The 113561-nt window shown below is 69.6% G+C and carries 107 protein-coding genes, 1 tRNA gene, 1 pseudogene and 2 riboswitches (1 of these 111 only partly in view); of the genes and pseudogenes, 58 read left to right on the top strand and 51 right to left on the bottom strand.

Going from position 1 to position 113561, the window contains the following annotated elements; all coding sequences use genetic code 11:
* The first annotated feature begins 13 nt into the window (after positions 1-13).
* From rpmE to ABD810_RS32770, 18 genes and pseudogenes are all read left to right on the top strand, one after another.
* Entirely contained in the window at positions 14-232 is a 219-nt protein-coding gene (gene rpmE, locus ABD810_RS32855) for a 50S ribosomal protein L31 (protein WP_344949761.1), read from the top strand.
* A 114-nt stretch (positions 233-346) separates the two neighbouring features.
* Positions 347-1399 carry a peptide chain release factor 1 gene (prfA, locus tag ABD810_RS32850; RefSeq protein WP_344949758.1) on the top strand — a complete coding sequence of 351 codons (1053 nt, stop codon included), beginning with the start codon at positions 347-349 and terminating at the stop codon, positions 1397-1399.
* Positions 1400-1423: 24 nt separating this feature from the next.
* Positions 1424-2278, top strand: a complete 855-nt coding sequence (gene prmC / locus ABD810_RS32845) for a peptide chain release factor N(5)-glutamine methyltransferase (protein ID WP_344949755.1) — start codon at positions 1424-1426, stop codon at positions 2276-2278.
* A gap of 58 nt (positions 2279-2336) precedes the next feature.
* Positions 2337-3006: pseudogene (locus ABD810_RS32840) on the top strand (L-threonylcarbamoyladenylate synthase); the annotation flags it as partial.
* A gap of 560 nt (positions 3007-3566) precedes the next feature.
* Positions 3567-5702 (top strand): hypothetical protein, encoded by a 2136-nt coding sequence (locus tag ABD810_RS32835; RefSeq protein WP_344949752.1) that lies wholly within the window; start codon positions 3567-3569, stop codon positions 5700-5702.
* Between the two features lie 16 nt (positions 5703-5718).
* Entirely contained in the window at positions 5719-6099 is a 381-nt protein-coding gene (locus tag ABD810_RS32830) for a hypothetical protein (protein WP_344949749.1), read from the top strand.
* A 129-nt stretch (positions 6100-6228) separates the two neighbouring features.
* Entirely contained in the window at positions 6229-7515 is a 1287-nt protein-coding gene (locus ABD810_RS32825) for a serine hydroxymethyltransferase (RefSeq protein WP_344949746.1), read from the top strand.
* 60 nt (positions 7516-7575) lie between these two features.
* Positions 7576-8817 carry a glycosyltransferase family 4 protein gene (locus tag ABD810_RS32820; RefSeq protein WP_344949743.1) on the top strand — a complete coding sequence of 414 codons (1242 nt, stop codon included), beginning with the start codon at positions 7576-7578 and terminating at the stop codon, positions 8815-8817.
* Positions 8818-9083: 266 nt separating this feature from the next.
* The gene (locus tag ABD810_RS32815) at positions 9084-9515 is read left to right on the top strand and encodes a Cg1360 family ATP-synthase-associated protein (protein ID WP_344949739.1); all 432 of its coding nucleotides are present in this window, start codon (positions 9084-9086) and stop codon (positions 9513-9515) included.
* Positions 9516-9803: 288 nt separating this feature from the next.
* On the top strand, positions 9804-10595 hold the full coding sequence (gene atpB / locus ABD810_RS32810) for a F0F1 ATP synthase subunit A (RefSeq protein WP_344949736.1): 792 nt from the start codon (positions 9804-9806) through the stop codon (positions 10593-10595).
* A 66-nt stretch (positions 10596-10661) separates the two neighbouring features.
* Positions 10662-10895, top strand: coding sequence for an ATP synthase F0 subunit C (gene atpE / locus ABD810_RS32805; RefSeq protein ID WP_344949733.1), 234 nt, complete (start codon positions 10662-10664; stop codon positions 10893-10895).
* A gap of 33 nt (positions 10896-10928) precedes the next feature.
* A complete protein-coding gene (locus ABD810_RS32800) occupies positions 10929-11477 on the top strand; it encodes a F0F1 ATP synthase subunit B (RefSeq protein ID WP_344949730.1) in 549 nt (182 codons plus the stop codon).
* Positions 11477-12286, top strand: coding sequence for a F0F1 ATP synthase subunit delta (locus ABD810_RS32795; protein WP_344949727.1), 810 nt, complete (start codon positions 11477-11479; stop codon positions 12284-12286). The genes ABD810_RS32800 and ABD810_RS32795 overlap by 1 nt, the downstream gene beginning before the upstream one ends.
* 40 nt (positions 12287-12326) lie before the next feature.
* On the top strand, positions 12327-13976 hold the full coding sequence (atpA, locus tag ABD810_RS32790) for a F0F1 ATP synthase subunit alpha (RefSeq protein ID WP_344949724.1): 1650 nt from the start codon (positions 12327-12329) through the stop codon (positions 13974-13976).
* 3 nt (positions 13977-13979) lie between these two features.
* Positions 13980-14882 (top strand): F0F1 ATP synthase subunit gamma, encoded by a 903-nt coding sequence (locus tag ABD810_RS32785; protein ID WP_344949721.1) that lies wholly within the window; start codon positions 13980-13982, stop codon positions 14880-14882.
* Between the two features lie 9 nt (positions 14883-14891).
* Complete coding sequence (gene atpD, locus ABD810_RS32780; protein WP_344949718.1) at positions 14892-16319, top strand: F0F1 ATP synthase subunit beta; 1428 nt, start codon at positions 14892-14894, stop codon at positions 16317-16319.
* Positions 16320-16371: 52 nt separating this feature from the next.
* Positions 16372-16773, top strand: coding sequence for a F0F1 ATP synthase subunit epsilon (locus tag ABD810_RS32775; protein ID WP_344949715.1), 402 nt, complete (start codon positions 16372-16374; stop codon positions 16771-16773).
* Positions 16774-16803: 30 nt separating this feature from the next.
* Positions 16804-17190 (top strand): DUF2550 domain-containing protein, encoded by a 387-nt coding sequence (locus tag ABD810_RS32770; RefSeq protein WP_344949713.1) that lies wholly within the window; start codon positions 16804-16806, stop codon positions 17188-17190.
* Positions 17191-17207: 17 nt separating this feature from the next.
* Here the strand turns inward: ABD810_RS32770 and ABD810_RS32765 are convergent, their stop codons facing one another.
* Positions 17208-17798 (bottom strand): cob(I)yrinic acid a,c-diamide adenosyltransferase, encoded by a 591-nt coding sequence (locus ABD810_RS32765; RefSeq protein ID WP_344949710.1) that lies wholly within the window; start codon positions 17796-17798, stop codon positions 17208-17210.
* Positions 17799-17928: 130 nt separating this feature from the next.
* Between ABD810_RS32765 and ABD810_RS32760 the strand changes: the two genes are divergently transcribed.
* On the top strand, positions 17929-18246 hold the full coding sequence (locus tag ABD810_RS32760; protein ID WP_344949707.1) for an STAS domain-containing protein: 318 nt from the start codon (positions 17929-17931) through the stop codon (positions 18244-18246).
* Between the two features lie 225 nt (positions 18247-18471).
* Here the strand turns inward: ABD810_RS32760 and ABD810_RS32755 are convergent, their stop codons facing one another.
* From ABD810_RS32755 to nucS, 10 genes are all read right to left on the bottom strand, one after another.
* The gene (locus ABD810_RS32755; protein WP_344949704.1) at positions 18472-19080 is read right to left on the bottom strand and encodes a TetR/AcrR family transcriptional regulator; all 609 of its coding nucleotides are present in this window, start codon (positions 19078-19080) and stop codon (positions 18472-18474) included.
* Positions 19081-19160: 80 nt separating this feature from the next.
* Positions 19161-20648: an aldehyde dehydrogenase family protein gene (locus tag ABD810_RS32750; protein WP_344949701.1), complete on the bottom strand. Its 1488-nt coding sequence runs from the start codon at positions 20646-20648 to the stop codon at positions 19161-19163.
* A gap of 160 nt (positions 20649-20808) precedes the next feature.
* A complete protein-coding gene (locus ABD810_RS32745; RefSeq protein WP_344949698.1) occupies positions 20809-21426 on the bottom strand; it encodes a response regulator in 618 nt (205 codons plus the stop codon).
* A complete protein-coding gene (locus ABD810_RS32740; RefSeq protein ID WP_344949695.1) occupies positions 21423-22682 on the bottom strand; it encodes a sensor histidine kinase in 1260 nt (419 codons plus the stop codon). Before ABD810_RS32740 ends, ABD810_RS32745 begins: the two co-directional genes overlap by 4 nt.
* Positions 22640-23497: an ABC transporter permease gene (locus ABD810_RS32735; RefSeq protein ID WP_344949692.1), complete on the bottom strand. Its 858-nt coding sequence runs from the start codon at positions 23495-23497 to the stop codon at positions 22640-22642. Before ABD810_RS32735 ends, ABD810_RS32740 begins: the two co-directional genes overlap by 43 nt.
* Positions 23498-23511: 14 nt before the next feature.
* Complete coding sequence (locus tag ABD810_RS32730) at positions 23512-24408, bottom strand: ABC transporter ATP-binding protein (RefSeq protein WP_344949690.1); 897 nt, start codon at positions 24406-24408, stop codon at positions 23512-23514.
* Positions 24409-24490: 82 nt separating this feature from the next.
* The gene (locus ABD810_RS32725; RefSeq protein WP_344949687.1) at positions 24491-25774 is read right to left on the bottom strand and encodes a glycosyltransferase family 4 protein; all 1284 of its coding nucleotides are present in this window, start codon (positions 25772-25774) and stop codon (positions 24491-24493) included.
* Between the two features lie 365 nt (positions 25775-26139).
* Positions 26140-27315, bottom strand: coding sequence for a CU044_5270 family protein (locus ABD810_RS32720; RefSeq protein ID WP_344949684.1), 1176 nt, complete (start codon positions 27313-27315; stop codon positions 26140-26142).
* Positions 27308-27871 (bottom strand): RNA polymerase sigma factor, encoded by a 564-nt coding sequence (locus ABD810_RS32715; RefSeq protein WP_344949681.1) that lies wholly within the window; start codon positions 27869-27871, stop codon positions 27308-27310. Before ABD810_RS32715 ends, ABD810_RS32720 begins: the two co-directional genes overlap by 8 nt.
* Before the next feature lie 265 nt (positions 27872-28136).
* Positions 28137-28796 carry an endonuclease NucS gene (gene nucS, locus ABD810_RS32710; protein ID WP_344949678.1) on the bottom strand — a complete coding sequence of 220 codons (660 nt, stop codon included), beginning with the start codon at positions 28794-28796 and terminating at the stop codon, positions 28137-28139.
* A 147-nt stretch (positions 28797-28943) separates the two neighbouring features.
* Here nucS and ABD810_RS32705 point away from each other — a divergent pair, with 147 nt between their 5' ends.
* From ABD810_RS32705 to ABD810_RS32690, 4 genes are all read left to right on the top strand, one after another.
* Entirely contained in the window at positions 28944-30419 is a 1476-nt protein-coding gene (locus ABD810_RS32705; protein ID WP_344949676.1) for a 3-hydroxyacyl-CoA dehydrogenase family protein, read from the top strand.
* Between the two features lie 126 nt (positions 30420-30545).
* Positions 30546-30776 carry an ATP/GTP-binding protein gene (locus ABD810_RS32700; RefSeq protein WP_344949674.1) on the top strand — a complete coding sequence of 77 codons (231 nt, stop codon included), beginning with the start codon at positions 30546-30548 and terminating at the stop codon, positions 30774-30776.
* Positions 30777-30896: 120 nt separating this feature from the next.
* Positions 30897-31601, top strand: coding sequence for an alpha/beta hydrolase (locus ABD810_RS32695; protein WP_344949672.1), 705 nt, complete (start codon positions 30897-30899; stop codon positions 31599-31601).
* A 54-nt stretch (positions 31602-31655) separates the two neighbouring features.
* Positions 31656-32414 (top strand): SDR family NAD(P)-dependent oxidoreductase, encoded by a 759-nt coding sequence (locus ABD810_RS32690; protein WP_344949669.1) that lies wholly within the window; start codon positions 31656-31658, stop codon positions 32412-32414.
* Positions 32415-32424: 10 nt separating this feature from the next.
* Here ABD810_RS32690 and ABD810_RS32685 read toward each other — a convergent pair whose 3' ends face one another.
* The 3 genes from ABD810_RS32685 to mce all read right to left on the bottom strand — a co-directional run bounded on the left by ABD810_RS32685 (position 32425) and on the right by mce (position 35845).
* On the bottom strand, positions 32425-33666 hold the full coding sequence (locus ABD810_RS32685; RefSeq protein WP_344949666.1) for an AI-2E family transporter: 1242 nt from the start codon (positions 33664-33666) through the stop codon (positions 32425-32427).
* Between the two features lie 182 nt (positions 33667-33848).
* Positions 33849-35141 carry a DivIVA domain-containing protein gene (locus ABD810_RS32680; protein ID WP_344949664.1) on the bottom strand — a complete coding sequence of 431 codons (1293 nt, stop codon included), beginning with the start codon at positions 35139-35141 and terminating at the stop codon, positions 33849-33851.
* 287 nt (positions 35142-35428) lie between these two features.
* Positions 35429-35845 carry a methylmalonyl-CoA epimerase gene (gene mce, locus ABD810_RS32675; protein ID WP_344949661.1) on the bottom strand — a complete coding sequence of 139 codons (417 nt, stop codon included), beginning with the start codon at positions 35843-35845 and terminating at the stop codon, positions 35429-35431.
* 165 nt (positions 35846-36010) lie between these two features.
* Between mce and ABD810_RS32670 the strand changes: the two genes are divergently transcribed.
* A complete protein-coding gene (locus ABD810_RS32670) occupies positions 36011-37198 on the top strand; it encodes an acetyl-CoA C-acetyltransferase (protein ID WP_344950104.1) in 1188 nt (395 codons plus the stop codon).
* Positions 37199-37256: 58 nt separating this feature from the next.
* On the opposite strand, the gene ABD810_RS32665 is transcribed toward ABD810_RS32670, so the two are convergent.
* From ABD810_RS32665 to ABD810_RS32635, 7 genes are all read right to left on the bottom strand, one after another.
* Positions 37257-39005 (bottom strand): ABC transporter ATP-binding protein, encoded by a 1749-nt coding sequence (locus ABD810_RS32665; RefSeq protein ID WP_344949658.1) that lies wholly within the window; start codon positions 39003-39005, stop codon positions 37257-37259.
* Between the two features lie 88 nt (positions 39006-39093).
* Positions 39094-40248 carry a serine hydrolase domain-containing protein gene (locus ABD810_RS32660; RefSeq protein ID WP_344949656.1) on the bottom strand — a complete coding sequence of 385 codons (1155 nt, stop codon included), beginning with the start codon at positions 40246-40248 and terminating at the stop codon, positions 39094-39096.
* Entirely contained in the window at positions 40245-41447 is a 1203-nt protein-coding gene (locus ABD810_RS32655; RefSeq protein WP_344949653.1) for an anhydro-N-acetylmuramic acid kinase, read from the bottom strand. Before ABD810_RS32655 ends, ABD810_RS32660 begins: the two co-directional genes overlap by 4 nt.
* A complete protein-coding gene (murQ, locus tag ABD810_RS32650; RefSeq protein ID WP_344949650.1) occupies positions 41444-42367 on the bottom strand; it encodes an N-acetylmuramic acid 6-phosphate etherase in 924 nt (307 codons plus the stop codon). The genes ABD810_RS32655 and murQ overlap by 4 nt, the downstream gene beginning before the upstream one ends.
* Positions 42364-43251, bottom strand: a complete 888-nt coding sequence (locus ABD810_RS32645) for an ABC transporter permease (RefSeq protein ID WP_344949647.1) — start codon at positions 43249-43251, stop codon at positions 42364-42366. Before ABD810_RS32645 ends, murQ begins: the two co-directional genes overlap by 4 nt.
* Entirely contained in the window at positions 43248-44219 is a 972-nt protein-coding gene (locus tag ABD810_RS32640; RefSeq protein ID WP_344949644.1) for an ABC transporter permease, read from the bottom strand. The genes ABD810_RS32645 and ABD810_RS32640 overlap by 4 nt, the downstream gene beginning before the upstream one ends.
* Positions 44220-44279: 60 nt before the next feature.
* Positions 44280-45842, bottom strand: a complete 1563-nt coding sequence (locus ABD810_RS32635) for an ABC transporter substrate-binding protein (protein WP_344949641.1) — start codon at positions 45840-45842, stop codon at positions 44280-44282.
* Between the two features lie 210 nt (positions 45843-46052).
* On the opposite strand from ABD810_RS32635, the gene ABD810_RS32630 reads away from it, so the two are divergent.
* Together ABD810_RS32630 and ABD810_RS32625 are read left to right on the top strand one after the other, a co-directional pair.
* A complete protein-coding gene (locus ABD810_RS32630; RefSeq protein WP_344949638.1) occupies positions 46053-46910 on the top strand; it encodes a MurR/RpiR family transcriptional regulator in 858 nt (285 codons plus the stop codon).
* A 155-nt stretch (positions 46911-47065) separates the two neighbouring features.
* Positions 47066-48178, top strand: a complete 1113-nt coding sequence (locus tag ABD810_RS32625; RefSeq protein WP_344949635.1) for a CapA family protein — start codon at positions 47066-47068, stop codon at positions 48176-48178.
* A 20-nt stretch (positions 48179-48198) separates the two neighbouring features.
* Here ABD810_RS32625 and ABD810_RS32620 read toward each other — a convergent pair whose 3' ends face one another.
* On the bottom strand, positions 48199-48429 hold the full coding sequence (locus tag ABD810_RS32620) for a hypothetical protein (protein WP_344949632.1): 231 nt from the start codon (positions 48427-48429) through the stop codon (positions 48199-48201).
* Between the two features lie 201 nt (positions 48430-48630).
* Between ABD810_RS32620 and ABD810_RS32615 the strand changes: the two genes are divergently transcribed.
* A complete protein-coding gene (locus ABD810_RS32615) occupies positions 48631-49794 on the top strand; it encodes a sensor histidine kinase (protein WP_344949629.1) in 1164 nt (387 codons plus the stop codon).
* Positions 49791-50471, top strand: coding sequence for a response regulator (locus tag ABD810_RS32610; protein WP_344949626.1), 681 nt, complete (start codon positions 49791-49793; stop codon positions 50469-50471). Before ABD810_RS32615 ends, ABD810_RS32610 begins: the two co-directional genes overlap by 4 nt.
* Before the next feature lie 109 nt (positions 50472-50580).
* Here ABD810_RS32610 and ABD810_RS32605 read toward each other — a convergent pair whose 3' ends face one another.
* Positions 50581-51273 carry a DUF4230 domain-containing protein gene (locus ABD810_RS32605; RefSeq protein ID WP_344949623.1) on the bottom strand — a complete coding sequence of 231 codons (693 nt, stop codon included), beginning with the start codon at positions 51271-51273 and terminating at the stop codon, positions 50581-50583.
* A gap of 67 nt (positions 51274-51340) precedes the next feature.
* Positions 51341-52738 (bottom strand): hypothetical protein, encoded by a 1398-nt coding sequence (locus ABD810_RS32600; protein WP_344949620.1) that lies wholly within the window; start codon positions 52736-52738, stop codon positions 51341-51343.
* A gap of 443 nt (positions 52739-53181) precedes the next feature.
* Here ABD810_RS32600 and ABD810_RS32595 point away from each other — a divergent pair, with 443 nt between their 5' ends.
* A complete protein-coding gene (locus ABD810_RS32595; protein WP_344949614.1) occupies positions 53182-53667 on the top strand; it encodes a MarR family winged helix-turn-helix transcriptional regulator in 486 nt (161 codons plus the stop codon).
* Between the two features lie 35 nt (positions 53668-53702).
* Here ABD810_RS32595 and ABD810_RS32590 read toward each other — a convergent pair whose 3' ends face one another.
* A complete protein-coding gene (locus ABD810_RS32590; protein ID WP_344949611.1) occupies positions 53703-55424 on the bottom strand; it encodes a S8 family serine peptidase in 1722 nt (573 codons plus the stop codon).
* 164 nt (positions 55425-55588) lie between these two features.
* Here ABD810_RS32590 and ABD810_RS32585 point away from each other — a divergent pair, with 164 nt between their 5' ends.
* Both ABD810_RS32585 and ABD810_RS32580 read left to right on the top strand, forming a co-directional pair.
* A complete protein-coding gene (locus ABD810_RS32585; protein WP_344949608.1) occupies positions 55589-56557 on the top strand; it encodes a tetratricopeptide repeat protein in 969 nt (322 codons plus the stop codon).
* A 318-nt stretch (positions 56558-56875) separates the two neighbouring features.
* Positions 56876-58285: an NAD-dependent malic enzyme gene (locus tag ABD810_RS32580; protein WP_344949605.1), complete on the top strand. Its 1410-nt coding sequence runs from the start codon at positions 56876-56878 to the stop codon at positions 58283-58285.
* Between the two features lie 54 nt (positions 58286-58339).
* On the opposite strand, the gene ABD810_RS32575 is transcribed toward ABD810_RS32580, so the two are convergent.
* Entirely contained in the window at positions 58340-59077 is a 738-nt protein-coding gene (locus tag ABD810_RS32575; protein ID WP_344949602.1) for a hypothetical protein, read from the bottom strand.
* A gap of 185 nt (positions 59078-59262) precedes the next feature.
* Here ABD810_RS32575 and ABD810_RS32570 point away from each other — a divergent pair, with 185 nt between their 5' ends.
* Positions 59263-59841, top strand: a complete 579-nt coding sequence (locus tag ABD810_RS32570) for a YqgE/AlgH family protein (protein WP_344949599.1) — start codon at positions 59263-59265, stop codon at positions 59839-59841.
* On the opposite strand, the gene ABD810_RS32565 is transcribed toward ABD810_RS32570, so the two are convergent.
* Positions 59784-60446 (bottom strand): TetR family transcriptional regulator, encoded by a 663-nt coding sequence (locus ABD810_RS32565; RefSeq protein ID WP_344949596.1) that lies wholly within the window; start codon positions 60444-60446, stop codon positions 59784-59786. The two genes, ABD810_RS32570 and ABD810_RS32565, sit on opposite strands and share 58 nt — an antisense overlap.
* Positions 60447-60583: 137 nt before the next feature.
* On the opposite strand from ABD810_RS32565, the gene ABD810_RS32560 reads away from it, so the two are divergent.
* The 5 genes from ABD810_RS32560 to ABD810_RS32540 all read left to right on the top strand — a co-directional run bounded on the left by ABD810_RS32560 (position 60584) and on the right by ABD810_RS32540 (position 66319).
* Positions 60584-62155, top strand: a complete 1572-nt coding sequence (locus ABD810_RS32560) for a DHA2 family efflux MFS transporter permease subunit (protein WP_344949593.1) — start codon at positions 60584-60586, stop codon at positions 62153-62155.
* Positions 62156-62260: 105 nt separating this feature from the next.
* Positions 62261-62518: a DUF3039 domain-containing protein gene (locus ABD810_RS32555; RefSeq protein WP_344949590.1), complete on the top strand. Its 258-nt coding sequence runs from the start codon at positions 62261-62263 to the stop codon at positions 62516-62518.
* A 125-nt stretch (positions 62519-62643) separates the two neighbouring features.
* Complete coding sequence (locus ABD810_RS32550; RefSeq protein ID WP_344949587.1) at positions 62644-63486, top strand: zinc metalloprotease; 843 nt, start codon at positions 62644-62646, stop codon at positions 63484-63486.
* Positions 63487-63595: 109 nt separating this feature from the next.
* Positions 63596-64276 carry a hypothetical protein gene (locus tag ABD810_RS32545; protein WP_344949584.1) on the top strand — a complete coding sequence of 227 codons (681 nt, stop codon included), beginning with the start codon at positions 63596-63598 and terminating at the stop codon, positions 64274-64276.
* Between the two features lie 285 nt (positions 64277-64561).
* Complete coding sequence (locus ABD810_RS32540) at positions 64562-66319, top strand: DEAD/DEAH box helicase (protein ID WP_344949581.1); 1758 nt, start codon at positions 64562-64564, stop codon at positions 66317-66319.
* Between the two features lie 23 nt (positions 66320-66342).
* On the opposite strand, the gene ABD810_RS32535 is transcribed toward ABD810_RS32540, so the two are convergent.
* Positions 66343-66918 (bottom strand): nicotinamidase, encoded by a 576-nt coding sequence (locus ABD810_RS32535; RefSeq protein ID WP_344949578.1) that lies wholly within the window; start codon positions 66916-66918, stop codon positions 66343-66345.
* A gap of 106 nt (positions 66919-67024) precedes the next feature.
* Positions 67025-68311 carry a nicotinate phosphoribosyltransferase gene (locus tag ABD810_RS32530; RefSeq protein ID WP_344949575.1) on the bottom strand — a complete coding sequence of 429 codons (1287 nt, stop codon included), beginning with the start codon at positions 68309-68311 and terminating at the stop codon, positions 67025-67027.
* 45 nt (positions 68312-68356) lie between these two features.
* Between ABD810_RS32530 and clpS the strand changes: the two genes are divergently transcribed.
* From clpS to ABD810_RS32505, 5 genes are all read left to right on the top strand, one after another.
* Entirely contained in the window at positions 68357-68647 is a 291-nt protein-coding gene (clpS, locus tag ABD810_RS32525; protein WP_344949572.1) for an ATP-dependent Clp protease adapter ClpS, read from the top strand.
* Positions 68617-69171, top strand: a complete 555-nt coding sequence (locus tag ABD810_RS32520; protein WP_486387629.1) for a DUF2017 domain-containing protein — start codon at positions 68617-68619, stop codon at positions 69169-69171. Before clpS ends, ABD810_RS32520 begins: the two co-directional genes overlap by 31 nt.
* 9 nt (positions 69172-69180) lie before the next feature.
* Complete coding sequence (locus tag ABD810_RS32515) at positions 69181-69591, top strand: M67 family metallopeptidase (protein ID WP_344949565.1); 411 nt, start codon at positions 69181-69183, stop codon at positions 69589-69591.
* 243 nt (positions 69592-69834) lie between these two features.
* On the top strand, positions 69835-70113 hold the full coding sequence (locus ABD810_RS32510; RefSeq protein ID WP_344949562.1) for a MoaD/ThiS family protein: 279 nt from the start codon (positions 69835-69837) through the stop codon (positions 70111-70113).
* 2 nt (positions 70114-70115) lie between these two features.
* A complete protein-coding gene (locus tag ABD810_RS32505; protein WP_344949559.1) occupies positions 70116-71063 on the top strand; it encodes a PLP-dependent cysteine synthase family protein in 948 nt (315 codons plus the stop codon).
* A 170-nt stretch (positions 71064-71233) separates the two neighbouring features.
* On the opposite strand, the gene ABD810_RS32500 is transcribed toward ABD810_RS32505, so the two are convergent.
* Complete coding sequence (locus ABD810_RS32500; RefSeq protein WP_344949556.1) at positions 71234-72682, bottom strand: DUF3352 domain-containing protein; 1449 nt, start codon at positions 72680-72682, stop codon at positions 71234-71236.
* A 364-nt stretch (positions 72683-73046) separates the two neighbouring features.
* Between ABD810_RS32500 and ABD810_RS32495 the strand changes: the two genes are divergently transcribed.
* The 8 genes from ABD810_RS32495 to ABD810_RS32460 all read left to right on the top strand — a co-directional run bounded on the left by ABD810_RS32495 (position 73047) and on the right by ABD810_RS32460 (position 81317).
* Entirely contained in the window at positions 73047-73838 is a 792-nt protein-coding gene (locus tag ABD810_RS32495) for a thioesterase family protein (RefSeq protein WP_344949553.1), read from the top strand.
* Positions 73839-73982: 144 nt separating this feature from the next.
* Entirely contained in the window at positions 73983-74840 is an 858-nt protein-coding gene (gene murI, locus ABD810_RS32490; RefSeq protein ID WP_344950101.1) for a glutamate racemase, read from the top strand.
* 9 nt (positions 74841-74849) lie between these two features.
* The gene (locus ABD810_RS32485) at positions 74850-75602 is read left to right on the top strand and encodes an MBL fold metallo-hydrolase (RefSeq protein ID WP_344949550.1); all 753 of its coding nucleotides are present in this window, start codon (positions 74850-74852) and stop codon (positions 75600-75602) included.
* Positions 75603-75607: 5 nt separating this feature from the next.
* On the top strand, positions 75608-76324 hold the full coding sequence (gene rph / locus ABD810_RS32480) for a ribonuclease PH (RefSeq protein WP_344949547.1): 717 nt from the start codon (positions 75608-75610) through the stop codon (positions 76322-76324).
* A gap of 49 nt (positions 76325-76373) precedes the next feature.
* Positions 76374-76988: an RdgB/HAM1 family non-canonical purine NTP pyrophosphatase gene (gene rdgB, locus ABD810_RS32475; RefSeq protein WP_344949544.1), complete on the top strand. Its 615-nt coding sequence runs from the start codon at positions 76374-76376 to the stop codon at positions 76986-76988.
* Positions 76989-77331: 343 nt separating this feature from the next.
* On the top strand, positions 77332-79077 hold the full coding sequence (locus ABD810_RS32470) for a molybdopterin-dependent oxidoreductase (RefSeq protein ID WP_344949541.1): 1746 nt from the start codon (positions 77332-77334) through the stop codon (positions 79075-79077).
* 885 nt (positions 79078-79962) lie between these two features.
* Positions 79963-80790: a toxin glutamine deamidase domain-containing protein gene (locus tag ABD810_RS32465; RefSeq protein WP_344949538.1), complete on the top strand. Its 828-nt coding sequence runs from the start codon at positions 79963-79965 to the stop codon at positions 80788-80790.
* Positions 80791-81011: 221 nt separating this feature from the next.
* Positions 81012-81317, top strand: coding sequence for a hypothetical protein (locus ABD810_RS32460; RefSeq protein ID WP_344949535.1), 306 nt, complete (start codon positions 81012-81014; stop codon positions 81315-81317).
* 689 nt (positions 81318-82006) lie between these two features.
* On the opposite strand, the gene ABD810_RS32455 is transcribed toward ABD810_RS32460, so the two are convergent.
* From ABD810_RS32455 to bcp, 7 genes are all read right to left on the bottom strand, one after another.
* Positions 82007-84529, bottom strand: coding sequence for an ABC transporter permease (locus ABD810_RS32455; protein ID WP_344949532.1), 2523 nt, complete (start codon positions 84527-84529; stop codon positions 82007-82009).
* Between the two features lies 1 nt (position 84530).
* Positions 84531-85292, bottom strand: coding sequence for an ABC transporter ATP-binding protein (locus tag ABD810_RS32450; protein WP_344949529.1), 762 nt, complete (start codon positions 85290-85292; stop codon positions 84531-84533).
* A gap of 199 nt (positions 85293-85491) precedes the next feature.
* Positions 85492-86166: a response regulator transcription factor gene (locus ABD810_RS32445; protein WP_344949527.1), complete on the bottom strand. Its 675-nt coding sequence runs from the start codon at positions 86164-86166 to the stop codon at positions 85492-85494.
* On the bottom strand, positions 86163-87344 hold the full coding sequence (locus tag ABD810_RS32440; protein WP_344949525.1) for a sensor histidine kinase: 1182 nt from the start codon (positions 87342-87344) through the stop codon (positions 86163-86165). Before ABD810_RS32440 ends, ABD810_RS32445 begins: the two co-directional genes overlap by 4 nt.
* Positions 87345-87773: 429 nt before the next feature.
* On the bottom strand, positions 87774-88886 hold the full coding sequence (locus ABD810_RS32435; RefSeq protein ID WP_344949522.1) for a WXG100 family type VII secretion target: 1113 nt from the start codon (positions 88884-88886) through the stop codon (positions 87774-87776).
* Between the two features lie 39 nt (positions 88887-88925).
* Positions 88926-88999, bottom strand: a tRNA-Leu gene (locus tag ABD810_RS32430).
* A 54-nt stretch (positions 89000-89053) separates the two neighbouring features.
* Complete coding sequence (gene bcp, locus ABD810_RS32425; RefSeq protein ID WP_344949519.1) at positions 89054-89527, bottom strand: thioredoxin-dependent thiol peroxidase; 474 nt, start codon at positions 89525-89527, stop codon at positions 89054-89056.
* Positions 89528-89650: 123 nt separating this feature from the next.
* On the opposite strand from bcp, the gene ABD810_RS32420 reads away from it, so the two are divergent.
* On the top strand, positions 89651-89998 hold the full coding sequence (locus ABD810_RS32420; protein ID WP_344949516.1) for a DUF3618 domain-containing protein: 348 nt from the start codon (positions 89651-89653) through the stop codon (positions 89996-89998).
* 155 nt (positions 89999-90153) lie between these two features.
* On the opposite strand, the gene ABD810_RS32415 is transcribed toward ABD810_RS32420, so the two are convergent.
* Positions 90154-91341, bottom strand: a complete 1188-nt coding sequence (locus ABD810_RS32415; protein ID WP_344949513.1) for an amino acid deaminase/aldolase — start codon at positions 91339-91341, stop codon at positions 90154-90156.
* 270 nt (positions 91342-91611) lie between these two features.
* Entirely contained in the window at positions 91612-93162 is a 1551-nt protein-coding gene (locus ABD810_RS32410; RefSeq protein ID WP_344949510.1) for a hypothetical protein, read from the bottom strand.
* A 505-nt stretch (positions 93163-93667) separates the two neighbouring features.
* Between ABD810_RS32410 and ABD810_RS32405 the strand changes: the two genes are divergently transcribed.
* On the top strand, positions 93668-94459 hold the full coding sequence (locus tag ABD810_RS32405; RefSeq protein ID WP_344949508.1) for an ArsR/SmtB family transcription factor: 792 nt from the start codon (positions 93668-93670) through the stop codon (positions 94457-94459).
* Between the two features lie 76 nt (positions 94460-94535).
* On the opposite strand, the gene ABD810_RS32400 is transcribed toward ABD810_RS32405, so the two are convergent.
* The 3 genes from ABD810_RS32400 to ABD810_RS32390 form a co-directional block, all read right to left on the bottom strand.
* On the bottom strand, positions 94536-95135 hold the full coding sequence (locus ABD810_RS32400) for a DUF1877 family protein (RefSeq protein WP_344949505.1): 600 nt from the start codon (positions 95133-95135) through the stop codon (positions 94536-94538).
* A 240-nt stretch (positions 95136-95375) separates the two neighbouring features.
* Positions 95376-96047, bottom strand: coding sequence for a response regulator (locus tag ABD810_RS32395; protein WP_344949503.1), 672 nt, complete (start codon positions 96045-96047; stop codon positions 95376-95378).
* Positions 96035-97465, bottom strand: coding sequence for a sensor histidine kinase (locus ABD810_RS32390; protein WP_344949500.1), 1431 nt, complete (start codon positions 97463-97465; stop codon positions 96035-96037). The genes ABD810_RS32395 and ABD810_RS32390 overlap by 13 nt, the downstream gene beginning before the upstream one ends.
* Positions 97466-97584: 119 nt before the next feature.
* Between ABD810_RS32390 and ABD810_RS32385 the strand changes: the two genes are divergently transcribed.
* Positions 97585-97983, top strand: a complete 399-nt coding sequence (locus ABD810_RS32385; RefSeq protein WP_344949496.1) for a DUF6326 family protein — start codon at positions 97585-97587, stop codon at positions 97981-97983.
* 188 nt (positions 97984-98171) lie between these two features.
* On the opposite strand, the gene ABD810_RS32380 is transcribed toward ABD810_RS32385, so the two are convergent.
* The 7 genes from ABD810_RS32380 to ABD810_RS32350 form a co-directional block, all read right to left on the bottom strand.
* A complete protein-coding gene (locus ABD810_RS32380; RefSeq protein WP_344949493.1) occupies positions 98172-99548 on the bottom strand; it encodes an L-serine ammonia-lyase in 1377 nt (458 codons plus the stop codon).
* A 206-nt stretch (positions 99549-99754) separates the two neighbouring features.
* Positions 99755-100144, bottom strand: coding sequence for a glycine cleavage system protein GcvH (gene gcvH / locus ABD810_RS32375; RefSeq protein WP_344949491.1), 390 nt, complete (start codon positions 100142-100144; stop codon positions 99755-99757).
* Positions 100141-101232 carry a glycine cleavage system aminomethyltransferase GcvT gene (gene gcvT / locus ABD810_RS32370; RefSeq protein ID WP_344949489.1) on the bottom strand — a complete coding sequence of 364 codons (1092 nt, stop codon included), beginning with the start codon at positions 101230-101232 and terminating at the stop codon, positions 100141-100143. Before gcvT ends, gcvH begins: the two co-directional genes overlap by 4 nt.
* Before the next feature lie 33 nt (positions 101233-101265).
* A riboswitch (glycine riboswitch) is annotated at positions 101266-101366 on the bottom strand.
* A riboswitch (glycine riboswitch) is annotated at positions 101367-101464 on the bottom strand.
* 18 nt (positions 101465-101482) lie between these two features.
* Positions 101483-102214, bottom strand: a complete 732-nt coding sequence (locus ABD810_RS32365; protein WP_344949487.1) for a gamma-glutamyl-gamma-aminobutyrate hydrolase family protein — start codon at positions 102212-102214, stop codon at positions 101483-101485.
* A gap of 3 nt (positions 102215-102217) precedes the next feature.
* Entirely contained in the window at positions 102218-102982 is a 765-nt protein-coding gene (locus ABD810_RS32360; RefSeq protein ID WP_344949484.1) for a 3-oxoacyl-ACP reductase, read from the bottom strand.
* 49 nt (positions 102983-103031) lie between these two features.
* On the bottom strand, positions 103032-104375 hold the full coding sequence (locus tag ABD810_RS32355) for an aldehyde dehydrogenase family protein (RefSeq protein WP_344949481.1): 1344 nt from the start codon (positions 104373-104375) through the stop codon (positions 103032-103034).
* A gap of 1 nt (position 104376) precedes the next feature.
* Positions 104377-105723, bottom strand: a complete 1347-nt coding sequence (locus ABD810_RS32350) for a glutamine synthetase family protein (RefSeq protein ID WP_344949478.1) — start codon at positions 105721-105723, stop codon at positions 104377-104379.
* Between the two features lie 144 nt (positions 105724-105867).
* Between ABD810_RS32350 and ABD810_RS32345 the strand changes: the two genes are divergently transcribed.
* The 3 genes from ABD810_RS32345 (at position 105868) to ABD810_RS32335 (ending at position 107848) form a co-directional block, all read left to right on the top strand.
* Positions 105868-106590: a FadR/GntR family transcriptional regulator gene (locus ABD810_RS32345; RefSeq protein ID WP_344949475.1), complete on the top strand. Its 723-nt coding sequence runs from the start codon at positions 105868-105870 to the stop codon at positions 106588-106590.
* A gap of 143 nt (positions 106591-106733) precedes the next feature.
* On the top strand, positions 106734-107519 hold the full coding sequence (locus ABD810_RS32340; RefSeq protein WP_344949472.1) for a hypothetical protein: 786 nt from the start codon (positions 106734-106736) through the stop codon (positions 107517-107519).
* Between the two features lie 134 nt (positions 107520-107653).
* Complete coding sequence (locus ABD810_RS32335) at positions 107654-107848, top strand: hypothetical protein (RefSeq protein ID WP_344949469.1); 195 nt, start codon at positions 107654-107656, stop codon at positions 107846-107848.
* Between the two features lie 178 nt (positions 107849-108026).
* On the opposite strand, the gene ABD810_RS32330 is transcribed toward ABD810_RS32335, so the two are convergent.
* Positions 108027-108683, bottom strand: a complete 657-nt coding sequence (locus tag ABD810_RS32330; protein ID WP_344949466.1) for a serine aminopeptidase domain-containing protein — start codon at positions 108681-108683, stop codon at positions 108027-108029.
* Between the two features lie 242 nt (positions 108684-108925).
* Between ABD810_RS32330 and ABD810_RS32325 the strand changes: the two genes are divergently transcribed.
* Positions 108926-112330: a WXG100-like domain-containing protein gene (locus ABD810_RS32325; RefSeq protein WP_344949461.1), complete on the top strand. Its 3405-nt coding sequence runs from the start codon at positions 108926-108928 to the stop codon at positions 112328-112330.
* Here the strand turns inward: ABD810_RS32325 and ABD810_RS41175 are convergent.
* Positions 112221-112556, bottom strand: coding sequence for an alpha/beta hydrolase fold domain-containing protein (locus tag ABD810_RS41175; protein WP_425566994.1), 336 nt, complete (start codon positions 112554-112556; stop codon positions 112221-112223). The genes ABD810_RS32325 and ABD810_RS41175 overlap by 110 nt on opposite strands.
* Before the next feature lie 167 nt (positions 112557-112723).
* Between ABD810_RS41175 and ABD810_RS32320 the strand changes: the two genes are divergently transcribed.
* Positions 112724-113561, top strand: partial view of an LLM class F420-dependent oxidoreductase gene (locus ABD810_RS32320; protein WP_344949457.1) — the 5' portion only. 83 nt of this gene lie beyond the right edge of the window; the window shows 838 of its 921 coding nt (coding positions 1-838); it begins with the start codon at positions 112724-112726; its stop codon lies beyond the right edge, outside the window.

Raw genomic sequence — 113561 nt, 5'->3', positions numbered from 1 at the left:
AGAGAGGATTGACATGAAGCCCGACATCCACCCCGCATACGGCACCACGACGGTGACCTGTAGCTGCGGGAGCAGTTTCACCACCCGCAGCACCGCCAAGAACGGCGTGATCCACGCCGACGTGTGCTCCGCCTGCCACCCGTTCTACACGGGCAAGCAGAAGATCCTGGACACCGGCGGCCGGGTGGCCCGCTTCGAGAAGCGTTTCGGCAAGAAGCCCGCGAGCAAGTAGCTCGGCGAGTAACGCCGGCCCGGAACCGCCCCTGTCCTCTGGGGGCGTGCCCGGGTCGGCGTTCTTGGTGATGGCCCGGTTCTTGCCCGGTTGGTGAAGGAAGAAGGACGCACGGTGAACCTCGACGAGTTGCTCGGTGAGTACGCGGAGCTTGAGCAGAAGCTCGCCGACCCTTCTGTGCACGCCGACCAGAACCGGGCGCGGACCCTCGGCAAGCGCTACGCCCAGCTCACGCCCATCGTCTCGGTCTACCGGGAGCTCGAGGGCGTGCGCAACGACCTTGAGGCGGCCAGGGAGCTGGCCACGGAGGACCAGGCCTTCGCCGACGAGGCCGTCGAGCTCGAGAGCCGCATCGCCCCTCTGGAGGAGCGGCTCACCCACCTGCTCGTCCCGCGTGACCCCAACGATGACAAAGACATCATCATGGAGATCAAGGCGGGGGAGGGCGGCGAGGAGTCGGCCCTGTTCGCCGGCGACCTGCTCCGCATGTATCTCCGGTACGCCGAGCGCATCGGCTGGAAGGCCGAGATCATCGACGCGCAGCACTCCGATCTCGGCGGCTACAAGGACGTCACGGTCGCGGTGAAGGGCAAGGGCGCCGACGGGGTCTGGGCGCGCCTGAAGTACGAGGGCGGGGTCCACCGGGTCCAGCGCGTGCCGGTCACCGAGTCGCAGGGCCGCATCCACACCTCGGCGGCGGGCGTTCTCGTCTACCCCGAGGCGGAGGACGTCGAGGTGCAGATCGACCCCAACGACCTTCGCATCGACGTCTTCCGCAGCTCCGGCCCCGGTGGGCAGAGCGTCAACACCACCGACTCGGCGGTGCGGATCACCCACGTCCCGACCGGGGTGGTGGTGTCCTGCCAGAACGAGAAGAGCCAGCTGCAGAACAAGGAGTCCGCCCTGCGGATCCTCCGGGCGCGGCTGCTCGCCATCGCCCAGGAGGAGGCCGACGCCGCCGCCTCCGCCGAGCGCAAGTCGCAGGTGCGAACGGTCGACCGATCTGAGCGCATCCGCACCTACAACTTCCCGGAGAACCGCATCTCCGACCACCGCGTAGGGTTCAAGGCCTACAACCTCGATCACGTCCTGGACGGTGACCTGTCCTCGGTCATCCAGGCCCTGGCCGACGCCGAGATGGCAGACAAGCTCGCCGCCCACTCGTAATCCACATAACTGACGAAAACTTCCATGACCCTGCTGATGGACGAGATAGCGCTCGCCACCGCCCGGCTCGCCGAGGCGGGAGTGCCCTCACCGCGAACCGACGCTGAGGAGATCGCGTCGTTCGTCCATGGCGTGCGGCGCGGCCAGCTCCACACAGTGCCCGACTCCGACTTCGACGCGCTGTTCTGGGAGGGCATCGCCAGGCGCGAGGCGCGGGAGCCGCTCCAGCACATCACCGGGCGTGCCTTCTTCCGCTATCTCTCGCTGGAGGTCGGCCCCGGCGTGTTCGTGCCCCGCCCGGAGACCGAGGTCGTCGCGGGCTGGGCGATCGACCGGCTGCGCGAGATGGACGTCGCGTCCCCGGTCGTGGTCGATCTCGGCACCGGTTCCGGTGCCATCGCCCTGTCGATCGCCCAGGAGGTTTCGCTCGCCCAGGTGCACGCGGTCGAGGTCGATCCGGTGGCGTACGGCTGGGCCAAGCGCAACATCGTGGAGCACGGTCAGGGCCGCGTGTCCCTGCATCCCGAGGATCTCGCCGACTGCCTGCCCGAGCTCGACGGCCAGGTGGACCTGGTCGTCTCCAACCCTCCGTACATCCCGCCGGGGGCCGTGCCACGCGATCCCGAGGTGCGGGACTACGACCCGTCCCGTGCTCTGTACGGCTCGGGGGAGGATGGTCTGGACGAGGTCCGCGCGGTCGAGCGTACGGCCAGGCGGCTCCTGCGGCCGGGCGGCCTGGTGGCCGTCGAGCACGCGGACCAGCAGGGTTCGGCCGTCTACCTCGTGTTCTCCGAGGACCGAGGCTGGCGGGACGCGCGTAACCATGCCGATCTGGCGAACCGCGATCGTTTCGTCACGGCACGCTTCGGCCAGGAATAGGGGCGCGCACCGGCATCCCGGGCGGTGTTGCCCCACCAAAGTGGGAGGATGACTAGTCGTGAGTCGACGTTATGACTGTTCTGACCTCGAACAGCGTGCCGCCGGGCTGGCCGATGCCGCGTCCGCCATCCGCGCGGGCGAGCTGGTGGTCATCCAGACGGACACCGTTTACGGCATCGGTGCCGACGCCTTCACCCCTTCGGCGGTCGCGGCGCTGCTGGAGGCCAAGGGGCGGGGCAGGGACATGCCCGTCCCCGTGCTGGTCGGCACCGTACGAGCCGCCGGCGCCCTGGTGGAGGATCTCGGCACCTATGGGCAGGATCTGATTGATTCGTTCTGGCCCGGTCCGCTGACGCTGGTCTGCCGGGCGAGCCGCTCGCTCAACTGGGACCTCGGCGACACCAAGGGCACCGTCGCGATCCGGATGCCGCTGCACGGTGTCGCGCTGGAGCTACTCAAGGAGACCGGTCCGATGGCGGTGAGCAGCGCCAACCGGTCGGGCGCCCCGGCCGCGACGACCGCGGCGGAGGCGGAGGAGCAACTGGGGGACGCGGTCGCCGTCTACCTCGACGGCGGTGCGTGCACCGACAACACCCCTTCCACGATCATCGACCTGACGACGGCCGTGCCGCGAGTGTTGCGTAAGGGTGCGATCCCGGTCGAGAAGCTCCGCAGCGTGATCGGCTACGTCGCCACGGACGCCGACCCGGAGCCCGAGCCGGACACCGACAAGCCGCTCGGCTCTCCTGATGCGATCTCCGATGTCCCGGGTACGCCCGAGGAGGGTCCTGTCGTCACCCCGGAGGCTCCCGGTGAGGGTACTGATGGGGGCTCCGATGTTCCCGGCAAGGCGGTTGAGGCGCCTGTGACGACGCCGGAGGTCCCGGGTAAGCCGGTTGGCGCTCCTGAGGTGGTCGCTGACGCTCCTGAAGCGGTTGATCACACTCCTGAAGCGGTTGCTGACGCTCCTGAGGCGGTTGATCGCGCTCCCGGTAAGCCGGTTGACCTTTCCCGTTCGAAGGCCGGTGTCCCGGAGAAGCCGGTCGACTGACGTGCCCGGCCAAGCCGGCAGTGGGGGCTGAGAGCGGTCCTGGCGTGGGTGGCACCTGCCGTGACTCATGCCGTATGGCTATCGCGGAGCCGTATCGCAGGCTCATCTCAGTACCGTGAAGTGCGTCTGTGCTCTTGAGTGACGGGCTGTAGCGAGGGAGCATGGCTGCGAGCGGGTGCGAGCCCTCTCCAGTGAGCGGACCACAGGGAGCGGCGACCACGAGCACGGGAGACGCCCATGGGCAAGCTGGACGGAATGGACCCGAAGCTGGTCCGTGATCTGTTGGCCGAGGTCGGGCGTGCCGGTAAGCAGATGCGCACGGTCGAGTCCCGCATCACCCAGCTCACCAGTTCCGCCGGTCTGTCCGTTCCGGCGACCCATAGGCCCGCCCAGGTGGCGGAGGCGGGCGAGACCCTGGTCCGGGATGTCAGCGCCCGGCTCGTCCTGCTGGAGAAGCAGGAAAAGCAGAACGACACGGTGCCCGGTCCCAAGAGCATGAAGCAGACCGCTCCCGACAAGCAGGACTCCAAGTCCGAGAAGGACAAGGACGACGCGCCGAAGTCCGAGAAGGACAAGGAAGACGCGCCCAAGTCCGAGAAGGACAAGGAAGACGCCCCCAAGTCCGAGAAGGACAAGGACGACGCGCCCAAGGCCGACAAGAACGACAAGGACGACGCGCCCAAGGCCGACAAGAACGACAAGGACGACGCGCCCAAGGCCGACAAGAACGACAAGGACGACGCGCCCAGGGGCGACAAGTCGGATCCCGCTCCGAAGCCTGATAGGCATGAGGAGCCGAAGGGCGACACGCAGGACAGGACGCACAAGGTCGAGTCGCCGCCGGCGGACAGGCAGGATGCGCCTCAGGCGGACAAGCCCGACAAGCAGGACGCCCCCAAGGCTGACAAGTCGGATCCCCCTCCCAAGAGCGACAGCCCGCCCAAGGCCGATCCGACCCCGAAGGCCGACCCGTCTCCTCCGGGCGACTCTGCTCCCAGGGTCGACCCGTCTCCTCCGGGCGACTCTGCTCCCAGGGTCGAGCCGGCTCCTCCGGGCGACTCCGCTCCCACTGGCGAGCCTGCTCCCAAGGCCGATCCGTCTCCTACGGGCGACTCCACTCCCACCGGTGATCCCCCGCCGAAGGTCGACCCATCTCCCACAGGCGAGTCGGCGCCGAATGCCGACCCCGCTCCGACGGGTGATCCGACTCCGAGAGCAGAACCGTCTCCCACAGGGGAGTCCACTCCGAACGGCGATTCGTCTCCCACGGGCGAGTCGACTCCGAATGCCGATCCTGCTCCGACGGGTGATTCTGTTCCGGACGTGAACCCCTCTCCAACGGGTGAGGAGACGCCGGAGGCAAGTCCGTCTCCCACGGGGGAGTCGACACCGGAGGCGGGTCCCGCTCCGACGGGTGACACCGTTCCGGAAGCAAGTCCTCCGTCGGGTGACTCGGGCCCCAATGTGGATTCCGCGCCGAATGGAGGTCCGCCGCAGGCGGCGCCTCCTACGGGTGATGCGCCGCAGGCCGGTCCCGATGGGCAGCTTGATACGCCCAAGGCCGACAATTCCCATGACATCGACACCACTGAGGAGCGCACCCGGGTGATCGAAGTCGACGGTGTCAGGGTCGTCGAGGTCACCATGAAGCCGCCCAGCGCGGAGCATCTCCACTGGTTGATGCAGAACATGGACAAGATCCCGCCGATGGAACAGCCTGTGGTGATCCCACCGGACGGAGCTCTCCCAGGCGATCCCCACGCGGACGGGCCGGTCGGCTACATCCAGCCCGAAGATCCGTCCGGCTCCGCCAAGCCTTCGGCGCCTTTGCCCCCCGATACGGGTGGCCAGGCGGCTGAACAGGGCCCCAGTGGCTCTCAGGGCGTCGTCCAGGCCGGAGATCACGTCCAGTCGGGGGTCTACAACCCCGGCGGTGACGCGTCCGGGTACGGCGAATACAGCGGCGACAACCATTCCAGCGAGTACACCGGCCAGTACATCCATCAGGACGTCGGCCGGGACGTGGGCCGGTACACCGGTCAGGACGTCGGCCAGTACATCCATCAGGACGTCGGCCAGGACGTCGGCCAGTACACCGGGCAGGACGTCGATCGGGGGGAGTACCTGGGTCAGTACGCCGGGCCGCATCCGTACGGTGGTCAGGGGCAGTTCGCCGGTCAGGACGAGTACACCTGGGACGGTTCGTACGACGATGGGGAAGACGAGGCCGAGGGTCGGGTGTCCCACGGGGGAGGGGAATCAGGCGCTGGGGATGCCTATCGCGCGGACGGCGCTGCCCCGTCAGGATCGCCTCCTTCATCGGGCGCCGCTGGTTCGTCGGGGTCGGATTCACGTTCGTCGTCCGGTTCGTAGAGGAGGGCCGCCTGAGATGTACGCCGATCCGCCGGCGCCGCAGCCGCTCCAGCCAGGGGAGACGCCGCCCGCGTCCTCGTCCGACCCGTTCAGCCCGGACGGCCAGGCGACCAACTGGCGGTTCAATCCCGAATACCAGAAGCTGGTCGACCTCTGGCAGCAGGCCCAGCCGCTCCTCGAAGGGCTCACCACCTCGCTCGACAAGGCGTACCAGATGGCCCGCAGCCGGGACGTATGGGACGCGCCGGTCGCCGAGCGTTACGTCCAGGACATGACCGAGTGGCGTAATCGCCTCGACATGTACCGCCAGGCCGTGCTGACCGCCATCAGCGACCAGGCGGCCGACACGCCGCGCTGGGTGCCGACCGCGTCCTCCGCTCCCCATGCCTACAGCTGATTCGAGGCTCTGACCTCAATCGATCACGCCGCCGAGTCACCGCGGGCCGGCGGGCCGAGGCATACAGTGGGGAGATCGGTGTTCCTTGCCGGCACGCGCTTCAGCGCGGATAGGGGTGGTGAGCGAGCCATGCACGCGAGAGGGCGCGGCCACGAGCACGCTGACGAGTTCTACGGGCCTGATTTCTCCCAGCTCCAGCGGGAGGATCCGGAGATCGCCCAGGTCCTGCTCGACGAGGTCGCACGCCTGCGCGGAGGGTTGCAGCTGATCGCCAGCGAGAACCTCGCCTCGCCCGCCGTGATCGCCGCGCTCGGCTCGACGCTCACCAACAAGTACGCCGAGGGGTATCCCGGCCGGCGCTACTACGGTGGCTGCGAGGTGGTCGACCGTGCCGAGCGGCTCGCCATCGACCGGGCGAAGGCGCTGTTCGGCGCCGATCACGCCAACGTCCAGCCCCATTCGGGCGCCTCGGCCAACCTGGCCGCCTACGCCGCGCTGCTCCAGCCGGGTGACACGATGCTCGCGATGGCGCTGCCCCATGGCGGCCACCTGACCCACGGGTCCAAGGTGAACTTCTCCGGACGCTGGTTCGACGTCGTGGCGTACGGCGTGCGGCGGGACACCGAGACCATCGACTACGACGAGGTCCGCGAGCTGGCGATCCGGCACCAGCCCAAGCTGATCGTCTGCGGCGCCACGGCCTATCCCCGGCTGATCGACTTCGCCGTGTTCCGGGGCATCGCCGACGAGGTGGGAGCGTGGCTGCTCGCGGATGCCGCCCATACGATCGGCCTGGTGGCGGGCGGCGCCGTCCCCTCGCCCGTACCACACGCCGACGTGGTGACGTTCACGACCCACAAGGCCCTGCGCGGGCCGAGGGGCGGCGGCATCCTGTGCACTGCGGAGCTGGCCACCAAGATCGACCGCGCCGTGTTCCCGTTCATCCAGGGCGGCCCGCTGATGCACGCGATAGCGGCCAAGGCGGTCGCGTTCGGCGAGGCCGCGCGGCCGGAGTTCCGGGTGTACGCCGAGCGGGTGGTGGCCAACGCCCGGGCGCTCACCGACGCGCTCGCGGCAGAGGGCATGCGCCCGGTGTCCGGCGGCACCGACACCCACCTCGCGCTGATCGACCTGCGTGGTCTGGGAGTGACCGGGGCGACGGCCGAGCAGAGCTGCGCCCGTGCGAGGATCACGCTCAACCGCAACGCGATCCCCTACGATCCTGAGCCACCGACGGTGACGTCGGGCATCCGGCTCGGCACCCCGTGCGTCACGACCCAGGGCATGGGGGTCAGCGAGATGAAGGAGATCGCCTCGATGGTCGCGCAAGCCGTACGCGATCCGGGTGCGGTACCGTCTGTTGCCGAGCGGGTGACACAGCTCACCCGAGGGCACCCGGCGTACCCGTACGAATAAGGTGCAGTTCTGTGTAATTTTCCGGTCACATCTGACCGGACAATCCGGGAAACTAGGTTCGTGCGCGAATACCTTCTCATGGCGCTGGTAGCGGCGGCGGTCACCTATCTGCTGGTCCCGCTGGTCAGGGTCTTCGCGTTGCGCATCGGCGCCGCGCCGGAGATCCGTGAGAGAGACGTGCACACGGTCCGCACCCCGCGTCTCGGCGGTCTGGCGATGTACGCCGGGATGCTGGCGGGGCTGTTCGTGGCCAGCCGTCTGGAACACATCGGCGCCAAGCTCGCCGATCCGAGGGTGGGGGACGGCCAGACCGTCATCGCGCTGGCGCTCGCGGGTGGCGTCATCGTGCTGACCGGCTTCCTCGACGACTGGTGGGGGATGGACGCCCTCATCAAGCTCGGGGGGCAGATCGCCGCGGCGGGGCTGCTCGTCGCGTTCAACGTCACCCTGCTGTGGATCCCCCTGCCCAACGGGGGCACCGTAAGCCTCGACAGCACGCTCAGAACGATCATCACCATCCTGGTGGTGGTCGTGTCCATCAACGCGGTGAACTTCGTGGACGGCCTGGACGGGCTGGCCGCGGGCATCGTCTGCATCGCCGCGCTGGCCACCTTCGCGTGGACGATCGCGCTCACCGAGAACCTGGAACAGGGGCGTCTCAGCGTCACGGCCGCCATCACCGCCATCCTCATCGGGATGTGCCTGGGCTTCCTGCCGCACAACTTCCATCCAGCCAAGATCTTCATGGGCGACACGGGCGCGATGCTGATCGGGTTGCTGCTCGCGACCTCGGTGGTCACGGTGACGGGCACGGTCAACTACGACATCGCCCACCGCGAGATCAACCGGTTCCCGGTCGTGCTGCCCATCCTGCTTCCCCTCGCGGTGATGGTCCTCCCGCTGGCCGACCTGATCATGGCGGTGGTGCGCCGCACCTCGTACGGCAAGTCGCCCTTCGCCCCCGACCGCGGGCACCTGCACCACCGCCTGCTGCAGATCGGCCACTCGCACCGGCGCACGGTTCTGATCATGTACGCCTGGACTTTCCTGTTCGCGGCGACCGTCGTCGGCCTGTCGGTGGGCGGCGTGCCGCTGATCGTCTTCCCACTCGTCGTGCTGTTCGCGCTGGTCGTGCTCATGATGATGGGGTTACCGCTCTGGAGGTCCGGCCGTGGAGGCCGGGGGAGCGGCGGTTCCCACTCCGCCCGCCGAGGGCCGGCGCCCGGCTCCGGGCCGACGACGGAGGATCCCTCCGTGCCCGGCGCGGCGGCGAGCCCCCATGCGCCCGCGACGACCGGCTGACCGTGGACGGCCCGCACGTCTCCGCGGCGAGCGGTTGACCGCGCCGCGACCGCCCTCCGCGTACCCGTCCGTAATGAGGCTGGCATGCCGCTCGCGGTCCCCGTGCCATGTCGCAAATCGGGTGAAAATGCCGCCTGACCTGCATGAAATCCCAGGTAAAGGCGCCGATGCCCGAGCTTGTGATATCTTTCACTAGCGGGGCAGGAACGGCCCGCGGCCCGCGAGGTAGCAATCGCTCGCTTGACAACTGTTCGTTTGGAGCGCCGATGCAGGACAACGATCTCCGCATTCTCAGAGCTGCCGCGATCCCCACGGCCCTGGTCGGTCTGATCGCTGTCATCGTCGCCGCGTTCCTCTCGGGCTCGAAGGGTGCGCTGGGCGCCGGGCTCGGCGTTCTGGTCGTCGCCGCCTTCTTCACCATCAGCCTGATCGCCGTCGCCTACGCGGGGCGCATCTCGCCCACGATGATGATGGCCGCGGCGATGGGCACCTTCTTCGCCAAGATCCTCGTGCTCGCGGTGACGCTGGAGTACTTCGAGGACGCCACGGTGTGGAGCCCGAGCGCGTTCGGCCTGACCGTCGTGATCTGTACGATCTGCTGGACCATCGGTGAGGCGCGTGGCTTCCTGAAACTCCGGATGCTCTACGTCGACCCCGACGTCAAGGTTCCGGGACGGCTCGAGGAGAACAAGAAGTGACGCGTCGCATCTTGGGTCGCGCCTTCCTCTACACTCACCTTGGCAGACGGGGCAGGACGAGTCACTGCTGGACGGCTGAGGGCAGGTTTCTGAAGGCTGGTCCGATATGACTAGTCAGTGTCGCGCCTGCTATTGTCGCGTGCGCGATAAACAAGGTAGAGGAACATCTGCCGGAGCCATCGAGCCCTGGCGTCCTCGTCCTGTTCACACTTTCCATCCGGCCGGCCCGTTCAAGGTCTGGCCACTGGATGACCTCCTGATCAATCATCACGACGAAGGGAACGCCGAGTGAGCGCCGCGCTGACGCCTCTCGCCTCCGATGAGTTTCAGGCTCCGGGGCTTGGCCTGTTCGAATGGCCGCCGCTCGTCGAAGGTCAGGCATGGTTCAACAAGCCGGCTCTGTACGCGCTGATCGCCGCGGTGCTGGTCATGGTCATGGCCTACAGCGCTTTCTCCAAGCCCAAGCTGGTGCCCAGGGGTGTCCAGAACGTCGGTGAGCTGGCCTACATGTTCGTCCGCGAGCAGATCGCCCGGCCGAACCTCGGCAAGGACAGCGACCGGTGGATGCCGCTGCTGTTCACCATGTTCCTCTTCGTGTGGATCATGAACTTGTTCGGCTCGGTCATCTTCATCCAGTTCCCCGTGATGTCGCGGATCGGCTATCCCGCCGTCCTGTCGATCGGCGTGTGGGTGCTGGTGATGTACCTGGGCATCAAGCACCAGGGTCCGATCGGCTTCTTCAAGAACGTGATGTTCCCTCCCGGCCTGCCGAAGTGGATCTACTTCCTGGTCGCGCCGATCGAGCTCATCTCGACCTTCTTCCTGCGGCACATCACGCACGCCGTCCGGTTGTTCGCCACGATGATGGCCGGCCACCTGATCGTCGCGCTGTTCTCCGAGGTCGGCTGGCACTTCCTGTTCGTCAAGCTGACCCCGCTCGGCGCGCCCCTCGGGGTTCTCGGGGTCGTCATGACGATCCTGCTCACCGCCTTCGAGCTGTTCATCCAGGCGCTGCAGGCCTACGTGTTCGCCCTGCTGGCCGCGATGTTCATCAACGACGCACTGCACCCCGCACACTGAGACTTCCCGTTCCCCCGCCAGAACCCCGGTGGACACTCCACTGGTCGATAGAAAAGGAACCTAAGCATGTCTAGTGGTCTGCTCGCCGAAGTGACCGGTAACCTCGGCTCCATCGGCTACGGCCTGTCCGCGATCGGCCCCGGCATCGGCATCGGCATCATTTTCGGTCAGGGCGTGCAGGCCATCGCCCGCCAGCCCGAGGCCTACGGCCTGATCCGCCAGAACATGATCCTGGGCTTCGTGTTCGCCGAGGCGCTCGCTCTGATCGGTATCGCGCTCGCGTTCGCCTTCCGGGCCTGACATCTTGACCAGCCTTGACGGAAGGCAGCACCTATGATTCGGCTAGCGTCAGTAGCGCCAGAAGAGGCGACGAACCCCCTCCTCCCGCATGTGTCGGAGATGGTCGTCGGTGGATTCGCGTTCCTGCTCGTCCTGTTCTTCGTCGGCCGCCTCCTGGTCCCCCGCATCCAGAAGACCCTGGAGGAGCGGACCGAGGCGATCGAGGGTGGCCTGAAGAAGGCCGAGGATGCTCAGCTCGCGGCCCAGCGCATGCTGGAGGAGTACAAGGCCAAGCTCAACGAGGCCCGTCACGAGGCCGCCCGCATGCGGGAAGAGGCTCGTGAGCAGGCCGCGCAGATCAAGGTCCAGCTCCGCGAGGAGGCCCAGGCCGAGGCCCGGCGTCTCATCGAGGCCGCGCACGCGCAGATCGAGGCCGACCGCCAGCAGGCGTTCGTCCAGCTGCGTGTCGAGCTCGGACGTCTGGCGACCGAGCTGGCGGCGCGCATCGTCGGTGAGTCGCTTGAGGACGAGGCCAGGCAGCGCCGTGTCGTCGACCGGTTCCTGGAGGAGCTCGAGTCCGCAGGCGGGGCGGCGGTGCGCTAATGAGGGGTCTGAGCCGTAGGTCGTTCGCCGCCGTCGAGGAGCGCTTCAACGCGGTGGCCGCGAGGGCGGACCTCGGCCGTCTGGCCGAGGATCTGCACAGCGTCGCCGTCCTGCTCGATCGCGAGCACGGACTGCGCCGCAACCTCGCCGACCCTGCCCGCCCCGCGGAGCAGAAGGCCGAGATCGTGCGGTCGCTGCTGGGCGGCAAGATCGACGACGCCGCGCTGGAGACGGTCGTCGCGGCCGTCTCCGCCAAGTGGTCCAGGTCACCCGACCTGTCGGACGCGCTGGAGCGGCTCAGCGTCATGGCCTCGGCCGCCGAAGCCGAGTCGCAGAACAGGCTCGACGATGTCGAGGACGAGCTGTTCCGGTTCGGCCGCATCGTGGAGGCCAATCCCGACCTGCGCCTGGCGCTGGTCGACCCGGCCATCCCGGCCGATGCCAAGAGCCGGCTGCTGGCCGAGTTGCTGGGCGACAAGGTCGCCCCGACCTCGCTGCGGTTGATCACACAGCTCGTGCAGCACCCGAGAGGGCGTAGTTTGGAAAGAGGGCTGGATGAGTACATCCGGCTCGTGGCGGAGCAGCGACAGCAACTTGTCGCCGTGGTGCGCAGTGCGGTTCCGCTGACCGACGGGCAGAGGCAACGCCTCGCGACCTGGCTGCGCACCACGTACGGTCGCGACGTCCACCTGAACACTGAGGTGGACCCGCGGGTGGTCGGTGGATTCTCGGTCCGTCTAGGGGACGAGATGATCGACACCACGATCGCAGGACGTATCGAAGAAGTCCGCCGCCGGTTGGCCGGCTAGGAGTGTCAGGGCGGCCGATGATTAGGGAGACTGAAGAGAGATGGCGGAGCTGACGATCCGGCCGGACGAGATCCGGAACGCGCTTGAGCGGTTCGTTCAGTCGTACGAGCCGGAAGGCGCGGCGCGCGAGGAGATCGGGACCGTCGTCGACGCTGGCGACGGCATCGCCCACATCTCCGGCCTTCCCTCGGCGATGGCGAACGAGCTGCTCGAGTTCGAGGACGGAACGCGCGGTCTGGCACTGAACCTGGATGTCCGGGAGATCGGTGTCGTTATCCTGGGCGACTTCAGCGGAGTCGAGGAGGGCCAGTCGGTCCGCCGGACGGGCGAGGTTCTGTCCGCGCCGGTCGGCGACGGCTTCCTCGGCCGCGTGGTCGACCCGCTGGGCAACCCCCTTGACGGCAAGGGCGCCATCGAGGCGGAGGCGCGCCGTCCCCTCGAGGTGCAGGCGCCCTCGGTCGTGCAGCGCCAGCCGGTGAAGGAGCCGCTGCAGACCGGCCTCAAGGCGATCGACGCCATGACGCCGATCGGCCGTGGCCAGCGCCAGCTGATCATCGGCGACCGCGGTACGGGCAAGACCGCGATCGCCGTGGACACGATCCTCAACCAGCGTGAGAACTGGGCCACCGGTGACCCGGCGAAGCAGGTGCGCTGCGTCTACGTCGCCATCGGCCAGAAGGGCTCCACGATCGCGCAGGTCAGGGCCCGTCTGGAAGAGGCGGGTGCGATGGACTACACCACCATCGTCGCCGCCCCGGCCTCCGACCCTGCCGGTTACAAGTACCTCGCGCCCTACACCGGTTCGGCCATCGGCCAGCACTGGATGTACCAGGGCAAGCACGTTCTCATCGTGTTCGACGACCTGACCAAGCAGGCCGACGCCTACCGCGCCGTGTCCCTGCTGCTGCGTCGCCCGCCGGGCCGTGAGGCGTTCCCCGGCGACGTCTTCTACTTGCACTCCCGTCTGCTGGAGCGCTGTGCCAAGCTCTCCGACGACCTGGGCGCGGGCTCGATGACCGGTCTTCCGATCATCGAGACCAAGGGTAACGACGTCTCGGCGTTCATCCCGACCAACGTCATCTCCATCACCGACGGCCAGTGCTTCCTGGAGACCGACCTGTTCAACGCGGGTGTCCGCCCGGCGATCAACGTCGGTGTCTCGGTCTCGCGTGTCGGTGGCTCGGCGCAGGTCAAGGCGATGAGGAAGGTCGCCGGCACGCTGCGCCTGTCGCTGTCGCAGTACCGCGACCTGGAGGCCTTCGCGGCCTTCGCCTCCGACCTGGACGCGGCCTCCCGCGCCCAGCTGGAGCGCGGTGCCCGGCTGGTCGAGCTGCTCAAGCAGCCGCAGTACACCCCGTTCCCGGTGGAGAAGGAAGTCGTGTCGGTCTGGGCCGGCACCAGCGGCGAGCTGGACGACGTCCCGCTCGAGGACGTCGCCCGCTTCGAGACCGAGTTCCTGGAGTTCCTCTCGACGAAGTACAAGGGCGTTCTCGACGCCATTCGCGAGACCAGGGAGCTGAGCGACGACACGATCACGGCCCTCAAGGATGCGATCACCGAGTTCAAGACGACCTTCCAGACCTCTTCCGGCGAACTGCTGATCAAGGACGAGCAGGTCGAGGCGCTCACGGCGGACGAGGTCGGCCAGGAGAAGATCGTGAAGCACGTTCGCAAGACCGAGAAGAAGTAGCTCATGGGTGCCCAGCTAAGACTGCTGCGGCGGCGGATCAGGTCGGTGAAGTCCACGGCGAAGATCACCCGCGCCCAGGAGCTCATCGCCTCGTCTCGCATCATCAAGGCCCAGCAGCGCATGGAGGCGGCCCTGCCGTACGAGCGCGAGATCACTCGCGCGGTGTCGGCCGTCCTCAGCAACACGGCGGACGTCGACCACCCGCTGACGGTCGAGAAGGAGCAGCCGGCCACGGCCGGCGTGCTGATCGTGACCAGCGACCGCGGTTTCGCCGGGGGCTTCAACGCCAACGTCCTGCGCGAGGCCGAGGCGCTGGCCGGTCACCTGCGGGGCCGCAACGTGGAGATGAAGCCGTTCGTCGTCGGCCGTAAGGGCATCGGCTGGCACCGGTTCCGCGGCAGGGAGATGAGCGGGGAATGGTCCGGCTTCTCGGACGCCCCGCAGTACACCCACGCCAAGGACATCGCCGACGCGCTGGTCGGCGCCTTCGTCGACGAGAACGGTATCGACGAGATCCATGTCGTCTACACCCAGTTCGTCTCGATGCTGACCCAAGAGGTGCAGGTCAGGCGGATCCTGCCGCTTGAGGTGGAAGAGACCACCGAAGAGCCGAGCGACGGCCCGCTGCCCTACTACGAGTTCGAGCCGACCGCGGGAGAGGTGCTGAACCAGCTCCTGCCCCGCTACATCGAGTCGCGCATCTACAACGCGCTGCTCCAGTCGGCCGCCTCGGAGCACGCCTCGCGCCGCCGGGCGATGAAGTCGGCGACCGACAACGCCAACGAGCTCATCCGCACGTTCACCCAGCAGATGAACCAGGCTCGTCAGGCCGAGATCACCCAGGAAATCAGTGAGATCGTCGGTGGCGCCAACGCGCTCTCCGACGCCTCAGCGGGGAAAGAGTGAGAAACCACAATGACTGTTGACACCGTCGCGACCGCCGTGGGCCGTGTGGCCCGCGTCACGGGTCCCGTCGTCGACGTGGAGTTCCCCGTCGAGGCGATGCCGGAAATCTACAACGCCCTCACCACCGAGGTCACCCTCGGCGAGGACACCAAGCTGCTGACCATGGAGGTCGCCCAGCACCTGGGTGACAACCTGGTCCGCGCCATCTCCATGCAGCCCACCGACGGCCTGGTCCGCGGCGCCATCGTGACCGACACCGGCGGTCCCATCTCGGTGCCCGTCGGCGACGTCGTCAAGGGCCACGTGTGGAACACCCTGGGCGAGGCGCTGGACGTTCCCACCTCCTCGCTCCAGATCTCGGAGCGCTGGGGCATCCACCGTCCCTCCCCGGCGTTCGACCAGCTCGAGTCGCGTACCGAGATGCTCCCCACCGGCATCAAGGTCATCGACCTGCTCACCCCGTACGTCAAGGGCGGCAAGATCGGCCTGTTCGGCGGCGCGGGCGTCGGCAAGACCGTTCTGATCCAGGAGATGATCCGCCGGGTCGCGCTGAAGTTCTCCGGTACGTCGGTCTTCGCCGGCGTCGGCGAGCGCACCCGTGAGGGCAACGACCTGTGGCTGGAGATGGACGAGGCGGACGTCCTCAAGGACACCGCCCTGGTGTTCGGCCAGATGGACGAGCCCCCGGGCACCCGTCTTCGCGTCGCCCTCTCCGCGCTGACCATGGCGGAGTACTTCCGCGACGTCGAGAAGCAGGACGTGCTCCTGTTCATCGACAACATCTTCCGGTTCACCCAGGCCGGTTCCGAGGTGTCCACCCTGCTCGGCCGCATGCCGTCCGCGGTGGGTTACCAGCCGACCCTGGCCGACGAGATGGGCGTGCTCCAGGAGCGCATCACCTCGACCCGCGGTCACTCGATCACCTCCATGCAGGCGATCTACGTCCCCGCGGACGACATCACCGACCCGGCCCCGCACAACGCGTTCGCGCACCTCGACGCGCAGACCGTTCTGTCCCGGCCGATCTCGGAGAAGGGCATCTACCCCGCGGTGGACCCGCTCGACTCCACCTCCCGGATCCTCGACCCGACCATCGTCGGCGAGGAGCACTACCGGGTCGCCCAGGAGACCAAGCGGATCCTGCAGAAGTACCGCGAACTGCAGGACATCATCGCGATCCTCGGTATCGACGAGCTTTCCGAAGAGGACAAGGTCGTCGTCCAGCGGGCCCGCCGCATCGAGCGTTTCCTGTCCCACCCGATGTACGCCGCCGAGGCGTTCACCGGTCAGCCGGGAGAGTTCGTGCCGGTCGAGGAGACCATCGCCTCCTTCAAGGGCCTGTGTGAGGGTGAGTACGACCACCTGCCCGAGCAGGCGTTCTTCATGGTCGGCGGCATCGACCAGGCCATCGCCAAGGCCAAGGACCTGGCCCGCTGACAACTGGATGCCGGTACGGCCCGGCCGTACCGGCATTCTCGGAAGGTGTGTGATGGCAAAACTGCGCATCGGCGTCGTGTCGCCGGAACGTGAGATCTGGTCCGGCGAGGCCGACATGGTGATTGCCAAGACCGTGGAGGGTGAGATCGGTATTATGCCGAACCACGCACCCGTTCTCGGCGTCCTCGTGGAGGGCGGTGTCCTTCGCATCAAGCGTGGCGATGGCGGCGACGTCGTCGCGGCCGTCCACGGCGGGTTCATCTCGGTGGCCAACAACGAGGTGTCGGTCCTGGCCGAGACGGCCGAGCTCGGATCCGAGGTGGACGTCGCGGAGGCCCGCGACGCGCTGCAGCGGGCGCTCGCGTCCGTCGACTCCGACAGCGAGGACACCGACGCACAGACCGAGGCCAAGCGTGCGAGGGCCCGCCTGCGGGCCGCCGGCGAAGAGGTCTGACGACAACGAAAACGGAAGCGGGGGGCGACGATGGCGGCGCTTGACATTCTGATAAGCGTTGCGGTGATCGCCGCCCTCTTCTTCCTCCGCGGGTTCGCGCTCGCACGATCCCGAGGAACCGTCGTATGTAGCCTCCGGACCGGAGACCGGGCCTGGAGGAGCGGGGTGGCCCGCTATGCGGGCGGGGAACTCCACTGGATCCCGTTTCTTGGACTGCGACTGAGGCCGCGCCACGCGATCGCGAGGCGCGGCCTCACTGTTTCCACCCGGCGTCCCCTCGTCGGCGAGGAGGGCCCCGCCGGCTACTGGACGGTCGACTGCGGCGGGGTGTCGCTCGCCATGAGCGAGGACGCCCTGACCGGCTTCCTCGCCTGGGTCGAGTCGGCCCCTCCCAGCGCCCACCTCGACGCCGCCTAGCCGGTGACGCCGCCCGGCTAGCGTGTGCCGCCGGGCTTCCAGAGCAGCTCCTGGCCGTCGGCCGCGGTGCGGCACAGGATGAACATCAGGTCGCTCAGACGGTTCAGGTATCTCGCGGTGAGCGGGTTCACGTCGTCATGGGTCTCCAGCGCCGACCAGGTGGTGCGTTCGGCCCGCCGTACGACCGTGCGGGCGACGTGCAGCAGCGCGGTGCCGGGCGCGCCGCCCGGGAGGATGAAGCTGCGCAGCGGACGTAGCTCCTCGTTGAACCGGTCGCACTGCGTCTCGAGCCACTCGATGTAGGACGGCTCCACCCTGAGCGGGGGGAACTCGGGGTTCTCCCTCACGGGGGTGCACAGGTCGGCGCCGAGGTCGAACAGCTCGTTCTGCACCCGGGCCAGCACCTCGACGATCGCGGGGGAGAGGTCTCCCAGGCTCACCGCGACGCCGATGGCGGCGTTCGCCTCCTCGACGTCGGCGTAAGCGGCGAGCCGGGGATCGGTCTTGGTCGTGCGGCTCATGTCGCCCAGTGTCGTGGTGCCGTCGTCTCCGGTACGAGTGTAGATCTTGGAGAGCACCACGGGCTTGTCGTTGTCGGCTGGCGTCATGCCGCCCAGCGTAACGCGCCTCGGAAACAGGGCGCCCGGCTGGATTCGGCGCTTCACAGGCATAGGTTTCGGCTGGGAGGGCAGGGAAGTTCACGCGGCCTGTAAAGGCCGCCGGACAGGAGGAGGCGGCATGCGACGCCGGAGCGGTCCGGGACACCAGGTGGTCAACGTCGGGTCCCGTCTCGACGTGGGCACGGTCGCCAGGCTGCGGCCGCGCCTGCACGAGGCGGTCGACTCCGGTGACGGTGACATGATCGTCGACCTCTCCGGGCTGGAGATGATCGACGCGGCCGGTCTCGGGGTGCTCGTCGGCACGCATCGCCGCGCGCTACGCGCGGAACGCCGCCTCGTGCTCAGGGGGGTGCCACCGCGTGTCATGCGGTTGCTCGCCATGACCCGGTTACACCGGGTGCTTCGGGTGGAGCTTCCCACGGCCGCCGTGGCCTGATCGCGGCATCCGGCGTGCGACGGGGGGCGCCGGGGTCGTGCATATCGAGGGGGAGCCGCCGAGCGTTCGCCTGTCTCCAGGGCGATCACGGCCCGCGTGTTCCGGGGCAGGTCGTCTCAGGGGTTCACCCGCGTATCGGGGCGGGTCCACTCAGGGGGGTTCGCCTGCGTGTCGGGGCGGGTCGTCTGCGGGCGCCCGCCCCTCTCTTGAGCCGGCGACGGGCTCTCAGGAGCCGAACGAGCGCCGGAAGATGTGGACGGCCGCCTCGATGAGGTGCTCCAGGGGCGGCTGAACGTCGGCCAGCACCCACTCGATGAGCAGTTCCTGTATCGCCCCGACCATCCCGAGGGCGAGCAGGTGCGTCCTTCCCGGCAGGCCGTCCGGGAGGTCGCCCACGGTCTCCTCGATCATCTGGGTGAAGTCGCCCACCGCGCGCTGCCGGTGGGCGGTGAGGATGTCGCCGGCCCTGCGCACCTCGAGGTGCATGATCCGGGCGCGCCTGATGTCGCGGGTGACGAACGTGATGTACTGGCGGATACCCGCCTGGATCTTGCTCTCCGGATCGGGAGGCGCCTCGCCGATGGCCTTGGCGACCGAGAGCAGGGTCTCGCCGACGCAGCGGTCGTAGACCGCTCGCATCAGGTCTTCCCGGCTGGTGAAACATTCATAGAAGGCGCGATTCGAGATTCGTGCCGCCGCGCACAACCGCTCGATCGTGGTCGCGGTGAACCCCACGCCGGCGAACGACGTGTAGGCAGCGCTCAGCAACCGCTCCCTTCGGTCGGCTAATCGCTGCTCCGCGGTCATGCCCCGGTAGTCGCGTCCCGTCGCCACTGCACACCTCGCGTCCTGCTGGCCCCGTAGGAACCCATCATTATGGACGCAAGATCGTTTTTCTGGAAGTATCAGGACAACTAGCTCTTGCGCCGGCCATGCAGGAACGTCACCAACTTCACAAGACGCTCCATGTCAGCCGGCGTGCGCGAGAACGACGTGAGGTTCATCCCCGGGATGGCGAAACGCTGCCTGGAGATCGCCTTCGGCCGTGCGAACTCGCGCAGCCCGTCGGCGCCGTGGATGCGCCCGAACCCCGACTCGCCCACCCCGCCGAACGGCAGCGACGGCACGCCCGCGAAGGAGATGACGGAGTTGATCGCCGTCATGCCGGTGAGCATCGCCCTGGCGAGCTCCATGGCCCGGCGGGTGTTGCCCGAGAAGATGGTGCCGCCCAGGCCGTAGGAGACGGCGTTGGACTTCTCCAGCGCCTCCTCCAGGGTCGCGACCTTCCGCACCGTGATCGTCGGCCCGAAGGTCTCCTCCCGCACGGCGCTTGAGTCCTCGGGGACGTCGGTGAGCACCACCGGGTCGACGTACGGGGGCCGTACGGACTCCGCGCCGCCCACCACGGCCTTCCCGCCCTTGGCGAGGGCGTCGTCGACGTGCCGCCGGATCACGTCCGTCTGGGCCGGCATGGTGATCGGCCCGTAGTCCTCCCCGCTGCGTACGGCTGTGGCCCGCTCGGTGAGCTCGCGCAGGAAGTCGTCGTAGACGCGCTCCACCACGTAGACACGCTCGACGCCCACGCAGGTCTGCCCGGAGTTGGACATCGCCCCCCAGATCGCCGCGTCGGCCGCCGCGCCGAGGTCGGCGTCGGCGTCCACGATCAGCGCGTCCTTGCCGCCGCACTCGGCCACGAGCGGCGTGAGGTTCGCCGCGCAGGCGGCCATGACCCGCTTGGCGGTGGCGGTGGAGCCGGTGAAGGCCACCTTGCGGACGCCCGGATGCCCGGCGAGGGCGGCTCCGGTCTCCCCGAGACCGGTGACGACCTGGAACACCTTCCGCTCCGGGACGCTCTGCGTGAACAGCTCCGCCAGCAGCGCGCCGACCCCGGGTGTGAGCTCGCTGGGCTTGAACACCACGGCGTTCCCGGCGGCCAGAGCGTAGGCGATCGAGCCCATCGGGGTGAACACCGGATAGTTCCACGGACCGATCACGCCGACGACGCCCAGCGGGAGGTACTCCAGGGTGGCGGCGAGGTTGAGCCCGATCATGCCCGTCGAGACCCGGCGCGGGCCGAGGACCTTGCGCGCGTTGCGCGCCGCCCAGTCGAGGTGGGTGATGGCGAGCACCGTCTCCAACGTGGCGTCGCCGATCGGCTTGCCGGTCTCCTCGTGGACCAGCGTGGCGATGCGGGTGAGGTTCTGGGTCAGCACGGCCTTGTAGTCGAGCAGCCGCCGCTTGCGGCGCTCGAAGCCCAGCCCCGCCCACCACCGGGCGGCCTCGCCCGCACTCTCCACCGCCGCCCCCACCGCTTCGGCGTCGTGGAGGGGGTGGGTGCCCACGACCACCCCGGAGGCGGGGTTGAGGGAGTCGAAGGTGCGCTGTTCGGTAGCCGTTGACATGGCGTCTCCTTCTCGGGGCCTCGCGGCCGCTCGCCTCCGGAGCGGGCTCTGGGACCACGCTCTTCCCCGCCAAAGGGGATCTGGGGCAACGATAGCTCCATCGTTGCGGGAGAAACCATCTCTTGCCGGAGCGACCCGAGGCCTGGAGTCGCTCACGATCTCACAGAATGCCGCGGGCGAGTGCCGTGGTGACGGCGGCGGTACGGTCGGAGACGCCGAGCTTGCCGAAGATCCGCAGAAGATGGGTCTTGACCGTCGTCTCGCTGATGAACAGCTCCCTGCCGACCTCCGCGTTGGTCAGGCCCCGCGCGACCAGCGCCAGCACCTCGGTCTCCCGTTTGGACAGCGACTCGACCGCCGGTGCCCGCATCCGGGTGACCAGCTTCGTGGCGACCGAAGGGGACAGGACGGTCTCACCGCGCGCGGCGGCGAACACGGCCGCCACCAGGTCGGCCCGCGAGGTGTCCTTCAGCAGGTAACCGGCGGCGCCCGCCTCGACCGCGCGAACGATGTCCTGATCGGTCTCGTAGGTGGTGAGGACGACGACCCGGCTCGCCGGGCGATCGGCGAGGATGCGCGCGATGGCGCCCACACCGTCGCCTCCGGGCATCCGCAGGTCCATCAGGATCACGTCCGGACCCAGTTCGCGGGCGCGCGCCACCGCCTCGTCACCCGATCCGGCCTCCCCGGCCACGGCGATGCCGGGATCGGCCTCCAGCATGCCGCGCAGTCCTTCACGCACCACGGGGTGGTCGTCGACGATCAGTACGTGTATCACGGAAGGTGCTCCTCGTGGGGAAACCGGACGATCAGCTCGGTGCCCCGGCCCGGCGCGCTCCGCACATCGAGGGTGCCTCCGGCCTGCTCCACATGGCTTCGCATGGCGCGTAGACCGTACCCCGTGGTGGTGGCCTGGCCGTCGAAGCCGCGGCCGTCGTCGCGGACCCGGAGGACCACGTCATGCTCCCCGTACTCCACACCGACGAGGACCGAGGAGGCCGCCGCGTGCTTGCGCACGTTGGCCAGCCCTTCCTGCGCGGCGCGGACCAGCGCCACCTCCATGCCGGGCGGCAGCCCGCGCGACGCGCCCTCGGCCGCGAACCTCACCGGCACGCCCAGTTCCTCGCCCGTCCGCGCCGTGATCCTGCCCAGCGCCTCCTCGAGGGTGGATCCGTCGAGGGGCGCGGGGCTCAGGGCGGTGATCAGGCCACGTGCCTGGTCGAGGTTCTCCCTCGCCGTGCGCATGGCGAGGGCGAGGTGCCTGGACGGATCGGCCTGGGCCTCGGCCGCCTGGATGAGCATGATGATGCTGGTGAATCCCTGGGCGAGCGTGTCGTGGATCTCTCCGGCCAGCCGTTCGCGTTCCGCCAGGGCGCCCCGTTCCCGGGAGAGCCGCTCCACCTCCGCCCGGCTGGCCTCCAGTTCCTCGATGAGCTGGGCCCGCTCGGCGCTCTGGGCGATGATGCGCGTGATCCACGGCCCGATCACCATCGCGAAGGTGATGGTGACCGCGGCGCTGGCGACGAACGTGAGAACGGTTCTCCCATCGAGATCCGGCCGTGCGAGGAAGCGGATCGCCGCGGGGAGATAGATGATCAGCATCGCCGCCAGCGCCCACCGGGAACGCAGCAGCATGAACAACTGCGGACAGACCGCGAAGAGCCCGAACAGGGCGGCCGGCGCGATGATCGTGGCCGGGACGAAGGCGACGACGACCAGACCCGTGTAGATCAGCCCTGCCCGGTCGTCGTCCTCCTTGATGGCCCGGCGGCCAACGGCGAGATAGGCGACGGTGCACATGGCCAGCAGGGTGATCGTGACCGCCTTGGCCGCCACGCCGATGTCGTCGTCCAGCGCCACGAACGCGACGGTCACCAGGAAGGCGACCATGAAGAGGATCTCCCAGCCGTGGAAGGCCTCCCAGGCGTGGCTCCGCGCGTTGCCCTGCTCAGCCGCGCTCCGGCGAGCGTACGACCGGGTCATGGCCGAGGTCATCCGTCGCGGCGGCTCTTCCAGCGGAACGTCGTCAGGCACAGGACAAGACCTCCGGCGACCCAGGCTGCCAGCACCAGGGCGACGCGGTCCAGTTCGTAGGACCCGGTGAGCTCGAAGGCGGCCCCGGCATCGCCGAGGAACACCGACCTGAAGCCCTGGCACATCCACTTCAGCGGGAAGAGCGACGAGATGTTGATCAGCCATTCCGGGAGCTCGGTCACCGGGATGAACACCCCGGAGATGAACTGCAGCACCACGAACGGCATGCTGATCACCGCCGTCGCGCTCCTGGCGGACCGCGGCAGGCTGCTGGCGGCGATGCCGAGCAGGGCAGAACCCGTGATGCCGAGCAGGAACACCCAGGTGAAGGTGAACCACCGGGACACCTCCGCGGGAAGCGTCAGGTCGTAAGCGATCACCCCGATGGCGAGCAGGATGGCGACCTGCAGCAGGGCCACCAGGAGGACGTTCAAAATCTTTCCGAGGAAGTACGCGCTGCGCGGCAGGGGAGTGCCGGCGAGGCGCTTGAGCGTGCCGTCGTCACGGTCGACGGCGATGCCGATGCCCAGGTTCTGGAAGCTCGCGCTCATGACTCCGGCACCGATCAGACCGGCGGTGTAGAGCTGGGAGACGGTGATCGGGCCGCCTTCCAGCGTCCCGCCGAAGATCGATCCGAAGATGCCGAGCAGGATGATCGGGAAGGCGAAGGTGAAGACGACGGAGTCCTTCTCGCGGAAGAACATCTTGCTCTCGGCGATGCCCCTCGACCAGCCGGTGGCGGCCACCGAGGGCAGGCGGTGCGGGATGACCGGGCTCGCGGCGATGGCCGCGGGCGGGCTTACGGTGTCGCTCATGGGAACCTCGGGGGTCATCGGGGATCGCGGGACCGGCTCGCGGCCGGGCTGTGGTCGTCGGGCTCGGTGCTGGAGGAGCCGATGAGGTCCAGGTAGATGTCCTCGAGGGAAGGGCGGGTGACGGTCAGCTCGGGGACCTCGCCGTCGAACCGCCGGGTCAGCTCCACGACCGTCCTGGTCGGGGTGCCGGTCTGGAGCTGCTTTCGCTCCCCTTCCTCCAACCAGCTCACCTGGGCCTTGGCCACCGCCCGCCCGCCCAGGGTGGCGGGCGGGCCCTCGGCCACGACGCGGCCCTTGGTGATGACCGCCACCCGGTCGGCGAGCGCCTCTGCCTCGTCGAGGTAGTGGGTGGTCAGCACGATGGTCGTGCCCTCCTGGGCCAGGTCCTGGATCAGGACCCAGAACCGGCGGCGCGCCTCGGGGTCGAAGCCGGTGGTCGGCTCGTCCAGGAACAGCACCTCGGGGTTGCCGACCACACCGAGGGCCACGTCCACCCGCCGCCGCTGGCCGCCGGACAGCTGCCGGATGCGCTTGTCCGCCTTGTCCGTCAGCCCGACCTTTTCGATCAGCGCGTCGGGGTCCCTGGCCTGGGGGTAGTAGCCGGCGAAGTGGCGGATGGTCTCGCGAACCGTCAGCTCCGCCGTGTCGTTCGCCGTCTGGAGGACGATGCCGACCCGGCTGCGCCACAGCCGGGTCGGATGGCCGGGGTCGGTGCCCAGCACGCTCACCTCACCGGCGTCCCGTTGGCGGTACCCCTCCAGGATCTCGACCGTCGTGGACTTGCCCGCGCCGTTGGGACCGAGGATGGCGAAGACCTCGCCGGTCCCGATCTCCAGGTCGATGCCGTCCACCGCCCGTACCTCGCCGTACCGCTTGGCGAGGCCACGGACCTTCACCGCCGTCTGCGTCATGCCTCGATCATCCGCACCCCGCGGTCCCCGTGGCACCATCGAGAGACCGACCCGGGTGTCCACCGTTCGGAGGACAGGGAGGCTAGGCCGGGGTGCCGAGGCTGCAGTCGGGATACGTCCGCCGGTCGTCGAGATCGGACAGCAGGGTCTCCCATTCGGTGCCGATGACGTCCAGGTGGTACTTCGCCGCGGTGCGCAGGGCGTTGGCGCCGAGCGTGCGGCGCAGTTCCTCGTCCTCGATCAGCCGGCAGATGCCGTTCGCGAGCGCCGCGGCCTTCTTCGAGCGGATGAGCAGGCCGTCGTGCCCGTTCGTGATGATCTCCCTGGGCCCGTGCGGGCAGTCGAAGCTGACCACCGGTAGGCCCTTGCTCATCGCCTCCAGGATCGTCATGCCGAAGCCCTCGTAACGCGAGCTCACGACGTAGATCGACGACTTGGACAGCTCGAGGCCGATCTGCGGCGTGCTGCCCATCAGGAAGACCTTGCCGGAGAGCCCCGCCTCGTCGATACGGGCCTGGAGCTTCTCCTCGCGCTCGGGCGTACTGCTCCCGTAGATGCGCAGCACCCAGTCGGGATGCGCCTCCGCCACCTGCTTCCACGCGTTGACCATCCGGTCGAAGCCCTTGGCCCACACGATGCGCCCGACGCCGATGACGACCTTCTCCTCCAGCGTGGACACCTCTCCAGGCAGGTCGGGAATGGCGTTGGGAATCCGCAGCAGGCGCTTGGGCCGGCTGGGCTTGAGCGCTTTGGTGTAGTGCTTCAGGTCGGTCTCGGTGAGCGTGGCGAACGCGTCGAGCCTGCCGTACCGCCTTTTGATCTGGGCCTGCAGCTGAGGCCCGTGGGACTCGAAGGTGACGTGCTCCTGGCCGACGGTGAGCACCTCCGGCGGTGCGAACAGGCCCATGACGAGGTTGAAGCCGGGGCGCGTGCCGATGACCACGCCACCCCGCAGGGAGCGGAGATAGCGGACCAGCCTCAGGTCCGTCAGCAGACTCATGCTGAGATAAGCCTTCTCCTCCTGCGGGACCAGCCTGCTCGGGCGGCGGGAGAGGAACTCGGCCACCGGGCCCCGTGGAAGGGTCCTGTCGTCCAGGAAGGACACCCGAACGCCCGGCGGCATCTCGAAGAAAGGCTCCTCGGCCGTGCGGACCAAGCTGACGATCTCCACCTCGCGCTCCTTCGCCAGGTAGGTGGCGAGGTTGAGCACGGTGCGGATCGTTCCCCCCATGCCGTACGCGTGCAGCAGCAGGATGCGGACCGTTCCTGTGCCCCGCGGCGGCGCCGTGCGCGCTCGCCTCCGGTTCAGCAGGTCGAGCACCTTGAGGGCCACCTGGGCGGCGACCTGACGTCCCCTCTTTAACACGCCAAAGTCCCCTTATGTCCTAAAGCCATACTTAATGCCCCTCGAAGTGTGATATGCCACGAAATACCGGAAGCATGCGTGACCCCCAGGTGAGAGTGGTGAGCCACCCCACCGCGGAAGGCAGGAATCCGGCCAGGACGCCCCTTACCTAACCGCGCATTCAAGATCTAGACGCTCTGGGACCTCGGTAACGTTGCACTGGTTGTCCACAAATTCGCTGAGTCATCAGACCGCTACGTTCACTACGCCTGACCGACGAGCCGGCCGCGCTATCGCGACAAAGGGCACGGCACTCGACGCGTCCCCGACGCTCGGGCTGACGTGTGACCTGCAACGGACCTTGACCGGGAGCCCCGGGCGGTCCGTCACGGGAGCGGACGGTCGCTGAGCCGGCAGCCGCGTGGCCGCTCGGGGCGTTCGCTGGTCCAGCCCGCCCCAGGTGCCCATGCCTGATAGTTCATGACCGTCCCCTTGGCGAGCCCCTCCGTGCTCTCGGCCGCGATCGCGACGTTTGCCGCCAAGACGGTGCCGGTGTGTGGGTCGAGGATGGTGGTGTACCGCAGCGCCACCTCGTCATCGGTACCGAACACGGCGGTGAAGCCCTCGCTCTTGATGAAGGTGACCTCGATTCCCGGACGTCCCAGAGGGTCGGTGATCGAGCCGCGCACCTTGGTCGTCGGCAGTCCGGCGAGGAGACGCAGAGCGGCTGCCCTGACCGAGGGCTTGACCGGGAGCTCCAGAAGGCGGGAGGAGGTGGCGAGGAATTCTTCGAAGCTGTCCTTGGGCGGGCTGTCCCTTCGGGTCTTCCAAAAGGTTCGCAGTTTCTCCCGGAGTTGTTCGGCGTCGCCGGGCAGCGCCGCGAGGTCGGCCAGCGTGAGTTCACCCAACCGTGAATCACCGAGCACGCCGCCAGGCTCGACCGCGCGCGTGTAAACGCACTGAGAGGGCTTGGAGCGCAGCAGCCGGACCTTCGCGCAGTCGCCTGCGCGGGTGCCCGGCATGCACACGCGCTGGACCGTACCCGGAAGACCCGCCGCCCGCCACGCACGCTCATCGGCCTCGGTGGCGGGACGGACGAGCTGCTCCCACTGCTCCACCTGAACGGGGTCGCCGGGGTCGCGCGGTTGCCAGAGGTCGGCTCGTGACGATGACAGGACGTTGAACGTTTCGCCGCCCGCCCGGACCCTGATCAGCCCATTATTGAGCAGCGACCTGCGCCAGTAGTCGCCGCGCTCGTCCGGCAGTTTCGCGATCTGGTCCGCCAGCCGGAGCAGGGCATCGTTGCCGTCTGCGGGCACGAGCACCGGTGCGGGAACAGCGGTCACGTTCGACACCAGTGTGACGACGGCCATGACGACGGCGATCGTTGTTGCGGCCGCCCCCAGGGCCCATCCCCAGGCGAGGCCACGCCGATTCGCTCTACCTCGCCGTACCGGCTTGCGCTGGGCGCCGGCAAGCCGGAGGCGGGCCTTCTCAACCACCTCCGCCGAGGGCGGCGGAGCGTCAGGCAGTGCTCTCGCCAGGAGGCTCAGCTCATCCATGGTTCTCCTCCAAAGGGTTGACGTCGCCGAGTGCCTTGCGGAGCTGCTTGCGGGCGCGGTTGAGCCGGGATGCGACCGTCCCCGCCGGGATCCCCAGGGCCGCGGCGACCTCGGCGTGGCTGAGGTCGCCCAGCACGCTCAGCAGCACGACGTCGCGGTCCCCACGATTAAGCCCGGCCAGCGCCCCCGCCAGCTTGCCGGTCAGCTGGCCCGCGACCACGCGGGCCAGGGCTGCGTCCTCGGGACTGTGCTCGGGACTGTGCTCGGCGCGCTCAGCCGTCCGGCTGAGCGCCTTCCATCTACGGATCTCGGTACGGCGGTGCCGTGCGATGAGGTGGGTGGCGATGCCGTACAGCCACGGACGCACCCCGCCGCGCGAGGCGTCATAGCCACCCCGATAGGCCGCCACGAACACCTCGGCGGCCAGGTCGTCAGCAACGTCGTCGGACAACCGCCTGACGATGTAGCGGTGGATCTCGGAGAAGTGCGCATTGAAGATCTGCTCGAAGTCCACCCGTAGATCGGGTGGGTCGGCCAGGTCAGGTGGAACGGCCATGCAGATGTCTCCGCTGGGTCAAGTGAACGATGGTCGCCCTTTCTTGCCCGAAGCGCCTTGATGCTTTCACCATCGTCCTGACCACAGCCTTCGCCCACCTGGGCCTGGGCATCCCCGACGCCGTCACTACCGAGGCCCGGCCAAGCTGCGTTGCAGGTCACAGGCTGACGGACCATGCGATCCGCCGACGCGGGGACGTGTGGCACGTTCAAGGCGGAGATCGGCACCCTCAGAAGGCGCGCTCAGAAGGCGAGAATCGGCGTGATCAGAAGAGCGTGTCGGTGCGCTCGATGCCGCGGAGGGTGTCGTAGTCGAGGGTGACGCACCCGATGCCGCGATCGGTGGCGAGCACCCGGGCCTGGGGCTTGATCTCCTGGGCGGCGAAGATGCCCTTGACCGGGGCGAGCAGGGTGTCGCGGTTGAGCAGCTCCAGGTAGCGGGTGAGCTGCTCGACCCCGTCGATGTCGCCCCGTCGCTTGATCTCGACGGCGACGGTGCCGCCGAGATGGTCGCGGCAGAGGATGTCGACCGGGCCGATCGCCGTGGGGTACTCCCTGCGGATCATGGTCCAGCCGTCACCCAGAGTCTGGATGTGCTCGGCCAGCAGCTCCTGCAGGTGGGCCTCGACGCCGTCCTTCTGCAGCCCGGGATCGACTCCCAGCTCGTGGGAGGAGTCGTGCAGGATCTCCTCCATCGTCAGGATCAGCTTCTCACCGGTCTTGCCGTGGGTGACGGTCCAGGTGCCCTCGTCCTCCCGCACCTTGCACGGAGGGTTCATCCAGTTGAGCGGCTTGAACGCCCGGTCGTCGGCGTGGATGGAGACCGAGCCGTCCGCCTTGATCAGGATCAGACGGGGCGCCATGGGGAGATGTGCCGTGAGCCGTCCCACGTAATCCACGCTGCATCGCGCGATGACCAGCCGCATGACCGTCAACCCTACCCCCCGCCCCGGGCGCGGCGGGCGCCGTTCGCCGGGGACGGCCGGGCGTTCCCCGCCGCCGGCGGCGGGGGCGTTTGGAGGTGGCGGGCGCATCTCTGGGAGACTTGCCGGCAACAGGACAGGGAGGGCAGGATGCCACGCGCGTTCGAAACCGTCGGAGTGGTCGGGCTCGGCACCATGGGGGCCGGGATCGCCGAGGTGTTCGCCCGCGCCGGCCTGGGCGTGATCGGGGTCGAGGTCGACGCCGATGCGCTGGAACGCGGCCGGGGCCACATCCGGAGGTCCACCGAAAGGGCGGTGAGCCGGGGCAGGCTGACCGAGGCCGAGCGTGACGAGATCTTCGGCCGGGTCCGCTTCACCGGTTCGCTGGACGACCTGCGCGACGCCGATCTCGTCATCGAGGCGATCCCGGAGGTCATGGACTTCAAGCGGGCCCTTTTCGCCGACCTCGACCGCATCTGCAAGCCCGCCGCCGTCCTCGCGACGAACTCCTCGTCCCTGTCGGTCACCGCCATCGCGGCCGCGACCTCCCGGCCTGGCCGGGTCATCGGCATGCACTTCTTCAACCCCGCCCCGGTGATGAAGCTGGTCGAGGTCGTGCACACCGTGGTCACCGAAGCCGGGCCGGCGGACGACGTCGCGGCGCTCGCGCGGCGCCTCGGCAAGTCGCCGGTGACCGTGGGCGACCGGGCCGGGTTCGTGGTCAACCGGCTGCTGCTCGGCTACCTCAACCACGCCGCGACCCTGCTGGAGCGTGGCGTGGCCTCGATGGGCGACATCGACACCGCGATGCGGCTCGGCGCCGGCCTGCCGATGGGCCCGTTCACCCTGCTCGACCTGATCGGCCTGGACACCGCTTACGAGGTGTGCGAGGTGCTCTTCCAGGAGAGCCGCGATCGCGTGCACGCGCCGGCCCCGATCCTGCGGGAGCTCGTCGCCGGCGGGCTCCTCGGCCGAAAGAGCGGGCGGGGCTTCCACGACTACGAGGACACGCAGGTGCGCGCCGACACCGGGCCGTCCGGCAAGCGCGGCTTGGCGACGGTCTGCCTCGTGGGCGAGGGCGTCGACGAGCTGTCGGCCAAGCTCACCGCCGCCGGGTTCAAGACCGGCGGGCCGGACGACGCCGACGTGGTGATCGCGCTCTCCGGGGCTCCGGTCGTCGAGCACGCCGCGGGGCTGGCCGATCCCGAGCGCCTGGTCGGGCTGCACCTGGCGGGCGGCGACGTCGCCGAGGTGGTCTCGACGGTGCTCACCTCGCCGGCCGTGGCGTCGGCCGTGGCCGATCTGGTCAGGGTGCTGGGGCTGACCCCGGTGCGGTCGGCGGACCGCGCGGGGTTCATCGTCGACGCGCTGCTGTATCCCTTCCTCAACGACGCCGTGCGCATGTACGACTCGGGATACGCCTCCATGGAGGACATCGACACCGCGATGCGGCTCGGGTGCGGGTATCCCGCCGGGCCGTTCGAGACGCTGGACACCATCGGGCTCACGACCGTGCGTGACGGACTTCGGGCCCTCTACGCCGAGTACCGCGAACCGTCCTTCGCGCCGGCTCCGCTGCTCGATCGCCTGGTGACCGCCGGTGTGACGAGCATCAGGACCCGGTGACGGAAGAACGCCAAAGACATCTACGTTTGTGCCGGTATGAGCCCCCGTCGCGCCCGCCGTATGGACCCTCCTGGCAAGGGTCGGCGTGGCGATCCCGTACGTCCTCTGGACGGCGTTCTGCGCGGGATGGAACGGGTAGAGGACTGGCCCGACGGCGAGTGGAAGGTGCGCATGGTCTCCGGCGCGGGCACGGACAAGCTTTATCGCTGCCCCGGCTGTGAGCACGAGATCCGCCCGGGCCTGCCGCACATCGTGAGCTGGCCGAACTGGACCGGCGGCGAGGAAGAGCGCCGCCACTGGCACACCGCCTGCTGGCGCAAGCGAGCCGACCGCGGCCCCGGCCGTTCCCGCTACTGAACCGCTTACGAGACCGCTGTACGAGACCGCGTACGAGAACCGCTGTACGAGACCGCTTACGAGAACCGCTGTACGACCCCTGCCGAACCGCTTACGAGACCGCTACCAGAGGAGCCCTCATTGGAGATTCGCTCGTCGACGGTTCTGCCCGCCACGCGGGAGGACATCGAGCTGCACACGGCCGACGGGCTCACGCTGGTGGGCGAGCTGGCGCTGCCGCCGGACGGGCGACCGGTGGCCACGCTGGTCTGCCTGCACCCGCTCCCCACGGCCGAGGGCATGATGGACAGCCACGTGCTGCGCAAGGCGGCCAACCGGTTGCCCGCGCTCGCCGGGATCGCGGTGCTGCGCTTCAACACCCGGGGCACCTCCTCCGACCGGGGGAAGTCCGAGGGCGCCTTCGACGGCGGTGAGGGGGAGCGGTTCGACGTGGCCGCGGCGCTGGAATACGCCGAGTTCCACGACCTGCCGAATCCCTGGCTGCTCGGCTGGTCGTTCGGCACCGAGCTTGCCCTGAAGTGGGGGCACGACCCGGCGGTCAAGGGCGCGATCCTCCTGTCGCCGCCTCTCAAGCGGGCCACCGACGCCGACCTGGACGCCTGGGCGGAGTTCGGGCGGCCGCTGGTCGCGCTGGTCCCCGAGTTCGACGACTACCTGAGGCCGGAGGAGGCGCGGCGGCGTTTCGCCAGGGTGCCGCAGGCCGAGGTGGTGGGCGTCGACAACGCCAAGCACCTGTGGGTCGGCGAGCCCTACGTCCGCATCGTGCTCGACGAGATCGTGAAGCACGTCAACCCGGACGCGCATCCCCTGCCCACCGAGGTGTGACACCGCATGGGCCATCCCCATAGAATCTTGTTCGGTTCTAGCGAGGAGGCTGCCGTGCAGGCATTCGATCTTTCGGGGCGCAACGCGCTCGTCACCGGCGCGTCGCGAGGCATCGGGCGGGCGATCGCCCTCGCCTACGCCGAGGCGGGTGCGGACGTGGCGCTGGTCGCGCGATCGCCGGAGACGCTGGCCGGCGTGGTCAAGGAGATCGAGGCCCTCGGACGCCGGGCGTACGCCATCCCCTGCGACGTCATGGACAGGGAAGCGGCCGGCGCGGCCGCGCTGCGGGCCATCGAGGACCTGGGCCACCTCGACATCGTCGTGAACAACGCCGGTGGCTCCAACTTCATCGTGCCCTTCAAGGACCTGCGGCTGTCCGGCTGGGACAAGCTCATGAAGCTCAACCTCGACTCCGCCATGGCGGTGTGCCATGCGGTGGCGCCGCACCTGCTGGAGCGCGGGTCGGGTTCGGTGATCAACGTGGCTTCCGTGGCGGCCCAGGGCGCGCCCTTCATGGCGCCGTACGCGGCGGCCAAGGCCGGCCTGGTCGCGCTCACCAAGTCCCTGGCCCTCGAATGGGCCGGCAGCGGTGTCCGCGTCAACGCCCTGTGCCCGGGCTGGACCGCGACCGACCTCAACCGCAACCTCTGGGAGGACGAGGGCTCCAGCCGGGCCACCGTCGCCTCGGTGCCCATGGGCCGCTGGGGGACGCCCGAGGAGATGGCCCACCCCGCCGTGTTCCTCGCCGGCGAGGCCTCCGCCTACATGACCGGGCAGGTGCTGTTCATCGACGGAGGCGTCACCGCCACCTGATCGGCGCCGCCTAGAGCCGGGCCTGGCGCGGCAGGACGACCTCGCGGACGATGAGCGCCACCGCGGCGGCCACCGGGATGGCGAGCAGCGCGCCCACGGCGCCGAGGAGCGCGCCGCCGAACAGCGCGGCGATGACCGACACCGCGGGAGCGACGTCCACCGAACGGCTCATGACGCGCGGATAGATCACGTAGTTCTCGACCTGCTGGTAGATGACGAAGAAGATGATGCAGGCGACGCCGAGCGTGCCCGACTGCAGGAACCCGACGGCGGTCACCAGCACCGCGCCCACGGTCGCGCCCACCAGCGGGATCAGGTCGGTGACCGCCACGACCAGGGCGAGCGCCAACGCGTACTTCGCCCCGGCGATCGTCAGGAACAGCCAGGACAGGCCGCCCGCGATGACCGAGATGAGCACGTTGCCCGCGACGTACCCGCCGATTCCGGTGAGGATCTCGTCGCCGATGGCCCGCGTACGGGGGCGGCGGGAGGCGGGAACCAGCAGGAGCATGTACTCCTTGATCACCGGGAGCGATCCGAGGAAGTAGAGCGTCAGCACCAGCAGGGTGAATCCGGAGAAGAACGCGTCGAGCACGACGGCCCCCGCGCCGAGGATCCCGCCCGCCACGGTGGCGCCGAGGCCGCCGCTGGTGATGTAGGCCTGGACGTTGGCCAGAAGCTGGTAGTCGGCGTCGAGCTGCTTGATCGTCGGATTCGACAGCAGTGCCTCGACGTAGCCGGGCACGGCGCTGACGAAGTCCGAGGTCTCCTGGCTGACCGGCGGGACGATCGCCAGGCCGAACAGCGCGAACATGGCTATCACGCCGAGGAAGACGATGGATATCGCCCAGCGCCGGTTCATTCCCCGTCTCTGGAGCGCTTCCACGACCGGGTTGAGCCCGACGGCGAGGAACGCGGACACCACGATCAGCACGATGACGCTGCGGGAACTGACCAGCGCCTGGGCCAGGCCCCACGCCGTCAGCACGCCGAGCGCCGCCGTGAGCCCCCACAGGAACGGCCCTCTGGCCAGTGGCTTTCCCGGCATCCCGTACGGCATCGAGGAGTCGTCGCCGGTGACCTTGGCGTGGGAACCGGACCGTGACGTGGCCGTGCGGTTCGGATAGGGCACGCCGGCCGTGGCGGGCAGGATGTCGGTCACGTCCGCCGCGCCGGCGGAGGCGTCACGCCGGGCTCCCGTACTCCCGTGGACATCGGCCACGGGTACCGCATCCGGGGCGGGATTGGGCACGTCTGCTCCTCGCATCAGGGGGTGAGGTGGTGGAGTGATGGCGGCGGGGGAGGCGTCCCCTACGCGGGCCATGGCATCGATGCGGGCGGAAAGGGTGGGAACAACAGAGGAGAGCCTAGCGACCATGGTGATCGCCAGGCTCTCCGGTAGCCGTCCCTAACGCCCCTGATGTGGTGAGGTGCCTACTCCTGCCACCACTCGGACTCGTCGTCGGCCGGTGCGGCGGCGCGCTGCGGAGCCGGTGCGGGGCTCGGCTTCTCGCTCGCCACCGGGGTGGCCGCGAGCGCCGGCTTCGGCGGCGCGGCGGCGACCGCGGGAGCATCGTCCATGCCCGGCAGGGCGGCGCCACCGAGCAGCTGACGGAGCTGCGCGAGGTGGCTGGTGATGCTGTCGCGCTGGCGGGTCAGCTCGTCGACCTGGCGCTGGGCGATCGTCCTGTTGCGCTCGGCCTCGGACTTGGCATCCGAGACGATCGAGTCGGCGCTGGACTTGGCCTCGGCCACCAGCTGGTCGGCGTTCTTGCGGGCGTTCGCGAGCAGCTGCTTGGCGTGGGTGTCGGCCTCGCGGCGGGTCTGCTCGGCCTGCTGGGTCGCCTTGCTCGCGCGCTGCTCGGCGGTGGCGGCGCGCTGCTCGGCCTCGGCCACCAGCTGCTGCGTGGAGGCCTGGGCGGTGGCGTGACGCTCGGACTCCTGGCGCTCGGCCTCCTCGCGGCGGGCGGCGAGCTGGATCTCGAACTCGGCCTCGTCCTGGGCGCGCTTGGCCTCGGACTCCTCCAGGACGCGCTGAGCCTGGGCGCGCATCTCGTCGGCCTGGCGCTTGGCGGTGGTGAGCACCTCGTCGCGCTCGCGCTTGGTGGAGGCGCGGAGCTGGGCCACCTCGCGCTCGGTGGTGGTGCGCAGCTTGGCGATCTCGCGCTCGGCGTCCGCGCGCTTCTCGGCGACCTCGTGGTCGGCCGTGGCGCGGAGCTTGGAGACCTCGCGGTCGGTGGTGGAGGTCAGCTCGTCGGCCTCGCGCTTGGCGGTCGAGCGGATCTCCTCGGCGTCCCGCTCGGCCATGGTGCGCATCTCGTCGGTCTCGCGAGTGGCCAGGGCCCGCTTCTCGGCGGCCTCGTTCTCAGCGGCGGCCCGGACGTCCGCCGCGTCGACCTTGGCCGCGGCCTTGATCTCGTTCGCCTCGGACCTCGCGGCCTGGACCAGCTCGGTGGCCTGTTCCTCCGCGAGACGCAGCAACTGCTCAATGCGGGCGCCGAGACCGGAGTAGGTCGGACGCTCCTGCTCCTGCAGCTGGCGCTGGGAGTCGGAAAGCTCGCGCTGCAAAGCCGAGAGCTGCTCACGGGTCTGACGCAGGTCGGTGTCGAGCTGCTTCAAGTGGTCGTGAACCTGGTGCCGGTCGTAGCCACGGAGAACCACGTCGAATTCCCGCGTGGGGGCGTCTTCAAAGAAATTGTTCAGCTGGGCGTCGATGTCGGACTGCATGAGGCTCGATCCTGGGTTGTCGAGACGGCTACACGGGCCGGACGGGGGGCGGACATCCGAGGCGGGGACCCGCTTCCAATGGTCGCGCTCGCTCGGGCACTCGCTGACAGGAGCGCGCTGCCGCTCGCTCCTGGATCCTTGTGCTCGGCTCGCCCGTCCATGGCGGGATCCACGTCCGGATGGTAGGCCAGCGTACTCCGGTGTTGCCGAATTGGAGGTCCCGTCTAGCTTTCTGCGTGACTTGTTACGAATAAGCCATTGTTGAGTTTCGTCTGCTTGGCCGGGCGCTAGGGCGACTGGACCAGCTCCGTCAAGACTCCTCCCACGTCTTTCGGGTGAAGAAACGCGATTGAGCTACCCATTGCTCCGTGGCGGGGCTGTTTGTCGATCAATCGCACGCCCGTGTCGCCGATCACCTGGAGTGCCTGGGTGACGTCGGTCACGCCGTAGGCGACATGGTGGAGGCCCTCACCTCGCTTGGCGAGGAACTTCCCCACCGGAGTGTCGGGATGCAAAGGCTCCAGCAGCTGGATGTACGAGCCGCCTCCCTCGCCGTCCGCCACGTGCAGCATGGCTTCTTTCACCCCCTGCTCCTCGTTCACCTCCCTGCTGACAACGGTTACGCCGAAGGTCGACTCGTAGAACGCGATCTTCTCCTCGAGATTCTCGCAGGCTATGCCCACATGGTCGATTCTCAACAGCATTGCGTGTCTCCTTCCCTGCGCGCGTCGCCCCGGTGGGCGAACACCCCCATGTCTCAAGGAGACCTCTCTGAGGGCCGCGTGCGTCGTCGTAGGTATGGTGGCAAAGTCGCCCAAGACCCCATCATGGAGGCCCTGGTGTCCAGTTCTCCCGCCACCCCGTCCGGCATGTCGCGCTCCGTCATCGTCGCCGGTGCCCGCACGCCCATCGGCAAGTTGCTCGGTGCCCTGTCCGATCTGTCCGCAGTCGAGCTGGGCGGCCTCGCCATCAAGGCGGCGCTGGAACGCTCCGGCGTCGCGCCGGAGCAGGTCGAGTACGTCATCATGGGGCAGGTGCTGCAGGCGGGCGCGGGCCAGATCCCCTCGCGGCAGGCCGCCGTGAACGCGGGCATTCCCATGAGCGTCCCCTCGCTCACCATCAACAAGGTCTGCCTGTCGGGCCTGGACGCCATCGCCCTGGCCGACCAGCTCATCCGCGCCGGCGAGTTCGACATCGTGGTCGCGGGCGGCATGGAGTCGATGACCAACGCCCCCCACCTGCTCCCGGGGCTGCGCAAGGGCGTGAAGTACGGCGGAGCGGACGTCCTGGACTCGATGGCGTTCGACGGGCTGACCGACGTGTTCGACCAGGTCTCGATGGGCGCGTCGACCGAGCGGCACAACACCCGCCTGGGGCTGGAGCGGGAGGAGCAGGACGCCTTCTCCGCCCGCTCCCACCGGCTCGCCGCCACCGCGGCCAAGGACGGCACGTTCGACGACGAGATCGTCCCGGTGTCGCTTCCCCAGCGCAAGGGCGACCCCATCGTGTTCTCCACCGACGAGGGCGTCCGCGGCGACACCACCGTGGAGACGCTGGGCAGGCTGCGGCCGGCCTTCGCCAAGGACGGCACGATCACGGCGGGGTCGGCGTCGCAGATCTCCGACGGGGCGTGCGCGGTCGTGGTGATGTCCAGGGCCAAGGCCGAGGAGCTGGGCCTGACCTGGCTGGCCGAGATCGGCGCCCACGGCAACGTGGCCGGTCCGGACAACTCCCTGCAGTCCCAGCCCGCCAACGCCATCTTCCAGGCCCTCCGCAAGCAGGGTCTCGGCGTGGACGACCTCGACCTGGTCGAGATCAACGAGGCCTTCGCGGCGGTCGTGCTCCAGTCGACCAAGGAGCTCGGGGTGTCGCCGGAGAAGGTGAACGTCAACGGCGGCGGCATCGCCCTCGGCCATCCGATCGGCGCCTCGGGCGCGCGGATCGTCCTGACCCTCGCCCACGAGCTCCGCCGCCGGGGCGGCGGCACCGGCGCGGCCGGCCTCTGCGGTGGCGGCGGCCAGGGCGACGCCCTGATCATCACCGTGCCGTCCTCCTAGGCTCCCGGGAGCCGCCCGCCGGTCGCGGGTCTGGGACGAGTCCGCGGTGGTCGCCGCGCTACGCCGCTCGCCGGGCGCCGGGGATCGCGGCCAGTAGTTCGCGCGTGTACTCGTCTTTCGGGTGCTCGAAGATCTCACGCGGAGTGCCGGTCTCCACGATCCTGCCGCTCCGCATCACGTGCACGCGATGCGAGATCATGCGCACGACCGCGAGGTCGTGGCTGATGAACAGGTAGCTGAGGCCGAGCTCTCGCTGGAGCTCGGCGAGCAGTTCGAGGATCTGCGCCTGCACGAGCACGTCGAGCGCGGAAACGGCCTCGTCGAGCACGACGAGATCGGGCGAGAGCGCGAGCGCCCGTGCGATCGCGACGCGCTGGCGCTGCCCGCCGGAGAGCTCGTGCGGGAGCCGTTCGGCCATCGACGAGCGGAGCGAGACCTGGTCGAGCAGGCGGGCCACGGCCTGCCTCCGGCTCGCCGTGGTGCCGACGCGGTGCACGCGCAGCGGTTCCATGATCGACTGCTCGACGGTGTAACGAGGGTCGAGCGAGGCGTAGGGGTTCTGGAAGACGGGCTGGACCCGGCGGCGGAACGCGAACAGCTCGCGCCGCCGCAGCGAGGTGAGGTCGGTGCCGTCGAAGAGGATCCGGCCTGAGGTGATTTCGTCGAGGCCGAGCAGCAGGTTCGCGGTCGTCGACTTGCCCGATCCCGACTCGCCCACGATGGAGACGGTGTGACCGCGCGGGATGCCGAAACCGACCCCGTCGACCGCCGCGAACCGGGACGCGACGCCCGTGCCCGCAGCGCGGATCGTGAACACCCTGCGCAGATCCTCGATCACGACGAGGTCCCCGGCCGAGGCGGGCGCCCGGGGCTCGGCCCGGTCCTGTGTGGTGAAGACGGATTCGGCCGGGTCAGGTGTGGCTGAGGCGGATTCGGCCGGGTCGGTTGTGGCCGAGGTGGGTTCGGCCGGGTGGTGTGCGGGGGCGGCGGGTGCCGTCACCATGCTCGTGGAGGACAGGCTGGGCACGGCCCTGAGCAGGCGCCGGGTGTACTCGTGCCGCGGATCGGCGAGGATCTCGGAGGCGGCGCCCGCCTCGACGATCTCACCGCGGTACATGACGACGACGGTGTCCGCCCGTTCGGCGGCCAGAGCCAGGTCGTGCGTGATGAGGAACACCGCCGTGCCCATGTCCGTGGTGAGCGTCTCGAGCTGGTCGAGGACGCGCCGCTGCACGGTGACGTCGAGCGCGGAGGTGGGCTCGTCGGCGATGAGGAGCTTCGGCCGGCAGGCCAGGCCCATGGCGATGAGCGCGCGCTGGCGCATGCCGCCCGAGAACTCGTGCGGGTACTGGCCGGCTCGCCGTACCGGGTCCGGGATGCCCACCATCTCCAGCAACTCGACCACGCGTGGGCGCGCGGCCCTGCCGGTGGCGCGTCCGTGGACTTCGAGGGCCTCGGCGATCTGGTCACCGATGCGCATGAGGGGGTTGAGGTTCGACATCGGGTCCTGGGGCACGAATCCGATTGCCGCGCCGCGGATCGCGGTCATCTCCCGCTCGCTCGCATGGGCGAGGTCGCGTCCCTCGAAGAGCACCTCGCCGCCGATGACGCGGCCGTTCTCCGGCAGGAGCCGGTTGACCGCGGCGGCCGTGGTCGACTTCCCGGAGCCCGACTCGCCGACGACCGCGACGGTCTGGCCCGGAAGGATCTCCATGGAGACGTTCTTCACGACCGTGACGTCCTGGCCGCCGGTGCGGAACGCGACCGACAGGTTACGGATCTCCAGCAGTGGGGTGGGGGTCGTCATGGTCACCTCGGTCGTTGCGTGAACAGGATGGCTGGGGCGCCGGCGCGCGTATGGTCGCAGGACGGGTCCGGCCGTGGTCGCGCGCGGGTCATGCGGTTCTCGCCCCGATCTCCGCCGCGGTGGCCGTCAGCAGCTCGTGCCAGAGCGTCTCGCCGGGGACGGGCGTTCCCTCGACCAGCAGGCGATTGCTTGCCAGGGCCAGGGCGACACCGCGGTCCGGTACGAAGCCGACGGCGCATCCGACATGGCCGGGGTGGCCGAGCACGGTCAGGGTCTCGCCGGCGAGCGGCAGCCGGTACCTGCGGAAACCGAGCGCCTGCCCCTCGTCCGGGCCCGGTGCGAAGAACTCGCGCGCGACCTGCGGGCGTACGAGGGTGTCGTGCTCGCGGTAGCTGGAGAGCGCGCTTGCGAAGCGCAGCAGATCGGGAACCGTCGAGAAGAGCCCGGCGTGGCCGGAGGTTCCGCCGAAGGCGTGGTAGGCGTTGCCATCGGCGACCTGCGCGTGCACGGGCCCGTGGCGCCAGCGGGCGAAGTCGCCGCTGCGATAGGGCACGGGATACGGCCGCCCGGTGTCGAGCATGGCGATCTCGATCCGGTCGTCACGTGCCCCGGTCGCCACCGGTTCGCCCGCCGGTGCGGCGTACCGGGTCGCGCCGAGGCCGAGTGGCCCGGTCACCAGAGCGGTCACCGCCTGTTCGAGGCCGAGGCCGGTGACGGAGGCGATGACGCGCCCGAGCAGGATGAAACCGAGGTCGGAGTAGTGGCGCTCCTCACGCGGGGGGTAGCGCAGGGGCAGCTCCTCGGCGAGACGGTGGGCCGCCTCCGGGCCGTCGGCCGGGATGTAGAGCGGGTGCCACTCCCACAGCCCTCCACGGTGCAGGAGCAGGTCGCGTACCGTGACGCTCTCCCGGCCGCCGCCGCGGAAGCCGGGAAGGTAGCGGTTCACCGCCGAGTCGAGGTCGACGATCCTGTCGGAGACGAGGCGCATGAGCGCCGTCGTGGTGGCGACGACCTTGGTGACCGAGGCCACATCGTGGTGGGTGCCGATCGTCAGGGGTTCCCCGGCCTCGCGCACGCCGTTCTCCCAGCGGACGGTGCGGTGCCCCGCGCACGCGGCGATGTCGAACCACGGCGTCCGCGCGGCCAGGGCGACGCCCGCGGGAGGTCGCATGCCAGGCGAGGTGGCGGGCCCTTGGGGGACGGCCGAGACCAGGCGTTCCGCGGTCGAGGCGAGAACGTTCACCCGCGACGCTCCTCTGCGCCCCGCGCCGGGTGCGGGCCGGTCAGGGTGAGCGCGCGAGGCGCCTCGGTCGCCGGGACGGGAAGGACGAGCGGCCCGGCTCCGGGCGTGAGCGTGCCGAGGACGCGGGCGGCCCTGGCGCCCGTGCCCGCGGGCACGGTTCCTGGCAGGCCGTGCAGGCTGTACCAGCCGATGAGGGCGAAGGCGATCGCCTCCTTGTCGTCGGCGGGAGCGCCGTACTCGTCGGAGAGCGCGATGGTCACGCCCGGCAGGACGCGACGCAGCCCCTCCATCAGTACAGGGTTGCGGCACCCCCCACCGGAGACGACGAGCAGGTCCACGCCACTTGCCGTCACGTCCCTCCCGACCGTGCGTACGGTGAGTTCGGTGAGGGTCGCCACGAGGTCGGCCGCGCGCGGGCGGCTGCCGGCCCTGGCCATCGCGTCCTCGACGTAGGCCAGGTGGAAGAGCTCCTTGCCCGTGCTCTTGGGGGCGGGCCGGCGGTAGTAGGGGTCGGCGAGCAGAACCTCCAGGAGGCGCTCGTCTACCGTTCCCGAGGCGGCGATCCGCCCGTCCTCGTCGAATCCGCGCTCGCTGAGCCCGTCGCTCACCACGACGGCGTCGACCAGCGCGTTCGCCGGCCCGATGTCGTGGGCGACGAGGTCGTCCACGCCGCGCACCACCGTCATGTTCGCGATGCCGCCCAGGTTGAGCGCGGCGGCGGCGCCGTTGTGGCCGGCGAGGAGCAGGGCGTCCAGCAGGGAGACCAGGGGAGCGCCGTGGCCACCGGCCGTGATGTCGCGAACGCGCACGTCGGAAAGCACGGGCGCGCCCGTGCGCTCGGCGATCCAGGCGGGCTGGCCGATCTGCAGGGTGCCGCGGGCGTGCGCGCCGTCGACCCAGTGGAACACCGTCTGGCCGTGCGAGACAATCAGGTCGACCGCGCCGGCCCGTGCGATCGCCTCGGCGGCGGCCTCGGCGAAGCTCTGGCCGATGAGGGTGTCGAGCTCGCACACCTCGGCCAGGGTCGTCGCCGCCGGGGGGAGCGCCGCGATCAGGCGAGCGCGGAGGCCGGCCGGGTAGGGCGTGCTCGCCGTGTACTGGACCGCCCCGCTGAGCGTGCCATCGGTGCGGTCGAAGTCGACCAGGGCCGCGTCGATGCCGTCGTGCGAGGTGCCGGAGATCATTCCGAGGATTCTCATGCCTGCTCTCCAAGCGCGACGCGGAGCCGGCCGCTGCTCTCGATGAGGCGCGCCATGGCCTCCTGCGGGGTCAGGCCGAGGCGGAAGGCCACGATCGCCTGTTTCACGTTGTAGTCGTTCCTGTCGAGGGCGGTGATCGCCTCGTTGCGCCTTGCGCCGGTGACCGTGCGCATGATGCGGATGGCCCGCTCGCGCAGCTTCTCGTTGGTGGCCTTCACATCGACCATCAGGTTGCCGTACGTCTTGCCGAGCTGCACCATCACGATCGTCGAGAACATGTTGAGCACGAGCTTCTGCGCGGTCCCGGCCTTGAGCCGGGTGGAGCCGCTCACGACCTCGGGACCCACGATCACCTCGATCGCGTGCTCGGCCGCCTCGCTGAGAGGGCTCCCGGCGTTGCACGACAGCCCCACGGTCAACGCGCCCCGCTCCCGCGCCCGCCGGATCGCCGACAGGACGAAGGGGGTCCGCCCGCTTGAGGTGATGCCCACCACGGTGTCGAGCGATCCGACGGCGGCGGCCTCGATCGCCGCGATCGCGGCGTCCGTGTCGTCCTCGGCCCCCTCGGAGGGGGAGACGATCGCGTTCGGGCCCCCCGCGATGATCCCGAAGACCTGCTCCGGCGGGGTGCCGTAGGTGGGAGGGCACTCGGAGGCGTCGAGCACTCCGAGGCGTCCGGGGGTTCCCGCTCCGACGTAGATGAGGCGTCCACCGGCCTTCATGCGTTCCGCCGCCGTCTCTATCGCGCTCGTGATCTGGGGGAGCGCCCGGGCGACCGCGCCGGGCACCGTGGTGTCGGCCTCGTTCATCGCCGCGGCGAGCTCGGTGACCGTCATCTTGTCGATTTCGGCGTACCGGGGGTCGGTGGTCTCGGTCGTGAGGCCGCCGAGCTCGGCGAATTCGGAGAAGTTGACGCTCAACGCTTTCCTCGGTTTCTCGGATCGAGAGTGTCGCGCAGCCCGTCGCCGAGGAGGTTGAGCCCGACGACGAGCAGCACGACGACGACTCCGGGCGCGATCATCGTCCACGGGGCGATGGAGACCAGGATGCGGGCCTCGAAGATCATCGACCCGAGTGAGGGGGAGGGGGGAGGGGTGCCCAGTCCGAGGAAGCTCAGTGACGCCTCGGTGAGAACCGCCCAGGACAGGGACAGGGCCACCTGGATGATGACGATCGAGGTGATGTTCGGCAGCACGTGCCGCATCATGATCATCACCCGGCTCTGGCCGGTGCTCCTGGCCGCCTTCACGTATTCGATCTCCCGAAGCGAGAGAACGGGACCGCGGGTGACGCGGATGAAGATGGGCACGTAGACGACCGCGATCGCGACGGCGACCGTGAACCGGTTCCGGTCGAACACCGACGCGAGGGACAAGGCCAGCAGCAGCGGCGGGAAGGCGAACAGCACGTTCGTCACCCCGCCGATGACGCCGTCGGCGAAGCCGCGGTAGAAGCCGGCGACGAGCCCGCCCATGGTGCCGATGACCGCGGAGAAGGCCACGGCGATCACCGAGATCATCGCCGAGCTTGCGACGCCCGCCGCGACGCGGGAGAAGATGTCGCGGCCGAACTGGTCGGTGCCGAGGAGGTGCTCGGACGAGGGAGGCACCAGACGCGCGGGGGGGTTCTGGGCGATCGGATCGTAGGGCAGCAGATCGAGGAACGACGACAGCGAGACGATCGCCAGCACCCCGAGGATGATGAGTCCGGTGAGGCCGCTCGGGCTCCTGAACAGGCCACGGAGACGGTGGGCGCTCCTGCGCGTGCCCGGCGGGATCTGTGCCGTCTGCGGGAAATCGGTCATGAGGCCCGCACCCGGGGGTCGATGACGCGGTAGAGGACGTCGGTCAGGAGGTTGACGATGACGAACGTCAGCGCGATGACCAGAACCGTGCTCTGAACGACCGCGTACTCCTTCTGCTGGATGCCGAGCAGTACCTGACGCCCGATGCCGGGGACCGAGAAGATCTGCTCGACGACGACCGCGCCGCCCAGCAGGTAGCCGAACTGCAGGCCGGTCATCGTGACGATCGGGACCAGCGCGTTGCCGAGGACGTGCTTGGTCTGGAGGCGCCGTGGCGGCACGCCCTTGGCGCGCGCGGTGCGGACGAAGTCGTCCGAACGCACCTCGAGAACGGCGGCCCGCGTGGTGCGCAGGATGGGCGCCGCGATGCCGAATCCGAGCACGAGCGCGGGCATGAGCATCTGCTGCAGGTTGAGCACCGGATCCCCGGTGAGGGTGGCGTAGCCCTGGCCGTTGGGGTTGAAGCCGAACGAGGACGCGAAGACCGAGAGCAGGGTCGTCGCGAGCAGGAAGGCCGGGACCGAGAGGCCGGCGAGGCTCACGAACTGGCCGAAGACGTCCCTGGGGGATTCGGGCCTGGACGCCGCGAGCATGCCGAGCGGGATGCCGATCAGCAGGGCCAGGATGATCGAGAGCACGGCCAGCTCGATGGTGACCGGCAGGGAGTGCAGGGTGAGGTCCAGCACGCTCTGCTGGGCACGCGCGGAGTAGCCGAGGTTACCGGTGAAGAGGTTGCCCAGCCAGGAGAAGAACTGCGTGAACAGCGACTGGTCGAGACCGTAGTAGCGCTGGAGTGCCTCCTGCTGGGCGGGGGAGAGCGCCGCGGCCTCCGTGCCGAGTCCTGCCGTGATCTGGTCGCCGGGGATCGCGCGGAGCATGATGAACACGAAGACCGCCACGCCGAAAAGCGTGCCGATCATGCTCACCAGGCGCCGCGCGATGCGGTTGTGAATGACTGTCTGCAACATATGCCCGGATCCTCGCCCCTGGTGGGGTGCCACGGAGGCGGCACCCCACGAGGAAGGCGGTCAGTTGACGGCCGTGGTGCGCAGGTACTGGAGCGACCCGTTCGCCATCGGGATGAAGCCCTGTACCTGGGAGGTGGTCGCGGTGTAGGTGTAGCTCGTGAACAGCCAGATCCATGGCGCGTTGTTCTCGAGCTCCGCGGACACCTTGTCGTAGATCGCCTTGCGCTCGTTCTGGTCGGTCGTCGCCTTGCCGGCGGCGAAGAGCTTGTCGAGCTCCGGCGAGCTGTAGCCGGTGACCTTGTTGAGGTTGCCGGTGCTGGTGAAGTAGCGGCTGTACATGCCGTCGGGGTCGGGGCGTCCGCCGTTGAGCGCAACGGCCGCGTCGAAGTCGCCGGCGACCCAGCGGTCGACGTACGCGCCGGACTCCAGCACCTCGAGGTCAAGGTTGATCTTGGCCTCCGCCAGCTGGGCCTTGAGGTTCTGTGCCTCGTTGACCGACGTCGAGTACGAGCCCTGGGAGACGATCGTCTTGATCGTCACTCCGGAGCCCTTGCCGGCCTTGCCGAGGTACTCGGCGGCCTTGCCGAGGTCGCGCGTGGGGCACGGGCGCTGGTCGGGGTTCGACTTGAAGGCCGGCGCCGTGATCGGCCCGGTCACCGTGCCCTCGCCGAGGGCGGCGGTGTCGAGCACCTGCTTGCGGTCGATCGCGCACTGGACGGCGAGGCGCACGTTGAGATCGCCGAGGTCGCCGCGACGCCCGTTGAGCTGGAGAGCGTGGTAGCTGAGCTGCGGTGTCTTGGCGACCGTGAGCCGCGCCGCTTCGGCGGTCCTGGCCACGAGCGGGTCGTCGAAGACGGCGAGCTGCACGTTGCCGGACTGCATGGCGGAGACGATCGAGGACTCGTCGGGGATCACGCGGAACTCGATGCCGTCCAGTTTCGGCCTGTCGTCGCCCCAGTACTTGTCGTTCCTGGCCAGGGTCAGCGACTGGCTCGGGACCCGGTTCTTCAGCACGAACGGCCCGGTCCCGTCGGGGACCGTGTTCAGCGAGGCCTCGGTGTCGTCGGAGGAGAGGATCGCCATGTTGACCACGGCGAGGTTCGACGGCAGGGCGGCATCCGGCGCGCTGAGGTGCAGCACCACGGTCTTGGGGTCGGGGGCGTCGACCGATGTGACCGAGGCCAGCGAGGCGCTCGCCACGGCGGCGGTGGCCTCGTCCTTGATCTTGTCCAGCGAGAACTTGACGTCCTTGGAGTCGAAGGCGCTTCCGTCGCTGAACGTGACGCCGTCGCGGAGCGTGAAGGTGAGCGTGCGGCCGTCCTTCGAGGTCTTCCACGACGTGGCGAGCCCCGGCACGGTGTTGAGGTCCTTGTCGAACTCGGTGAGGGTGCCGTAGATGTTCTGCAGCACGTTCACCGCCTGGAACTGGGTGGCCTTCCAGGGGAAGAGCGTGTCCGGGTCGGAGGTGACGCCCACGACGAGGGCGCCGCCGGTCCCGCCCGCGGCGCTGGGCTTGGGGGCCTGCGTGGCGGGCGAGGAGCAGCCGGTGAGCGTGGCGGACGCCGCTGTGGCGACCCCGACCGCCAGGAGCACGCCGCGGGCCGAACGTGATCTGTGCCACATATGGTCTCCTCAGTGACATTGCTGCGCTGCCGGCGCGCGGAGCTGCGGCGCGAGGTCGCCCCGCAGCATCCGCGGTCCAAGTAGGGCATAAAAGTACATTGATCGGCCGAGTTTGTGTAATTTAATTCCGGGGCGACCGTGAACGCTCGGAGCGAGGGGTGCGAGATGGGTGGCGTCGGGCCCGGTCTGCCGGATTCCGGGGTGGTACTGGTGCGGATTCGGGCGGCCTTACCGGGGCTGCGACCGTCGGAGAAGCGTCTCGCGGAGGCCTTCCTCGACAACCCGGCGGAGGCGGCCAACCTGTCGATCGCCGAACTGGCCTCCCGCTGCGGCACCTCGACCACCTCGGTTGTGCGCTTCTACCAGCGCATGGGCTACGCGCACTACAAGGACTTCCGGATCGACCTGACGCGGGAGGTGACGCGGGAGGAGCTCACCACGTCCAACCTCCCCGAGATGTCCGGCGACATCGACCGCGACGACACGCTGGACGAGATCGTGGCCAAGGTGGCGATGAACGAGACGCTCTCCATCGCCGACACCGCGCGCACGCTCGACACCGAAGCGCTCGGCCGTGCCGTGGCGCTCGTGCTCTCCGCCCGCCGCCTCGACAGTTTCGGGGTCGGCGCGAGCTCCTTCGTCGGGCTCGACCTGCAGCAGAAGCTCACCCGGATCGGCCGGACGGCCATCAACTGGCGTGACCCGCACTCGGCCTGGACCTCCGCGGCCACCCTCGACGACGCCTGTGTCGCCATCGCGATCTCGCACACCGGCGCGACCGTCGACACCGTCGAGTTCCTCGCGATCGCCCGCAAGGCCGGCGCCGCGACGATCGCCATCACCAACTTCCGCGAGTCACCGCTCGCGGCCACAGCGGACGTCGTGCTGACCACGGCGGCGCGGGAGACCCGATTCCGCTCCGGGGCGCTGGGGAGCCGCATCGCCCAGCTCATGGTCGTCGACTGCCTGTTCACGGGCGTCGCCCAGGCCTCCTACGACAAGTCGATGGAGTCCTTGCGCAGCACGTACACGATCGTGCACGACCGCAATGCCCAAAGGCGCGTCTGATGGGTCCCCTCGCCGCCGAGTGCCCCATGCCCGGACTCGCCTGGCCGGCTACGGCTTCCTGGTGGCGTAGGCCGTGGCGGAGACCGTGACCTCGCAGGATCCGCTGCACGTCCCGGCCTTCCGGCTCGCCGCCGGGCCGTGCCTAGCATGGAAGCGTGCGCGCCGATCCGGTGAGGTTGTTCCTCTGCGGTGACGTCATGCTCGGCCGGGGAGTCGACCAGATCCTTCCGCACCCCGGGGATCCGACGCTGCGAGAGGCATGCGTCCGGGACGCCCGCGACTACGTCAGGCTCGCGGAGCAGGCGAACGGTCCGATCCCTCGCCCGGCCGGCTTCCGCTGGCCGTGGGGCGATGCCCTGCGGACGCTGGGGGAGGCCGCGCCCGATGTCCGGGTCGTGAACCTGGAGACCAGCGTCACGCGGAGCGACGACTTCGCACCGGACAAGGCCGTGCACTACCGGATGAATCCAGCCAACCTCCCCTGCTTGGCCGCCGCCCGGCCGGACGTCTGCGTGCTGGCGAACAACCATGTGCTCGACTTCGGCCACCGGGGTCTGGAGGAGACGCTCGACGCCCTGGCCCTTGCGGATCTACGGGCGGCCGGAGCGGGGCGGGAGGCAGGCGAGGCGCGGCGGCCGGTGGCCGTCACCGTTGACGGCGGCGGCCGGGTCCTCGTGTTCTCCTGCGGAACGGCCTCCAGCGGCATCCCGCCGGAATGGGCCGCAGGTCCCGATCGGGCCGGCGTCGACTTCGTACCGGAGCTGTCGGACGCCTGTGCCACCGACCTCGCCCACCGGGTACGGGAGGCCAAGCAGCCTGGCGACCTCGCCGTCGTCTCCATCCATTGGGGTTCCAACTGGGGGTACCACGTTCCCGGGAACCAGACGCGCTTCGCCCACCGGCTGGTCGACGGCGGGGCCGACGTCGTGCACGGGCACTCCTCGCACCACCCGCGGCCCGCCGAGGTCTACCGCGACAAGCTCATCCTGTACGGGTGCGGCGACCTCATCGACGACTACGAGGGCATCACCGGCTACGAGGCCTACCGGGACGATCTGCGGCTGCTGTACCTGGTGTCGCTGGAGCCGGGGACCGGAAAGCTGGTCGCCCTGACGATGGCGCCCATGCGGGCTCGCCAGATGCGACTCGCCCACGCCTCGCGCGAGGACTCCGAGTGGCTCCGGGCGGTTCTCGACAGGGTCGGCCGTGACTTCGGCACCCGGGTCGCCTGCGCGCCGGACGGCACGCTCGCCCTCGGGCTCGTGTAGCCCACGCCCGCTTCCGCTGATCACTTGCTCTTGCGGGGTTCCGCCGCGATGACCAGGACGGCTCCAAGGATGGCCAGGATCAGGTTCGCGTATAGCTCGTAGCCGGTCAGGAAGTCCAGGCGGCTGACGATCACGCGGTGGAAGAGGTTGAGGAACGCGCCCATGAAGGGCTGGACGGCCAGATGGTCGATGGCTCCGCTCACGCCCTGGAGGACCATCACGACCCCGAGCAGCTGAAGTATGTTGCGCATGGGGCGAACGCTAGAAGCCCGCCGCCATGGCGGGGATCGGCCATCGGGATCTCCCGCCTCGACCGGCGTAGCCACTCTGGCGCGCCATGGCCGCCCAAAGTACCGGCCGCCGCGACTTCGGTATCGGCCGCCGCGACTTCGGTATCGCCCGCCGGTCGCGGCGGGACGGATCGCTCCCGTGGAACGTAGGCTCCCAGCAGAATGAACGGATCTCCACCTCCATCCGCCCCCCGGAGCGTCCGTCGCGACTGGCTGGTGGACATCGGCCTGTTCCTGTTCGCGGCGGGTTTCGGGGTGCTGACGGCCATGGGGCGCCTCGACGCCCACCTGCCGCCCGAGTGGCTCTTCAACCTCGACCAGGCCACCGGCGCGCTGGGCTGCGCCGCGCTGTGGCTGCGCCGCCGCCGGCCGGTCGAGCTCGCCATAGCACTGGTCATCCTGGCGGCGTTCTCCGAGATGGTCGCCGGCGCGATGCTGGTGGCGCTGTTCACGGTCGCGGTGCACCGGCCCCCACGGACCTCGATGACCGTGTTCGCGGGAAGCCTGCTCACCGCGGTCGTGTACGTCGTGGTGCGTCCCGAGCCCGGTACGCCTCCCCTCATGCTGCTGATGCTGGGCGTCGCCTTCCAGGGCGCCGCGGTGGGCTGGGGACTGGTCATCCACCACCGGCGGCGGCTCGTGCTGTCGCAGCGTGACCGCGAGGCCCGTGCCGAGACCGAGGCGCGCCTGCGCGCGGAGCGGGCACAGCACCAGGCCCGCGAAGCGATCGCCAGGGAGATGCACGACGTGCTCGGCCACCGGCTGTCGTTGCTGAGCGTGCACGCCGGCGCGCTGGAGTACCGTCCTGACGCCCCGGCCGAGGACATCGTCCGCGCGGCCAAGGTCATCCGGGAGAGCGCCCATCAGGCGTTGCAGGACCTGCGTGAGGTCATCGGCGTCCTGCGCGCTCCGATCGGCGAGATGCCGCAACCCACCTTGGCGGACGTCCAGCAACTCGTCGAGGAGTCGAGCCTGGCCGGGATGCGGGTGGATCTTCGTGAGGACCTCACCGGGGCCGTCCCCGACCAGGTGGGCCGCACCGCCTACCGGATCGTGCAGGAGGCCCTGACCAACGCGCGCAAGCACGCCCTGGGAGCCGAGGTGCGCGTACGCCTGGCGGGGGCGCCGGGCCAGGGCCTTGCCGTGGAGGTGTACAACGCCGCTCCGGCGGACACGGCGGTGCCGATGCCCGTGCCCGGCGGGCGTCCCGGTCAGGGCCTGATCGGTCTGAGCGAACGTGTCGCGCTGGCCGACGGGCGCCTGGAGTACGGACCCGCCACGGCGGGTGATTGGCGGCTGTCGGCCTGGCTACCGTGGCCATCATGACGACATCCGAGCCGAGTCCGATCGGCGTGCTCATCGTCGATGACGATCCCCTGGTGCGCGCCGGGCTGACGATGATGCTGGGCGGCGCGGGCGACATCCGCGTGGTCGCCGAGGCGCGGGACGGCACCGAAGTGGCGTCCCTGGTCGACCGGCACGCCCCCGGGGTGGTCCTGATGGACATCCGCATGCCCGTCATGGACGGGCTGTCCGCCACCGAAGCCCTGCGCGCCCGTCCGGGTGCGCCGGAAGTCATCGTGCTGACCACCTTCGACGCCGACGACCACGTCCTGTGCGCCCTGCGTGCCGGGGCCGCCGGGTTCCTGCTCAAGGACACTCCGCCGCACGAGATCGTGGCCGCGGTACGTCAGGTGGCCCAGGGCCACCCGGTGCTGTCGCCGGCCGTGATCCGGCGCCTGATCACCCGCGTCGCCGACTCCGGCCACGACCGGCGTCGCGCGCGGGCCAGGGAACGCCTGGTACACCTGAACGACCGTGAACGCCAGGTGGCCGTCGCGGTCGGCCAGGGCAGGTCGAACGCCGAGATCGCGGCCGTGCTCCACCTGGGGTTGCCAACGGTCAAGACCCACGTCTCCAGCATTCTCACCAAGCTGGACCTCAACAACCGCGTCCAGATCGCGCTGCTGGCACACGACGCGGGGCTCGCGGACGAGGAGTGAGGGTTTCAGGACGAGACCCCGCCCGGTGCGTGACGTTCCTGCGTCGGCACCGCGCGGGCACCTGCGGCGACCGGCCACGCCCGGGCGTCCTTGGACCCGGCGGTACGGCTCAGGGCTCGTCGGCGAACTTGACCGTGACCTTCTTGAAGCCCAGCGACTTCATCATGCCATCCAGCATGATCTTGGTGTTCTGGTCGGCGCGGTTGCGCAGGTCGCTCGCCTGGGCGGCTTCGGCGATCTTCTTCTCGGCCAGGACGTAGAGCTCCTGCTGGTTCTGCGGTGAGTTGGAGAGCGCCCCCTGGACGCGGTCGAGGATGCCGCGTTCCTGGGCGTAGACGTACGACCGCTTGTTGTCGAGGTTGGTCTTCTCCAGTTGCGCGCGCGGCAGCCGTACGGTCACCTCGGTGCGGTCGGGGGAGACGGTGATCGCGTCCTTGCCCATCGCGGAGAAGTCGACGTAGGCGTCCACGCTCCCGGCGCCGACGAACAGCGTGCGGGAGCCCTTGATGGCGTCGGGCAGGAACGCGGCGTCCTTCTCCAGGTCGACGATGACCTGGAAGTTGCCGCTGGCGGCCTGGAACCGGCTCATGTTCTGGATCGACTGCAGCAGGACCGGCTGGCTGCGGTCGACCGTCGTCTCGCCGAACGGGTTGAGGTAGGTCCAGGTCAGCCTGGCACCCACCACGAGAAGGACGAGCACGGTGAGGACGCCCACGAGCAAGCGCCAGCCGCGCCGGGACCGGTGTTGCTCCACCGGTTCGGCGTCGGTCGCTGTCTGGGGGGTCGACGTCTGGCGGTTCACGCCGAGTCTTCTTCCCGAGATGAGCGATTTTGCACATTGCTGAGGTCAGGGTCCCGTTACCCCGGCCTCACCTCCCCGGGGTCCCCGGGGACACGTGCCCGCTGGGAGACGACGGGTTGGGCATGGTCGGGTACGGCGAGCCGGGGACGGGATAGGGGGCGGTCGTCTCGCCGCCGGGTGCGGGAGCCGCCGGGCCGCCGCGCAGCATGGGGCGCGGGCCGAGCTGGCTCGCCACTCCTCCACCGAAGTGCGACGCCTTCAGCCGGCAGTTGGCGAAGTCGGTGTAGAACATGCGCAGCCAGTCGCGACGCTGGCTCTCGGTCAGCCCCGAGAACCACGCGGCCGCGGCCTGGTGCCCGGGCAGGGGACCGCTCGGCAGGGGCTCCCCGCGCAGCCAGGCCGTCACGATGGCGCGATAGCCCTCCCCCGGAGCGTCCGCGCAGGGGCCGGCCAGCCGGCCCACGAACTCCGCCGCCGCCCGCGAGGCGTAGCCGGGGGTGAGGTCGTCGACGTGGATGGGCACCACGCCGGGACCGGACCTGCCGTCGTCGTCGCGAGGACGCTGCTCCACCCGGGAGAACGCCGCCGGCGTGCCGGTCAGCCGGGCGGCGATCGTCGTGAACGTGGCGCCGAGCTCGGTCAGCCCGCTGCGCATCCCTGGATGGACGCAGACGGTGATCGGCCACTCCTGGCAGCTGTAGACCATCGGCTCGGTCGCCGCGACGGCGCGGGGCTCGCTCAACAGCCGGGCCATGCCCGTGCCCGCCGCGAGGATCGCCAGCATCGCCCCGGCGAGCGCCAGGGCACGTCGGGTGACGATGGCCGTCCAGGTGAGGAGCAGCGCGATGGTGACGCCGAGCAACCAGAGAGTCTGGTTCGCGAAGGCGGCCAGGCTCAGCCCCTCGAAAGGGTCGTACGGCTCCGACGTGCTCGGCGCCAGCTTGCCCGCCCAGGCGGAGCCGCCGGCCAGCGAGGTGAAAAGGACGTAGGCCCCGATGCCCGCGATGAGCGGGGTGACCGTCCAGGGCAGGGCCCAGCCCGTGATCCACCCGATCACCGCGTACAGGGCCAGCCCGGCGGCTCCCACGGCGAGGCCGGTGGGCGCCAGGTGACCCGCCTGCTCGGTCAGGACGGCCTTCATGGCCAGCACGGTCACGGTCGCGCCGAACGCGCCCACGACGACCACCACGATCGCCAGCGGCGCCCTCAGCGACTGCCAGGTGCCCGGCAGGCGGCCACGCACCGCGTGCCTCTTTCGCACCGCCACCCACGCGGCGAACGCGGCGGCGACGGGACCGGTCAGCCGGAGCGAGCCGATGACCGCGACGACGATGTTCTCCCATGCGGAAATGCCCGGAACAAGGACGCTCCACGCGGCGAGCAGGCCCAGCGCGAGCAGTATTCCTACCGCCACCAGCGCGCTGTGCTTCAACTCCTCGCGTGAAACGCCCCTCTGCTCAAGCACGGCCCCACGTGGACCGGACGTGCGGCAACGCCGCCCGTGGTACTGCACTGATGCTCTTCATTTAGGACCCCCCGTGCCTGGATGAGCGGCGCACTCGGCCCGCGATGCCGGCCCCTTGGCACCCGTGCCCGTTCCAACCCGCCACGCCGTACGTCCACGGGATCGCATAGCCGCGCCTCGCGTCGTACGGCGCGGCTTTCCCCATGCTTTGGATCGGGCTTTGCCGCGCCTCACCTCTTGACATGCACACCATAACGGAGCGTGATGTTTGGCGTCCCGCTTCTTGGGCATCCGATGGTGCTCTGTCACCCTGCGTCAGTGCTCGGAGCAGGCGCTAGCGTAGCGTTGTGTCCATCGGTGTACCGAAGCCGCTTAACTTGCCATTCGACCCCATTGAGCGCGCCGCTGAAACGTGGCGTGTTCACTTCGGGCCGTCATCCGCCATGGCAGCCGTCACCTCGATCATGAGAGCGCACCAGATCCTGCTTGGGCAACTGGACACGCTGCTCAGGCCGCACGACTTGACCTTCGCGCGCTACGAGGCGCTGGTGCTGCTGACCTTCAGCCGGACCGGAGCCCTGCCCCTGTCGCGGATCGGCGAGCGGCTCATGGTGCATCCCACGAGCGTGACCAACACCGTAGATCGCCTGGAGCGCGCGGGGCTGGTCCGCCGCATGCGCAACCCCAAGGACGGGCGGGGGGTGCTCGCCGAGATCACCGGCAAGGGCCGCGAGGTGGTGCGGCGGGCGACCGCCGACCTGATGGCCGCCGACTTCTGCATGACGATGTACGGCGAGAACGATCTGGCCGAGATGTTCGGCCTGCTGCGCACCATCCGGGTGGCGGCGGGTGACTTCGAGCCGTACCAGGACGACGAGCGGCAAGAAGGGGACCCGTCCTTGCGAGACGGGTCCCCTGGTCCTGGCTGAGCCCGGGCGGTCCGCCCGGACCGGTCTCTAGAGGGTCATCTTCCGACGGCACGCAGGGCGTCGACGATGCCCTTGCCGTAGAAGCCGTTCGACGCCGTGGTCCCCTCGCACACGTGGGTGGCCGTGGCCGTGGTGCCGTCGGGCAGGTGCCGGGTGTAGGTGTAGGCGGGTGGGGTCGGGCAGGGCGTCTTGGTGGCCGTGCCCTTCAGGACCGCCTCGACGAACGCGGGGGACAGCGTCTTGCCGCCGTTGCGCCAGTCGGGGTGGCCGTACTTGCCGACGATCAGGGCCGAGACGCCGGCCGCGCGGGGCGAGGCCATCGAGGTGCCCTGGAGGTACTGGTAGTAGGCGCAGGTGGTGCCCCTGCAGTCCTTGACCAGGTAGTTCACCGTCGGATCGCCGTTCTCATCGATCTCTTCCCTGGCGATGGCGAGGGAGGTCGGGTAGGCCGACAGCGTCGCCTTGGTGATGTCGCGCGTGTTGTCGGGGGTGTCGTAGACGTCGCCGCCGGGGGCCGCCACGTCGACGTACCCGTTGCCGAAGCTGGAGTAGTACGCCTTGCGCTTGCTGATGCCGGTCGAGGAGACGGCGATCACGTGCTCGCCCTCGCCGGGCATGGAGACGCAGCTCGGCGGGATGACGCGGGTACGGGGAGCCTCGCCCGGCACGCTCGGGAAGTTGGGGCTGGCCCGGTCGGTGTACTCCTTGGTGTAGTCGGCGGCCTGGTTGCCCGCCGCTCCGACCAGCGTGACGCCGTGCCTGTGCGCGTAGTTCAAGGCGCGCTGGGCGGCCTTGATGACCGTGGCCTGCTCCAGCCGGTCCTCGGGGGAGTCGGCCGGATTGTCGGTGCAGTTGAACAGCCACGGGTCGATGTAGTAGCTCATGTTGACCACGTCGACGCCGATGTCGCCGGCGTAGGTGAGCGCGTCCACGGTGGGCTGCAGGAAGAAGTAGCCCGAGTCCTGCCCGGCCCGCAGGTTCACGATCGTGGCCTTGGGGGCCACGCCGGAGATGCCCAGGTTGTTGATCGGGGAGCCGATGGACGACGCCACGTGTGTGCCGTGGTCGTTCTCGTCGACGTCCGCGGGGTCGTCGCAGGACTGGTCCGGCTCCTGCTCACATGGTCCGTCGACCTCGGTGCCGTTGGCGTCGTAGGGCACATCGACCGTGAAGTTGCGGCTGAGCGCCCTGTTGAAGTTCGGCGCGATGTCCGGGTGCGTTCCGTCCACCCCGGTGTCCAGGATGCCGACCAGGACCTTGGAGTCGCTCTGCTCGTACTTGTGGGCCAGGTCCGCGCGGATCTGCTTGAGGTCCCACTGGAGCCCCGACAGCGGCTCCGCCTTCACGGTGCGGCCATGCTTGACGGCACCGTGCTCGCGTCCCTCGGTCTCCACGGCCTTGTCGGAGCGGAGCTGCCGGGCGTCGCGGGCGACGGTCCTGACGGCCTTCGGCGCGGCGCCGATGACACGGTCGTGGGCGACGCCCTCGATCGCGGCGTTGTCCTTGATCGCGGAGACGAAGCCGGCGTTCGAGGTGGTGACCGTGGCGAGGCCGACGGCCGTGTTGACCTTCACCACGCTGCCACCCGCGGCCTCGATCGCCTTCTTGGCGTCGGATGCGGCGGCGCCTTCCTTGTACAGGACGACATATTGGGCCGTAGCCGCTGGTTCGGCCGTCGTGGGGACGGCCTGGGCCGGGACCGCCGATAACGCGGCGATCATGACGGCAGCGGCGGAGACGACGATGACGCGTTTCACACCCACCTCCAAGGGAGCTGATACATGCGAGCCCATAGTTCGGGATAACCGGGTCCCATGACAGTTCCGTAGGAATTCGCGACAAAGGCGTGACATAGCGAGCCGGGGTCCGGTGTGGCACGGTCCCGACCCTGAGCACCCGCCGGATGCGGCAGGATTGGAGTATGAGCCCAGCGGACTTCACTCGACCGGCATCGTTGCAGGGCGCCGTGGACCTCGGTGCGCGCAAGCAGGCACTGGAAGCCCAGGCCCGTCGTGAGGCGGCCGCGGCACAGGCCGCCTCGGGAGGCGCCCCTGCCACGCCCGCCGGTGCAGCGGTCATCGACGTCACCGATGAGACCTTCGCCACCGAAGTGATCGAGCGCTCCATGCGCACGCCCGTGGTCCTCGACCTGTGGGCCACATGGTGCGAGCCGTGCAAACAGCTCAGCCCGATCCTCGAGAAGCTCGCCGCCGAGGCGGCCGGGCGGTGGGTCCTCGCGAAGGTCGACGTGGACGCGAGCCCTCAGATCAGCGGCGCCCTCCAGGTGCAGAGCATCCCGACCGTGCTGGCCGTCTTCCAGGGCCAGGCGGTGACCGGATTCCAGGGCGCGCTGCCCGAGGCGCAGGTGCGGCAGTGGCTCGACCAGCTCCTGCAGGCGCTCGCGCAATACCTGCCGCCCGAGGGCCAGGCGCCTGAGGAGGGCGAGGACACGCAGGGCCGGCCCGCCCAGCCGCCCGTCGACCCCGACCTGCTCGCGGCCGAGAAGGCCATCGACGAGGGCGATCTCGACGCCGCGGCGGCCGCCTACGAACGGCTGCTCGCGCGCGCCCCGGCCGACCCCGACGCCAAGATCGGCCTTGCGGGCGTGGGGCTCGTCCGCCGTACCCAGGAGCTCGACCCCGACGCGGTGCTGCGCCGGGCGGCAGGCAGCCCGGCGGACGTCGAGGTCCAGACCCAGGCGGCCGACATCGAGATGCTCGGCGGCAGGGTCGACGAGGCGTTCGACCGGCTCATCCAGCTCATCCGACGGACCTCCGGCGACGACCGTGACCGGGTGCGCCGCCACCTGCTCGGCCTTTTCGACGCCCTGCCCGCCGGTGACCCCTCCGTCGCCAAGGCCCGCCGGGGGCTCGCCAGCGCCTTGTTCTGACCCACCGGCCCCACGAGGCCCTGTCCTGACCGACCGGCCCCACCAGGCCCTGTCCTGACCCACCGGCCACCCGCCCCACGGGGCCCTGTCCCGACCCACCGGCCACCGGCCCCACCAGGCCGCCCGCGTTCCCTACGCCCCCGTGCCGACGCCGCCACGGGGGCGCGGTCCTGGCCGGTGAGTGATCCTCTGTCGCCGGACGGCGGAAGCTCTCGGCCAGGTCTGGCACCATGGATATCCCGATATGGAGCAGGCGAGCCGGATGCGCGACATCGAGCACCCGTGTGAGCGCGACCACCCGCAAAGGAGCGGATCGACGTGGCCACCGTGCCGAGCGTGTCGTACTCGATCACCGTCCGTCTGGAAGTGCCCGCAGGCGGCAAGGCCGTCAGCCAGCTCACCCACGCGGTAGAGAACGCCGGCGGTGTGGTGACCGCCCTCGACGTGACCAATGCCGGTCACGAGAAGCTGCGCATCGACGTCACCTGCGCCGCCAAGGACACCGATCACGCCCAGGCCATCGTCGACAGCCTCGACGCGGTCGAGGGCGTCGCCCTGCACAAGGTCAGCGACCGCACGTTCCTGATGCACCTCGGCGGCAAGATCGAGATGCAGTCCAAAGTGCCGCTGCGCAACCGTGACGAGCTCTCGATGGCCTACACCCCCGGCGTCGCCCGGGTGTCGCTGGCCATCGCCCGCAATCCCGAGGACGCCCGCCGCCTGACCATCAAGCGGAACACCGTCGCGGTGGTCACCGACGGGTCCGCCGTGCTCGGCCTCGGCAACATCGGGCCCGCGGCGGCGCTGCCGGTCATGGAGGGCAAGGCCGCCCTGTTCAAGCGGTTCGCCGGCATCGATGCCTGGCCGCTCTGCCTGGACACCCAGGATGTCGACACCATCGTGGAGGTCGTCAGGTGCATCGCCCCCGGGTTCGGCGGCATCAACCTGGAGGACATCTCGGCGCCGCGCTGCTTCGAGATCGAGCGCCGGCTGCGTGACCTGCTCGACATCCCGGTCTTCCACGACGACCAGCACGGCACGGCCATCTGCGTGCTGGCCGCCCTGACCAACGCGCTGCGCGTCGTCGGCAAGTCGCTGCCCGACGTGAAGATCACGCTGGCGGGCGCCGGCGCCGCGGGCACGGCCGTGCTGCGCCTGCTCATCGCGGCGGGGGCGCGCAACCTCGTCGTGTGCGACTACCTCGGCGCGGTGCACAAGGGCCGTGACGACCTCGACGACTCCCTGCGCTGGATCGCCGAGAACACCAACGCCGAGGGGTACGGCGGCGACCTGCGGGGCGCGGTGAAGGACGCCGACGTGTTCATCGGCGTCTCGGCCCCCGGCATCCTCACCGGAGACGACATCGCCACCATGGCCGATTCGGCGGTGGTGTTCGCGCTGGCCAACCCCGAGCCCGAGGTGTCACCCGACGACGCCCGCGAGCACGCGGCGGTCGTCGCCACCGGCCGCTCCGACTACCCGAACCAGATCAACAACGTGCTGGCCTTTCCCGGCGTCTTCCGCGGCCTGCTCGACGCGCAGTCGCGCATGGTCACCGAGTCCATGCTGCTCGCCGCGGCCAACGCCCTGGCGAACGTCGTGTCCGAGGAGGAGCTCGGGCCGAACTACATCGTGCCGAGCGTCTTCCACCCCGACGTCGCCACCGCGGTCGCCGCGGCCGTGCGGGAGTCGGCGGGCGGCAAGGTCCGGGGGATGACGGAGGCGTAGGCGGGGCTGCGAGGCCGTCCAGGGCGGCCTACGGCTGGCTCGGGCGGTGGCGGTCTACGGCTCGGGGTGGCGGCGGCGGCCTCCGTACGGTGGGCGCGGGCGCAGCAAGGGCTCGGCGGGCGTGCGGCGCGGCCAGATCATGGCGACCCACCACAGCATGCCGCCGAAGACGACCAGGGCCAGCGCGGTGGCGACCTTGCCGTAGAAGTCGGCGGGCGGGCCGGTGTAGGGCAGGCGGTCGATGGGCTGCCTGCGCAGCAGAGGGTTGTACCTGTGGTCGCGCATGCCGTTGTGGCGGTGGGTCACGCTCTGCCCGCGGCTGCTCTGGCTGCTCCCGCTGCTTTCGCTGTAGACCCTCTCGCGGTACTCGCCGTAGGACTCCTCGCCGGTCTCGCAGTGCGACCAGACCTGGTATCTGCTGGTGCCCTGCCCCTCGAGGGCGACCCCGATGCGCTCGGTGGACTTCGGCTCGACGTAGACCGGGATGGTGCGCTGGACGCCGGGCCAGAGCAGGCCGTTGCGCACGAGGGTGTCGCCTCGGTAGACCGAATACTCGACGGTGCCATGATCGCGCGGCGCGGTCATGACGACGTTCGCCTTGCCGGCGGGGCACTCGACCTTGGAGACGGCGACCTCGACGCGCGCGTCACGCCTGTCGCGGATTCCGCGTACATCGCTGACGCCGCGTGCGTCGCCGAGGTCGTCCTCGGTGCCGGCGTGTGAGGTGCGGGCCGCGGGGACCGCGATGGCGGCGCCCATCGCCATGAGGGCGACCAGTATGAGGCGGGTCATGCGGTTGCTCCTCTCCCTTCGCGGCTCGCTGCGCGGCGCGGTATCGGCAAATCGATCCTCCAACAGGTGATCTCTCGCAACGGAGAGTTCCCGTTCGATCGCTACAAGTAACATGCCGCGAGGTGAAACCCGTCTCAGGCGGGGGTCAGGCGCGCGTATGGGGCATCACGCGTCATGATGGATGCATGGCGGAGGCGATCTACGTCGGCGGGCTGCTGGTGGCGACGCCACTGCTGGACGACCCGAATTTCCGGCGCGGCGTCGTGCTCGTTCTCGAGCACGACGAAGACGGGGGGACTCTTGGGGTCATGCTCAACCGGCCGAGCGAGGTCACGGTGACACAGGTGCTTCCCTCGTGGGATTCCCTGGTGAGCGGCCCTCCCGTGCTCTTCGAAGGAGGCCCTGTCCAGACCGACAGCGCGCTGGCCCTGGCCTCGGTGCCGAGCGGGCAGGAGCCCCTCGGGTGGCGAAGGCTGCACGCGGGCGCCTCCGCGGTCTCCAAGCTCGGCACGGTCGACCTGGACGCGCCTCCCGAGATCCTCGCCGGTGAGATCACGCAGATGCGCATCTTCGCGGGGTATGCCGGGTGGACGGCGGGTCAGCTTGAGGCCGAGATCCGTGAGGGCTCGTGGTACGTCGTGGAGGCGGAGCCGGGCGACACCTTCGACTCCCGGCCGGCGAACCTCTGGCGGTCGGTGCTGCGCCGTCAGCGGGGCGAGCTGGCCTTCGTGGCCACCTGCCCGGACGACCCCAAGCTCAACTGATCCCAGCCGGGGCGCAGGGCCTCCTCCGTGAGGCTCAGCGCGTTCTCGACGTTGCCGACCAGGCTGCCGAGATGGCCGGCCCCGCCGGCGGAGCACTCGAAGCCGACGCGGACCGCCGATGTGACGAACGCCACGAGCAGGCGGGGGCGCGGGTCGGTGACCGGGTCGGTGCCCTGGCGTCTGGCGATCTCGACGGTGAGCTTCTTCTCGGTCTCGGCCATGCGGGCGAAGCTCGTCGCGAGCAGGACGGGGTTCGCGTCGAGCACCCGCCGGTGTCTCAGGAAGCGCTCGGTGTCCTCGGCGGCGTTGGTCTCCATCAGGTGGATGAACTCGCGGAAGGCGTGGGTGAGCGCGGCGAAGGGCGGCTCCTCTTCCGGACGCGCCGCGAGCGCCGTGGTGATCAGATCCTCGTACTCGACGGTGAAGTCGAGGGCGAGGTCCTCCTTGCTGCCGAAGTACCGGAAGAACGTGCGGGGTGAGACCTCCACCGCGGCGGCGATCTGGTCGACCGTGGTGGCTTCGTAGCCCTGTGCCTGGAAAAGCTCGAACGCGGCATCGATCAGGGACAGCCGGGTCCGGTGCTTCTTGCGCTCTCGTAGACCCATGCCGGACACCTCCTTGAAACTTCTACTTCATATAGTGCCATAAGTCACGATCTGTCGTATAGAAGTGTTTGTCATCTGTCATGGGCTGCCATAATTAGCGCGTTGTCGACTACTTATCGAAACAGGGGGATCTGTCCATGACACAAGCGCTGGCCGCGCGCCCAGACGCGCCGGCCCGACGCGGCCACGGCCATCCGTGGCTCACGCTGCTCTCGGTCGCACTCGGCGTGATCATGGTAATGCTCGACGGCACGGTCGTCGCCATCGCCAACCCGGTGATCGGCAGGGACCTGGGGGCGTCGCTGTCGGACCTTCAGTGGGTCACCAGTGGCTACCTGCTCGCTCTGGCCGTGTTCCTGATCACCGCGGGCAAGCTCGGCGACCTGTTCGGGCACAAGCGGGTCTTCCTCGTCGGCATCGCCGGGTTCGCCCTCACCTCGCTCGCCATCGGTCTCACCTCGTCGATCGGTGTGCTGATCGCCCTGCGCGTGCTCCAGGGCCTGTTCGGCGCGCTGCTCCAGCCGGCCGCCCTCGCCCTGCTCCGCGCGGCGTTCCCGGCCGAGCGGCTCAACATGGCGATCGGCATCTGGGGCGCGGCGATCGGCGTGTCCAGCGCCGGCGGCCCCATCGTCGGCGGCCTGCTGGTGGAGAACGTCAGCTGGCAGTCGGTCTTCTTCATCAACGTGCCGGTGGGCATCGTCGCGCTGATCGTCGGGCTCTGGGTCGTCAAGGAGAGCAAGGCGGAGTCCCTGTCGAAGGTCGACGTCCCCGGCGTGGTGCTGCTTTCCGGGGCCATGTTCTGCCTGGTGTGGGCGATCATCAAGGCGCCCGGATACGGCTGGGGCGACTCGAGGACGATCGCCTTCGTCGCGGGCGCCATCGTGCTGGGCGCGGCCTTCATCTTCTGGCAGGGCCGGGCGAAGGAGCCGTTGCTGCCCCTCAGCCTCTTCCACAACGCGTCGGTCTCGATCGGCACGGCGCTGATGGTGCTGATGGCCTTCTCGATGTTCGGCGCGATGTTCTTCCTCACTTTCTACTTCCAGGGCGTGCACGGACTCTCTCCGCTGGAGTCGGGCATGCGCATGCTCCCGATGAGTGCCGGCATGATCGTCGCCTCGCCACTGGCGGGCTTCGCGCTGAGCAGGTTCGGTCCCCGGGTGCCGATCGCCGTCGGCATGCTCATCACCGCGTGCTCGATGTTCCTGCTCTCCCGTCTCGGGCTCGAGGCCGGATACATCGACACCGCGATCCCGTTCGCGCTGCTCGCTTTCGGCCTCTCGCCGGTCATGGTCGGAGCCACCGAGGTCATCGTCGGCAACTCGCCGGAGGATCTCAGCGGCGTCGCCGGAGGCATGCAGCAGTCGGCCATGCAGGTCGGCGGCTCGCTCGGCACCGCCGTGCTCGGCGCCCTGATCACCGCCAAGGTCGCGGACGTCCTGCCGGGTCACCTCGCCGACGTGAAGATCCCGGCCACCGGGCCGCAGATCGACGCGATGAAGGACGCCGTGGCGCTGGGCATCGCACCGGTGCCCCCGGGAGCCCCGAAGCCGGTCGTGGACGCGGTGACGCAGGCCGCGCACCTGTCCTTCCTGGACGGCATGCACTTCGGCTTCGGCGTGAGCGTCGCGGTGGCCGTCCTGGCGGCGGTCCTGGCCCTGTTCGTCAAGGCCGGGCGCAAGACCGACGGCGCCGCGGTCCACGTGGGCTGACCGCCGGATGACCTGGTACGGCCCGCGCGCCCGCGCGGGCCGTACCGTCATGATTGAGGGGTTCGTCCGCCTGAGCGCGCCCAGGCGGACGTAGACTCGGATGTCGTGAGCACGAAGATCCTTCCCGAGAGCGAAGTCCGGCCGAACCTCTCGCACGGCGACGAGGGCGACCACGAGCGCTTCTCGCACTACGCCGACAAGAACAAGATCACCGAAAGCATGGTGACGGGGAATCCCATCCGGGCGCTCTGCGGCAAGGTGTGGGTGCCGAGCCGCGACCCCAAGAAATACCCGGTGTGCCCTGAATGCAAAGAGATCTACGAAGGGCTCCCGCAGGGCGGGCAATCCGGCGACGGCAAGTGAGTGTTGCTCCCCGCTGATCGGCGCCACTGGAGCTAGCGTCAGCACTCCGACCTGGACAAACGGGGGAGTGCATGGTTCGGCGCGCGGTGGCCGTGTCTTTGGTGTGCCTGTTCACGCTAGGAGGCGTGCCAGGCCCCGCCCGCGCGGCGGCCACGCGCCCGTGCGGGCACGCCCGGCCGCCGCGCGTCGACGCGCGAGCGGTCGAGCCGTACACGCTGGACGCCCGGGAATCCGCGCGCATGCTCTCCGACATGCGGCGCCGGCTGCGCTCGGCCGGCGCCGCCGCCTGGCGCACCGGCACCGTCACGGTGCCCCTGTGGATCCACGTGATCACCGATGGGCGGATGGGCGTCCCTGACACCGCGCTCGACTCGCAGGTGGAGACCCTCAACGACGCGTACGGGGGGCGGCTGGGCGGCGTCGACACCGGGGTCAGGTTCGTCCTGAAAGGTGTGACACACACCGACCACCCAACGTGGTTCCGCGAGCCCCTCGCCAACGAGGCGGTGATGAAGCAGCGGTTGCGCAAGGGGGGACGCGAGACCCTCAACCTCTACATCGCCCAGCTCGGCGAGCTGGTGCTGGGATACGCCACCTACCCCCACTGGTACCAGAGCCGCCCGGCCCTGGACGGCGTCGTGATCGACTGGCGGAGCCTGCCGGGCGGGGCCCTGCGCGACTTCTCCAAGGGCTACACCGGGGTGCACGAGATCGGCCACTGGCTCGGGCTGCTGCACACCTTCGAGAACGGCTGCGCCCAGCCGGGCGACTCCGTCGACGACACCCCGCCCGAGGCCCTCCCCGCCCAGGGCTGTCCCTCGGGCAAGGACACCTGCCCGGACGCCGGCGAGGACCCGGTGCACAACTTCATGGACTACTCCCACGACCGCTGCATGTCCGAATTCACGGCCGGCCAGGCCGCCCGCATGCGCGAGATGTGGGTCGCCTACCGCACCCCCGCCACCTGAGCCGCCGGCGATCGACGCGCCAGGACTGGTATTTCTGCCGAACAATCCGGTTGTTCGTTGACGGATGGGCGTACTCGGTGCCGATACTCAGTGCACGGGAGGAGGTGCCGTGGACGAGCAGCGCACCGGACGGCGGCCTTATGGCGACCGCGTGTGGCCTCCTCCGGAGGAGCAGGGCCTCCCGCCGTCGGCCCGCATGTACGGCGCCCCCGAGCCGCCGTCGCGCGTCAGGGTGCCCTTCTGGCTCAGGCGGGCGCTGCTCTTCGTCGTGGCGGTCGCGGCCGGAGCCGCGCTGGTGGCCGGGGTCGTGGCCTTCATCGCCTCCCGGCTGAACGCGCCCGGGCCCCGCATGAACGTCGAGGACGCGGTGGCCGGGGTGAGCTACCCGCTGCCGCCGGGATGGCGCCCGGGAACGGTCCCACCGGTCACGGGATTCACCTCCGCGGCGACCCTGGACGGCGCCGCGTTGATCATGACGAGGCCGGGAGGGTCCGTCGCCGTCTCGGGGCCGAGGGCGGCCACGCTTGACCTCACCGACCTCTACGGGCGGCTGCTGCTGCACGGCGACACCGTCGATGTGGTGGACGACCGGTCACTCACCGTCGCCGGGTACTCCGGCCACTCACGAGCACTGCGCGCGAGCTACACCGACGTGGTCAATCAGCCGTCTTACCTTCGAGTGACACTTCTCACCAAGGGCGACCGGACCGTGGTCGTCCTCGGCCTCGCCCAGCCCGACGACCCCAAGCGGCGCGCGGAGATCGACGCCGTCGTCAGGGGCCTGAGATAGCCCGGTCCACGACCGCGGCGCGCCGCGTCAGGCCCTGAATCGGCCCTGGTCCGGGCTCCGGGAACGCCGGTCACGGCAGGGCGGGAGTCCTGGCGGGCAGAGGGCGCGGGCGCGCCTAGCACGCGAAGGCCGACATGGCGAGGATCTCCGGGGCACGGCACGTCTTGTCGGTGGCCGCCACTATGGTGGCTTCACTGTGAGGGAGCGAAACGAGCGCATCGACAAGATCATCAGTTCGGGTGCAGGCCCGAGGGTCCGGAGAGGCCATCTGACAAGGAGGTCGGCGTGAGCTCGTTTGCCGCATCCCATCTGTCACCCTCCTATCCCGACCGCGCCGCATGGGGCACCGCGCCCAAGCTCCGCGCGTGGCAGCAAGAGGCGCTCGATCTCTACTTCCGCCGCGAGCCGCGCGACTTCCTCACCGTGGCGACCCCGGGCGCGGGCAAGACCACGTACGCCCTGCGCATCGCCAGCGAGCTGCTGAGCCGCGGCATCGTGCGCGCCATCACGATCGTCACCCCCACCGAGCACCTCAAGCGCCAGTGGGCCGACGCGGCGGGCAAGGTCGGCATCGCCATCGACCCCGACTTCAAGAACAGCCAGGGCACCACCTCCCGCGACTACACCGGCGTCGCGGTGACCTACGCCCAGGTGTCCATGCATCCGGCGTTGCACCGCGCGCGCACCGAGGCCCGTAAGACGCTGGTGATCTTCGACGAGATCCACCACGCCGGCGACGCCAAGTCCTGGGGCGACGGCGTCCGCGAGGCCTTCGAGCCCGCCGCCCGGCGGCTCGGCCTCACCGGCACCCCGTTCCGGTCAGACACCAACCCCATCCCGTTCGTCACCTACGCCGAGGACGGCCAGGGCGTCCGGCGCAGCGTCTCCGACTACTCCTACGGGTACGGCCCGGCGCTGGCCGACGGCGTGGTCCGCCCGGTGATCTTCCTCGCGTACGCCGGGGAGATGCGCTGGCGCACCCGAGCGGGTGACGAGATCACCGCGACGCTCGGGACGCCGCTCACCAAGGATCAGCTCGGCCAGGCGTGGCGGGCCGCGCTCGATCCCAAGGGCGACTGGATCCGTCAGGTGCTCCTGGCCGCCGACAAGCGGCTCACCGAGGTGCGCAGGGGCGTTCCCGACGCGGGCGCCATGGTGATCGCCACCGACCACGAGACCGCCCGCGCGTACTCCAGGCACCTTCGGGCGATCACCGGGCAGGGGGCCACGGTCGTGCTGTCCGACGACCCCGGGGCGTCCGACAAGATCAAGCAGTTCAGCTCCTCAGAGGAGCGCTGGCTGGTCGCCGTCCGCATGGTCTCAGAAGGGGTCGACATCCCGCGCCTGGCCGTGGGCGTCTACGCCACCAGCGTCTCCACCCCGCTGTTCTTCGCCCAGGCCGTGGGGCGCTTCGTCCGGGCGCGGCGGCGAGGCGAGACGGCGTCGGTGTTCGTGCCGTCGGTGCCCACGCTCATGGGCCTGGCCGCCGAGATGGAGGCCGAGCGCGACCACGTGCTCGACCGCAAGCTTCCCGAGGAGGGCCTCGACGACTTCCTGGTCGACGAGGCCCGGCAGAAGAAGGACAGTCCCGATGTCCTCGGCGACGAGCTGCCGTTCGAGACCGTCGAGGCCTCGGCCACCTTCGACCGTGTGCTCTTCGACGGCGGCGAGTTCGGCACCGCCGCCGAGACCGGCTCGCCCGAGGAGGAGGACTTCCTCGGCCTGCCGGGGTTGCTGGAGCCCGACCAGGTGGCGGTGCTGCTCCGCAAGCACCAGGCCGACCAGCAGGCCGCCAAGCGGCGCAAGGCGGCCGATCCCCGGCCGCAGCCGGTCCTCGCGCCCCACGAGGAGATGGCGGCCCTCCGCAAGGAGCTGAACGGCCTCGTCGGCGCCTGGAACCACCGCACCGGCCAGCCTCACGGCGTCATCCACGCCGAGCTGCGCAGGGCCTGCGGCGGCCCCGCCATCGCCCAGGCCTCCGCCGAGCAGATCCGCCAGCGCATCGAGACCATCCGCAAATGGGCCACCCAACGCTCCCGCTGACCACCGGCGGCCATGGAGTGGTGTCAGGCCGGCTTCACGATGGGGGTGCCGTGGAGCTCGACTCCGGTGGCGTTCAGTTCGGCCAGGGCGGCCTCGGTGGTGGCGGGGGCCACGCCCGCCGTGAGGTCGAGCAGCACGCGGGCCGTGAAGCCGTTCCCGGCGGCGTCGAGCGCGGTCGCCCGCACGCAGTGGTCGGTGGCGATGCCGACCACGTCCACCCGCTCGACCCCGCGTGACCGCAGCCACTCGGCCAGGCCGGTGCCGTCGCCGCTGTGGCCTTCGAAACCGCTGTACGCCGCGCTGTTCCTGCCCTTGCTGAACACCTCCTCGACGACGGAGGTGTCCAGCGCCGGGTGGAAGCCGGCTCCGGTCGTCCCCACCACACAGTGGGCGGGCCAGGTCCGCACATAGTCAGGGTGGTCCGCGAAGTGGGATCCCGGGTCCACGTGGTAGTCGCGGGTGGCCACCACGTGGTCGTACCCCCCGGTGAGGGCGTGCGGGCCGATGGCCGCGGCCACCTCCGCGCCGCCTCCCACCGCGAGGCTGCCGCCCTCGCAGAAGTCGTTCTGCACGTCCACGATCACAAGTGCGGTCTTCATCGGGCTCGCTCCGCTCGTGCTGGTATCCGGCTGGAGGTCATGGGTCGGAGGTCGTGAGGGCGCGGCTCCGGTGCGGGCCGTGAGCACGCCGTTCACGCGGGCTTGGTCAGGTGAACACGGTGGGGATCACGGCGTCGCCCTGGGAGAGCTGGTGGGCGAGGACGGGGAGCTCGGCGACGGAGCTCTGGTGGCGGTGCCTGGCGGCGGCAAGGGGCTCGCGGCCGACGATCTCGCCGCCCCGGACGAGCTCGTGGAGCAGCGGCCGTGATCCCTCGGGAGCGGGGTCGCCCGGCGAGGTGGTGACGAGCTCGGCCGTCGCGGTGCCGTCCTCCAGCGCCCGGAAGGCGTTCTTCCTGCCGCCCCTGCTCGGCTTGCCGACCGATTTCTTGGCCACCGCCTGGAGCGCGCCCTCGGCGTCCTCCCGGGCGACCAGCTTGTAGACCATGGCCGCCGTGGGAGCCCCCGAGCCGGTGACCACGGAGGTCCCCACGCCGTACCCGTCGACCGGAGCGGCGGCGAGGGCGGCGATGGCGTACTCGTCGAGGTCGCTGGTGACCACGATGCGCGTCTTGGTGGCGCCGAGCCCGTCGAGCATCTGCCGCACCTCGTGGGCGGCGACGGCGAGGTCTCCGGAGTCGATGCGGACCGCCCCGAGCTCGGGCCCGGCGAGCTCCACGGCGGTGCGTACGGCCTTGGCGACGTCGTAGGTGTCCACCAGCAGGGTCGTGTCGGCGCCGAGGGAGTCGATCTGGGCCTGGAAGGCGTCGTACTCGGAGCTGTGCAGCAGCGTGAAGGCGTGCGCGCTGGTGCCGGCCGTCGGCACGCCGTATGTGCTGCCGGCCATGAGGTTGGAGGTGGAGGCGAAGCCCGCGAGATAGGCGGCCCGCGCCGCCGCGACCGCGGCACGCTCGTGGGTGCGCCGTGAGCCCATCTCGATGATCGGCCGCGACCCGGCCGCGTGGACCATCCGGGACGCCGCCGAGGCGATCGCGGAGTCATGGTTGAGTATGGACAAGATCACGGTCTCCAGCAGGACGGCCTCGGCGAACGTGCCCTCCACCACCATGATCGGGGAGCCGGGGAAGTAGCATTCGCCCTCGCGGTAGCCGTACACGTCGCCCGAGAACCGGTAGGACGCGAGGAACTCCAAGGTCTGCTCGTTCACCACCTGGTTGTCGCGCAGGAACGAAAGCTCGGCGTCACCGAAGCGGAAATCCGCGAGGGCGTCGAGCACCCGCCCGGTGCCCGCGACCACGCCGTAGCGCCGTCCTAGGGGGAGATGACGGGCGAAGACCTCGAAGACCGCGCGCCGGTTCGCGGCGCCGCTGGCCAATGCCGCCCGCAGCATCGTCAGCTCATAGTGATCGGTAAGCAACGCGCTGCTCATGGCCATCTTCACAAGTCGAAGACTACGACCGGGGTAGGGCAGGATGGGAATGTGGGTAGTACCGCTCCAGCCGAGGTCGAACGTCCGTCGACGGACGTTCGACCCGATCTCCCGTGGCTGACCATTGTCTGGAACGACCCGGTCAACCTCATGTCCTACGTGACATACGTGCTGCAAACAGTCTTCGGCTACCCCAAGGCGAAGGCCGAGAAGCTCATGCTCGACGTGCATCACAAGGGCAAAGCCGTCGTGGCCAGCGGCACTCGTGAGGAGATGGAACGCGACGTGCAGATCCTTCACTCCTACGGGTTGTGGGCCACCGTCCAGCGGGACTCCGCGTGAGCACGGGCTTCAGTTCGGCGGGGAGCGGCGGGGTGACCATTCTGCTGGACGCGGGGGAGGCGTCGATCCTGCGCTCGCTCGTCGCCCAGGTGCTCGGCCTGGTCGAGCCCGGCTCCACGGGGGAGGATCCCCTTGAGCGCGCGCTGGGCATCGGGGCCGCCGAGCAGCCGTCCGATCCCGTGCTGGCCCGGCTGTTCCCCTCAGCGTACGCCGACGACGACGAGGCCTCGGCCGAGTTCCGGCGCTACACCGAGGCGACCCTGCGTGAGGGCAAGCGTGCCGACGCCGAGATCCTGCTGAAGACCGCCGAGCAGGGGATGGTCCATCTCACCGCGGAGCAGGCGCAGGCCTGGCTGCGGGCGCTGAACGACGTGCGGCTGGCCCTGGGCGTGCGCCTGGAGGTCACCGAGGAGATCCACGAAGAGCTTGCCGAGATGGCCGAGGACGATCCGCGCTACCCGGCGTACGTCACCTACGACTGGCTCACCTACCTCCAGGACACGCTGGTCCGGGCCCTTTGGTAACTTCCAGGCATGCTGACGATCCCACGGGAACTGGTCGACAAGATCATCGCTCACGCCTGGGCCGATCACCCCGATGAGGCCTGCGGGGTGATCGCCGGGCCGGCCGGCTCCGATCGCCCCGAACGTTTCATCCCCATGGAGAACGCCGAGCGCTCCCCGACGTTCTACCGCTTCGACTCCATGGAGCAGTTCCGTGTGTGGCGCGAGATGGACGACCGCGACGAGGAGCCGGTGGTCGTCTACCACTCCCACACCTCGACCGAGGCCTACCCCTCCCGCACGGATGTGACCTACGCCTCCGAGCCGAACGCCCACTACGTGCTGGTGTCCACGGCCGACCCCGACAACGTGCAGTTCCGCTCGTTCCGCGTGCTGGACGGCGTCGTGACCGAGGAGAAGGTCGACATCATCCCCGCTTGACGGCCCATCAGCGCGAACCTTGGGAAGCTGTAGAGTTGTGAGCATGCTGACGATTGACCCGGAGATGGTGGGCGCTGGGGTGCGCCCTGGGCATTCGTCGCCCGTGCAGAACCACCTTTTCGCGCATACTCCCTCTGCCGTCGTCTACGACTGTTCCTGATCACAGGAATCCCCGCACCACCAACCGTGTTCGCACTCGTTGGGTGCCCCGTGACGACCACTGACCAAGGAGATTGACCCGCGATGGCCATCGAGGTTCGCATTCCCACCATCCTTCGCACCTATACCGACGGCGCCAAGTCGGTCAGCGCCGCCGGCTCCACGCTGTCCGACCTGATCGGTGATCTGGAGGCCCGCCACCCGGGTCTGCGCGATCGCATCGTCGACGACTCCGGCCTGCGCCGCTTCGTCAACGTCTACCTCAACGACGAGGACGTCCGGTTCCTCGGCGGCCTGGACACCCCGGTGGCCGACGGTGACACCGTCACCGTGCTGCCCGCCGTGGCCGGAGGCCGGCGCTGACCATGCGCTTCGACTCGCTGATCGACTCGGTGGGGCGCACTCCGCTGGTCGGGTTGCCGCGCCTGTCCCCGTCCACCGACGTGCGCGTCTGGGCCAAGCTCGAGGACCGCAACCCGACCGGGTCGGTGAAGGACCGGCCCGCGCTGTGGATGATCGAGCAGGCGGAGAAGGACGGCCTGCTCACTCCCGGTTGCACGATCCTGGAGCCGACCTCCGGCAACACCGGCATCTCGCTGGCCATGTCGGCCCGTCTCAAGGGCTACAAGCTGATCTGTGTCATGCCCGAGAACACCTCCGAGGAGCGGCGCCAGTTGCTGCGCATGTGGGGAGCGGAGATCATCCCCTCGCCGGCGGCGGGCGGCTCCAACGAGGCCGTGCGGGTCGCCAAGAACCTCGCGGCGGAGAACCCCTCCTGGGTGATGCTCTACCAGTACGGCAATCCGGCGAACTGGCGCTCTCACTACGAGTCGACCGGCCCGGAGATCCTCGCGGACCTGCCGTCGATCACCCACTTCGTCGCCGGGCTCGGCACCACGGGCACGCTGATGGGGGTCGGCCGCTACCTGCGCGAGCAGGTTCCCGGGGTCCAGATCGTGGCCGCCGAGCCGCGGTACGGGGAGCTGGTGTACGGCCTGCGCAACGTGGACGAGGGGTTCATCCCGGAGATCTACGACGCCGATGTGCTGACCACGCGCTTCTCGGTCACCTCGGCCGACGCTCTGCGGCGTACGCGCGAGCTGCTCGGCACCGAGGGGATCTTCGCCGGCATCTCCACCGGCTGCGCCCTGCACGCAGCCCTGGGCATGGCGGCCAAGGCCGTGAAGGCGGGGGAGCGGGCCGACATCGCGTTCATCGTGGCCGACGGCGGCTGGAAATACCTGTCCACCGGCGCCTACGAGGGCACGCTCGACGAGGCAGAGGACCGTCTGGAGGGCCAGCTCTGGGCCTGATCCACGGCGCTCTGCCCGGCGTTCTGTGACGGCACTTCGTGCTTGGCGTTCTGTGACGGCACTTCGCGCCTGGTGTTCTGTGACGGCACACGAACGGGCCGCCTCCCCCGGGAGGCGGCCCGTTCGCTTGTCCGACCCGTTCTCGTGACGCTCCGGCCGAAGCAGGGGCGTCAGTTGAACAGCACGCGCAGGCTGAACGACGTGGTGTCACCGGACTGACTGGCGCTCAGGCCCACGGCCCGCAGCGTCTGGAGGTTCGCCCGCTCCTCACCACTGACGCTCCGCAGGTAGTACTTCTCGAGCTTGTCCAGGTCGACGAAGAGCGCGGCGGTCGCGGAGTCCGCGTCCGGGATCGCCTGGGCGAAGGTCTCGCTGTCCCCGAGCGTGCCGTCGGCGGCCAGCCGGCCCGCGTAGTCCTGGGAGCTCGCGAGCACCAGCTTGCCGTCGGCGGCCACCTTGGCGATCTGCGGAGCCGCGGTGCCGGAGTCGGCCACGAAGCGCTCCAGCTTCGCGACGACCTCCTGCGCCTTGGCCGGGTCGGTGGTGAGCACGGCGCCGACGTTGGGCAGGTCGCCGTCCAGGCCCTGCTCGTCGACCGCGACCGTGAGGTTCTTCCCCAGGAGGGTGACGAGATCGGCGGGAAGGGCGATGCCGTAGGACTGCTGGGCCCTGGTGACGAAGTCGGTGAACGCCTGGCCACCTGAGGACTCGGCCATCTTCGTGAGCTGCGGCCACTGCTTGCCGAACGCGTCGCCGAGGCCCGAGATCGAGAGCGCGCCCACGGTCGAGTCCGGCAGGTCGGCCAGCCGTACTGCTTCGGGGTCGGTGGCGCCCTGCACGGGCGCGCCACGGGAGATCCCGCTCAGCTCGGCGTAGCCGGTGTCGAACCGCAGGGCCCCTGCGAAGCGCACGTTCTTGATCATTTCGAGCGTGCCCTGGTCGGTGGGCACCGCCCCACCGGCGATCTTGGCGATCTGCCCAACATTGCCCCAGAACGACAGCACGCCTGGCTCGCCGAGGGCCTTCAGGTCGCCCGCGAAGTCGGAGTTCTGCGCCAGCGGCGGCGCCTTGGCGTAACCGTCCGCGGCGGCCTGGGTCGATGCGAGCAGCGCGTAGTCCTCGCGGAACGCCAGGCCCTTCATCTCGCCGCCCGCGTTCAGCTTGGCCAGCCCCGCGCGGGCCCCGGTCTCGTCCGTGACCTGGACGGCCAGGACCGCTTCTGGCGTGTTGGACCCGGCGCGTGGCGCGAGGACCCCGAAGCCGATGCGGTCGCCGATCCAGGGCTCCACGTCACGGGCGTAGTCGACCTTGGCCAGGTCGCGGCTGTCCTTGCGCATCAGCTCGAAGAGCGCCTTGCGGGGGTCGTCACCGGTGAAGCTGTCACGGGTGGCGGAGAACTTCCTGGCGAGGCCGAACAGCGCCAGCTTCTGGTTGGCCGCGGGGTCGAGGTCGACCCGTACATACGCCAGGGTGCTCGCCGGAAGCACGTCCTCCGGTTGGGTGCCGCCCCCGCTGAGCAGCGAGACGGCGTACACGCCTCCACCGCCGACCAGGACGACCATGACGGCGGCGATGATCGCGAACAGCCAGCCTCGTCCCTTCTTCCGGGGTGGTGGCATGGGTGGGCCGAGCTCACCCTGCTGCCAGGGAGGCGGCCCACCGGCGGGCTGGCCGGGGTGCGCGTAGGGCTGCGTGTATGGACCCGACGGCTGACCGGGGGCGGGGTGCCGGTAGGACACGGTCCGGTCAGGGTCCTGGTTGAAGGGATACGGGGGGAGAGGTTGACCTGACATGTTCCACTCTCGGTCCGACTAGGAGGGGATTCACCGAAAAGCTAGATCATGCCGGTAGAGAGACACTTGCAGGATGCTTTATGGCTTTTGTCGGGCGGACCAAATGGCTCCCCGTGGGCATCGGCGGAAGGCCCTCGGTAAGGTAGAACAACATTCGGGTGGGGTCGGCGGAGCGAGGCACGAGGCGCAGATGACGAAGTTCGACGAGGCGACGCAGGCGATCAGGGTCGACGAGACCACGTACGACGTGTGTCTCGACCCCGGCTACTCGATCGGAGGGCCGCTCAACGGCGGCTACCTCATGGCCGCGGTGCTGCGCGCCGTCGTCGACGCCTCGCCGCACGACCACCCGGTGTCCACCGCCGTGCAGTTCCTCAGAGCGCCCCGGCCGGGCCCCGCACGCGTCCGGCTGGAGCGGCTCAAGTCCGGCAGGACCGCGACGATGACCCGGGCGACCCTGCTCCAGGACGACACCTCCTATATCGACACGCTGGTCACCACGGCCACACTCGGCGACGACGCGAGCGAGTGGGCCGGGGAGCCGCCGGTGACGATGCCCCCCGTCGAGGAGTGCCTCACGCTTCCGGACCCCAAGCCGGAGTCGAACATGACGCTCAACGCCCAGATGGAGCTCCGGTTCGACCCGCCGACCATCGGCTGGTTCACCGGCACGCCCACCGGGCGTCCGGAGTCGCGGGCGTACTTTCGCATGACGGAACCCCAGAATCCGGATCCCTTCATCATGGCGCTGGCGGTGGACGCGCTGCCGCCGGTCGTCTTCTCCGCGGGCCGCCGCGGCTGGGCCCCTACGGTCGAGCTGACCTGGCATCTGCGCGCCCTGCCCGCGCCCGGGTGGCTGACGCTCATCGGCCGCGGACGTCTCATCAGGGACGGCTGGTTCGACGAGGACGTCGAGGTGTGGGACTCGGCGGGAAACCTGGTGGCCCAGTCGCGCCAGCTCGCCCGCCTCGGCCGCGGCTGAGCCGAAACGGGTGGCGGGCACGTGTCTCGCCAGAGGATTACCCCAGTGTGAGGATTCTTACCGCGAGCGATTGTCCATGGTCCCCTAACCTTGGGAATCATGTCGGATATCGGAAGTGTCGCCCACGCGCCGTGGGTCAGCATGATGGAGTACTCAACGGACCACAACGGTGGGCCCGATCCAGCGATCGGGATCTTTGACAGCGGCGTGGGAGGCCTCACGGTCGCCCGCGCGATCATCGACCAGCTTCCGAACGAATCGATCCTGTACGTGGCCGACACCGCGCGCCAGCCGTACGGGCCCAAGCGCATCGCCGAGGTTCGCGCCTACGCGCTCCAGGTGATGGACCACCTCGTCGAGCACGACGTGAAGATGCTCGTGATCGCCTGCAACAGCGCCAGCGCCGCCGTGCTGCGGGATGCCCGGGAGCGCTACGAGGTCCCCGTTGTGGAGGTGATCCAGCCCGCGACGCGCAGGGCCGTACGCGCCACCAGGAACGGCCGGGTGGGCGTGATCGCGACGCGCGCCACCATCGAGTCGATGGCCTACCACGACGCCTTCGCGGCGGCACCGGACGTGCGCCTGACCGGGGTGGCGGCGCCCCGGCTGGTGGAGTTCGTCGAGCGCGGCGAGACGATGAGCGACGAGCTCATCGAGGTGGCCAGGGAGTACCTCCAGCCGGTGATCGACGACGGCTGCGACACGCTCATCCTCGGCTGCACGCACTACCCGCTGCTCACGGGAGCCATCTCCTACGTCATGGGGAACGGCGTGACGCTGGTGTCCAGCGCGGACGAGACGGCCAAGGACGTCTTCCGCGTCCTGCACGACCGCGGGCTGGCCGGCCAGGGTGCGATGCCCCGCCACAAGTTCCGCGCGACCGGTGACGGCGCCCTGTTCGCGCACCTCGGACGCCGTTTCCTCGGACCCGAGATCGGCACCGTCGAACGCGCGATGGTCGGGGATATATCGGGCGAAGAGGCATTGACCGCGCCCAGTTAGGAGGCCGTCGTGAAGTTGACCATCGTTGGGTGCTCCGGGAGCTTTCCCGGCCCCGACAGTCCCGCGTCGTGTTACCTGATCGAGGCCGAGGGCTTCCACCTGCTCCTCGACTTCGGCAACGGCTCCCTCGGAGCCCTGCAACGGCACATCGGGCTGTACGACGTGGACGCCATCTGCCTGTCGCACCTGCACGCCGACCACTGCCTCGACCTGTGCGCCTACCACGTGGTGCGCACCTACGCGCCCGACCGCTCGCTGCCCCGCGTGCCGGTCTACGCGCCGGAGGACGCCCCGCGCCGCCTGGCCGCGGCGTACGACATGTTCGAGGAGCCGGGCCTTGAGACGGCGTTCGACTTCACACGGCTGGCGCCGGGCACCTTCTCGGTCGGCCCCTTCGAGGTGACGGCCGCCGCGATGAACCATCCCGTTGAGACCTACGGCTTCCGCGTCTCGCACGACGGGCACTCGGTGGCGTACTCCGCCGACACGGGGGAGTCGGCGGAACTGGTGAAGCTCGCGGCGGGGGCCGACATCCTGCTCTGCGAGGCGTCCTTTCTCGACCGGCCGGGCATCCCCACCGGCCTCCACCTGACCGGCAGGCAGGCCGCCGAACACGCGGCCCGCGCCGGTGTCGGCACCCTTGTGCTCACCCATCTCGTGCCGTGGTACGACCAGTCCCAAATACTCGGCGACGCCTGCCGCGGCGGCTTCGAGGGCCGGTTGGAACTCGCGCGGAGCGGGGCGGTGTATGACCTAAGGTGAAGCTCATGGCACGTGAAGATGGACGCGGTCCCGATCAGCTTCGGCCGGTGAAGATCACCCGATCCTGGCTCGCCCACGCCGAGGGCTCGGTCCTCGTGGAGTTCGGGGGCACCAAGGTGCTGTGCGCCGCATCGGTGCAGGACAGCGTGCCCAGGTGGCGCAGAGGCAGCGGCCTCGGCTGGATCACCGCCGAGTACGCCATGCTGCCCCGCGCCACCAACACGCGCAGCGACCGCGAGTCGGTGCGCGGCAAGATCGGCGGGCGCACGCACGAGATCTCCCGCCTGATCGGGCGGTCTCTGCGGGCCTGCGTCGACTACAAGGCACTCGGAGAGAACTCCATCGTGCTCGACTGCGACGTGCTCCAGGCCGATGGCGGCACCCGCACGGCCGCCATCACCGGAGCGTATGTCGCCCTGGCCGACGCCATCGCCTGGATGCGCAAGCGCAAGATGTGTCCCGGTGACCCGCTGGTCAACTCGGTCGCCGCCGTCTCGGTGGGCATCGTGGGCGCGACGCCCCTGCTCGACCTCTGCTACACCGAGGACGTCGCCGCCGAGACCGACATGAACGTCGTCATGACCGGCACGGGCGAGTTCGTCGAGGTCCAGGGGACCGCCGAGGGGGTCCCCTTCGACCGCTCCACCCTGGACGCCCTACTCGACCTCGCCGCCACCGGCTGCACCGAGCTCACCCTACGCCAGCGCGAGTCCCTCTCATGAGCGGGGCTGTGAGGGTCGTCTTGGCGATATGCGACGAAGGCAAGATCGCATGAGCGCGGCTACGAGGGTCGTCCTGGCGACACGCAACGAAGGCAAGATCGTTGAGCTCCGGCGCATCCTCGCCGAGGCCGACCAGAAGACCGAGCTCGTCGGGCTCGACGAGTTCCCCGAGATCGGCGAGGTCGCGGAGACCGGGCTCACCTTCGCCGAGAACGCCCTGCTCAAGGCCCACGCGATCGCCTCGGCGAGCGGGCTGCCCGCGATCGCCGACGACTCCGGCCTTTGCGTCGACGCGCTGAACGGCATGCCCGGCGTCTTCTCTGCCCGCTGGTCGGGGTCCCACGGAGACGACGCCACCAACCTGAGCCTGCTGCTCGCGCAGATCTCCGACGTCCCAGAGGGCCGCAGGGGCGCCCACTTCGCCTGTGCGGCGGCCATCGCCCTTCCCTCGGGCGAGGAACGCGTCGTCGAGGGCACGCTCGCAGGGTCGGTGATCTTCGCTCCGCGCGGGACCAACGGGTTCGGGTACGACCCCATCTTCGTGCCCGAGGGCGAGGGCCGCACCACCGCGGAGATGCAGCCGGGAGAGAAGGACGCGATCAGCCACCGCGGCCGCGCCTTCCGCGCTCTGGTCCCCGTCATACGCAACCTGCTCGACTCCTGAGGCGACGGGGCTCCGTTCCGGTCATGTGCGGTGCTGCTTGGCTTCCGAGGTGACGGAGGCGTGGCTCTGGTCTTGGTCGTGCGTGGTGTGCTGGGTTCCTGAGGCGGCGGTGGGGGGCTCCGTTTCGGTCATGTGTGGTGCTGCTTGGCTTCCGAGGTGACGGAGGCGTGGCTCTGGTCTCGGTCATGTGCGGTCTGCTCGGTTCCGAGGGATGGAGGCGGGGCTCCGTTTCGGTCGTGTGCGGTTTGCTGGGCTCCTGAGCTGGCGGGAAAGGCGCGGCGCCCGTCCCTCCGTAACCAGTGTGTAAGAACCACGTTTGGTGTTTGGGCGTAGCGTTCGATGTGTGAACACGAACCAGACACGCCCTCGCGGGCACGCGTGGGCGGCGGCGCTCGTCGGCGTGGTCGCGGGTGCGGCCGGCCTCGGGATCGGCGAGCTCGTCGCGGGCCTGCTCAACCCGAAGTCATCCCCCATCGTCGCGGTCGGCGACGCCGCGGTCGACCAGACGCCCGCCGCGCTCAAAGACTGGGCCATCCGGACCTTCGGCACGAGTGACAAGGCGGTGCTGCTCTCCGGCATCGTCATCGTGCTGACCCTCATCGCCGCGGGCCTCGGGCTGCTCGCCCGCAGGCGGGTCGGATTCGGCACCACGGGGCTGATGCTCTTCGGAGTCGTGGGTGCGGCGGCGGCGATCACCCGGCCGGACTCCGGTTCGCTCGACGCCCTCCCGTCTCTGATCGGCGCGGGCGCCGGCGCTTGGACGCTGAGCATCCTGGCCCGCCGCGCCTGGCCCTTGGTGGAACCCGGTTACGAGGATCTCCACACCCACAGACCTCCCAAGACAACCCCCCAGCCATCCACGACTCCTGAAGCCTCCGCGGCCCCTGCATCTTCCACGGCTCCCGCGTCCTCTACGGCCCCCGCATCCTCCGCGACTCCCCAGCCCTCCACGAAAGCCTCGGTCGCCGGTGACGTGGTGCACAGGCCGGCGGTCATGCGCTCGGGGGCGCAGCTCCACGAGTTCGACCGGCGTGGCCTGCTGACGGGGGTCGCCGCGGGCGTCGTCATCGCCGGGGTCGGCGGGCTGGCCGGCCGCGGCCTCGCCGGCCGGCTGAGCGTCGACACCGAACGCGCGCGGATCGCGCTGCCCAAGCCGGTGAAGCCGGCGAAGGCCCTGCCCGCCGGGGTCGACCTCCGGCTCAAGGACCTACCGCCCTTCACCACCCCCAACCGCGACTTCTACCGCATCGACACGGCCCTGGTCATCCCCCAGGTGGATCCGAAGACCTGGAAACTGACGATCCACGGCATGGTCGACAGGCCCGTCGAGCTGACCTTCGCCGACCTGCTCAAGCGGCCGCTCATGGAGGCCGACGTCACGCTCACCTGCGTGTCCAACGATGTCGGCGGACCATACATCGGCAACGCCCGCTGGCTCGGCGCCCACCTGGCCGACGTGCTGCGCGAGGCGGGCATCCGCTCGGGGGCCGACATGCTGCTTTCCACGTCAGCCGATGGCTGGACCTGTGGCACCCCGGTGGACGTCGTGATGGACGGCAGGGACGCGATGCTCGCCGTCGCGATGAACGGGGAGGCGCTGCCCGTCTCCCACGGGTTCCCGGTGCGCCAGGTCGTCCCAGGGCTGTACGGCTACGTATCAGCCACCAAGTGGGTCACCGACATCAAGGTCACCCGCTTCGACCAGGACGAGGCGTACTGGACGCCGCGCGGCTGGGCGCCCAAGGGCCCGATCAAGACCGGGTCCCGGATCGACGTGCCCCGGGGCGGTTCCACGATTTCCGCCGGCCGCACGGCCATCGCGGGCGTCGCGTGGGCGCAGCACAGGGGCATCGACGCGGTAGAGGTACGGGTCGACAAGGGACCATGGCGGCAGGCACGCCTGGCCGAGGTGCCTGGACCCGACACCTGGCGCCAGTGGGCCGTCGATGACTGGCAGGCCACCCCTGGGCGGCACACCATCGAGGTCCGGGCCACGGACGCGACAGGCCAAACCCAGACCGCCGACTACGCACCCCCCACACCCGACGGGTCCAGCGGCTGGCACTCCATTTTGGTCGTCGTGAAGTAAACCCCCGCACGCGAGCGCAGTGAGGAGCCCGCGGTGTGGACTTGGTTGCTGACTCCAACCTCCCCGGCACGCGGAGCGAGGTGTGGAATTAGCGGTGTGGACTTGGTTGCTGGCTCTAACCTCCCCGGCACGCGGAGCGCGGTGTGGAGTCGGTGGTGTGGACTCGGTTGCCGACTCCAACGGCCCCGGCACGCGGAGCGAGGTGTGGAATTGGCGGTGTGGACTTGGTTGCCGCTCCAACTGGCCCGGTGTGCGGAGCGTGGCGTGTGGTTCCAGGTGAATCCGTCAATCGGCGGCCCCGGCGCACGCACCGCCCCTACGATCGGCCTCTGACCGGGTCGGTTCGGTAGTGGGGGGAACACATTGTCCGGAGCCAGTCACGGTGATCCGTCTGTCCAGGGGGCGTCACGGCGGTTGCTCGCGGGGGCGAGCTACAACCCCGTCGTCACCTCCGACGGAGTCCGGTGGCGCGATTACGAGTTGGCGGCGGAGGTCCCCGGCGACGAGTGGCGGCCCTTCCTGCGGACGCTCACCGTCCCCGACGGGCCCGTACGACACGATGGGCCCGCGCCCGCGTGGCATGACGGGTCCACACACGTGCGGCACAACGGGCCCGCACCCGTGCCGCACGACGGCTTCGCGCCTGGGAGGCACGCCGGATCAACGCCCATGTGGCACGACGGGTCCGCGCTCATGCGGCATGACGGGTCCGGGCCTGGGGGGCATGACGGGTCCGCACCCGTGTGGCATGACGGGTCTGCACCCGTGTGGCACGACGGGTCCCCGCCTGGGGGGCACGACGGGTCCGCGCTCGTGCGGCATGATGGGTCTGCACCCGTGTGGCACGACGGATCCGCACCTGGGGGGCACGACGGATTAGCGTCCATGTGGCATGACCGGTCCGCGCTCGTGCGGCACGACGGGTCCGCGCTCGTGCGGCACGACGGGTCCGCGCTCGTGCGGCACGATGGGCCCGCACCCGTGCGGCACGATGGGTCCTCGCGGCAGTACGACGGTCCGTCGCCACAGCGGCCGGGCGGTTGTCCACCGCAGCGGCAGGAAGGGTTGCTGCCGCAGTGGCCGGGGCCGGTGGGCGACTGGTTCGACACGCCGGGACGGCCGCCTCGCCTCGACACCTGCCGGTCGTACGGCACGCCCGGCGGCCTGGCGTGGCCGGACCCCCAGGTCCAGCGGGATCTGTGCCAGGCGGTGCCCGAGGGAGTGCGCTTCCCCGACCCGCGCGGCACCTGGATCCGCCTGATCAACGGGGAGGGCCCGTCGGAGGACCCCTTCCGGGCGACCAACTCCCTCGACTGCGCGCTCGCGGTGCTCTCGACCTGGCATGGGGAGCCGACGGTGGCGGCCCCGCGGCAGCCTGAGTACGACCGGCTGGGCAGGCCGTCGCTGACCGGGGAGCGGGGCGGGGTGGCTCGAGCCGAGCGCTGGCTGGGACATCGTTTCGAGTACGTCGGGCAGGGGCGGCGCGCGTACACCAACGTCGCGCAACGACTGGAGGCGGCCGGCCACGGCGCGGCCGCGGTGCTGATCTCACGCTGGCCGTCCGGGGGCAGCCACGTGTGGAACGCCGTCAACACCGCGGGCGAGGTGGTGTGGATCGACGCCCAGCGTGGGCACACCTCGGTGGACCCACCACCCGGCGCCGTCACCGGCGTCTTCTGCGTCGTGATCGACCGGCGAGGCCGACGCCTGTGAACGGGCAAGGGATGCCTCCCGGCCAAGGGTCGTCTGTCGGGCAAGGGGTGTTTCCCGGTCAAGGGATGTCTGCCGGGCCGGTGTCACCTAGCCAAGGGATGTCTGCCGGGCAAAAGGTGTCCCCCGGTCAAGGGTCGTCTGCCGGGCCGGTGTCACCTAGCCAAGGGATGTCTGCCGGGCAACCGGCGTCTTTGGCGCAAAAGGTGTTGGCGGGGCAAGCGATGTCTTCTGGGCAAGTGGTGTGTGGCGGTCAAGGGCTGTCTTCCGAGCAGGCGAGGGTGCTCGCCGAGGAGTACTTCAACGGCCCCCTCGCCGCGGAGGAGGCCACCGAAGTCGGGCTCTATGCCTTCGACGACGGCTATGTCGCCTGGGCAAAGCACCCCGAACCGGCCGATCCGAGCACCCTGCCCGCCACCGTGGGGGGCGGATGCGTCGTCATCGACCGGATCACCGGGGAACTTTCGATCCGCCCCCTGCTGAACCCCGAGGCCGTCGCCGACCAATGGCCGGGACGCCGCCCCCGATAAGGCCGTCCCGGCCACACACTCAACCCCGGGCGAGTTTCGATTCGCCCGGGGGTGGTGCCGGGGCTGTCGCGGATCGGTGGCTGGGGCGATGCCCCCGGTTAGGCCGTTTTGGCTGGACCCCACCCCCGGGCGAGTTTCGGTTCGCCCGCGTGTTGTGCCCCGGGGCTGTCGCGGATCGGTGGCTGGGGCGATGCCCCCGGTTAGGCCGTTTCGGCTGGACCCCGCCTTCGGGTGAGTTTGATTCGTCTCCTGCTGGACTTCGGGGCTGTCGCGGATCAGTGGCTGGGGCGATGCCCCCGGTTAGGCCGTTTCGGCTGGACCCCACCCCCGGGCGAGGTTCGGTGCGCCCGCGTGTTGTGCCCCGGGGCTGTCGCGGATCAGTGGCTGGGGCGACGTCCCCGGTAGAGCCGTCCCGGCCACACCGCTACCAGGCCCGGCTCGGGCGCGGGCTCAGCCGCGTCGCTGTCACTGCCTACCCGGCCACGGTCCCTGGCCGTCGTGGGTGGCCGCTGCTTTCGTCGTTGTGGGTGGTTTTGTCCAGCGCCGGGGCGGTGGGGTGTGGGGTGGTGAGGTCGGCGCCGTTAGCGGTGGTTCGCCGTTAGTGGTGGTTCGCCGTTAGTGGTGGTTCGCCGTTAGTGGTGGTTCGCTGTTGGTGGTGGTTGGCGGGGTGGGCCGTTGTGGGCAGTGCGTCACTCGCTCGCCAGGGAGGTGACGATGGAGGCTCGGGCGGCCTTGCGGGCGGGTAGTACGGCCGCGAGGACCCCGGCGACGCCCGACAGGAGGACGAACAGCAGCACCTGCGTCAGGGGGACCCGGAACAGGGTGTCCTCCACCAGGGTCTGGGTCGCGGCCCAGCCGAAGATCACGCCTAGTGTCACGCCGACGATCGCCCCGATGAGGCCGAGGATCAGCGCCTCCACCGAGAGCATCCTGCGGAGCTGTGGCCGGGTCAGGCCCAGCGCCCTGAGCAGCGCCGACTCCCGGGTCCGTTCGTGCACCGACAGGCTGAGCGTGTTCGCGATGCCCAGCAGCGAGATGAGGATCGCCAGGCCGAGCAGCCCCGTGATGATCATGAGCGTCATGTCGAGCACCTCGTCGAACTGGCTCCTGACCTCCGTCGAGCTGAGCACCTTGGCGGTCGGGTACGCCTGGGTCGCCGCCTCGACCGCCCTTCTGGAGACGTCGGCGGTCACGCCGTCCTTGGCGTTGACGAGCAGTTGGTGGTCGTCGAGCCGGCCGAAGTACTTCTCGAAGGCGCCGTCCGGCACCGTGACGGCAGGCAGCAGCATCGAGCCCGAGTCGATGACCCCGGCGACCGTGAGGTTCACGGTGCCCGCCTTCGGCGTGGTCAGCGAAATCGTGTCTCCCGGCTTCACCCGGAGGTTCGTGGCGATGTGGTCCGCCACCACCGCCGACCCCGTCGTGAAGCCCCGCATGGAGCCCTGCCGCAGGACCGGCTCGTACGGCCCGCTGAACGTGCCGACCTGCGTCCGGTCGCCGCCGATCCGGGCCTCGGTCTGCCGGATCTGCACCACCGAGGCCAGCTCGGGCCTGGCCCGCAGGCCGGCGGCGAGAGCCGGGGGCAGGGCGCCGTCACCGGGTCCCGAGGCGTTGGTCAACTGGGCGGAGACCATGTAGTCGACCGGGAACTGCTGGTCGAGCTGGGCCGTGTACGTGGCCCGGGTGGTCGCGGTGATGACCGAGATCAGCGTCATCAGCGTCACGCCGATCGTCAGCGCGACCGTCGTGGTGGCCGACCGCTTCGGGTTGCGCCGCGAGTTGTCCATCGCCAGCCTGCCGGGGACGCCGAACAGCTTGGCGGGCGCCCAGCCCGCGAACGCGCTGAGCGGCCTGACGATGACCGGCCCGAGGATCAGCACCGCGCAGAAGGTCAGCACGCCGCCGCCCATGACGACGAAGAGCCCTTCCGGCCCCGCCTCCAGGGAGACCCCGGCCGCCGTGGCACCCGCACCGGACGCCAGGAAGAGCGCGGCGAAAACGATCCGCACCAGACCGGCCTTGAACGTGTGCTCCTCGGTCTGGGTGCGCAGCGCCGCGATGGGGGCGACCTCGGTGGCCGTACGCGCGGGCAGCAGCGCCGCCCCGACGGTGACGACCAGGCCGATGACCAGGGCGAGCGCGATGGTCCGCGGCGCCAGCGACACGCCCGCGGAGGGCAGGTCCTGCCCGGTCGCCTTGAGCACGGCGAGCGCGCCCGCGCCGAGGCCGAGCCCGGTGATCAGGCCCACTGCCGACGAGACCAGCCCGACCGCCGTCGACTCCAGGATGATGGAACCGAAGATCTGTTTGCGGGTGGCCCCGATACACCGCATCAGCGCCATCTCCCTGGCACGCTGCGCGACCAGGATGTTGAACGTGTTGTAGATCACCAGTGCGGCCACCAGCATCGCGACGAGGCCGAACATCAGCAGCCCCAGCGTGAGGAACTCGGTGTTGGCGCCGTTGGTCCGGGCGAGCTCCTTGGCGAGCTGCTCGCCGGTCCAGACGCGGTACCCCGTGCCGCCGAGCGCCGACGCGACAGCGGTCTTCAGGCTCTCCGGCGAGACGCCGTCCGCCGCCAGGACGTCGATCTCGGTGAAGACCTTCTCGCCCGTCATCGCCTGCGCGGTGGCGGTGGTGAACCCCACCGCGCCCGAGTAGGCGAGGCGCTGGTCGATCCCCACATCGAAGAGCCCGACGACGTGGAAGGTGTGAGGCTCGCGGTCGCCGTCCAGCACCTCCACCGTGTCCCCGGGCGTGAAGCCCCGGGTCTTGGCGGTGTTCTCGTCGATGACGACCTGGTCACCGGCCGCCGGTGCGGTACCGGCGGTGATCGCCGTACGGTTCAGCCTGCCGGTGGCGATGGAGACGCCGGCGGTCGGAAAGTCACCGACGGCCTTGCCGTCCTTCCCGATCAGCGCGGCGTCCCCCTGGACGAGCCCTTGGGCGTCGGCGACGCCGGCGGCGGCGCGGACCTTGACCAGATCGCTCGCGAGGAGGCGGGCGGGCTTGTCACCGTCCGAGCGGGGAGGGAGCACCGCCACGTCCACCTTGTCGGCGGAGGCGGCGATCCGCTGGCCGAATCCGGCTTCGAGGGTGTCGGTGAGCACGAACGTGCCCGCGATGAACCCCACCCCCAGCGTGATCGCCAGCGAGGTGAGCAGGAGCCGGAGCTTGTGCCCCATCAGCCCTGCGAGAGTGGTGCGGATCACCTCAGCTCTCCAGCTTCATCAGCGTGTCGAGCACGGTCTGCGGGGAGGGCTCCGCAAGCTCGGTCACCAGCACGCCGTCGCGGAGGAACACCACGCGGCCGGCGTAGGAGGCGGCGACGGGGTCGTGCGTGACCATGACGATGGTCTGGCCGAGTTCGCGCACCGAGGTACGCAGGAACGACAGCACCTCCGCACCGCTGCGGGAGTCCAGGTTGCCGGTCGGCTCGTCGGCGAAGATGACCTGGGGCTTGCTGATGAGCGCCCGGGCGACCGCGACGCGCTGCTGCTGGCCGCCGGACAGCTCGCTGGGCTTGTGCTTGAGCCGGTCGCCGAGCCCGACGCTGCGGATGACCGTGTCGAACAGTTCCTGGTCGGCCTGGCGGCCCGCGATGTCCAGCGGCAGGCGGATGTTCTGCTCGGCGGTGAGCGTCGGGAGCAGGTTGAACGCCTGGAAGATGAAGCCGACCCGCTCACGCCGCAGCAGCGTGAGCTGCTTGTCTCCCAGCCGGGTGATGTCGACGTCCCCGATGCGCACCTGGCCTTCGGTGACGGTGTCCAGCCCGGCCAGGCAGTGCATCAAGGTGGACTTGCCGGAGCCCGACGGACCCATGATCGCGGTGAAGGCGCCGGAGTCGAATCCGACGTCGACCCCGCGTAGCGCGTGTACGGCGGCGTCGCCCTGGCCGTAGACCTTCGTCACTCCTGTGGCGACGACGGCGGCGGGCGCGGTCCGGCGGACGGCTTCCTCTCCGATGATGGTCACGTGATGGCTCCTCAAGCGCTAAGCAGTTGAAATGCGGAAATACCGCGAGATCAACGCTATTGCCGGTCCAACCGCGAACCATGGCTCCTGGGAACGGACCTCGTCTACCCCAGAGGGGACGGCGACGTGGGCCCCGTGCGACTGACGGGGTAGCCGTGACTCAGACTTTCGGCCGACGCCACGCCGGTCGAGGCCGCCGTCATGCCTCGGGGCCCTTGCCGAACGGCGTGATCAGGCCGGTCTCGTACGCGTAGACCACCACCTGCGCGCGGTCGCGCACCCCGAGCTTGGCGAGCACGCGGCCGAGGTGAGTCTTCACCGTGGCCTCCGCGAGGGTCAGCCGCTCCGCGATCTCGAGGTTGGACAGGCCCCGCCCCACCAGCACCAGGACCTCGCGCTCCCTGACGGTGAGCTGCCGCAGGCCGTCCGGCTCCGCCGCCGTGCCGGGCAGGTGGGCGGCGAACCGCTCCAGCAGCCTCCTGGTCGTGCTGGGCGCCACCACCGCGTCCCCCACATGCACGGAGTGGATCGCGCTGATGAGGTCGGACGGCGGCACGTCCTTGAGGAGGAACCCCGAGGCCCCCGCCTTCAACGCCGAGAAGGCGTACTCGTCGAGGTCGAAGGTCGTCAGGATCAGCACTTTGGGCGGGTCGGCCATGGCCCGGATCAGCCGGGTCGCCTCCACGCCGTCCATGCGCGGCATGCGCACGTCCATCAGCACGACGTCGGCCTGTACCGAGCCGAGCAACTCCACCGCGGCGGCGCCGTCGGCGGCCTCCCCGACGACGTCGATGTCGGGCTGGGCCCCGAGGACCATGCGGAATCCGGTGCGGACCAGCTCCTGGTCGTCGACGAGCACCACTTTGACGCTCACGCCGCCCTGCTCACGGGAAGTCGCACGGCCACCTGAAACCCTCCTCCGGGGCACGGGGAAGCGTGGACGCTTCCGTCGTACATCGCGACGCGTTCCCGCATGCCGATCAGCCCGTGCCCGTCGATGCTGCGGGGCGCCGCCGCGCCCCGCCCGTCGTCGGTCACGCGCAACCTGACCTCCCGCGGACCGTACTCCATCTCGACCCGTGCCCGGGTGCCGGGACCACCGTGCTTCAGCGCGTTGGTGAGGGCCTCCTGGACGATGCGGAAGATGACCAGTTGCTCGCCCTCCGGCAGCTCACGGCGGGCGCCGGTGACCGTGAACTCCACCGGCAGGCCCGACTGGCGGATGTGCGTCACCAGCCCGTCGAGCTCCCCGACGCCGGGCTGCGGCGCGTAGTCCTCCTCGTGCCCGTCGTCCTGCCTGAGCACCCCGACCAGGCGGCGCATCTCGGCGAGCGCCTGCCGTCCGGTGCTCGAGATCGTCTGTACGGCCCGTCGCGCCTGCTCGGGGTCGCTGTCGATGGTGTATCCCGCGCCGTCGGCCTGGACGATCATCACGCTCACGTTGTGGGCGACGACGTCGTGGAGCTCGCGGGCGATGCGCGCGCGTTCGGCCGCGGTGGCGATACGGGCCTGCTGGTCGCGCTCGTGCTCGGCGCGTTCGGCCCGCTCCTCCAGGCCTTCGAGGTAACGCCGCCGGGTGTTGGCGTAGATCCCGCCCATCCAGGTCACGACGACGAAGAGCGAGCCGGAGGCCATGCTCCACGGGCTCAGCTCGCCCCAGCGGATCAGTGCCAGGCACACTCCCAGCTCGACCACCGCCCCGGCGGCGATGGCCCAGCGGAGGCGGCGGTACGAGGCCACGCCGTACATGGCCACCAGGACCGCGAGGTTGGCCGGGATCGGCTCGATCGGGGCCAGCCACTGGCCGAAGCTGATGAGGGCGATGGCGGCGAACACGTGGACGGGACGGCGTCGCCGCCAGACGAGCGGGGCCATGAGCGCGGCGCTCAGCGCCAGATAGCCGAAGGCGCCGAGATTGATCACGCCCGGCAGGTGCCCGTCACCCGAGTAGTTTCCGGCCGCCGACAGGCAGATGAAAATGATCGGCGCGATGAAGAGCGCGTCGACCAGCCCCTCGTTGCGGGATCCCCAGGCGCGTAGTCTACCGAACACGATTCAACCCTACGTTCGCCCAGTTCAACGACCTTCCCTCTGGAGAGGGATCTGCGTCTACGACCCAGGTCGTACGGGACGAAATGGCTTACACCGCTCTTACGTCCCATACGGAATAGTTCTTGTTGGGAGCACCTCCGGGTGAGTAAAGGGAGATCGAGATGCCGGGTAGAAAGACGACGGGTCGCGTGGCATGGGGGAACCGCCACGCGACCCCGAGGACCTGATCGCCTCCACTTCCCACGCTTGACGCCCCACGCCCAGCGGGCTGATTGCGATTAGAGCCGCCTTCACCGGTTGAAGGCGGCTCTCGTACGTTCGGGGGCACGCCCGCCGACTACGGGTCGCCCCAGCACGTCGCTGCGGCCGTGATCGCCGACATCGCCCACTGGCTGGCCCCCCGCCAGGGGAAGATCGCCCGACTCGGAGCTATCGCACCCGCTTGACGGCGTCCATGGTCGCTTCCTCGGCGGAGACCCAGTTGCCGGCCACGGTCCTCAACGCGGGCAACCACGTGCCGGGCTCGTCCCGGCTGCCTGCGAGCTGTTCTGCCGCGCTGTTGCGCATGGCGCTGAAGGCGAAGGCGAGATGCGTGCCGACCGCCCCGAACCCGGGCAAGCCGACCTCGACGGTCCTGGCGAGCTCGTACGCTTCGCCGAGTGTCGCGGCGGCGCTGGTATCCAGGTCCTTGCCGAGAGCCAGGATGGACTCGGGATGGATGCGCTTGAGATCATCGACCTGCTTGGCCGTCGGTGCTCGAAACCCCTGCGGCGCGGCGGTCCCCGCCCCGAGCTCCTTCGGCCAGGGCACGGTCCTCACGCTCTCCTCCAGGGCCGGAGCGGCCGTGATGGCGACGTGGAATGCGCCGGAGCCGCCCCAGATGGCGGCCGGCACACCTGTGAAGGCGAGTGTCGCGCCGGTGGTCAGGGGCGCTTTGGTCAGACGGACCAACATGGGCAACCGTGATGCCGCGGTGGTGAACAGGTCCGCCGCCCAAGCGTTGGCCACTTTCAGGCCCTCGACGAGGCGCCCCACCGCCACCTGCGCTCTCATCGCCGCGAGGCTCGCCGCGGACTGCGCCGCGACGTTGGCGCCGGGTAGCGGCCTGGTCACGACATACGCGGCAGAGTGGTTGAGGAGCATCGAGCCGAGGACCATGGACGTGGTCCCGACGTGGGAGTAGGAGAGGGCGTTTCCGCGAAGCGTGCTCGCCATGTCGTCGTACATGTCCGCGGCCTGTTCGAGCGCTCCTTGGTAGGGCCGCAGACGGGTAGCGAAGAAGGCGTCCTTCCCCTTCTCGTCCCAACTGCCCGCGTGTTGGTGGACCCTCTCCGTCATCTCGCTGTTCGCGGAGCGGACGAGCTTGGCCACCTTTTCGAATCTCTCGGCGCTGTGCCACATCTGAGCCGGGTCGGAGACCATGGCGCCCAGCACGAGGGCGATCGACGAGTAAGGCGGGAAGACGCTCGCGGCCAATGCCGCGTTCGACGCACCCCAGACACTCGGAGCCGAAGTGATGAAGTCACCGGGCGTAGCCCCCATAGGGGTTGCTCCTCACGCGAGGGAAGGCGCCTTGCCGGGTGGGGTCGGTGGGATTCGAACCCACACTGTCAGGTACCTAAAACCTGTGCCTCCTGCCATTGGGCTACGACCCCGCGCATGTACGGCTTGCGCCATCCTAGTTGAGCACGGGGCGGCAGCCGTACAGATTAGACCAGGCCGAGATCTTTGCGGAGCCGTGCGACGTGACCTGTGGCCTTCACGTTGTACAGCGCCTTCTCGATCTTGCCGTCGGCGTCGATGACGAAGGTCGATCGCAGCACGCCGACCGTCGTCTTGCCGTACATCGTCTTCTCGCCGTAGACGCCGTACGCCTGGTGCACCCCGAGATCGGGGTCGGAGAGCAGCGGGAACGTCAGCGAGTCGCGCTCGGCGAACTTCGCCAGCTTCTGTGGGGAGTCCTTCGACACGCCGAGCACGGCGACCCCTGCGGCGGTCAGGCTTTCGAGGCTGTCGCGGAAGTCGCACGCCTGCTTGGTGCAGCCGGGCGTCATCGCGGCCGGGTAGAAGTAGAGGATGACCCGCTTGCCGCGGAACGATTCCAAGCTGATGTTCGTGCCTTCGGCGTCGGGCAGGGTGAAGTCGGGTGCTGCGTCGCCGGGCTCGAGTCTCGTCTGCGTCACGGTGACAACCTACCGGCACGCCCACCGTGCCGGATGGTTACCCGACCTGACAGACTGATCGCGCAAACGTAGCGGCGAGCCGAGCGAGGGCGGCTCGCCCGGGAGGAAGAGAAGGGGATCGTCATGGCGGACACCGATCCCGAGGCGCTCGAGAAGGAAATCGAGCGCACCCGGGCGGAGCTGGCACTCACTGTGGACGCCATCGCGGACCGCGTCAGCCCCAAGCGGGTCGCGGAGCGTGGTGTGGCCAGGGTGAAGGCCAACGCCGAGCAACTGGTCACGGCGGCCCGCGACATGGTCGTCGGCGTGGCCTTTCCGGCGAAGTTCGCAGAGCAGGCGTCTTATGGAGACGACGAGCACGGCTGGCAGGACGACTACCCGGCACGCAACCTCGCACCGATCCTCATCGGCGTGGGCGCCGTCGTGGTGGTGGGCGCCGCCATCGCCCTCTGGCGCCGGCGCCGCGGCTGACCCACCGGGTCACAGACAGCGGCGGCCGGCCCGTCGGGTCAGAAGAAGCGGCGGCCGGTTCATCGGGTCAGAGGGAAGCGGCGGCTGACCCACCGGGTCACAGACAGCGCCGGTCGGCTCGTCGGGTCAGAGGAAGCGGCGGCCGGCCCGTCGGGTCACAGGAAGGTGCGGCCCTCACCGCGGTAGGTCGGCACGGTCTCGATCACGCGGTCGCCCTCGACCAGGTGCAGCGCGTCGAAGCGCTCGCAGAGCTCTCCCGCCTTGGCGTGGCGGAACCACACCCGGTCGCCGATCCTCAGGTCGTGGGCCGCCTGGCCGAGCAAGGGGGTCTGGACCTCGCCCGCGCCCTCATTGGGGTCGTAGCGCAGCCCGGCCGGAAGGTAGGGCTGCGGCAGGCGGGAAGGCCCGGGGGAGCCCGAGGCGTGGTAGCCGCCGCCAAGGACGGTCACCGTGCCGGGGACGGGCCTGCGCACGACCGGAAGCGCGAACAGCGCGGCGGGGCGGCCGGTGAAGCTCCGGTAGAAGTCGAACAGGCGCGGGTGGTAGAAGCCCGAGCCTGCGGCGATCTCGGTGACCGCCTTCTCGCGTGTGGTCTTCTCCAGCGAGCCCGTGCCGCCGCCGTTGACGAACTCCAGGTCGGTGATCTGCTGGACCGCCTCGACGATGCGTCCTCTGCGGCTCGCCAGCTCCCGCTGCGACCGGGCCTGCATCCACCGGATCGCCTGGCCGTACGGCCCGGGCACCCGGTCGCCCATACCGGCGACCTGCGCCTCGTAGGCCATCAGGCCGGCCAGCCGGAACCCGGGACGCTTGGCGATCTCCGCGGCCAGCTCCACCGCCTGCTCCGGCTCCCTCACGGGGGAACGCAGCACTCCGGCGCGGAACTTGCCGGCGAGCATGGTGAAGCCCGCGTCGATATCAAGGCAGATGCGTAGCTCGTGGCGTGAGTGCACGCCGTCGACCGCCTCGTCGATGGCGTCCAGATGCTCCGAGCAGTCGACCATCAGCGTGATCTCCCGCGCCGCCCGGGGGTCGCCCGCGAGCTGGGCCAGCGCCCCGCGGTCGGCCGTGGGGTAGGCCACGAGGATGTCGGAGAACCCGTCCGCGGCCAGCCACAACGCCTCGGGAAGCGTGAACGCCATGACTCCGGCGAAGCCGTCCATCTCCAGCACGCGCTTGAGGATGGCCCGGCAGCGGATCGACTTGCTGGCCACCCGGATCGGCTTCCCCCGAGCCCGGCGTGCCATTGAGGCGCCGTTGGTCTGGAGCGCGGCCAGGTCGACAATCGCGAAGGGAGGGTCCAGATCCGCGGTGGCGCGGTCGTAGCGCTGGCGGTCGTCCATGACCGAAGCTTAAACCGGGGGCCGAAATGAGCCTAGGTCACATTGGCCTAGGCCCTGGTGCGGCTTGCAGCGAACGGGGGCCGGCTGGACATGTCCGGTCCCACGGGCGGGCCGCCCCGGAACCCTCGTGGGTACAGTGGCTGGATCGGGTGGACCGCCGGCAGGTCGCCGAGGCGCGAACGTCCAGCATGATCGTTCTCGGTCGCCGCGGGCCACACGGGCGCGCCGGGCCCGCTGCGTGAGCGGCTGCGCCGAGTGACGTTCCGGCCTTCAGTGCCCGGTGTGGGACGGCTTGCGCCGTAGGCCCTCGAAGGCCAGCCCCGCCGCCATGCACGCCACCGGAATTACCGGCAGGACGTACCGGTGGTCGAACGCCGCGATCAGCGGGGGCAGGAGGAGCAGCGTCACGGCGACGGCCCACGGCAGGAGTCCCGGACCGCCCAGCCGTCGCCAGCGCACGAGGACGCCGAACAGGCCCGCGAGCAGGATCACCGCCAGGAGGGGACCCCGGAGGTAGCCCTGCTCCTGGTAGTCGCGCAGGAGCCCGGCATACGGCTCGACCACCACGGTGTCGGCGCTGCGTCCCTGGTAGGCGGCGGTGAGCTGAGGCGCCGTACGGCCGGAGGACGCGACCTTGTCGGTGAACGGCTTGATCGACCCGGGGAAGACGTAGGCGCTCTGCGGGCCGGGGGTGGGGTACACCCGGCGTGTCCATTCGAAGCTCCACAGGGCGTCCCTGATGCCGGTCAGCAGGAAGTCGACCGGCTGCGCCTTGATCGCCTGTGTGGTGAACAGTCCCGCGAGCCGTTCGCGGTCGGAGTCCTTCTTGACCTTGGCGAGAGGTGACCGGGCGTCCCAGATGTAGACGGGGGGCGCGGGACGGGCGCCGACGGGCTCGTCAGGGCAGAGGACCTTCTCCTCGCCCAGCGGTTTGATCTTCGCGCAGTCGGCGAAGCTCATCGTGCGTGCCCAGAGCCAGACGTTGCTCTGGCCGAGGCCGTAGCTTCCGTGCTCGCTGTGGAACCACACCGCGTAGCCGCCGATGCCGATGGCCCCGGCGAGCGCGCAGGCCAGCACCGCGCGCAGGCACGCCCGCGCGAGCACCATGCAGACGAGCGCGACGATCAGGACGGGGAGCCCTACGGTCCGCGTGAGGGTGGCGGCCGTCAGCAGCAGCCCGGCCGCGGCGGCCGTCCACACCGTGGGCCGGTCCCGCCAGAGCAGGACGGTGACCGCCACCGTCACCAGGAAGGTGAACAGCAGGTCAGCCATGATCAGATGCTCGAGCTGGACCATGTGGACGTCGAACAGCACCGGAACGGCCGCCAGCGTCGCGCCCCATCCGGGCAGTGCGGTCCGGCGGCGGAGCAGCGCGTAGACGCACACCGCCATGCCGAGCCCGAGCAGATGCTGGACGGCCACGACGGCACCGAAGCTCTCCAGCGGCCGGAGCGGCCACAGGAAGAGCGAGTAACCCGAAGGGCGCGAATCGAGCGGCTGGGGGTCGAGGGCGGCGTTGACGTAGACGAACGAGTCGGCCCAGAACCAGAGCGCCGGGCGGTAACCCAGCATGGCGACCGCTCTGAGGGCCGCGCCCGCGACCAGCGCGAGAAGGAAGACCCAGTGAGCCCACAGGAACGACCGACCGAACCCGGCCCCCACCGCACTCCCGCCCTGCGCCGAACTCCCGCCCTGCGCCGTGCTCCCGGCATGGGTCGTGCTGCCGGGACTGGCGGAATGTGTCGCTGGGGAGGTGGCGTGCGCGCTGGATGTCTCCGCGGCCGTGGGGCCGGCCGCGTTCGGATCCGTGCCCGGCAGCACCTGGACCTCCTCAGGGGGACGACAGGCCCTTCATGCTAGGCGCACCCCACAACCCGCCGCGCCCCTCATCCACAGGCTCCCCGGACCCCGCGTCGTGAACGAGACGGCCGCCGGCCCTCTCCGGCGCGAGGCTCTCGATGGTCGGCCCGGCAGGCCGGGGCTCTCTCGGGTCGGCAGGCGGGCACTACAAAGATGGACCTGGGTGAGGTGAGAGCCGATCAAATGAAGGCCCACCCGGCACCCATTTGATCGGGGAACCCATTTGCCGCCCACCCAGCATGGGCCCACCTGCTGTCCGCCGGGGTGGTGCCGATGATTGGCCGGCGGGTGGGATCTTTGTGCGCGGTGCGCGTCGGCACCTGCGAGGACGGACCGAGGACGATCGGCTTTCGCATCCGCCTGTCGTAGGCGCGCGTCTTGACAGGCAGCCATATGGCTGCCTAAGTTAAAAGGCAGCCGGATGGCTGCATATCGACCGGCGGCAACCTGGGTACGAGGGGCGGACATGGACGAGGTGTTCAAGGCTCTGGCCGATCCGAGCCGGCGCGCGCTGCTCGACGCGCTCAACGCCCGCAACGGGCAGACGCTGCGCGAGCTGTGCGCCGGGCTCGACATGGCCAGGCAGTCCGTCAGCAAGCACCTCGCGGTGTTGGAGGAGGCCGGGCTCGTCGCCACCGTGCGGCGGGGCCGGGAGAAGCTGCACTACCTCAACGCCGCGCCCGTGCACGAGATCGCCCACCGGTGGATCAGCCGCTACGACCGGGCCAGGGTCCAAGCCCTGGCAGATCTGAAACTCGCCCTGGAGGAGACCTCGATGGACGCGCCGACCTTCGTCTACACCACCTACATCCGCACCACCCCGCAGAAGCTCTGGCAGGCGCTGACCGAGCCCGCCTTCACCCGCCGCTACTGGGCCACGGAGTTCACCACGGACTGGTCCGTCGGCTCGCCGATGACCTGGGACAACCACGGCGTGCTGATCAGCGACCCGGAGCAGGTCGTGCTGGAGGCCGAACCCTACAGCCGGCTCTCCTACACCTGGCACGCCATCACCCCGGAGCTCGCCAAGCGCTTCGGCTGGGACGAGGAGCTGCTCGCCCGGCTGTCCGGCGAGGCCCGCTCAAAGGTCACCTTCACGATTGAGGAGGCCGCGCAGGTCGTGAAGCTCACCGTCGTGCACGACGGCTTCGAGCCCGGATCGGGCCTGGCCGAGATGGTCAGCCACGGCTGGCCGAACGTGGTGTCGAGCCTGAAGTCGCTGCTGGAGACCGGCGAACCGCTGCCGGACGATGCGTGACCTCCCCGATCGGGGCTCGACGACGTCGCGAGGTGCCGCCGGACCGGCCCGCCGAGGCGACCGCCCAGAGGGAAGCTCAGTCCTTCTCGATGATGAGGTCCAAGCCGTGCTCAACGAGCCGGTGGTAGTAGCGGGCAAGCTGTCGCAGATTGTTCAGCACCCGCTTGAACGCTTCGTCGTCACGTTCGGTCTGGGACACCTTGTAGACGCCGAGAGCCCACATGTCGGCGACAAAGAACTCTTGACGGGCAGCCGCTACGTCGATCGCATCGATCGTGGCGGCTGCTTCGGCGAGGAAGGATGCCGTGGAGCACCGCCATGGAACGCCTTGACCACCGGTGGCATGATCGGCGAAGGGCCGGTCCCCTTCGATGATCCGGTACGGCAGTGACCGTTCCCGCTCGGGCCAGCCGGTCAGCGCTCTGTAGCCCGCCGGGTCGAGGAGATATTCGGCCTGGCCGTACGAGCGGTCCGGGTAGGGGCGGGCGATGCCGAAACCTTCCGGAAGGGTGGCCAGCAGTTCGCGGCTGACGTCAGGCAACGGCTCGTCATAGGGGGAGGGGGAAGTGAAAGGCGGATGAAGCGAGGCGAACTCCCACGCCTGTGCGTCGACCTGAATGAGACGCACCGCAGGTGAGTTCAGCCGAACCGGCGAGGCCGATAGATCGAGTCCCACAAGAGGCTTCTTCCGTCAGAGACACGTGATCGGGCAGGTGCGCAACGTCTGTCGTAAGACGCGCCGAAGTTTAGGACGAGACGGCGGACAAGGGCCATCAGGGTGTCGACCACTGTCATACCGTTGCTTTGAGTTCGTACGCGGAGTCGCAGCTAGGCGAAGAGAAGGTCGCGGTGGACGGCTAAGCCAGTGAACCCCGCCCGGCGCCCATTTGATCGGGGCACCCAGTTGCCGCCAGAGTCAGCCGGTCAGGCCGGCGTCGTGGGCTAGTAGGGCGATCTGAGTACGGTTGTTAAGATCGAGCTTGTTAAGGATTCGTGACATGTGGGCTTTCACCGTTGCGACGCTCATGAACAGCTCGCTGCTGATCTCAGCGTTGGACCTGCCCCGGCCCACGGCGACGGCCACCTCTCGTTCCCGGTCGCTGAGCCGGCCCAGGACGGTTCTGGCGTGCCGCCGTCGGGCGTCGGCGCCGGTGTCGCTGATGTGGGCGATCAGTTGCCTGGTCACCGTGGGCGACAGGATCGGCTCACCGGCCGACACCCGAGATATCGCGCGCAGGATCTCGGTCGGCGGTGTGTGTTTGAGCAGGAAACCGCTGGCACCGGCACGCAGCGCGCGGAGCACGTACTCGTCGGCGTCGAAGGTGGTCAGGACGATGACCTCGGGCGGGTCGGTCCGGGCGCGGAGCAGTTCGGTGGCGGCGAGGCCGTCGAGCGTGGGCATGCGGATGTCCATCAGCACCACGTCCGGGGCACAGGCGTCTACCGCGGCAGCCACTTCGGCTCCGTCGGCCGCCTCGCCCACCATGTTCAGGGCGGGTGAGGCGCCGATGATCATCGCGAGGCCCGCCCGGACGAGCGGGTCGTCATCGACGATGAGGACCCGGACCGGGGCGTTCACGTCGGCCATGGCAGCCACGCCCACAGCCGGAAGTCACCTGCGGGGGTACGACCGTGCTCCAGTCGTCCGCCGGCGAGGCCGGTCCGCTCGCTGAGCCCGATGAGGCCGGCACCGCCGCCTGGGATGCCTGCGGTGTCGGCGGCGCTCACCAGGCAAGGGTTGCGTATCTCGACGGTCAGGCCGTCGCCCGCGGACCCGTGCACGGCCACCGATACCTCGGCATCGCGGGCGTGCTTGCGGGCGTTCGTCAAACCCTCCTGCACGATCCGGTAAGCGCTACGTCCGATCGCCGCCGGTGCGGCCGTCGGGTCGGACACCTGACATTCGAGCCGCACCCGCATCCCGACGCGCCGCGACTGGTCGACGAGTTCGGGGAGGTCGACCAGGGTTGGCTGGGGCCGGTCCGGCGGCTCATCGGCCCCATCCACATCGACTCGGTCGGCGCGGAGCACGCCGATCACCTCCCGGAGATCCTCCAGCGCCTGGTAGGCGCTCTCCCGGATCACCCCGGCGGCGCGGGCGACCTCATCGGGCGGCGCTCCGGGACGCAGCTCCAGCGCCCCGGCGTGCAGGCTGAGCAGGGAAAGGCGGTGGGCCAGCACATCGTGCATCTCCCTGGCGATCCGGTTCCGCTCGGCCTGGCGGGCTTGGGCTACCCGCAGTTCCTGTTCGGCCACGGCCCGCCGGACCCGTTCGCGCCGCGCCGCGACGAGCTGCTGTCGCCGGGCGCGGACGAACATGCCCCAGGCGAGGACCGCAGCGGCGCAGGCGACTCCCAGCACGACCTGCGACCAGTGCGACACCGACACGTCCGGTCGCACCAGCAGCGATACGGACGAGGTGAGCGCATACCCGGCCGTGATCGGGCCGACCACCGCGAAGCGCCGGTGCACCGCGACGGTGAACAGCGCGATCATTGCCACGCCGGCGGCGGACATCGAATAGATGCTGAACAAACCCACGATGACCGCTAAACCGACCGGCCAGCGCCGGCGCAGCCACATCCCGAGACAGCTCAGCCCGCCGAGGATGAGGTCCACGGCGAACGGCACCGGTGGGAGGTGCTGTTCGATGCTGTCGATCAGGGTGAGCACCGTGAAGGCGATTGCCAGCAGAAAACACAGGACGTCGACCACCCAGTCGCGCACCGAGCGCCCGGTCAGGCGCACCTCGTCGGGGTCGGGGCCGCTGACCAGTCCAGCGGGTAGCGGGATCTCATCATTCAGGACCGCCGGGGTCGCCACGGTCAAAATATACGGCGGCGCCCGGCCCTCCGGCATCCGACCAAAGTAGATGCCGGAATGGCGACTTTCGGCGGGCTGATGTCGACTTCGGACCGAAGCGGTGTACCCGGCCGCTCCGGCAGCCTGATCTGCATCGTCAGAGCGACTGGCCTCGGCGGGAAATCCCCACTGCGTTGAGGACAAGCCGTGGAGAGCGTACTCGCAGACAGGTGTTCTCCCGGTTCCTGGGCTCCTTGGCCGCGCTTCGACGACATCTAGCGACATCTAGCCCTTGAATGGTACAGAAAGGCGATGAGGCCAAGATGAGTGACGTACGAGGAAAGCTTTCGACGCTGTGGATCGTCGTATTGTTCAATATGATCTACGCCGATATCCTCGGTTTCCTGAACCCCGAATTCCTCCGGGGACTCATGACGGGGTACGCGGAAGGCGTTCGAGTCACTCAACAACTCTTGGTGGCATCCGCGGTCATGGTCGAGGTTCCGATCTTGATGGTGGTGCTGTCTCGAACGTTGAAACCAACGGTGAACCGTTGGGTCAACTTCGTGGCGATCGCCCTGACCGCGGCATTCGTCATCGGCGGCGGATCGACAAGTCCGCACTACCTCGTCCTGGCCGCCATGGAATTGGTGTGCCTGGCACTCATCCTGCGCCTCGCATGGCGATGGCGCGAGGAAACACCACCCACCACGACCCCGTGAGCCCTCCGCGACCCCTTTTCTTCCTGAAAAGTCAGGTCCCAACGGGGCCGGGCATGTCCGAAGCCCGGCCGGTCGTGGGCATCTCCTATACCTGCTGGTCTTAGGTGGTTTCCGGGCTGGGTGGGAAGCAAATGGGCGCCCCAACCAATGGGTGCCGGGTGGGGCGTATATCCCGTTTGTAGTAATGCTCAGCACTCGATGACGTTGACAGCCAAACCGCCTCGGCTGGTCTCCTTGTACTTGTCGAGCATGTCCCGTCCCGTATCCCGCATGGTCTTGATGGCCTTGTCCAGGGAGACGAAGTGGCGGCCGTCGCCGCGTAGGGCGATGCGGGATGCGGCGATGGCCTTGATGGAGGCGACCGCGTTGCGCTCGATGCACGGGATCTGGACCAGGCCGCCGATGGGGTCGCAGGTCAGGCCGAGGTTGTGCTCGATGCCGATCTCCGCGGCGTTCTCGACCTGCTCAGGCGTGCCGCCGAGCACCTCGGTGAGGCCTGCCGCCGCCATCGAGCAGGCCGAGCCCACCTCGCCCTGGCAGCCCACCTCGGCACCGGAGATGGAGGCGTTCTCCTTGAACAGCACGCCGATCGCCCCGGCCGTGAGCAGGAAACGCACGACGCCCTCTTCGTCGGCCTGCGGGGTGAACCGGTCGTAGTAGGTCAGCACCGCCGGAATGATGCCCGCGGCCCCGTTGGTGGGCGCGGTGACGATGCGCCCGCCCGCGGCGTTCTCCTCGTTCACGGCGAGGGCGAACAGCGTGACCCAGTCCATCGTCTGGAGCGGGTCCTTCTCGGGGGCCTCGACCTGCAGCCGGCGCAGAAGCTGGTTGGCCCGCCGCTTGACCTTGAGGCCGCCCGGGAGCACGCCTTCCTTGGCGGAGCCCCGTCGTACGCACTCGGCCATGACCTGCCAGAGCCTGAGCAGCTCAGCACGGATCTCCGCCTCGGTCCGCCCGAAGGCCTGCTCGTTCTCCAGCATCAGCCCGGAGATCGACAGGCCGCTCTCCGCGCAGTGGGCGAGGAGCTCCGCCGCCGTGGTGAAGGGGTAGGGGAGCTCGGTGTCGTCGGCCTTGATGCGGTCGGCCCCGGTGGCGTTCTCGTCCACGACGAAGCCGCCGCCCACCGAGTAGTAGGTCTTCTCGCGTAGGGACTCGCCCTCCGCGGAGAAGGCGGTGAAACGCATCCCGTTGGGATGGTGCGGGAGGGAGATCTTCCGTTCGAAGACCAGGTCCTCGCCGATGACGAACGGGATCTCATGCGAGCCGTACAACGTCACGGTGCCGGACGCGCGCATCCGCGCGATCCGCTCGTCGACGGTGTCGACGTCGACCAGTTCGGGCTTCTCGCCCGACAGGCCCAGCAGGACCGCCTTGTCGCTGCCGTGCCCCTTGCCGGTCAGCCCGAGCGAGCCGTAGAGGATGACCTCGACCCGGGCGGTCTTCTCCAGTAACCCGTCGTGGTCAAGTCCTCGGGCGAACTTGTGCGCCGCCGCCATCGGGCCGCCCGTGTGGGAGCTCGACGGCCCAATGCCGATCTTGAACAGATCGAAGACGCTGATCGCCATTGATCTCCGCCCTTCGGAACGGGTTGTGCTCGGAATGCTCCGGCGAGCACAGGTGGCACGCCGCGACCACCGGGTTCGGCCGAGGTGACGGTGGTACCTCGGCCGAGCCCGAAGGCCAGGTGATCGGTCGTCGAGGCGCCGGCCATGGGAGGGGTGGATCCCTGCGTGGCCGGTCCTCGGGATGAGGGACGGGGTATCGGGGACCGTCAGGACTCGGCGGAGGTGACGGTGGCGTACTGCTCGTGGGTGAGGAGCTCCTCAGGGGTGCCCTCGATGCGCACACGGAACAACCAGCCCTCGCCGTACGGGTCGGAGTTGACCAGCGAGGGGTCGTCCACGACGGTCTGGTTGACCTCGACGACCTCACCGGTGACCGGGGCGTAGATGTCACTGACGGACTTGGTGGACTCGACCTCCCCGATGGCGTCCCCGGACTCGATGGTCGCACCCGTCTCGGGCAACTGAACGTAGACCACGTCACCCAGCGCGTCAGCGGCGTACGCCGTGATGCCCACGGTCACGGTGAGGCCGTCGTCGAGACCGGCCACCCACTCGTGCTCCTTGGTGTAGCTGAGCTCCTCGGGAATGCTGCTCACATGCTCCTCCGGTAAAAAGGCAGGTCAACCACGTCGACCGGTTCATGGCTACCACGGATGTCGACCGCGAGCCCTTCGGACACGTTGGTGTCCACATAGGCCATCGCGATCGGCTTGCCGAGGGACTGGGAAGGCGCGCCGCTGGTGACCTCTCCAACGACGGTGCCGTCGGTCCGCGACACCACGGGGTAGCCGTGGCGCGGTACTCGGCGACCCCGCGCGACCAGGCCGGTCAGGCGCCGGCGCGGGGGGACGTCCTTCAGCGGCGCGAGGGCCGCGCGGCCGACGAAGTCGCCCGGCTTGTCGAACTTCACGACGCGGCCGAGGCCGGCGTCGAAGGGGGTCAGCCCGGCGTTCAGCTCGTTGCCGTAAAGCGGCATTCCCGCTTCCAGGCGCAGCGTGTCGCGGGCGGACAGCCCGGCGGGACGCAGGCCGTACGCGTCGCCAGCCTTGGTGAGCTCCTGCCACAGCGGCACGGCGTCCTCGGCGGCGACGAACAGCTCGAAGCCGTCCTCGCCGGTGTATCCGGTGCGCGCGATCAGGGCCTCGGACCCGGCGACGGTGGCGGGCAGTCCCGCGTAGTACTTCAGGCCGGCCAGATCGGCGTCGGTGAGCGAGCCGACGATCTCCTGGGCGCGCGGCCCCTGGACGGCGATCAGGGCGTAGCGGTCGGACCGGTCGTCGACCTCGGCATCGAAACCGCCGGCCCGCGCGGTGAGCTCGGCGGCCACCCGCTCGTAGTTGGAGGCGTTGGCCACGACGAGGAACTCCTCGTCGCCCAGGCGATAGACGATCAGGTCGTCGAGCACGCCGCCGTCCTCGGCGCAGATCATGGTGTAGCGGGCGCGGCCGGGTTCCAGCGCCGACAGGTGGCCGACCAGCGCGTGGTCGAGCGACTCACCTGCCTGCCGGCCGGTGACGAAGATCTCGCCCATGTGGGAGAGGTCGAACAGCCCGGCGGCCATGCGCACCGCGTTGTGCTCGGCGGACTCGCTGCCGTAACGCAAGGGCATGAGCCAGCCGGCGAAGTCGGTGAGCGTCGCGCCGAGGCTCTCGTGCACCTCGCGGAGCGGTGTGGGTCGGGACATGATGCGCACCTCAGACAGGGTTGGATGAGAGCATCCTCCCCCTCTGTCATCGGTGCCTGAGAGTTTCGCCCGGGATTTACCGGACTTTCACCTTCGGCGAGGCCCGCGTAGGGGGCCTGCTTTCCAGAGATCACCTGGCCCGCGCGGTCCTTTGCCTTGTGAGGTTCGCGGGGAGGACTTGCTCCTTCAGGGGTCCTGACCGGATGTCAGGACGCTCTCCCGCACGGGATCATCGGTGTTCCCGCCCACCTTACCAATGACGGCCGCTCGTCGCGGCGGTGACCAACGCCTCGAACAGGTGGCCCTCCTGGCCCGCCTCGGGGTGCCACTGGACGGCGAGCGCGAAGGGATGATCCCGGAGCTCCACCGCCTCCACGGTGCCGTCGTCCGAGGTCGCGGACACTGTGAGCCCTTCGCCCAGGCGGTCGGTGGCCTGGTGGTGGTAGTGGGCGGCGCCGACCTTCTCGGCCCCCAGCACGTCCGCGATCATGCTGCCGGTCGCCAGTCGTACGGGCAGGTGGCCGAACTCGCCGGGGGCGGGGGAGTGGCCGCCGTGGCCCACCACGTCGGGCAGGTGCTGGTGGAGGCTGCCGCCGAGGGAGACGTTCAGGACCTGAAGGCCCCGGCAGATCCCCAGGAACGGGGTGCCCGCCTTCAGTGCCGCCTCGACCAGCCCAAACTCCGCCTCATCACGAAATTTCCGGACGTATCCGGTTTGTTGGTGCGGCTGCTCGCCGTATCTGCCGGGATCGACGTCGCCCCCGCCCGCCACGATCAGGCCGTCGAGCCGCCCCACCAGCGAGGAGGGATCTCCCGCCGGGGGCAGGATGACCGGCTGGCCACCCGCCCTGACGACGTGCTCGATGTAGGTGTACGGCAGCAGCGCGGCCGGCATCCGCCACACGGTGAAGGCGGCGGGCTCCACGTAGCAGGTGATGCCGATGACGGGTCGCGCGCCAGAGCCGGCGGCCGGAGGTGGCATGGGCTACACCGGGGTCACGTAGGCGCCGGAGATGCCGCCGTCGACCAGGAACTCGGCACCGGTGATGAAGCTCGCGTCGTCCGAGGCGAGGAACGCGACGGCGGCGGCGATCTCGGTGGCCTCGGCGAACCGGCCGACCGGGATGTGGACGAGGCGCCGCTGGGCCCGCTCGGGGTCCTTGGCGAACAACTCCTGCAGCAGGGGGGTGTTGACCGGCCCCGGGCAGAGCGCGTTGACGCGGATGCCCTCGCGGGCGAACTGCACCCCGAGCTCGCGTGACATGGCGAGCACCCCGCCCTTGGAGGCGGTGTAGGAGATCTGGGAGGTCGCCGAGCCCATCACCGCCACGAAGGAGGCGGTGTTGATGATGGACCCCTTGCCCTGGCGCCGCATGTAAGGGATGGCGTGCTTGCAGCAGAGGTACACACTGGTCAGGTTGACGTCCTGAACTCGTCGCCACGCCTCGATGCCGGTGGACAGGATCGAGTCGTCGTCGGGAGGCGAGATGCCGGCGTTGTTGAAGGCGATGTCCACGCTGCCGTAGGTCTCGAACGCCGTCTCGAACATGTGGCTGACGTCTTCCTCGCTGGTGACGTCGGTGCGGACGAACAGGCCCCCGACCTCGTCCGCCGCCTTGGCGCCACCCACCTCGTCGAGGTCGGCGCACACGACCTTGGCGCCCTCCTCGGCGAAGCGGCGTGCCGTGGCGAGGCCGATGCCGCCCGCCGCCCCCGTGATGACGGCGACGCGGTCCCGCAGACGTTGCATAGTGACGAACTCCCTGGTGCCTTGGTGAGGTGAGCGGAGCCCAGCGGGCTCAGTGGGCGATGAAGACGTTCTTGGTCTCGGTGAAGGCGGCCAGGGCGTCGGGGCCGAGCTCCCTGCCCAGCCCAGACTGCTTGAAGCCGCCGAAGGGCGTCCAGTACCTCACGGACGAGTGGGAGTTGACCGAGAGGTTGCCCGCCTCGATCGCGCGGGCCACGCGCAGTGCCCGTCCCACGTCCCGCGTCCAGATCGACCCTGAAAGGCCATATTTGGTGTTGTTGGCGATCTGGATGGCCTCGGCCTCGTCCTCGAAGGCGACCACGCTGACCACGGGGCCGAAGATCTCCTCGGTGAACGCGCGGTCGTCCAGCGAGTCGTGGGTCAGCACGGTCGGCGGGAACCAGAAGCCCTTGCCGGACGGGCAGGTCCCCTGGAAGCGCGGCGTGCCGGTGACGAACGACGACACCCGCTCGCGCTGCTCGGCGCTGATCAGCGGCCCCATGTCGGTGCCGGGGTCGCTCGGGTCGCCGACGGTCAGCCCTTCGACGGCCGCGCCCAGCCGGTCGAGGAACGCGTCGTACACCGAGCGCTCCACCAGGATGCGGGAGCGCGCGCAGCAGTCCTGGCCGCTGTTGTCGAAGACCGCCGAGGGCGCGGTCGCGGCGGCCTGGTCGAGGTCGGCGTCCGCGAACACCACGTTGGCGCTCTTGCCGCCGAGCTCCAGCGTGACCCGCTTGACGTTCTCGGCGGCCCTGGCGGCGATCAGCTTGCCGACCTCGGTGGACCCGGTGAACACGATCTTGTTGACCCCGGGGTGCTCCACGAGCCGGGCCCCCGCGACCTCCCCTGCTCCAGGCAGCACCTGGAGCACCCCCTCGGGGAGGCCGGCTTCGAGGGCCAGCTCCGCCAGCCTCAAAGCCGTCAGCGGGGTCCATTCGGCGGGTTTCACGATAACGGTGTTGCCGGCGGCGAGCGCCGGAGCCGCTCCCCACATCATGATCACCATGGGGAAGTTCCACGGCACGATCACCCCGACGACGCCGAGCGGTTCGGCGAAGGTGATGTCCACCCCGCCCGGCACCGGGATCTGCCTGCCATGGTTGCGCTCCGGCGCGCCCGCGTAGAAGTGCAGCACGTCACGGACGTTGCCGGCCTCCCAGCGGGCGTTGCCGATCGTGTGCCCGGCGTTCGCGAGCTCCAGCAGGGCAAGCTCGTCGCCGTGGCGCTCCACCAGGTCGGCGAAGCGCCTGAGCAGGCGGGCGCGGTCGCCTGGCGCGACCTCGCGCCAGGCCGGGAGCGCCTTCCTGGCGCGTTCCACGGCCCGGTCGGTCTCGGCCAGGTCGGCGAGCTCGATCTCGGCGAGCACGTCCTCGCTGGCAGGGTTGATGATCTTCATGTCACATCCGCTCGAATCCCCGGAAGAGCTCCCAGTCCGTCACGGCCGCGTCGAAGGCGGCCAGCTCGACCCGGGCGTTGTTCGCGTAGTGCTCGACGACCTGCTCGCCCAGCGCGTCCTTGGCGATCTTCGAGCCCTCCCAGAGGGCGAGCGCCTCGCGCAGCGTGGTCGGGACGGTCTCGGCGCCCGCGGAGTAGGCGTTGCCGGGGTAGGCGTCCTCCAGCGGCAGCTCGTTCTCGATGCCGTGCAAGCCTGCGGCGATGAGCCCGGACACCGCCAGGTAGGGATTGACGTCTCCGCCGGGCACACGGTTCTCGATGCGGAGCGAGGGGCCGTGCCCGACCAGGCGCAGGGAGCAGGTGCGGTTGTCCACCCCCCACTTGACCGCGGTCGGGGCGAAGCTCCCCGGGACGTACCTCTTGTAGGAGTTGATGTTGGGCGCGTAGAGCAGCGTGAACTCGCGCATGGCGGCGAGCTGGCCGGCGATGAAGTGCTCTCCGATCTTCGACAGCCCGTGCCGCCCGTCTCCGGCCATCACCGGCTCGCCCTCGCCCGTACGCAGGGAGATGTGGATGTGGCAGGAGTTGCCCTCACGCTGGTTCGGCTTGGCCATGAAGGTCAGCGACATGCCCTCCTGGGCGGCGATCTCCTTGGAGCCGTTCTTGTAGATCGAATGGTTGTCGCAGGTGGCGAGCGCTTCGGTGAAGCGGAACGCGATTTCGTGCTGGCCGAGGTTGCACTCGCCCTTGGCGGACTCGACGTACATGCCCGCGCCCTCCATGCCGAGCCTGATGCGGCGCAGCAGGGGCTCGACACGGGCGCCGCCGAGCAGGGAGTAGTCGACGTTGTACTGGTTCGCGGGGGTGAGGTCGCGGTAGGCCTTGGACCAGGCGTTCTCGTAGCTGTCGTTGTAGACGACGAACTCCAGCTCGGTGCCGACGAAGGCGCCCCAGCCGCGCTCGGCCAGCCGGGCGATCTGCCCGCGCAGGATCTGGCGCGGGGAGGGGATGACGTCGGATCCGTCCTCCCACAGCAGGTCGGCCATCAGCATGACCGTGCCGTCCTGCCAGGGCACCCGGCGAAGGGTGGACAGATCCGGCCGCATGACGAAGTCGCCGTAGCCCCGCTCCCAGGACGACATGCTGTAACCGTCGACCGTGTTCATGTCGATGTCCACGGCGAGGAGGTAGTTGCACCCTTCTGCGGCGTGGTTCAGCACCTCCTCCAGGAAGTAGCGCGCGGACAGCCGCTTGCCCTGGAGGCGTCCCTGCATGTCGACGACGGCCAGAAGCACGGTGTCCACCCGCCCGGCGGACACCTCTTCACGCAGTTGGTCGACGGTGAGCACGGCACTCCCCTCCCGCAAAAGTCTGGAAACAGACCATTGGAGGCATGCAAGCACCAGCGGGCGCTCCACGTCAACGGTTCAAGAGCTCCAAGCTGCCGAATGGACTAATCTCGAACCATTGGAGCCGGTTCGAGGGGGGACGTGATGAGCGAGCCCCAGCTCGTCGCATTCCTCCGGCCTGTCCGGGCGGGAAACGCCTTCGAGGAGACGGTCGAACGCCTGCTCCAGGCGATCAAACTCGGGGTGGTGGCGCCCGGCGAGAAGCTGCCCGCGGAGCGCGAGCTCGCCGCCCAGCTCGGAATCAGCCGGGTCACGCTCCGGGAGGCCATCCGGGCGCTCCAGGACGCCGGCCATCTCGATGTGCGGCGTGGCCGCTACGGGGGAGCGTTCGTCGTCTACGAGCAGCCGCTGCCGCGCCACGGCGACCTGCGCAGGGCCGTGATCGAGATGGGGCCCTCCGAGCTCGCCGACGCGCTGACGTTCCGCATGGCGATCGAATGCGGCGCCGCCCAGGTGCTGGCCGCCATGGAGCTCACCGAGGACCAGCGGGCGACGCTGGAACGGCGCCTCGCGGACGTCAACGACGCCGCGCCCGCCGACTACCGGCGGCTCGACACGGCCTTCCACCTGTCCATCGCCGAGCTGACCGGCTCGGCGCTGCTCACCGCCGCCGGCGCGGACGCCAGAATGCGGGTCACCGACCTGCTCAACGCCATCCCTGTGCTCGGCCCCAACATCGACCACGCCGCCGCGCAGCACGCCGCCATGGTCGCCGCCATCCTCGCGGGCGATCCCGAGGCCGCGAGGAAGGCCGTCGTGGAACACCTGGAAGGAACGGCCGCGCTCCTGCGCGCTTTCCTGGCCTGAACGGCGTGGGTCTCCGAACCGGCCCCGACCTGCCCCTGGGCCACCCCTGTCCCCGCACGCGGCCGCCACGGACCCCGAGTGGGGAGCCGTCGGCAGGGGGATCACTCTCGCGGGCACCGTAGCATCGGTACTGGGGGATGCCTGTGGGGATCTGGTTCAACGAGCGGATCATCGACACCGGACGGCTGCCGCTCTTCTGCTTCCTTACGGCGCTGATCGTCACGTTCCTGTTCACGCGCCTGAACGTCCGGCTGATCCGGGCGAAGGTCGGCTGGTTCCGTAACGTCAACGTCGGCGACGTCCATGTACACCACGTCGTGTTCGGCGTGGTGCTCATGCTGTTCGGCGGGGTCGCCGGGCTGGTGAGTGCCGGGCTCTCGTCCGGGTGGTACGCCCTGACGGCGGCCGTCTTCGGGGTCGGGGCGGCTCTGGTGCTCGACGAGTTCGCGCTGATCCTGCACCTGCGGGACGTCTACTGGTCCGAGGAGGGGCGCGCCTCGGTCGACGCGGTGTTCGTCGCGATCGCCGTGACCCTGCTCCTGCTGCTGGGCTTGCGTCCCTTCGGCTGGGAGGCCCCCGAGCCCTCCCCGAGCGGCAGGTGGACGGCGGCCCTCCTCCTGACCTTCAATCTCGTGCTCGCGGTCGTCACCTTGCTGAAGGGCAAGATCTGGACCGGCCTCGCGGGCCTGTTCGCGCCGATCCTGCTGATCGCCGGGGCCGTACGGCTGGCGCGTCCGGGATCGCCGTGGGCCCACTGGTTCTTCGCCCCCGGATCCCGCAGGCCCAGGCCCTCCAAGATGGCGAAGGCCGTCCACCGCGAGAACCGCTGGCGGCGACCGGCGATCAGAGCCAAGATCGCGGTACAGGAGTTCGTCTCCGGCCGCCATGACCTGCCGCCCGCCTGGCGAGGGGAGCGCGGAGGCAAGTAGGCGCCTCCGAGAGGATCGGACGATCCGCCGGCACCTCCCCTGGACTGGCAAATCACCCCATGAGGGCATGGTTTGGGTTTCTGAGGGGAGTGGGCGGGTGCGAACGATGATCGGTACCAGGGAGGCGAAGTGCGATGGGCTTCATGGACAAGTGGAAGATCCGCGAACTGAAGGCCAAGGCCAAGCGGCGTCTGGGCGCGAGCACCGGCAACCGGACCATGGCGGCCGAGGCCCGCACCGAGGAGGCCGAGGCCCGGCTCCTGCAGACCCAGGACCAGATCAAGGAGACCGCCAACGAGATCCGCCGCGAGTACGGCGTCCGTAACTGAGCCAAGAGGACGAGACCGTCACCGGGCACCACGATCGCCTTCATCCACTCCCGGGGTGGCCATCCGGCGCGAAGGCGGTCTCCATCCATCGCTCCGGCGGTCATCCGCCTGCACGGCGGTCATCGAAGGCCAGGACGGCTCACCCACTCCACGGCGGTCATTGAGGGCCCAGGACGGTTCACCCAGGTCTAGGGGCTCGTCCCCAGCGCTCCAGGAACGAGGCGGTGACCTGGCGGGCATCGTCACCGGCCAGGTCGACGTCGTGACCTGCCGTGGTCAGATAGGCCGTCACGGGGTGGCCTGAGGCCAGCAGCGCGTTGGTCAGGTCAAGGGTCTGGGTCGGGGGCACGACGGTGTCGTCAGCGCCGTGCACCAGCAGCACGGGCAGGCCGTTGCCCACGTGGTTCGCCGGCGTCGCGTCCGCCGTCATCTCGTCACCGGCCGAGGGGACGTGGCCGAGCAGCCTCGTCCACGGGCTGCCGGGGACGCGGCACTCGGGCCAGTCGGCGGCCAGCGGGTCCAGGGGCGGTGAGCAGGCGATCACGGCGGTCACGTCATCGGGGCCGTCGACGCCGCGCAGCCCCAGATGCAGGGCCAGATGGGCGCCCGACGAGATTCCGCCCACCAGCAGCGGCACGCCCGGATGGTCCGCCCGCGCCTTCCGCGCGGCGGCCCGCACGTCATCGAGCTGCGCGGGCCAGGTCGCCTGCGTGCTCAGCCGGTGGGTGACCGGCACAACGTCGAGGCCGTGAGCGGCCAGGATCCCCCGCGACCGTTCGCTCGCGGCCCGTGCCCGCCACGCGCCCCCATGCACCCAGACCAGCACCGGTTTCATGCCTGGATCCTACGGGTGGCCCTGGACGCCCCCGCGGGTCCCGGCGACCGGGGCGGGAACCGTCCTACCGGTGGTGCCTCCGCCCTCGATCCGATTTAAGGCGGTTTCCAGCATGATTTCGGTGGACACTTTTCGGAGAAAAGTGTCCACCAGAAGAGGCGGCCGCGCGGTACGGTGGCGGCCATGCGCAGCGGCATCTGCGTGTTTCCTCCTCCGATCGGGTCAGGTCGCGAATGTCGGATATGGCGGAGATTCATCCGGTTGCGATTGTGGCGGCGGCCAGGGGAATCGACGATGCCGGCGCGATGCTGTCGGAGGGTCTGGTCGGGCTCGTCGAGGTGTTGACGACGCTTGGCGCGTGCTGGGGCGATGACCGTCTGGGCCGGGGTTTCTTCGAGGGGGCTTCCGGATCGGCCGGTTTCGGCTCGGCGCGTGACGACGTGCTGGACGGCACGGCGCAGCTGGCATTGTCTCTCCAAGGTCATGCGGTGGCGGCCGTCCAAATGGCGCGGGCCTGGGTGCGGGTCGACAGCGGGGAGAACCCTCGGTTCACCTTGCCCGGCGGCGACCGACCGTCCTCCCGTTCGGAGGCGTTGTGGCGGGTGGTGGGCGCGGCGGCCGACGGGCCCGCTCGTGACGACGCCCCGGCGCCCTGGTACACGGAAATGGCGGGGCTGCTGCAGGAGATGGTCACCGGGTGCCAGATGCCGGACGGAGACGCGGTGGGCATGCGGCGGCTGGCGGCGGCGTTCGACGCCATGGCGGACGTCATCGACGAGGTCACCGGGATGGCCGGCGACAACGGCACCAAGATAACGACCGGCAATCTCGGCGACGACATCGACGCCTTCGGCAGGTCCTTCGCCGAGCTGGCCCGCCAGGGCGGCGGGCATCTGGACGACGCCGCGCGCTGCTGCCGGGCGATCGCCGGATTCTGCCGTTACTTCGGCACGGAGATCCAGGCCGCCAAGACCAAGTTCTTGATCACGGTGGCTTTCCTGGTCGTCCTGTGGGGAGCCGTCCGGATGATGGCTCTGACACCGGGCGGCCAGGTAGCCCGGTTGAGCGCACTGATCCAGACCCGGGTGATGGGGCAACGGCTGCTGGTGATGCTTCGCACCGCTGAGGCGCGTGCGGCCGCCGCGGGTGCCTCCTTCATGGCCGGGCTGAACGGCATCGACCAGCTGACCCGTATGGGGTACGGCCTGCAGGTGGGGTTCGACGCACGATCCTTCCTGGAGAGCACGGCCATGGGGGCCTTCGGTGGCCTGGCCGTCGGAGCCCTCTACCGGAAGCTGGACATCGCGGCCGGGCGAGGCGGTCCCCTGGCGGCCCTGTTGACCCGCAGCACGGGGGGTCGCCTGGTGACCCATTCCGGCGTAGGGGGCGGGGTCAACGTCGCGGGCGACATCGCCGGCAACGCGCTCCAGCACAAGGGTGACGTCCACTGGGATGAGATCCGCTGGCGCGACGACCTCCTCATGGGCATCGGCATGGGTGTGCACGCCGAGGCCATGCACACCCTCCACGGCTTCAAGACCGGCGCCTCTCCCGAACCCCCGAAGGCTTCCGAATTCCCGGTCCACGTCGACCCGCCTACCGTTGCGGCTTCCTCGGCTGGAAGCCGCGGGCTCGTCGTCGGAGGTGACCCGGTCCTCTTTGGAGATGCCGCGCTTCGCGCAGACCACGACGCGCTCCCCGCCGCGACCGGCACCCACTCCGCTGGGCACGAACCGCCCCTCGGCGGAAGCGATGCGCCGTCCGGCACGGCCGACCGTGAGTCCGGCCCAAGCGTGGCCACCGCCCTGTCCGGCGCTGGGCCGGCTGAGGTCACCGGGGGCCAGTTCGGAACGGCCGGCCGGGACACCCTCGCCGAGCGAACCTCTCCCGATCGCGCCCACCCTGACGGCCCCACCGACAAGCCGGTGTCTCCGGCTCGCGGTGAGGGCGCCGTGGGGCCGGTGTCTCGTACGGGTGAGCCGGGTCTCGTGGGGCGTGATGTGTCGCCGGTTGGGGTGGATCGTCCTGATCGTGGGCCCGGGGTTGATGGACCGGTTCGGCCGGTGGGTGATCGCGGTGATGGGGCCGTGGGGCCGGTGCCTCGTCATGGTGAGCCGGGTCCGGGGGGGCGTGATGAGCCGGGTCCGGTGGTCCGTCCTGGAGAGCCGGGCCTGGTGGGGCGTGAGGTGTCGCAGGTTGGGGTGGATCGTTCCGATCGTGGGCCGGATGTTGAGGGCCCGGTGCGGTCGGTGGGTGAGCGCGGTGAGGGGACGGCGGGTCCGGCGGGGCGTAATGAGCCGCAATCCGCGGGACGTAATGAGCCGGGGCCGGCGGGGCGTGATCCGCAGCAGGCTACGCAGCCTCTTCAGCAGCCCGGTTTCCCCGCGAAACAGGCCGGTCCCGACGCGCTCCCCGCGCCCTCATCGCAGGTGTCGCGCGTGGCGGGCGCGCCCGAAGGTGGACTGCCCGCCGGTCGGGACGACGGTCATGCCACCACCCCGACGGTGGGAAGAACGACACCGACTGGTGTCGTGTTACTCGGCACGACACCCCCGCCCATCTACGCGGATCGGGTCAGGGAGGTGGCCGACAGGTGGCGTGAACCCCTTGCTGCGCGGAGAGCCACGGGCCAAGACAGCTTCTCCGGGAAACAGTTGAAGAGAGTCCGGGGCGAAGTCGCTGACCTGAGGGAACCGTACGTTCATGGCGGCCTGGACCTGGCGGAGTTCCGCCCACGAGAGCTTATCGATGGGCTTGAAAGTGGTGGCGTCGTGGTAGTCGAGGGCTTAGGGGCGTATTTCCTCGATTACGGCGGTCGCATGACCTGGAAGAATCTGACGCCTGTCGACAGGAAAGGATTGTGGATAAGCTCGGCAGCCATTCAGGAGTTCCGGGCTCGGGTGCCGAGTGGCGATCTGAGAGCTTCCTCCCTGTTCGACGACTACAACAAAATCAGCGCGATGTACCCCGGCGGCAGACCGGATATGCGATTCACCCCAGAAAGCATCTCCGAGTTCAGGGACAGCATTGCACCGTTGTTGCGAGATGCACAGGCGATCCCGCCCGGCGCCAGAGAGGGTGTGGACCTCCACCTTTTCCAGGAGAGCACACTCACTGTAGGAGCGGCCGAGCTGGCCTCGTATTTCGATTCGCTGGGCAAGATAAAGGTCGAGAACGAATGGCTTCGCTTCGTTAATCCAGACTTCATCCATCCGCTCTACCAGAAATTCGGTGTGCGCTCACCGTCCAAGTGGCTGTGCGTCACGCTGGACGCAGCGCAGCTCAAGGAGCTCGTCACCCAGGTTCACCGCTCGTATGCGAGCACCCAGCAGATGCCGCCCATCATCAAACTCACGGTGTTGCCCGACTACATGATTCCGCGGCAGGACCAAGTCAAGGAGCTGGTGGCCGCAGCGGAGATACCTGTGATCAACCAGAACATCTTCTTCGATCCGGCCGGCGACGGGGCGACCATGGAGGCCCGGCTCAGGTACCAGATCCAGGCGGCCACGATCCTCGGTGCCGGACTCAGCGTGATCATCCTGCAGAACTATGCGGACCTGGACCGCCGGATAGATGAGGTGCTCGCCCACCTGCGCATACTGATGGGGCTGGACGATCAGGCCGCCCCTGGGTTGCCGGCCTGATGCGGTCCTGAGGTACCAGCAGCGGCACGCCGGGATTGTCCGCCCGCACCTTCCGCGCCGCGTCACGTACGTCGTCGAGCTGGGCGGGCCAGGTGGCCTCGTGGCTCAGCCGGTGGGTGACCCGCATGACATCGAGGCCGTGAGCGGTCATGATCGCGTGCGAGCGCTCGCTCGCGTGCCGCTCTATCCACGCGCCGCCGTGCAGCCAGATCAGAACCCGCTTCATGCGTGGATCCTACGGGCGGCGTACCTGACTTCTTAGTACAGGCATGGTCCGGAATCGGACAACATCGGTGTGCTCGGCGAGCCCTGCGGCAATCAGGGCACAGAAGCCCTGAACACTCGTCGTCGCCGTGTCCCACCGCCCCGGCTCGGCTCACCGAAAGGCCCACAATGCAGCAGAAACGGCCACCGGAGGTCGATCTTCCGGCGTACAAGCAGCGGCTCGGCAAGGTGGGCGTGTGGCTCGCGCTGCCGGGATTCGAGCCCGCGGAGACCAGCCGCATGATCGCCAGGACCATCGAGGAGCTGGGGTACGGAGCACTCTGGGTCGGTGAGCTGCTCGGCGGCAAGGAGGCCCTGACGAACGCCTCCATCCTGCTCTCGGGCACCGAGCGGCTCATGGTGGCCACCGGCATCGCGAACATCTGGGCGAGGGACGCCGCCGCCGCGGTGGCCGGTGCGAACGCGCTGTCCGAGGCGTGGTCGGGCCGCTTCGTGCTCGGCCTCGGCGTGAGCCATGCTCCCCTGGTCGCCCCTCGCGGCCACGACTACGGCAAGCCGGTCGAGTTCATGCGCGAGTACCTCGATGCCATGGACGAGGCTCCCTACGCGGCGCCGCTGCCCGTCGCGCCACCACGGGTTCTCGCCGCGCTTCGGACGAAGATGCTCAGGCTGTCCGCCGAGCACGCCCACGGAGCGCACTCCTACTTCGTGACGCCCGAGCACACCGCGAAGGCCCGGCAGATCCTCGGCGCCGGCCCGCTGCTCGCGCCCGAGCAGGCGGTGGTCCTGGAGACCGACCCCGATCGCGCACGGGCCATCGCCCGGGACTACATGGACTTCTACCTCAAGCTGCCGAACTACCTCAACAACCTGCGTGAGCTCGGCTACACCGACGCCGACTTCGACGGCGGGGGGAGCGACACCCTGGTCGACGCGATCGTGGCGTGGGGCGGCCCGGAGACCATCGCGGAGCGGGTGCGGGCCCACCACGACGCCGGAGCCGACC

Origin of the sequence: Sphaerisporangium flaviroseum, assembly GCF_039537005.1 — a bacterium.
Classification (GTDB): domain Bacteria; phylum Actinomycetota; class Actinomycetes; order Streptosporangiales; family Streptosporangiaceae; genus Sphaerisporangium; species Sphaerisporangium flaviroseum.
This window is presented reverse-complemented; position numbering and strand designations above follow the sequence as displayed.

Bases quoted from the DNA above. Each gene is read 5' to 3' on its own strand.
- ABD810_RS32765 (WP_344949710.1), bottom strand. From the start codon at position 17,798: ATGACGCCAGCCGACAACGACAAGCCCGTGGTGCTCTCCAAGATCTAC.
- ABD810_RS32730 (WP_344949690.1), bottom strand. From the start codon at position 24,408: ATGACGCAGACGGCGGTGAAGGTCCGTGGCCTCGCCAAGCGGTACGGC.
- ABD810_RS32415 (WP_344949513.1), bottom strand. From the start codon at position 91,341: ATGGACGACCGCCAGCGCTACGACCGCGCCACCGCGGATCTGGACCCT.
- ABD810_RS32800 (WP_344949730.1), top strand. From the start codon at position 10,929: ATGATTCGGCTAGCGTCAGTAGCGCCAGAAGAGGCGACGAACCCCCTC.
- ABD810_RS32655 (WP_344949653.1), bottom strand. From the start codon at position 41,447: ATGAGAATCCTCGGAATGATCTCCGGCACCTCGCACGACGGCATCGAC.
- ABD810_RS32565 (WP_344949596.1), bottom strand. From the start codon at position 60,446: ATGGGTCTACGAGAGCGCAAGAAGCACCGGACCCGGCTGTCCCTGATC.
- ABD810_RS32385 (WP_344949496.1), top strand. From the start codon at position 97,585: ATGAGTGACGTACGAGGAAAGCTTTCGACGCTGTGGATCGTCGTATTG.
- ABD810_RS32720 (WP_344949684.1), bottom strand. From the start codon at position 27,315: ATGGATGAGCTGAGCCTCCTGGCGAGAGCACTGCCTGACGCTCCGCCG.
- ABD810_RS32380 (WP_344949493.1), bottom strand. From the start codon at position 99,548: ATGGCGATCAGCGTCTTCGATCTGTTCAAGATCGGCATTGGGCCGTCG.
- ABD810_RS32585 (WP_344949608.1), top strand. From the start codon at position 55,589: ATGAGCCCAGCGGACTTCACTCGACCGGCATCGTTGCAGGGCGCCGTG.
- ABD810_RS32830 (WP_344949749.1), top strand. From the start codon at position 5,719: ATGTACGCCGATCCGCCGGCGCCGCAGCCGCTCCAGCCAGGGGAGACG.
- ABD810_RS32595 (WP_344949614.1), top strand. From the start codon at position 53,182: ATGGCAGCCGTCACCTCGATCATGAGAGCGCACCAGATCCTGCTTGGG.
- ABD810_RS32670 (WP_344950104.1), top strand. From the start codon at position 36,011: ATGTCGCGCTCCGTCATCGTCGCCGGTGCCCGCACGCCCATCGGCAAG.
- ABD810_RS32825 (WP_344949746.1), top strand. From the start codon at position 6,229: ATGCACGCGAGAGGGCGCGGCCACGAGCACGCTGACGAGTTCTACGGG.
- ABD810_RS32715 (WP_344949681.1), bottom strand. From the start codon at position 27,871: ATGGCCGTTCCACCTGACCTGGCCGACCCACCCGATCTACGGGTGGAC.
- ABD810_RS32835 (WP_344949752.1), top strand. From the start codon at position 3,567: ATGGGCAAGCTGGACGGAATGGACCCGAAGCTGGTCCGTGATCTGTTG.
- ABD810_RS32420 (WP_344949516.1), top strand. From the start codon at position 89,651: ATGGCGGACACCGATCCCGAGGCGCTCGAGAAGGAAATCGAGCGCACC.
- prmC (WP_344949755.1), top strand. From the start codon at position 1,424: ATGACCCTGCTGATGGACGAGATAGCGCTCGCCACCGCCCGGCTCGCC.
- ABD810_RS32615 (WP_344949629.1), top strand. From the start codon at position 48,631: ATGAACGGATCTCCACCTCCATCCGCCCCCCGGAGCGTCCGTCGCGAC.
- ABD810_RS32325 (WP_344949461.1), top strand. From the start codon at position 108,926: ATGGCGGAGATTCATCCGGTTGCGATTGTGGCGGCGGCCAGGGGAATC.
- atpA (WP_344949724.1), top strand. From the start codon at position 12,327: ATGGCGGAGCTGACGATCCGGCCGGACGAGATCCGGAACGCGCTTGAG.
- ABD810_RS32575 (WP_344949602.1), bottom strand. From the start codon at position 59,077: ATGACCCGCCTCATACTGGTCGCCCTCATGGCGATGGGCGCCGCCATC.
- ABD810_RS32620 (WP_344949632.1), bottom strand. From the start codon at position 48,429: ATGCGCAACATACTTCAGCTGCTCGGGGTCGTGATGGTCCTCCAGGGC.
- ABD810_RS32640 (WP_344949644.1), bottom strand. From the start codon at position 44,219: ATGTTGCAGACAGTCATTCACAACCGCATCGCGCGGCGCCTGGTGAGC.
- ABD810_RS32750 (WP_344949701.1), bottom strand. From the start codon at position 20,648: ATGTCAACGGCTACCGAACAGCGCACCTTCGACTCCCTCAACCCCGCC.
- ABD810_RS32665 (WP_344949658.1), bottom strand. From the start codon at position 39,005: ATGACGACCCCCACCCCACTGCTGGAGATCCGTAACCTGTCGGTCGCG.
- ABD810_RS32465 (WP_344949538.1), top strand. From the start codon at position 79,963: ATGTGGCATGACCGGTCCGCGCTCGTGCGGCACGACGGGTCCGCGCTC.
- ABD810_RS32700 (WP_344949674.1), top strand. From the start codon at position 30,546: ATGGAACGGGTAGAGGACTGGCCCGACGGCGAGTGGAAGGTGCGCATG.
- ABD810_RS32365 (WP_344949487.1), bottom strand. From the start codon at position 102,214: ATGCCACCTCCGGCCGCCGGCTCTGGCGCGCGACCCGTCATCGGCATC.
- ABD810_RS32330 (WP_344949466.1), bottom strand. From the start codon at position 108,683: ATGAAACCGGTGCTGGTCTGGGTGCATGGGGGCGCGTGGCGGGCACGG.
- ABD810_RS32515 (WP_344949565.1), top strand. From the start codon at position 69,181: ATGCTGACGATCCCACGGGAACTGGTCGACAAGATCATCGCTCACGCC.
- ABD810_RS32570 (WP_344949599.1), top strand. From the start codon at position 59,263: ATGGCGGAGGCGATCTACGTCGGCGGGCTGCTGGTGGCGACGCCACTG.
- murI (WP_344950101.1), top strand. From the start codon at position 73,983: ATGGAGTACTCAACGGACCACAACGGTGGGCCCGATCCAGCGATCGGG.
- ABD810_RS32405 (WP_344949508.1), top strand. From the start codon at position 93,668: ATGGACGAGGTGTTCAAGGCTCTGGCCGATCCGAGCCGGCGCGCGCTG.
- ABD810_RS32735 (WP_344949692.1), bottom strand. From the start codon at position 23,497: ATGAGCGACACCGTAAGCCCGCCCGCGGCCATCGCCGCGAGCCCGGTC.
- nucS (WP_344949678.1), bottom strand. From the start codon at position 28,796: ATGCGGCTGGTCATCGCGCGATGCAGCGTGGATTACGTGGGACGGCTC.
- rdgB (WP_344949544.1), top strand. From the start codon at position 76,374: ATGAGCGCGGCTACGAGGGTCGTCCTGGCGACACGCAACGAAGGCAAG.
- ABD810_RS32680 (WP_344949664.1), bottom strand. From the start codon at position 35,141: ATGCAGTCCGACATCGACGCCCAGCTGAACAATTTCTTTGAAGACGCC.
- atpD (WP_344949718.1), top strand. From the start codon at position 14,892: ATGACTGTTGACACCGTCGCGACCGCCGTGGGCCGTGTGGCCCGCGTC.
- ABD810_RS32775 (WP_344949715.1), top strand. From the start codon at position 16,372: ATGGCAAAACTGCGCATCGGCGTCGTGTCGCCGGAACGTGAGATCTGG.
- rph (WP_344949547.1), top strand. From the start codon at position 75,608: ATGGCACGTGAAGATGGACGCGGTCCCGATCAGCTTCGGCCGGTGAAG.
- ABD810_RS32355 (WP_344949481.1), bottom strand. From the start codon at position 104,375: ATGAAGATCATCAACCCTGCCAGCGAGGACGTGCTCGCCGAGATCGAG.
- ABD810_RS32460 (WP_344949535.1), top strand. From the start codon at position 81,012: ATGTCTTCTGGGCAAGTGGTGTGTGGCGGTCAAGGGCTGTCTTCCGAG.
- ABD810_RS32815 (WP_344949739.1), top strand. From the start codon at position 9,084: ATGCAGGACAACGATCTCCGCATTCTCAGAGCTGCCGCGATCCCCACG.
- ABD810_RS32335 (WP_344949469.1), top strand. From the start codon at position 107,654: ATGGGCTTCATGGACAAGTGGAAGATCCGCGAACTGAAGGCCAAGGCC.
- rpmE (WP_344949761.1), top strand. From the start codon at position 14: ATGAAGCCCGACATCCACCCCGCATACGGCACCACGACGGTGACCTGT.
- ABD810_RS32610 (WP_344949626.1), top strand. From the start codon at position 49,791: ATGACGACATCCGAGCCGAGTCCGATCGGCGTGCTCATCGTCGATGAC.
- ABD810_RS32510 (WP_344949562.1), top strand. From the start codon at position 69,835: ATGGCCATCGAGGTTCGCATTCCCACCATCCTTCGCACCTATACCGAC.
- gcvT (WP_344949489.1), bottom strand. From the start codon at position 101,232: ATGTCCCGACCCACACCGCTCCGCGAGGTGCACGAGAGCCTCGGCGCG.
- ABD810_RS32770 (WP_344949713.1), top strand. From the start codon at position 16,804: ATGGCGGCGCTTGACATTCTGATAAGCGTTGCGGTGATCGCCGCCCTC.
- ABD810_RS41175 (WP_425566994.1), bottom strand. From the start codon at position 112,556: ATGAAGCGGGTTCTGATCTGGCTGCACGGCGGCGCGTGGATAGAGCGG.
- atpE (WP_344949733.1), top strand. From the start codon at position 10,662: ATGTCTAGTGGTCTGCTCGCCGAAGTGACCGGTAACCTCGGCTCCATC.
- ABD810_RS32495 (WP_344949553.1), top strand. From the start codon at position 73,047: ATGACGAAGTTCGACGAGGCGACGCAGGCGATCAGGGTCGACGAGACC.
- ABD810_RS32530 (WP_344949575.1), bottom strand. From the start codon at position 68,311: ATGGCCATGAGCAGCGCGTTGCTTACCGATCACTATGAGCTGACGATG.
- ABD810_RS32635 (WP_344949641.1), bottom strand. From the start codon at position 45,842: ATGTGGCACAGATCACGTTCGGCCCGCGGCGTGCTCCTGGCGGTCGGG.
- ABD810_RS32560 (WP_344949593.1), top strand. From the start codon at position 60,584: ATGACACAAGCGCTGGCCGCGCGCCCAGACGCGCCGGCCCGACGCGGC.
- mce (WP_344949661.1), bottom strand. From the start codon at position 35,845: ATGCTGTTGAGAATCGACCATGTGGGCATAGCCTGCGAGAATCTCGAG.
- ABD810_RS32395 (WP_344949503.1), bottom strand. From the start codon at position 96,047: ATGGCCGACGTGAACGCCCCGGTCCGGGTCCTCATCGTCGATGACGAC.
- ABD810_RS32645 (WP_344949647.1), bottom strand. From the start codon at position 43,251: ATGACCGATTTCCCGCAGACGGCACAGATCCCGCCGGGCACGCGCAGG.
- ABD810_RS32345 (WP_344949475.1), top strand. From the start codon at position 105,868: ATGAGCGAGCCCCAGCTCGTCGCATTCCTCCGGCCTGTCCGGGCGGGA.
- ABD810_RS32785 (WP_344949721.1), top strand. From the start codon at position 13,980: ATGGGTGCCCAGCTAAGACTGCTGCGGCGGCGGATCAGGTCGGTGAAG.
- ABD810_RS32795 (WP_344949727.1), top strand. From the start codon at position 11,477: ATGAGGGGTCTGAGCCGTAGGTCGTTCGCCGCCGTCGAGGAGCGCTTC.
- ABD810_RS32435 (WP_344949522.1), bottom strand. From the start codon at position 88,886: ATGGGGGCTACGCCCGGTGACTTCATCACTTCGGCTCCGAGTGTCTGG.
- ABD810_RS32500 (WP_344949556.1), bottom strand. From the start codon at position 72,682: ATGCCACCACCCCGGAAGAAGGGACGAGGCTGGCTGTTCGCGATCATC.
- ABD810_RS32535 (WP_344949578.1), bottom strand. From the start codon at position 66,918: ATGAAGACCGCACTTGTGATCGTGGACGTGCAGAACGACTTCTGCGAG.
- ABD810_RS32705 (WP_344949676.1), top strand. From the start codon at position 28,944: ATGCCACGCGCGTTCGAAACCGTCGGAGTGGTCGGGCTCGGCACCATG.
- ABD810_RS32505 (WP_344949559.1), top strand. From the start codon at position 70,116: ATGCGCTTCGACTCGCTGATCGACTCGGTGGGGCGCACTCCGCTGGTC.
- ABD810_RS32360 (WP_344949484.1), bottom strand. From the start codon at position 102,982: ATGCAACGTCTGCGGGACCGCGTCGCCGTCATCACGGGGGCGGCGGGC.
- ABD810_RS32760 (WP_344949707.1), top strand. From the start codon at position 17,929: ATGCGACGCCGGAGCGGTCCGGGACACCAGGTGGTCAACGTCGGGTCC.